We start from the raw sequence: 104,616 nt of genomic DNA on the forward strand, positions 1-104,616 counted from the left end.
TTGAGCTAACCTTTGAGCTAACCTGTACTAATTGCCCGTGAGGCTTAACCATACAACACCCAAGGGGTTTTGATGGACTCAAAGATACAAACGCTTGAATGAGTTTGAAGAGAACAGAAACAGCTTTCCGAATTTTAAAATTTGCTTGGCGACCATAGCATTGTGGACCCACCTGATTCCATGCCGAACTCAGAAGTGAAACACAATAGCGCCGATGGTAGTGTGGGGCTTCCCCATGTGAGAGTAGGACATCGCCAGGCTCCAAATTTATTTTCACTTTTAAAAAGTGAAGACAAAAATGTTATGAACGACTTGTCAGCGACGACAAGTAGTCCACTGCGGAGTGGTAGTTCAGTTGGTTAGAATACCGGCCTGTCACGCCGGGGGTCGCGGGTTCGAGTCCCGTCCACTCCGCCACTTATTCGATAACCTCGCCTAATGCGAGGTTTTTTCGAATCTAAAGTACAAAAAGTTTTAGGGGTGTAGCTCCAATTGGCAGAGCAGCGGATTCCAAATCCGCGTGTTGGGAGTTCGAATCTCTCCACCCCTGCCACATTAAAAGGCTCTAGCAGAAATGCTAGAGCCTTTTTGCTTTCTGGGTGCGAACTAGGTGTGAATTAGTGCTATTGGCAGAGCCGCTTATTCCCACAACTTAATACAGCGGCTATTGTTTTAAGCTGAATATTCCAAGCGTTATATAAGAAGTTACTTCTGAACTGCAGGGGCTTTATGCTCGTTCTGTCGCAAGGTTATTCCTAGATAACAGAGGCTACGTCAGGTTAACTCCCCCTCCAATCTACAACCTTATGGCTTTAGCTTAAGTTCCGGTGCGTTTCGCCTTTTAATTTGGTTGGTTTCTTCAACGATAAATAAAGTAAGTGTTGAGATAGTTATGAGCTCTCTGTTGCTCTAGAGTCGAATCTAAATAGGCTAGCAGCTTGTAGTTTTTTGGAAGAACGACTTATCAATATGTTAGCTCAGTTGCTTATAGCTGCTCTGTAAATAGGATCGTCAGGTCTTTAAGCATGATCTGGGGCCCCTCGAGTCATAACATGCTTCTAGTTTGCTTCAAACCATTCGGGTACATGGCTTTTCTAGGTAGTGGCTCCACTACTTTTTAAGCTACTACTAATAGTCTCGGTATTTTCCGTACCTTACCTAACTCTTTTAGCAAAGATACGATATTGAATTTTTGTACCTGAAATGCAGTTCGATTAGATAATCTAGGGAGCTTAGCCGTTGTATTGGGCTCTCTCACACTAATGTTACGTATTAGGGGGATAGGGTAATTAAGGAAGGAACGTTGGCAGAGATCGGGTACAAAAAAGGCCGCTTATACAAGCGGCCTCTGTTTATCATATGATTGTTAATCTAACTCTTTTCAGCTTGTTTGGCTTTCTCTATCATCGGAGTAATCGTTGAGCCTTGAACCAGGATTGAGAACACTACAACGGCATAGGTCATGACAAGGATAATTTCTTTAACATCTATCGCCTTATCTTCAATTACCCAGATACCTGAAGGGATTGAAAGAGCCATTGCTAGCGCTAAGCCGCCACGTAAGCCACCCCAAGTTAGAATCTTAATTGACCATGGGTTGTAAGTTCTAAAGCGCTTAAATCCAATGTATGACAAGAAAACACTTAGATAGCGTGCACTCAATACGAGAGGACCGGCGAATGCCATTAAGATCCAGTCTTCTTGGTGGAACTTGAACAGCAGCATCGACATACCAATCAATAAGAACAATACGCCATTTAAGAATTCATCTATCAGTTCCCAGAAGTGGTCTAAGTGGTCTTCACTCTCTTTTGAGAAGCCGATGAAGCGAGTCCAGTTACCAATCATGATACCTGACACCACCATAGCCAATGGACCTGATACGTGGAGAACTTCAGCAAAAGCATAACCCGCAGTAGGGACACCAATAGTTAGTAGCAATTCCATTGAGTGGTCATCAGTGTTACTGATTAGGTAGTGGAATATAAGACCTAATGCAAAACCATAAACGATACCGCCAATTGCCTCTTGGACAAATAGCATGGTCACACTGCCTACTGTTGGTGCCTCTGTACCAAAAGCTATGGTGAATAGAGTTACGAAGATTACCAAGCCAAAACCATCGTTAAATAGCGATTCACCTTCAATCTGAGTTGAGATTCGTTTCGGTGCATCGAGTTTCTTTACAATGGCTAAAACAGCGATTGGGTCGGTAGGAGAGATAAGAGAACCGAACAGTAAGCAGTAAATGAGATCGAATTGAATGCCGATGAACTGACAGAAACCATAAAGAACAAAACCAATAAAGAAGGTCGAGAATAGAGTCGCACCAAGTGCAAGTACTGTGATTTCCCACTTTTGGTCTTTTAGGTTTGGTAGCTTTATCCCTAAACCGCCTGCGAATAGTAAGAAGCCTAATATCCCTTTAAGTAGGAAGTCTTCAAAATTGATACTGGCAACCGTTTCAGAAGCAATGTCGGCCAACTGAAACCAGTTGTTTTGGCCCGCAATGATAATTAAAAGAGACAGCATCATTGAGCCTGCTGTGATGGCGATGGTTGTTTGCATTTTACCAATTTTGCTATTAACAAAAGCAATAAGCATGGCTGCAGCAGACAAGAAGCATAAGGTGTAATAGACCGACATTGGGGTACCAACATGTAACAAAGTATGAATATGAATTTTCGTTGTCTCATGCTCAAATAGCAAACACTTTTTGTCAGGACTCGGTAATCAATTTCCTCATTTAGACGTCTAGACTCCTTTTTAATGTGTGATAGGATGGAAGCATAATTAAAGGAATGAGGTTGTACCGTGGGAAGTAATGTAAGGCAAAAGATTGACGCTCTGTTAAAGCAACGAATTTTACTGATTGATGGTGGTATGGGTACCATGATTCAGGATTATAAATTGGAAGAGCAAGACTATCGTGGTGAACGCTTTGCGGATTGGCATAGTGACTTAAAGGGTAACAATGACCTTTTGGTGCTTACACAACCTAAGCTTATCAAAGATATTCATTCGCAATATTTGGAAGCTGGGGCTGATATCCTTGAAACCAATACTTTCAACGCTACAACCATTGCTATGGCCGACTACGACATGGAAAGCCTTAGTGAAGAAATTAACTTTGCAGCAGCCAAGTTAGCACGTGAAGCCGCTGACGAATGGACTGCAAAGACTCCTGAGAAGCCTCGTTTTGTTGCAGGCGTATTAGGTCCAACCAACCGAACTTGTTCAATCTCTCCAGATGTTAATGATCCAGGCTATCGTAATGTGAGCTTTGACGAACTCGTCGAGGCTTACTCTGAATCGACTCGTGCGCTGATCAAAGGTGGCTCAGACCTTATTCTTATCGAAACCATCTTCGATACACTCAATGCTAAAGCGTGTGCTTTTGCAGTGGAATCTGTTTTCGAAGAAGTAGGCATCACTTTACCGGTCATGATCTCCGGCACCATTACTGATGCATCAGGTCGTACGCTTTCAGGGCAGACGACGGAAGCTTTCTATAACGCCCTTCGTCATGTTAAACCTATCTCGTTTGGTTTGAACTGTGCATTAGGCCCTGATGAGCTGCGTGAGTATGTTGGCGAGATGTCTCGTATCTCAGAGAGTTATGTTTCTGCTCACCCTAACGCTGGTTTACCTAACGCATTTGGCGAGTATGACCTTTCACCTGAAGACATGGCTGAACATGTTAAAGAGTGGGCTGAAAGTGGCTTCTTGAACCTGATTGGTGGCTGTTGTGGTACCACGCCAGAACATATTCGCCAAATGGCAGAAGTGGTTGAAGGTGTAACTCCTCGCCAATTGCCGGACTTACCTGTGTCGTGTCGTTTATCCGGTTTAGAACCTCTGACCATTGCTAAAGAGTCTCTGTTTGTAAACGTGGGTGAGCGAACGAACGTGACCGGTTCTGCACGCTTCAAACGCTTGATCAAAGAAGAGCTTTACGATGAGGCATTGAGTGTTGCTCGTGAGCAAGTTGAAAACGGCGCCCAGATCATCGATATCAACATGGATGAAGGGATGCTAGACGCTGAAGCGTGCATGGTCAAATTCCTTAATCTATGTGCCTCTGAGCCAGAAATTTCAAAAGTCCCAGTGATGGTCGATTCATCAAAGTGGGAGGTTATTGAAGCTGGCCTGAAATGTATTCAGGGTAAAGGTATCGTTAACTCCATCTCTCTAAAAGAGGGTAAAGAGAAGTTCGTCGAGCAAGCTAAGTTGGTTCGCCGCTATGGTGCAGCTGTCATCGTGATGGCATTTGATGAAGTCGGTCAGGCTGATACACGTGAACGTAAAGTCGAAATCTGTACTAATGCTTACAACATTCTTGTTGATGAGGTTGGCTTCCCACCAGAAGACATTATTTTTGACCCGAACATCTTCGCGGTTGCGACGGGTATTGAAGAGCACAATAACTATGCAGTTGATTTCATCGATGCAGTAGGCGATATCAAGCGCGACCTGCCTCATGCGATGATCTCTGGTGGTGTATCGAACGTGTCATTCTCATTCCGAGGTAACAACTACGTTCGTGAGGCAATCCACGCTGTATTCCTATATCACTGTTTTAAAAATGGTATGGATATGGGCATCGTAAACGCTGGTCAGTTGGAAATTTACGATAATGTACCAGAAGATCTGCGTGATGCTGTTGAAGATGTCGTACTAAACCGTCGTGAAGACTCTACGGAACGCTTGCTGGATATGGCAACCGAGTATCTAGAGCGAGCTGTTGGTAAAGTTGAAGATAAATCAGCACTTGAGTGGCGTACTTGGCCTGTAGAGAAGCGTTTAGAGCACTCTTTGGTCAAAGGTATTACTGACTTTATCGTTGAAGATACTGAAGAAGCACGTGTCAATTCAGATCGTCCAATTGAGGTAATTGAAGGTCCGTTAATGGACGGTATGAACGTGGTTGGTGACTTGTTTGGTGCAGGTAAGATGTTCCTTCCTCAAGTTGTTAAATCAGCCCGTGTAATGAAGCAAGCCGTTGCCCACTTGGAGCCGTTCATTAATGCATCCAAAGAAGTCGGCGCGAGTAACGGTAAGATCCTTCTTGCGACAGTTAAGGGTGATGTTCATGATATTGGTAAGAACATTGTTGGCGTTGTTCTTCAGTGTAATAACTATGACATCATTGACTTAGGTGTGATGGTTTCATGTGAAAAGATTCTCAAAGTCGCGAAAGAAGAAAACGTCGATATTATTGGCCTGTCGGGTCTAATTACTCCATCTCTTGATGAAATGGTGCATGTTGCCAAAGAGATGGAACGACAAGGCTTTAAGCTACCATTATTGATTGGTGGTGCAACGACATCAAAGGCGCATACTGCTGTTAAAATTGAACAGAATTACTCAGAGCCAGTGGTCTACGTCAATAACGCTTCTCGTGCGGTAGGCGTATGTACGTCACTGCTTTCTGAGGAGCTAAAACCTGCCTTCGTTGAGAAGTTGGACTTAGACTATGAGCGCGTTCGTGATCAGCATAATCGTAAGAAGCCTCGTACTAAGCCAGTGACACTAGAGCAAGCTCGCGCAAATAAAGTGGCGATTGATTGGGACGCATATACTCCGCCAGCACCAGCTAAACCGGGTGTGCATGTATTCAATGATTTTGATGTGGCAACACTGCGTAACTATATCGACTGGACACCATTCTTCATGACATGGTCATTAGTCGGTAAGTACCCAGCTATTCTTGACCACGAAGAGGTGGGCGAAGAGGCAAAACGTTTATTCAAAGATGCGAACGAGTTACTGGATCGTGTAGAGAAAGAGAAGTTACTTGAAGCCCGTGGTATGTGCGCGATGTTCCCAGCCAACAGTGTTGGTGATGACATTGAGGTGTATACCGACGAGTCTCGTACTGAAGTTCTAAAAGTTCTGCATAATCTTCGCCAGCAGACTGAGAAGCCTAAAGGCTTTAACTACTGTTTGTCAGATTACATCGCTCCAAAAGAAAGCGGCAAAGCAGACTGGATTGGTGGTTTTGCTGTGACAGGTGGTATTGGTGAGCGTGAGCTAGCGGATGAATATAAGGCCAATGGTGATGACTATAATGCCATCATGATTCAGGCTGTGGCTGACCGACTAGCGGAAGCGTTTGCTGAATACCTACACCAAGAGGTACGAAAGGACATTTGGGGTTACGCTCCAGATGAAGACTTATCTAACGATGATCTTATTCGAGAGAAATACCAAGGTATTCGTCCTGCTCCTGGTTATCCTGCTTGTCCTGAGCATACAGAGAAGGGCACGTTGTGGGAGTTGATGGATGTTGAGAAGACCATTGATATGTCACTGACGTCTAGCTACGCGATGTGGCCAGGTGCTTCAGTTTCTGGGATGTACTTCTCTCACCCAGATTCTCGATACTTTGCGATTGCTCAGATTCAACAAGATCAAGTAGACAGCTATGCTGACCGTAAAGGTTGGGATATGTTGGAAGCTGAGAGATGGCTAGGTCCAAATATTAACTAGTTATTAAATCAGCGAGTTAGTCGTTAAATTCGAAAGGAAAAGGGTTGCTTAATTGCAACCCTTTTTGTATCTGTGCTTTGAACGTTGAACTCTTATTAATTCACTATCGCTTTATTCGAATAGCTCTTGATGCAGCTTTTGAATCGCCTGTTTAGAGACTGACTCATTGAGCAGGAAGCATAAGTTATGAGGGCTTGCTCCGTAACAAATCATGCGCAGGTTGAAATCTTCAAGGGTGCTGAATACTTGCTTAGCGTAGCCTTTACTTTCACTCATGTTATTACCAATCAATGCCACCAAACATAGGTCATGTTCTACATTGACTGAACACAGTTCTTCTAGCTCAAGACGTGCTGCTTCTGGTAATTCAGGAGCACCACCAGATGTATCAGTTTGATCTAGGGTGAGTGAAACACTGATCTCCGAGGTAGTGATAAGATCGACGGAGATCTTATGTTTAGCAAGGATCTCAAATACTTTTGCAAGGAAACCGTAAGCATGGAACATATTAGCGCTACGTAGTGTAACCATGGTTTGGTTGCAGCGAAGGGCCAGGGCTCTGAACAGTGGAGAGCTTTCCACCTGTTGACGGATCCAAGTTCCACCTAGTTCTGGTGCTTTTGAAGAGCTGACAAACACCGGAATTTGGTGACGTAATGCCGGCACTAGCGTCGATGGGTGAAGGATCTTCGCTCCAAAGTTTGCCATCTCAGATGCTTCACTGAAGCTGATTTCTGGGATTGGAGAAGCTTTCGGTGCGATGCGAGGGTCGGTGGTGTAGATACCTGGAACGTCTGTCCAAATTTCTAAGCCAATCGCTTGTACTGACTCTGCAATAAGCGCTGCTGAGTAATCACTACCACCACGACCTAAGGTTGTTGTATTACCGTCATTATCTGCACCAATAAAGCCTTGTGTGACTACAACTTGTTGTTGGCACAGTGGAATCAGCTTCTCTTTCGCTAGCACTGAAATCTCTTCAAGCTGAGGTTCTGCTTTTCCGAAGTCATCATTGGTGCGCATCACTTCTCTTATATCGAAGCGAACCGCCGGTGTACCGCGTTCGCGAAGGATTTGAGCAAGAAGGTGTGTCGACATCAACTCACCACACGCAACTAAGTGATCGGTTAGCTTAGTGCTTATTTGAAATGATGCAGCCTCAGCTGCGCTCGCAATTTCATCAAGAATGGAGTGAACTTCTTTTTCGATGCTGATAGGGTCAGCAAGTTGGTCAAGAATTGCATTGTGGATGTCCGTCAACTGGGTCATTACTTCCTGACGGCGAGTTTTGTCTTGAACACCGTTTGCCAGTTCGACAAGTAAATTGGTTACACCTGAACACGCAGAACTTACGACTAACTTGGTATTTGAGTTGTTTTCAATAATGGCAGCACAACGGCTCATTGCTTCAAAGTTGGCAACACTTGTACCACCAAACTTAGCGACATTAAAAGAACCAGCTACATTAGATGCACTCACGATATATCTCCCACGACTTCCTAAAATAAAATTACGGTTGGGTAATCCAACGTCCAATGTTTTTCGAAGAGAGTTTTAGAGCAAAAAGAGAGGAATTATATGAATAGTAACCTCAGAAGCTCTTCACCATATAGATATGGTGACAGTTGCCGGGATTCAGCCCGCTCAACCGATAATAAAGGTCCTGCATCCTTTTATTATCTCGGCACTGCTCCCCATAAGTGCTTTGTATCGGAAATGCGGTTCCACAAAACACCTGCCTGGGCAGTGCTCCTCTTCTGCTAGATAGCCATTTCATTGAACGTGTTTGTGCTCACAATGTCAATTGGTAACTTGAGATAACTTAAAAATAATTTTAACAATTATGTGACAGTGGTTTGACCTCAAGACCTAAGGCTAATTGCTGACATGTTCGATTTGCTTTAGGGTGGAATATCGACACCATTAACGTAAGGGATTTACATGTCTAACTTCACAAATACTTCTACTATCGATAGCTTTTATCCACCACATCGAACGTTAATGGGGCCTGGACCTTCAGATATCTCACCTCAAGTGCTTCAAGCATTAAGTCGACCAACCATTGGTCACCTCGATCCACTTTTTATTACGATGATGGATGAGGTTAAACAGCTTCTTAAGTATGCCTTTCAGACAGAAAATGAGTTTACGATTGCTGTATCAGCACCAGGCAGTGCTGGTATGGAAACTTGTTTTGTTAACTTGATTGAGCCCGGTGAAAAGGTCATCGTTTGTCGAAATGGCGTGTTTGGTGAACGTATGCGAGAAAATGTAGTGCGCTGCGGTGGCGAAGCAATTCTTGTTGACGACGAATGGGGTAAGCCTGTATCTGTCGAAAAGGTACAGCAAGCATTATCAGAAAACCCAGACGCAGTCGCGGTTGCTTTTGTACATGCTGAGACCTCTACTGGTGCATTATCGGATGCTCAAGCTATCTCTGCGGTGGCTCGCCAGTTCGATGCATTGACGATTGTTGATGCTGTAACCTCACTGGGTGGTGTGCCACTGTTAGTGGACGAATGGCAGCTCGATGCGGTTTATTCTGGTAGTCAGAAATGCTTGTCTTGTGTTCCTGGTTTATCACCCGTAACTTTCTCTCAGCGTGCTGTTGATAAAATGAAAGCACGTCAGTCACCGGTACAAAGCTGGTTCTTGGATCAGAGCCTAGTATTAGGTTACTGGAGCGGTGAAGGTAAGCGTAGTTATCACCACACTGCACCAGTCAATAGTCTTTACGCGCTGCATGAGTCTCTCGTGCTACTGAAAAATGAAGGCTTAGATAATGCTTGGTCTCGTCATCACGCCATGCATCAAGAATTAAAAGAAGGTGTAGAAGCATTAGGGCTGAAGTTCGTTGTTGATGAAGAGAGCCGTTTACCACAGCTTAATGCTCTTTACTTCCCTGAAGGAATTGATGAAGCGAAAGTCAGATCACAGCTTTTAGAAGAGTATAACCTTGAGATTGGTGCTGGCCTTGGCTCTTTGGCTGGTAAGGCATGGCGTATTGGCTTGATGGGCTACGGTGCTCGTAAAGAGAATGTGGCGTTGTGTCTTAAAGCGCTGCAAGACGTACTTAAATAACCGAATTAGAATAGTTTCAAAGAAAAGCGCACGAGGATCGTGCGCTTTTTTGTTTGCTTTAAAGGTAATACTACGGGTTAAAATTGGCTACTGCTCTGCCGACGAGACGTTGTTTTCAGCTTGAGATATTTTCTTGTATTGAACCTGTGAAAAGTCTCTGTTTGGGAATAAAAACTTTGCTTCACTACGGATTTGTTGCGCTTTGCTCTCTTCCCCTAAACCTTGGTAAGCAAGGATCAGGTTGCTGTAGAACGCTGGTCTTGGTTTACTCTTTATGATCTCTAATGACCAATCAACATATGGCTGAATAAGGCTAGGATCACCTTTATAAAGACCAATGTTCAGGTAGGTGCTGTATATGTCCCAATCGTAGCGATCTTTCCAAACTACAGGGTTGGTGACTTGTTTGAGAATATCTGGGTTTTTAGGTTTAGATAGCTCAAATTTGGTCAGTACATAGTTGGTATGCAGTGCACTCAACATGTAAACACTCACTAGAATTGGTAACACTAAGCTAGTCACTCTAAATAGTGTTTTGCTGATGATGCTGAACGGCTGCTGATAATGACGTGAAGCACGCTGGTCTACCCAATAAATCAATATGATAAAGGTTATCCAGTGTATTGCCGAGTGATAGAACGGGTACTCTAACTGAGAGTGTAGAAGTATTGGTATGAATAGTGCCAGTAAAGCCAAGCGTGTTCCTTTGGCTGAGCTTGAGATCCGCGACAAAACTAATACTGCGGCAATCAATATTCCTATGATTGGTACAATACCGCCCTCAACTCCCCAGAATAGAAACTCATTGTGGGGGTGATCCATTGCTGGAAGCCCCGGATGATAGTTTGAATTGAGTTGATGCTGACGAGCGGTATACAGGGTGTACTCTGATTCAAATTTTCCGTAGCCGTAACCAGTAAATGGTTTCTCTACCAACATGTCTAATGTTTGCGGGAAGGTGTAAGCTCGAGGGCTCTCTAGGTTCGCTTTTTTACTCGCTATACTATCTGTAGTGCTAAGGCTGATTACTGAAAATGCAACTACGATACCGACAGCAACGGATGCACACCATCCGTAGAATCGTTTCTTGGTCGAGAACTTGTAGAGGTAAGGCAGAATACATATGAAGCCAATGAGTGCAGCTAACCAACCTGTGCGTGATGCGATGATGATCAGCAGTGGTACCGTTAACGTTGGTGTTAGGTAGAGTAAAAATGATTCGCTAATCTTATGGTTGTACTTGGCTGGCTGTCTCGCTAATAGGTAAGCAGAGAGTACAAAACCCGTCGCTAAAAAGCTGGCCATCACGTTAGGCTGTTGGAAGATTCCATACGGGCGATTAGCTTCAGTGTTGTAACCAAATAGGTTACCAGGCTCCAGCAAAAAATATTGCACATAGCCAAACAGTGCCTGTATGACGACAGCAAGTACGATGAACCACAGCATGCGCTGTTTATGTTTATTACTGAATTTGAATTGTTGAAGAACCACGAATAAGGTAAAGCCAGCCCATAACCCAAGTAATCGACCAGAAGCTCCTTGCGGCGAAGCATTGCTGTATAGAATAGGCAATGTGAGTATCACGCAGCTTATCAGCAAACCTATGGTTAACTTGGAATACTTGAGTACTCGATTGGTCGCCAGTTGATAAAAGCCAATGGCTAAAGTGAAGCTTAGAGCCAGCCAAGTGGTCGGGTTAAAGGATAGGGCAAGGCCTGAACCACCTGGGTTAGGCATGAAAAAGTGCATGGCGAGTAAGAACACAACAGCTAGTGAAGCAAGGAATGCTTTGTTGAGAGGTAGCTGAGTGACCTGATGCTCTAGCTGGGTTCCGCTAGTGTGTATTGTTGCCATAAATCCCTAACCTTATAAAAACGGAGCTTGTTCCTTTTGAAACAAGCTCCGTTACTTTAACATTTTTCTGTCCGCCCGCAGGACGCTATTTTACACCTAGTTCAAATTTAACATAGGCTTAAGGAAGCGTGCGGTATGTGAACCTTCGACTAGTGCCACATCTTCTGGTGTGCCTTCTGCAACAATTTCACCACCACCTTGACCACCCTCAGGGCCGAGATCGAGTATCCAGTCTGCAGTTTTAACGACATCCAAGTTGTGTTCAATTACCACAACGGTATTACCGTGATCACGTAGGCGATGCAATACGGTTAATAGCTGTTGGATATCGTGGAAGTGAAGGCCTGTTGTTGGCTCATCCAGAATGTATAACGTCTTTCCTGTATCTCGTTTAGACAGCTCGCGCGCTAATTTAACACGTTGAGCCTCACCACCAGATAGGGTAGTTGCGGCTTGGCCCAAACGAATATAAGAAAGGCCGACATCCATGAGAGTTTGCAGTTTGCGAGCGATCACTGGAACCGGATTAAAGAACTCACGTGCGTCTTCTACGGTCATTTCCAGTACTTCGTCGATGGTTTTACCCTTGTAGCGAACTTCTAGTGTTTCACGGTTGTAGCGCTTGCCCTTACATACATCACACGGCACATAAACGTCCGGTAAGAAGTGCATTTCTACCTTGATAACACCGTCGCCCTGACACGCTTCACAGCGCCCGCCACGCACGTTAAAGCTGAAGCGTCCCGGTTTGTAACCGCGCGAACGTGACTCCTGTGTCCCCGCAAATAATTCACGAATAGGTGTAAAGATCCCTGTATAGGTTGCAGGATTTGATCTTGGCGTTCGACCGATAGGGCTTTGGTCAATATCGATGACCTTGTCGAAATGCTCTAAGCCTTTGATTTTTTCATGTGGTGCAGGTACTGCTGTCGTTGCACCGTTGAGTTGGGTGTGAGCAATTTTAAAGAAGGTGTCATTAATCAGTGTCGACTTACCTGACCCCGATACACCTGTAATACAACTGAATAGGCCAACAGGGATAGTTGCTGTGACATTTTTCAGGTTATTACCGGTAGCACCAATGATCTCGACGACTTTCTTTTTGTCGATCGGCGTTCGTTGTTTTGGTACTTCAATCTCTTTTACGCCACTTAAGTACTGACCAGTCAATGAGTTTGGATTGTCGATGATATCTTGCATAGTGCCTTCAGCGACTACGTGACCACCGTGAACACCAGCGCCTGGGCCGATATCGATCACATGGTCCGCACAGCGAATTGCGTCTTCATCATGCTCAACGACAAGCACTGTGTTGCCTAAATCTCTCAGGTGAACCAAGGTTTGCAGTAGGCGTTCATTGTCACGCTGGTGGAGGCCAATCGATGGTTCATCCAAGACATACATAACTCCCACTAAGCCTGCACCTATCTGACTTGCGAGACGAATTCGTTGCGCTTCACCACCAGATAGGGTTTCAGCACTGCGTGACAGGTTGAGGTAGTTCAAACCGACATTAACCAAGAAGTGCAGGCGATCATTGATCTCTTTCATCACCTTATCGGCGATTTGTCCGCGCTGACCGTCTAGCTTTAACTCTTGGAAAAACTGTAGTGCATCAGCAATGCTCAGTTCAACGATTTCAGGCAGTGTTGTATCGCCAATGAAGACATTACGAGCTTCTAATCTCAAGCGTGTACCATCACAGCTAGAGCATGATTTCATTGAGATGTATTTAGCAAGGTCCTCACGGACTGCGTTTGATTCCGTATCACGGTAACGGCGCTCTAGCGTATTCAAAATGCCTTCAAATGGGTGACGTTTGACTCGAATATCACCACGATCATTGATGTATTTGAATTCAACTTCAGTACGACCTGAACCTTTAAGAATAATCTCTTGAGTCTTCTTTGGGAGAGAATTAAATGGTGCAAACAGATCGAAACCATAGTGTTCCGAGAGCGATGTTAGCATCTGGAAATAGTAGTAGTTCTTTTGATCCCAGCCCTTAATGGCTCCATCTGCAATACTTAGATTCTCATCTAAGATCACTCGGCTTGGATCAAAGTACTGCTGAACTCCAAGGCCATCACATGTACCACACGCACCAGCTGGGTTGTTGAATGAGAATAGGCGAGGTTCAAGCTCTTGCATGCTATAACCACACTTTGGACAAGCGAAGTTAGCAGAGAATACGATCTCTTCTTGGTCTGTTTCATCCATCCAACCGACAACAGCAATACCACCGGAGAGCTCTAATGTGGTCTCGAAAGATTCGGCTAAGCGTTGTTGAAGATCAGGGCGTACCTTAAATCGGTCAACCACTACTTCTATCGTGTGTTTCTTGTGCAGTTCAAGTGCTGGTGGATCGGATAAATCACAGGTTTCACCATCAATACGTGCTCGAATAAAGCCCTGAGCCGCTAAGTTTTCCAGTGTTTTTACGTGCTCACCTTTACGCTCTTTAACGATTGGTGCTAATAGCATCATCTTTGAACCAACAGGTAGCTCAAGTACCTTGTCCACCATTTGGCTGATGGTTTGCGCGGCGAGCGGTATGTTGTGTTCTGGACAGCGAGGTTCGCCGACTCGTGCGTAAAGAAGCCTCAGGTAATCATAGACTTCAGTGATGGTACCAACCGTTGAACGAGGGTTGTGAGACGTAGATTTCTGTTCTATCGAGATGGCGGGAGATAAGCCTTCGATGTGGTCGACATCAGGCTTTTCCATAAGGGATAGAAATTGGCGAGCGTAGGCAGACAGAGACTCAACATAACGGCGTTGCCCTTCTGCGTAGAGGGTATCAAACGCAAGTGATGACTTACCTGAACCAGAAAGACCTGTGATAACAATCAGCTTATCACGAGGGATGGTAAGGTTTACGTCTTTGAGGTTATGCGTACGAGCACCTCTAATTTCTATTTTATCCATCTCAACAGACCATGTAATTTTTAGTGGCTAAAGTATTACATAGAGTGAGATTTGTGCAAAGTTTTACTGGATAAAAAAACAGTAATTAAAAAGGGCGACTCCAAGAGCCGCCCATTACATTGTGTGAATTGTTATTTACCTGTCAGCAGTTATGCTTCTTTCTGTGTTGAGTGTTTGCCTAACTCAACTTGCTGCTGGTCTTTCTTGTATAGGTTTTCAAAGCAGTAGTTTGTTGCTTCGATGTAGCCTTCTACGCTACCGCAGTCAAAACGCTGACCTTTAAATTTGTATGCCAATACACAACCTGCTTTTGCTTGTTTAAGCAGTGCATCGGTGATTTGGATCTCACCACCTTTACCTGGTTCCGTTTGCTCGATCAGTTCGAAGATATCTGGAGTCAGGATGTAACGGCCAATGATCGCTAGGTTGCTTGGTGCTGTGCCTTGCTCTGGCTTTTCTACCATGTCATCAACACGGAACAAATCGTCTTTGATCATCTCGCCAGAGATAACACCGTACTTATGCGTCTCTTCTTCCGGTACTTCTTGAACAGCAACGATAGAACAGCGGAACTGTTTGTATAGCGCAACCATTTGTGCCAACACGCCTTGTTGTTCATTTACACATAGGTCATCCGCAAGTACCACTGCAAATGGTTCGTCACCTACAAGTTCGCGACCAGTCAAAATAGCGTGACCTAGGCCTTTCATTTCGCGTTGACGGATATAAGTGAAGTTTGCAGCTTCAATCGTTTCACGGATATTAATCAGTAGGTCTTCTTTATTTGTGCCACTGATCTGATGTTCAAGTTCGTAGTTCTTATCGAAGTGATCCATGATTGAGTGCTTACCACGACCCGTTACGATACACATTCCGTCCATACCGGCTTCGATTGCTTCTTCAACGCCGTATTCAATCAGTGGTTTGTTTACTACTGGCATCATTTCTTTCGGCATTGATTTGGTTGCTGGTAAGAAGCGTGTACCGTAGCCTGCTGCCGGGAAAAGGCACTTTTTGATCATCGTAAGACCCTTTATCTATAATAATTATCGATTCAACCTGGGTGGTTGATATTTCTGAGGGCAACTCTAGCACAAATTATGTCGAAAATTCAGCAACAATCCGTATGACTAACCAGAGCTTCCCTCAAAATTATCGTCACTTTAAGAAGTGGATCAATTATGCAAGCAAGTTCTGGTTGGCCCACGCGATCGCTTGGACTCTATTTTTTACCGCCAACTTGCGGAATATTTGATAGAGGTGAGACTTCACCGTGAACTCGCTGATAAAAAGATCATCGGCTATTTGTGTGTTCGATGAACCTGATTGGAGGCAACGAATGACCTGGATCTCGCGAATAGTAAGATCAACATTGGTAGGCGTTGTGTTGGTATTGACCATATTACGATAGTAAAACAGCAGTTGATTGGTGACCTTTCTTGGCAGCCAGTTATCGCCATCGATTACCTCTTGTAAACCATGAGCAATTTTGTCTTTTTTATCGGTGTTATAAAACAGTCCTTTTAACACACCGTAAGTTAAAAGCTCTGAGGTCGGCAGTTGCTGTGGGACATTAAACAAAATGATCTCATGATTCTTCCACATTACAGTCAGGTTGGGGCAGATAGCTAATAGCTTTGGTACTTCTTTATAGTCGACAAGAAGAATGCGATTACTCTGCTTTCTATCGACTAACATTAGGTCGTCTGGCGTCATCTTATATAAGATAATAGATAGGTGTTTTTCTATCTCTTTTACGTGTAAGTAAGTATCACTTGGGTCGATGCACATAAAGTGTAAAGTGCGAGCATATCGAGACTTTCTCATTGAAATGTCCTGTGTAAATAGAATGGGAATTCACGTTGTCATGCAGGCTTTGGCTTCTCTAGCACCATCGTTGTGACTTGCGTTGAATATCAATTCTCAAAGTAAATGAGTGGTTTGTAAGTGGAGAAAAAAGCAACATCGCTCTGAATATCATGATTTGTTACGTTTTTATTCTTTGTCGTGAGGAGAGAATAGGAATGCGATTTATCACAGCAGAAAAGCATGCTATTCTTGTGCGCTAAAAATTTTCTGAGACTATGAATTTAGACGGAGCAAATCATGGCTAGCCGTGGAGTTAACAAAGTTATATTAGTGGGTAACCTAGGTAATGACCCAGAAATTCGTTACATGCCAAATGGCGGCGCAGTAGCGAACATTACCATTGCAACGTCAGAGTCATGGCGTGATAAAGCAACTGGCGAACAGCGTGAAAAAACAGAATGGCACCGTGTTGCTCTGTTTGGCAAGCTAGCTGAGGTTGCTGGTGAGTACCTACGTAAAGGTTCTCAAGTTTACATTGAAGGTCAACTTCAAACTCGTAAATGGCAAGATCAAAGCGGTCAAGATCGCTACACAACGGAAGTTGTGGTTCAAGGCTTTAACGGCGTTATGCAAATGCTAGGCGGTCGTGCTCAAGGTGGCGCACCAGCTCAAGGCGGCATGGGTGGCCAGCAACAGCAAGGCGGTTGGGGTCAGCCTCAGCAACCACAACAGCAACAATACAGCGCCCCAGCACAACCGCAAAAAGCGCCTCAACAACAAGCTCCTCAGCAGGCTCAACCTCAATATAATGAGCCACCGATGGATTTTGATGATGACATCCCATTTTAAGCCCTGTTTTTAATATATTATAAAGACAGTATTAATTTGGAAAGAGCCGCGATTATCGCGGCTTTTTGTTACCTAGAATTCTTAACGCTTTATTTACAACGTCAATTTATAGTATAAGTAGCAATACGGTATAATGTGAGTTGAAAAGGATTTCGTTATTCATGAGATATACCCCCACACTAAAATTGAGCACCCGATTGGTCGCATTTGTCACCGTGATAGTGATCAGTGCGATGTTCATTCTTTTTATCGGTGGCACCCTCTCATTTAAGCGTATCGGGCAAGAATATTTAGACCATTATTTGGTGGGTATTGTCGACGTTGTAGATAAGGAAATGGAAGATCCTGATGCTGCATATTCAATGCAACGTTGGATGCCTAAGATGCTGCAAGCAAGCAACATTGTTGAGATGAAACTCTCTAATAAGACCGGCATTGTTTATCGCTTCAAAGATACTTCTCCACAGATTGATCCTAGCCGCCTTTATGAAAAAAGCTTTGTATTAGAGCGAAATACCGGTTACCGAATCGAGTTTAAGGCTCTGCCTCCTTACATTGGATACAGCTATTCATTAGAGGCGATGTGGTCAATCACTTTAGCGGTTGCTTTGATCATTTTCTGTTTAGCTCGTGGCGTTCGATGGCTAAAAGAGCAATTGATGGGCTCTGAAATGCTAGAAGAGCGTGGCAGGATGATTCTTGCTGGTCAGGTTGAAGCTCATGCAAAAGGTGATGAGCGAGAGTGGCCTTATACTGCGAGTGAAGCTCTCGATGTTCTTATTGAAGAGTTAAAAGACGCTCGGCAAGAGCGTAGTCGTTTCGATACCTTTATTCGGACTCATACCTTCTTAGATAAACTCACTGGCACTGCCAACAGAGTGCTATTCGATAACAAGCTTGAATCGGCATTGCATGAAAGTGGTGCTCGTGGCGGTGTGCTGTTGATACGTATCGATGAGTGGGAACAGGTACGCGATGATAATGACAAGCAAGTTACAGATAACTTTATTATTGAGGTTGGCGAAGTATTATCGAATATCGTACAGCGCTACCCAGATGTTATTTTCTCTCGTTATTATGAAGCTGACTTTGCTGTATTTATCCCGCATCAAGGTGCCAAAGACATTGCGACGCTGGCTGCCCAGTGTTTAAGACAACTTGATAAGCTAACACCACCAGAGCCTTTAGAGTCGGATAATTGGTGCCATATCGGCGTGACCATGTACACCGAAGGTGAGCGTCATAGTCAGATCATGGATGAAACGGAAACAGCATTAAAGAGTGCGCAATTGGAGCGCATTAATAACTGGAGCCGTTTCCCTAAACAGAATAAAAATGAGCTTGATAGAGGTAGTGTTCGCTGGAGGACACTACTTGATACAGCACTGCTTCCTGATAATTTAGTAATCTTTGCTCAGCGATGTTATCTTATGTCTGATTTAGGTCAAGCTAATGAATTGCATAGAGAAATATTCACTAGAATTCAGGATCCTGAGAAAGGTTTATTGAAATCCTCTCGATTCATGCCAGCGGTAGAGCAAGTGGGTTACCAAGCTCAAATGGATCAATCGGTTTTAAGAGTGTTGTTGAAGTCACTGAAAGAATCGACTCAACCTATTCATTATTCAGTGAACCTCAATGTCACCCCTTTTTCTAGTAAGCAGCACTTTAAATGGTTCAGAAGTGAGTTGTTGCAGCTCTCTGCTCAGCATCGTTCACAACTGGCTTTTGAGTTTCCTGAGGGGCACCTTATCGCTCATCTTGATTATATGAGACCGGTGGCAAAGATGCTGCGAGGACTTGGGTGTAAAGTGATTGTTGGCCAAGCTGGGCGAACTATTGTCAGCACTCACTACATTAAGGATTTGAAGGTTAACTATATAAAGCTTCATCGAAGCTTGATTAAGAAAATCGACCAAAGACATGAAAACCAGCTGTTCGTCCGCAGTTTAATTGGCGCGTGTGGTGACTCTCCAACTCAAGTTATTGCGGTGGGGGTCGAGACAAAACAAGAAAAGAACACCTTGATAGAGTTAGGTATTAATGGCTATCAAGGAAGGTATTTCGACGAAGAACAACAAATTATCCCTTTACCTAATAAAGGTTCAAAGTCAGTGAAAGCTGAGTCTGTAGTAAAAGTTGGTCGAAGAAATCGATGGCGTAAGAGTAGTAGCTAAGTATGAATTTTAAAGCGATTGTAGACAAATTAAAGCCAAGCAAAAGCAATGGCAACACTCAAGTTGTCATGCTGGGTAACGATGCTGTCTATATTTCATCGACAGAACAAGAATCCCAAGTAACCAGTATTCCTTTCGTTAATGGTGACTGGGAAAGTGCGCTGAAAAAATCGTTAAATAGTGAGGCGTTTACCAGCAATAGCCTTCAACTTATTGTTTGCGCCAACTATTACCAAACCTATCAGCTTGATAAGCCGGACATTCCAGAAAGCGAATGGTCAGTTGCCTTGCCATTTCTACTCAAAGACCTTGTTGCGGAGAGAGTTACCGAGATCACCGCGAGTGCCGTCGCTCTACCTACGTCGAATAAACTACAAGTGTATGTATTGCCGAAAAAGCTGCTAGACAAGCTGGTTAATATTACGAACTCGGCGCAAGTTGAGCTAAAAGGTGTGGCGCCAGAAGATGAAATCTGGGGTTATAGTGCAGGTGAACTGTCGAACTTTATCCTTTTACAACGCAGTACTAATTCGCACTTCAAGCTGGGGGCGTTTGTTGAACATACTGTTTGCTTCCAAAGAACCATCCGTAGCGTTGTGCCCCCTCTAACAGGAGTGGCGTCTAGTGCTCTGCAATTAGATGGTCTTGCCTTGGAGCTTCAACGTTCTATTGATTATCTGTCTTCTCAAATTAAAGGTACGCAACTTCATCAACTCAAGATCTGTTGTGATGAAGAGGATGAAGCTGAATTACAAACTGCGCTAAACAATACACTGAGTTCAACGGTCTCATTACTCGTTGAAGGTGAGCGTGAAAACTCTGAAAGCTTGTTGGTTCAACTTGCGGTTAAAAAAGAGACGTTCAACGTTAACCTTTACCCTGAGCATTTAAAGCCTAAAAAAGAGTATTTTACTTTAGCGAATGTCACTGCGAGTTGGGGAGTGGTTGGTGCTTTGCTACTTGGCAGTTACTTTGTGATGAACTACCAAGCTTCCAATCTAGATACTGAATTAACAGTGTTACAACAAAACTCGAACCAGCTTAACAAGCAGCTTAACCAATTGAATAGTAAGTTAACTCAACATAAACCTTCCCCTGATAAAGTGGCGGCAGTTGAGCGTCTCAAACGTGAGACTCAAGCAAAAAAAGAGGCATTAAAGGCGGTTGGGCAATACGACGAATCTCAGCAAGTCGGGTATTCTGGCGTCATGAATTCCTTAGCTCAATTAGGCCGAAATGACATCTCTCTTTCGCACATCTATATGACTCATGACACGCTAGATATGAGTGGCTTAGCTCGCAATGCTAATGTCGTCCCTAACTGGATTGGACAATTCAAAAATGAGCTTAATCTTGTTGGTCGTTCTTTTGAAAAGCTGAAAATAGGTCGTAATGATCAAGATGTGGTGACCTTTGAGTTAAGTACTCGTAGGGAGAGCAAGTAATGCAGCAGTGGAATCAGCTTAGCGATAAGTTTCTTGCATTAAGCCCAAGAGAAAAGTGGCTGCTTTTCGTGTGTGGTTTCGTTGGTTTCTCCATGTTGCTTTTTACCTTATTGGTGGAGCCTGCATACCTCGATTTGCAAGCTAAAAACGCCAAGATGACTAGCTTGACTCAGTCAAATCAAAGGCAGCAAGGTGAGTTACTTGTTCTGCAAGCTAAATTGAACAAAGACCCTGATAAAGAGATCAACCTCGAATACAAAAAACTGATGCGAGAGAGTCAAGAACTGTCTCTCGAACTTGCCGAAATGGTTGATGGGTTGATCTCGCCATCCCAAATGTCGCAATTGCTCGAAAGTGTACTTAATGCAGGGAACGGCTTGAAATTGGAGTCGTTGGAGTCACTTAAGCCAGAAGCGATCTCGAACAACAAAGAGACCAGTGAATATTCAGGTTATTTTCTTCACCCGGTGAGAATGGAATTGACTGGTAGTTACTTTGACATTGCAGCTTACCTTGAGGCGCTTGAGTCTCTTCCTGTGAGCTACTACTGGCGCACATTTGAATACACAGTAGAAGAATACCCAAAAGCTCGACTTGTATTTGAGGTTTACACGCTAGGTACCAGACAGGAGTTTATCGGTGGTTAGAACTCTATTGTTGTCATTACTGTTTGCCAGTTCACTGGCGTCGGCTGAGCAAGATCCAACGGCACCTCTGGGTTGGATGACGCCTCAACAAAAAACAGCGCCGGCGAAGAAAGCGCCAACTCATTATCGTTTACCGTCTTTAGAAAGCATCGTGTGTAAAGCGGATACGCCTTGCTACGCCATTCTCAATGGTGAAATTGTTGCTCAAGGAGAGACGATAAGAGGGTATCGAGTTAAGAAAATAGATTCAGAATACGTCACTCTGCAGAGAAGCTCTAAGCAGTGGAAATTAGAGATGTTCTCTTTAGATATTAAGAATAATTAAGGTTTGAGTGAAGACATGCGTAAACTTGTAGTAGCGATCATAGTGTCATCTTTGGTCGGCTGTTCGATGGGGCATCGTGATCCTGTTGAGATAAAAGAGTCTTTAAACGAATCTATTAATGAAGCGAACAGCAAGGCGCTTCATGAGCTGCCTTCGTCTGTACAAGATGATCTTATGCCTCAGCTTAATTCCGATGTGATGTCTCCGGGAATGGAGACCGTGAAGCGTTTTCGTATTCAAGCAAAAGGTGTCGAAGCGAGGACCTTCTTTGCTAGTTTAGTGAAAGGCACAGAATACAGCGCAGCGATTCATCCAAGCGTATCTGGAAAGCTTACGCTGAACTTAACGGATGTGACGCTAGATGAAGTGCTGGCTGTGGCTCAGGATATGTATGGCTACGATATTGAAAAGCGTGGCAAAGTGATTCAAGTTTACCCTGCGGGTCTTCGTACGGTGACGATCCCTGTCGACTATTTACAGGTTAAACGTGCTGGTCGCTCATTGACTACGATAACGACGGGAACTATCTCTAACTCAGACAACAGTTCATCGAGCTCTTCAAGTTCTGACTCAAATTCGTCGAATTCATCTAACTCTTCGAATAACTCAAACTCTACCTCGAACGGTGGTACTGAGATTGAGACCACTTCTGAAAGTGATTTCTGGCCACAACTTGAAGCTGCGGTTGCGCACCTAATTGGTTCTGGTGATGGGCAAAGTGTTGTCGTGACGCCACAAGCGAGTGTGATTACAGTCCGTGCATTCCCTGATGAAATTCGTGAGGTTCGCGAGTTCTTAGGTGTTTCTCAACAGCGCTTGCAACGTCAAGTTATCCTTGAAGCCAAAATCATGGAAGTGACGTTGAGTGATGGCTATCAACAGGGTATCAGCTGGTCGAACTTATCTAAATCGATTGGTAGCGGTGGTGTAGTGGTTGAGCGTCCTGGTGGGACATTACCTCCACTTGATGCGATTAGCTCATTGCTCGGTGGACAAACTAACGTAACGATTTCAGATGGTAGCTTTGAAGCGGTATTGAGCTTTATGGACACTCAAGGTGATTTGAATGTTCTATCGAGCCCACGAGTTACAGCGTCTAATAACCAAAAAGCAGTGATCAAAGTTGGTACTGACGAATACTACGTAACTGACTTATCAAGCGCTGTGGGTAGTGGTGATAATGCTAATGTTGCCCCTGAGGTCGAGCTGACACCATTCTTCTCGGGAATCTCTTTAGATGTAACGCCTCAGATTGACGATAAAGGCAACGTATTCCTGCATGTTCACCCTGCGGTTATCGAAGTCGAAGAAGAAGTTAAAGAACTCAACCTTGGTTCAACAACGGGTGTTGTACAGCTACCTTTAGCGAAAAGCTCTATTCGTGAGTCTGATTCGGTGATTCGAGCACGAGATGGTGATGTGGTTGTTATTGGTGGTCTGATGAAATCAAACACCAGTGATGTGACTTCTAAAGTTCCATTCTTAGGCGATATTCCGGCTTTGGGCCACTTGTTCCGTAACACCAATCAATTGACGCAAAAGACCGAGCTCGTGATTTTGCTTAAACCGACGGTTGTGGGTGTGAACACGTGGCAATCTGAGTTAGAGCGTTCTCGTGATCTGCTTCAGCAATGGTTCCCTGATGAAGAGTAAATGCTTACTTTTTGAATTGGCAGCGCTTCACTAAGTCGGGTGAATCTATGTATCAAGCTCATTTTGGTTTTGAACAGCTGCCATTTACCTTAACGCCGAATACCGATTTTTTTTACGGATTAGCCCCGCATTTTGAGGCGATTCAAACGGTCATTTCAGCGTTAGAGATGGGAGAGGGTGTCATCAAGGTGACTGGAGAAGTAGGTACCGGTAAGACTATGGTTTGCCGGATGCTGGTCAATCACCTAAAAGACTGTACCGCATTAATTTACTTGCCAAACCCAGTGTTGTCCGGAGCTGACTTACGTCATGCTGTCGCCAAAGAGCTTGATTTAACGGTTGAGAACGAAGCCTCGCTGGTGGATAACATTCAACATAAGTTGATTGAACTGCATAACTCAGGCTTAAGAGTGGTCGCGATTATTGACGAAGCGCAAGCTCTCTCTGACGAAGTGCTAGAGACATTGAGATTGTTTGGTAATCTGGAAACTGAAGACAAGAAACTACTTCAGATAGTATTGCTTGGGCAGCCTGAATTAGACGCTCGCTTAGAGGCTTATCATCTAAGACAATTTCGTCAAAGAATCACTTTTAGTTCGACATTAAGGGCGCTAACTCTTGATGAGACGGTGGCTTATATTGATAACCGAATTGCTAAATCAGGCGGCAGCCCAGAACTGTTCAGTTTGAATCAAAAAAAAGCGATTTGTCGTTCTTCACAAGGTATCCCAAGGTTGATCAATCAGCTATGCCACAAGGCTTTACTGTTGTCGTTCAGTGAAAGCAAAAAAAATATCGATAACCAACATCTGTTCTCTGCGATGCATGAAACTTACGATGTGTGTAAGCCCAAATTTAAAACGCCAATACTGTGGGGTTGGAATTAATTATGAGCGTCATTAATAACGCCTTGTCTGAATTGGCAAAGAAAAAATCAGCGACAGCAATAGAAGCCGCGGTCGTGCCTAAGGTAAAAACGCGCTCACCATTGGTGTGGGTAGCTGCAGGTTTTACTCTGAGCTTGGCCATGGGCGGTTGGGCGATATCACAGGGCCCAACGGTTGAGAACTCAATTTCTACTCTAGATAGACAGGTCCAGGTCTCTGTTGTTGATAGCTCGGCAGAAGTGCCTGCAATTGTTACTCAAGCTCCGTCATCGCCAACTAAGAAGCTAGTGACGGTCGACTCTTCCTATCTAACTCACGCAAGCCCAGAAACAAGCTCTCGAAATCAGGCGCCAGTTGTGGATTCAGCGGTTAAAACGCCACAAATAACAAAACCTCAGGTACAAGCGAAACCGTTAGCAACAACAAAAGCAAATACGGCACAAGCTCCTGAGCCGACCTTGATTGCGAGCGTTGCGAAGAGCAGCCCAGCTTCTATTTCTGATGAGCCAAAAGACTCAGAAAATAGTGGAATACTGATTGAACAAGTAGAACTGACCCCAGAGCAGCTGTCTATTAGTGCTCAAGGGCGAGCTCAGAAAGCGCTGGATGCCAATGATCTTACTGGTGCATTGAAGGGATACAACGAAGCACTTCGTTATACGCCAAGAAATGAAGATGTTCGTCAAAAGCTCGCTATTCTCTATTTCGGCAAAGGTGACACTCGTAAAGCTTATGAGCTTCTTCAGTCGGGCATTAAACTCAACATTAATAGTGAAAAGTTACGTTTGGGATTATCTAAACTGTTGGTGAAAGCGGACCAAGCAGAGGCAGCGTTAAGCCCTCTGATACACATGCCTCCGCATCCAACCCAAGAATACCTAGCAATGCGTGCTGCGCTGAGCCAAAAGTCACAGCAAGAAGAAATTGCGTTGGAGAGTTACCAGAAGCTGGTCGAGATTGATTCTGAGAACGCTCGCTGGTGGTTAGGTTTAGCGATACAGCAAGAGCGACAGTTAGATTTCGCTGCAGCAAAACAATCATACCAAGGTGCGTTAACTCGAGTCGGTATCTCATCTCAATCACAAAGCTTTGTGCGTGACCGATTGAAAATAATCAGTGCTTTAGAGGAGAGCAGCAATGCAAATTAGATTAAGAAAAAGACTTGGTGATTTGCTTGTTGAAGAAGGCATTATTACCGAGGCCCAAGTTGAACAAGCGCTTGCCTCTCAAAAAAGTACCGGTCGTAAGCTTGGTGATGCTCTGATCGAACTTGGCTTCTTGTCTGAGCAACAAATGCTGAGCTTTTTGTCGCAACAGCTTGCTATTCCTCTTATCGATCTCAGTCGAGCGAACGTTGATGTTGAAGCGGTTCAGCTTTTACCTGAAGTTCATGCCCGCCGTCTTCGCGCATTGGTTATTGGTCGACAAGGTGACACGCTGCGTGTGGCGATGAGTGATCCTGCGGATCTGTTTGCTCAGGAATCACTGCTTGGTCAATTAGGTGATTACGCACTCGAATTTGTTGTTGCGCCAGAAAGGCAATTGGTTGACGGGTTTGATCGCTATTACCGTAGAACCAAAGAGATCGCCTCATTCGCTGAGCAGCTCCATGCTGAACACCAAGTGAATGAAGTTTTTGACTTTGATATTGCAGAAGAAGACAGTGATGAAGTGACAGTGGTTAAGCTGATCAACTCGCTGTTTGAAGATGCGATCCAAGTAGGTGCTTCCGATATTCATATTGAACCTGATTCTAATGTGCTGCGTCTTCGTCAGCGTATCGATGGCGTGTTACATGAAACTCTACTTAACGAAGTAAATATCGCATCTGCGCTGGTATTACGTTTAAAGCTGATGGCAAACCTTGATATCTCAGAGAAGCGTCTGCCACAAGATGGTCGTTTCAATATTCGAGCGAAAGGTCAGTCTGTCGATATTCGTATGTCGACGATGCCAGTGCAGCACGGTGAGTCAGTGGTTATGCGTCTGCTGAACCAATCTGCCGGTCTACGTAAACTGGAAGCGTCGGGTATCCCAAGTGAGCTGCTGGTTCGTCTTCGTAAACAGCTACGCCGCCCTCACGGGATGATTCTAGTTACTGGTCCTACGGGCTCAGGTAAAACAACCACCCTTTATGGCGCGCTAAGTGAACTGAATGAGCCGGGTAAAAAAATCATTACCGCGGAAGACCCGGTGGAATACCGCCTGCCTAGGATTAACCAAGTTCAGGTTAACCCTAAAATCAATCTCGACTTCTCTACGATCTTAAGAACCTTCTTACGTCAGGATCCCGATATCATTCTTATTGGTGAGATGCGTGACCATGAGACGGTTGAGATTGGTTTGAGAGCAGCACTTACCGGTCACTTAGTGCTAAGTACCCTTCACACCAACGATGCGGTAGACAGTGCATTGCGTATGATGGATATGGGAGCGCCAGGTTACTTAGTCGCGAGTGCGGTTCGAGCAGTAGTGGCACAGCGATTGGTTCGTAAAGTTTGTACCGACTGTAAGGTTGATGATGAACTGGATGAAGCGCGCAAACAATGGCTGAGCGTTCGTTTCCCAAATCAGGTCGATGTTCCTTTCATGAAAGGTCGTGGTTGTCAGAACTGTAACTTAACCGGGTACCGCGGGCGTATCGGTGTATTCGAGATGTTGGAGCTTGAGCACAACATGATGGATGCTTTAAGAGCTAACGATGCCGTTTGTTTTGCTCAAACCGCAAGACAGTCTGAAAACTACAAACCGTTACTGGCCTCAGCGATGGAGTTGGCTTTACAAGGTGTAGTGAGCCTCGATGAGATAATGAACCTCGGTGAAGGTGACGCATCTGGCTCAACTGACCCAATTTATCTGTAGGGGTAGAGTGATATGCCAACGTATCGTTATGTAGGTCGCAGCTCTGATGGTAGCCAAGTAAGTGGCCAACTAGACGCGAATAACGAAGACCTTGCCGCTGAGAGTTTGATGAGTAAGGGGATTATCCCTACCTCGATTAAGCTTGGGAAAAGTGGCGGTTCCGTATTGGATATGGATGTCTCAGCTCTATTCTCACCGAGTGTTCCGCTTGAGGTCCTAGTGTTGTTCTGCCGCCAGTTATACAGCTTAACTAAAGCGGGCGTTCCGCTATTAAGGTCAATGAAAGGCCTGACCCAAAACTGCGAAAATAAGCAGTTGAAGGCTGCGCTTGAAGAGGTGGTTGCTGAGTTAACCAATGGTCGTGGTTTAGCGGCGTCGATGCAGATGCACCCTAAAGTGTTTAGCCCACTGTTTGTCTCGATGATCGGTGTTGGTGAAAATACAGGTCGTCTTGACCAGGCCTTGCTGCAATTAGCGGGTTACTACGAACAAGAAGTCGAGACTCGAAAGCGAATCAAGACCGCGATGCGCTATCCAACCTTCGTGATTAGCTTTATTTTGATCGCGATGTTCATACTTAACATCAAGGTTATTCCACAGTTCTCCAGTATGTTCGCTCGGTTTGGTGTCGATCTGCCACTGCCGACTCGTATTTTAATAGGCATGTCTGAGTTCTTTGTTAATTACTGGGGGATTATGCTCGGCGTGATCTTTGGTCTTATCTTTGCGTTCAAAGCCTGGGTAAAGACGGATAAAGGCCTAGAGAAGTGGGACAGGATTCGCTTAAAGATACCTGTCATCGGCGGGGKCGTGAACCGAGCATTGCTGTCACGCTTTTCGCGTACCTTTGCGTTGATGCTGAAAGCCGGCGTACCGCTCAATCAATCTTTAGCGCTATCTGCTGAAGCCTTGGATAACCGCTTTTTAGAGCTGCGGGTACAAGCTATGAAGTCGGCTATCGAAGCGGGTAGTACAGTTTCGTCGACGGCGATTAACAGCGAAATTTTCACACCGCTGGTGATACAAATGATCTCGGTAGGTGAAGAGACTGGCCGTATCGATGAGCTATTGCTTGAAGTGGCTGACTATTATGATCGAGAAGTCGATTATGACCTGAAAACCTTAACCGCAAGAATTGAACCGATCTTGCTGACCATAGTGGCCGGTATGGTGTTGATTCTCGCTCTCGGTATTTTCTTACCGATGTGGGGAATGCTGGATGCAATCAAAGGTTAAGGAATGCTAAATAACCTACAACGCTCACGTTTTGTTATTTGGACTGTGGTTATTCTTTTTCTAATTATAGGGCTGCTTTCTGCATGGGAGTCAGTAGAAGAAGATGCGACCAATACGGCATTAATTGTGGCGAGTAAGCGCATCCTTGAGCAAGAAAATCTGTTCAAACAACAATATTTGCTAAAAGGTGCAGAGCAAGATAGCGACTCAGAACACTCCAAAGATTACAGCAGAACCGGGTGGGTAATGCCGACTCAAGGTTCGGAGGTAGACTGCAATTATTGGCTGGATCAATTATATCCACCGAAGAGCATTCTAGGGCTAAACTCTCCAAGAGTTGAAGACCAAAGTGATAACATACAGTTTCATTGTACTTATCATTATGGCGATAAATATCAAATAGATATATTACTTAAGCGGGAAAGGTTTAGCGTGAAAGCCAATATTTTGGCTTTGTGAAAATATTGACAGTTTTAGTATGGTTTTATACGTGCGCGAATGTATAATGCGCGTTAATAATTAGATGAGTAGGTAGAAAATGCTTAAGAATCAAAAGGGTTTCTCCCTTGTCGAATTAGTGATCGTAGTCGTTGGTTTATTGGCGGTCGCTGCGTTGCCTCGTTTCCTCGATGTGACGGATGAAGCCAAAAAATCCAGTATTGAAGGTGTCGCTGGTGGTTTTGCAACGGCTGTTTTGTCAGCAAGAGCACAATGGGAAGCGGAAGCAAGACCCTCAGAGAAGATTGGTGTTGAAACATACAATACTGTAAAATATGATGGTGTTGATTTTTGGTTAACAAGATCAAAGAACAGTAGCAATGTGGATACTGACTTTCGAGATGGTTATCCATGGACTCTGAACAACAATTCTGGCACTGCGCCACAAGATATTTCAGACGAAACATGTTCTGAGTTGATGGAAAACTTGCTGCAAAATCCACCAAAAGTGGGCCCTGTTTCAGATGTAGCGAACGACTCAAACTACAAGTATTCTGCGCAAGCAAATTCTGGTGATGCAACCTGTACCTATGTTCAATTGGAAGGTAGTACCGAGCATGAATTTGTTTACGAAATTAAAACTGGTCGTGTGACCGTAACTTTGCAGTAAGTCTGCGTAAAATTAAACATAGAGAGAGCTTAACTATGAAAAGACAAGGCGGTTTCACCCTAATCGAACTTGTGGTTGTAATTGTTATTCTAGGTATTCTTGCTGTAACTGCGGCACCGCGTTTCCTTAACCTGCAAGATGATGCTCGTACATCTTCTTTGGAAGGTCTAAAGGGAGCAATGGCTGGTGCTGCAGGTATTGTATATGGTAAAGCTGCAATTGATGGCTTAGAGGCTATTTCTTCTGGTCGCGCAGTATCTGGTGCTAACGGAAATAATATCAACGTTGTTTATGGTTACCCTGAAGCTACATCTGCTGGTATTGGCAATGCAGTATCTGGCCTAGCTGAAGACTGGACGGTAATTTCGTCTGCAACTGGTGCTATTGCATACGGCTTTGACAACAACACTACGTGTTTTGTGACTTACGCCATCGATGCTACAGCAACAACAGCTCAAGAGCCGACAATTACAGTGACTTCTTGTACTGACTAATTTGTAATTGATAGATAATAGAGGCCAGCACCTGCTGGCCTTTTTTCTATCCAACACACATAAATATTAAAACTATTCATATACATAAGTTTGTAAACTTCGTTATCTTGTATAATTGGTATTCGCTAGGCAGTTAGAGGCTAATGATGAATAGCAGTCCCATATCTAAAGGCTTTACTCTGGTAGAGTTGATCATCGTTATTATTATTCTCGGTATTGTTTCCACTTTTGCCGCAAGTCGCTTCGTTGGTACTTCTAGCTTCTCTACTTTTTCTGCGCAAGAGCAAGTCATCTCTGTCATTCGTCAGATCCAAGTAAACCGAATGCAATCAAACGTTTCTTCTGCTAATGATAGTTTCCGTCTTGCGATCAATAGTGACTGCTTAGGTTCGGTTTCGGCATGTAGCTTAAATTTATCAAATAGCACTCAAAAATCACAAGCCGATGCTCGTAGTGACTATGTGCGTGAGTCAGATATTACATTTTCTCCTTCCAATACGATTATCGATTTTGATCTCTTAGGAAACCCTTCAGTGAGTGCTGGCGTTAATATTACGATTAACTCCACCACTTCGAGTAATAGCGTCCAAGTCTGCATTAACTCTCAAGGCTATGTGCGTGAAGGAGCCTGTCTATGATTCGCTCACGTGGATTTACTCTGATTGAAAGTATTGTAGTGATTATCGTCCTAGGTATTGCGATGGTCACAATTACCAGTCTTTTAACACCACAAGTTGCAAGCTCCGCTGATCCACAGTATCAAAACCGCTCAGTCGCGTTAGGACAAAGTTTGATGAATCAAATATTGGCTCGTGGTTTTGATGAACATAGTGATTTTGATGGTGGAATAATACGTTGTGGTGATGCGGGTACAGTAGCTTGCTCTGCTCCAGGGGAGCTCGGCGTTGATGGTTCTGAAGCAACGCCTGCTGTTTTTAATGACGTCGATGACTATATCGGATGTTGGTATACAGATACCACAGAGTCAGCTTGTATTTCTTCGGTAAAGTATCCACTTGCTAATATCCTAGATGAAAATATTGAGGGCAGCTATGCCAATTTTCGGGTCGAAGTGTCTGTTTTTTACGATGCCAATATGGATGGAATTGATGATAATACGATTGGCACTATGAAGCGTGTTGAGATACAGATATTTGGTGGTAACAATCGCTACAGCGTTATCGCTTACAAGGGGAACTACTAATGAAACAACGTGGTTTCACTTTAATAGAGATGATAGTAACGATCGTTGTAGTTGCCGTTATTGGGCTAGCGATTGCTGGTTTTGTTGAATACGGAATGAAAGGGTATGTCGACACTATCGACAGACAAAAGGTACAAGTAAAAGGGCAGTTTGTTGTCGAGAAAATGTCGCGCGAGATCAGCCATGCGGTTCCTAACAGTTTTGATTCGAGCATTATGCCGGCTTCGGCTTTTGCTCAGAAATGTCTTACCTTTTACGCTATTAAATATTCTGGCTTTTATCATCTAGATGAAGCGACCAATGAGCTCAATTTTATCATCGGGCAAGACTCCCCCATACTCGATGCTAACGATTTCCTAATTATCAATCCAACGAACTTCTCTGAACTAGGAGCGGGTTCAACCAAGCGGATTGCAGTGTCAGGGCTAATTTCAACCAATAATGTTTTTACTGCCCCTTCTGTGACTTTAGATAATCGTTCGAAGGCTGAGCGCCATTATATTTACGATGAGAATGCCTCTGTGAGTTATTGCTTAGTGAACGATACGATTCAGAAGCAAGGGTTAATTCAACGTAATGGAGTCACTGTTGCAGACAGTATTAATTACGCTCAAAGTAATTTTCGTTATGAAGAGCCAAGCTTGCAAAGAGGTGGTGTGATTCACATCGATCTTGTACTTGAGCAGAATAGTGAAGTAAGCGTTTACCAACAAGATGTGCAGGTACTCAATGCGCCATAGAAAATCATCTCAACAAGGTAGTGTTTTGGTCGTCGCAGTATTTGTTATTGTGGTGATGGGCTTCCTTGCGACTTCTTTAGTACAAGTTCAGTGGTCAAATCACGATACATTGACGCGTAAACAGCTTGGAACACAAGCCTGGTTGCTCGCACATTCTGCTAATGAATGGGCACTTACTCAAGTTTACCCTTTGACTGTTTCGCCTGCCGTCTCAACAAGTGTGAGTACCGTGTGTAGTAACTTGAACTCAAATCAAGTGAGTAGTGGTATGTCGACTATCTGTACCGTAGATCAATTAACCTGTCGACAAATTGGTGTGCTAGATGGTGTTGGCTTTTTCAAAATTGAATCAACAGCCATTTGTGGTTCGGGTATTAACCAAGTACAGCGCATTCAAGAAGTTTGGGTGAGGGAGTGAGTATGAAATTATTGGTTGGTCTTTTCAGAATACTTAAAAATTATGCTCGTTGTGATGCTAACTTTTTAAAGCGATGTCTAATCATGACTGTTTTATGCGGAACTTCTTTTGTTGCGATAGCTGATGATTTCTCACCTGAACAATGTAGCGACTTAAAAAGGCAGGATGGATTTTCTGTCGCTTTTACTGTACCTACCCCTAAAAATCTAACCATAAGTTTTACTTCCAATAATTCGAACGTCGCACTTTGGTCTAGTGTTTGGTGGCGTTGGGCTGAAATTAAAGATTCAACGGTTATTCCTGGAGAAAAAGGCTTATTGATTTATCGACCAACTCAGAATAATGGTAAGAGAGGTGAGTTAGTATATAAACTTGACACAGGTTTGGGTTATAGGTTTGTTTCTTCTACACAAATCTCCATTGATGGTGGTAATGGAACACTACAGGTTTCTGGAGATAATGCAGAGGTTGAATGTGCTACTGGTGATAAAGAGCCAACACCTCCCCTCGAGCTAGAAGATGTACCTTATGAGTTTGGCTCTATTGAAGGTATGGATTGTACTCATGGGTGTAACTTATTGTTCCAAAAGGAATATGATGATCCTATTGTATTCTTAATGTCGACTATTAACCCTGATGATATCGTAAATAGTGTTGCGACTATTTGGGATTCAAAGAAAGGTGCCACAATTGAGAGTGAATCGGCTGAGAGCTATAGCTCCACGGATCGAATGTCGCCGATTTACTATTTTGTTACTGAGCCTGGAAGGTTAACATTTTACGATCATAATGGAGCTAAGGTTTATGGTGAAGCTGGCAATATCATAACTTCTAAAGCTCAATGTAAAGGTAATGCTTGCGGCAGTTCTGATTGGGAAACGGTCTCCTATCAGGGGGGGGATATTGCTAACCCCGTGATCATGGCTCAAGTTCAAGGTAAAGATCGAGATTGGGCTACGACTGCAATCTCTGGTTTAACTAACCAGAAATTCAAACTTGCTTTAGAACGTGGGCGACAGGGGCCAACCTCTTCAGCTAAGAAAATCGCGTACTTAGCGGTTCCTACCTTCTCCGGTCAAGATGAATCTAAATCCTCAAAAATTGAGTTTTTCCAAGCTCCGGGTACCTACAACCAGAAAATAGAGATAGAGCCGGATAAGTCTATAGGTTGGTCATGCTTGAATAATGAAATCTCGCTTCATCAAAACTTCGATAAATTCGGGGTGATTGCCAATAAGCAAACCCGTAACGGAGGTGACGGTGGTTGGCTACGTTACTGTAAGCAGTACGTAAGTGGTGGAAAGTCGCAATTTACGTTCGCATTTGATGAAGATGCACCATCTCTGAGTACTCGTAAGCATGGTGCTTATGAATCAGTAGGTTACTTTGCTTTTGAAATTCCTGAAGTAGAAATTCCTGTCAATGTATGTAACTTATTTCCAGAGCCAATTCAAAGTTGGACAGGAGTAAGTAGTGAACTTACTGTAACTAACAATTCGGTGCGTTTTTTGGGTTGGTCTGACGACTATATATATCGATATCTAAACACAAAGTCTGACGACTACCAATTCTATGATGATTCCCCGAGTTTGCGTCATGCTATGCAGCAATATTTAATGCTAGGTTTCGATCATGCCAACTACGACACATTAGATAAAATATATAATAACCCGATTTGTGAGGGGCAATACGGTTGTGATCTTGGAAACAATGATTCATTGAATAGCTTGCGTAAAATCGATGGTGCGAATGTGGTTTCTGTTCCAACACAAACACCTAGCGATTCGCTTATTTTAAACGCAGGTAATGACAACATAGCCCTTTCATGTGGGGCTGGTTCATCGTTATGTTCATATCAAGAAAGTGGACGAAATGTTGAAGTTACAATTGAGAAAAGTCTTTCTAGTTTGACGGTTAATAAGTGGGGCACTGACTATAATGTCGTTCGAGTGAAGCTAAAGGATGGCATTTATATTTCAAACTTAAACATATCAAACGGTAACGATGTTGAGTTAGTTATCCCTAAACTAGCTTCAGTAACATTTGGCTCGTTCAAATATAGCTCAGGCTCAGCTCAATTTATTTTCGAATCAGGAAGCCAACTTAATGTTATTGATGAAATTCGCTTTTCAAATCGGGTTGAAATATCTTCGGAAGATGCCTATCCAATAATCTATGCTCCCGATGCTAAAGTGATCTTTGAAGGAAGTAATTCGATATTTAAAGGTTTTATTCTTGCGGATTATATTGAGTTAAATCAATCCTCAGTTGAAGGTGCAGTAACGGCAAGAACGACTCAGTTTAATTCTAATGTCACTATCAATAAGCCGGATTACAGTTGTCCGCTGCCCCCTATTCCTACAGGTTCTCTTGTTGTTACCCCCAAGCAGTCACACGTTCTAACCTGTGAAGTGGCTGAGGTTGAATTCAAAGTCGTAGATGATGACGGCAATGTAATTAGTACCATTCAAGATAGTTTTACTGCATCTCATGCCCCAAACTCTGCTGGGAAGTGGTGTGAAGATAAAAATGGAAATAGTTGTTCTACATCTTCAGGGGACTATCAAAGCCACTTTGTGAATGGGCAAAGAACGCTGTACTTATCTTCTTCTAAATTAGAGAGTTATGATGTCAGTGGTACCTGGAATGGTGAGTTAGAAACAGCAGCATCAAAAATTAACTTCGTACCTTATAAGTTTGATGTTGATGAGCAGTTTGTTGTGGCTGGCGAGGGGTACGACGTGACGGCAAAGGTATCGTCGTGCAATACGCAAGACTCGTCGTTGTCACAAGATTATGTAGGCAAGCCCACTGTGAGTTTAGATATAGTTAAGCCTGCGAATGGAGACGGTGCGATAAGCTTATTAGATTACACTCCAGATTTTGAGTTAAGTGATCAGGGTGAAACAACCGATACACTTTCGATTCAAGAGTCGGGTCAATTCAAGGTAACGTTGACCGATAACAGCTTCGACTGTAGTGAAATATCGGGTTGTCCTGAAAGTGGTATTGATAAACTTTCAGGTAGCTTCATGGTGAACTCTCGACCTTGGAAATTTGCCATCTGCACGCTCAACAATTCTGATGGAAATAGTAGTAGTGGGAGTGCGTTTGCTGCTGCAGGGGAAGAGTTTGACGTGTTTGCTAAACCTATTCGGTTCATGAGTGATGCAAGTCAGCAATGTAATAATAGCTTGGTAACACAAAATTATTTGCTTTCTGCAGGTGCGGTGGGTGCAACTCATACATTAGATACACCTAGTAACAGTGGTGCAGTATTAGGTAGCTTAGAGCCGACTAGTCAACTAACTCAATCTAGCTCCGATATAGTACTTTCTGATAATGGCTATAAGTTTAAGAACTTAGAATATTCAGAAGTGGGTAGTTTTAATTTTGAGGTTACTGAAGACTCGAATAGCTTTTATGGCAAGATTCTCGGTGGCTTCTCTGGAAGTAAATCCATTGGCCGCTTCTATCCGAAATACTTCCTGCAAGAGAACCCTGAATGGAATGTCGCTAATCAAAACGATATTGCTTATTTGAGTCAACCTTACGACTCAAGCGTTCATCAAGTGTATCCGATGGCATCAGGTGAAAGCGGTGTCGGCAACGCGCTTAAAAATTACCGTTTCTTCCATTCAGACTTACAGGCGAAATTTGGTGTTTTAGATGACACAGCTATCGATAACGAGTTCTTACTGGATACAGGGGCAGGTACTTGGTCTACTGATCGCAAGCATTGGTTGTTGAACGATGGTGCTGCTGTTCTTAAGCGAGTTACGAATACTGATGGGGTTAGCCGTAAGGATAATCCTTTTAATACATCGGATGCTAATTCTACAGTTACCCATTTCGGTTTAACGGTAGACGGTGCTGACCCAGTGTCATTTACTGATTCAGATACTTTGACAGACTCTGTAGAGTTTCTGATTCAACCCCCTGCCCGATATGGCCGAATGGCACTGGATGATATTGGTGGTAATTCTGATACTGTTCTAACTATTCCATTGCGAGCTGAGTTCTGGGATGGCAGTGAATTTGTTGTTAATGAAGATGATAATCGCAGTACTTTTGATGGTTCAAAAGCTTGTAAACAAGTGATTTGGCACAGTGACGGGGCAATAACCACGTTAGCTTCGCTTAACGGCAGTGGCAGCGTAGATGATGGTGAGGAAGAGGTCACTGCGAATCAAAATACGCCTGCAGGTACAGATTCGCCACGTGAACAAGTTCGTTTATGGTTAAGAATGGGTAACTCGAAGCCAAGTAAGAAGACGGGCGAAAATGATATATCTTGTTCTACAGATTACGAAGATCAACCTTGGTTGCAATACAACTGGCGTCAATTAGGCGATGAAGATCCCTCAACTGTCGTCACATTTGGCATCTACCGCGGTAACGATCGAGTAATCTACCGAGGTGAAAGTGGCTTAACAGGTCAGTAATAATATAATTTTTGATGGTTAAGTTAGGAATCTGTAAGAAATTGCGGATTTCAGTCCATGTTTATACTTCAATGCCTTGCCGTGACAGCAAGGCATTGGTACATTTAGTGCAATTTTTGTCTTCTAATTCTTGCAGGATGAGCGAAGAATATGTTTAAAAAACTTCGTGGCATGTTTTCAAACGACCTATCGATTGACTTAGGTACTGCCAATACCCTTATATATGTAAAAGGCCAAGGCATTGTTCTTGATGAGCCTTCAGTTGTAGCTATTCGCCAAGATCGTGTGGGTTCTGCAAAAAGTGTCGCTGCTGTTGGCCACGCTGCTAAGCAAATGCTTGGTCGTACGCCTGGTAATATCTCAGCGATCCGTCCAATGAAAGATGGCGTAATTGCTGATTTCTACGTAACGGAAAAAATGCTTCAGCACTTCATTAAACAAGTACATGACAACAGTGTGCTTAAACCAAGCCCTCGCGTTTTGGTTTGTGTACCTTGTGGTTCAACGCAAGTTGAGCGTCGTGCTATCCGTGAATCTGCACTGGGTGCTGGTGCTCGTGAAGTTTACCTAATCGATGAGCCAATGGCGGCAGCGATTGGTGCTGGCCTACGCGTATCTGAGCCAACGGGTTCAATGGTTGTTGATATCGGTGGTGGTACTACTGAAGTTGCGGTTATCTCTCTGAACGGTGTGGTTTACTCATCTTCTGTTCGTATCGGTGGTGACCGTTTTGATGAAGCGATCATCAACTACGTTCGTCGTAACTACGGCAGCTTGATCGGTGAAGCGACGGCAGAGAAGATCAAACACGAAATCGGTTCAGCTTACCCTGGCGATGAAGTAGAAGAGATCGAAGTACGTGGTCGTAACCTTGCTGAAGGTGTGCCTCGTAGCTTTAGCCTGAACTCAAATGAGATCCTTGAAGCACTTCAAGAGCCTCTATCAGGTATTGTATCTGCAGTAATGGTTGCACTTGAACAGTGTCCACCAGAGCTTGCTTCTGATATCTCAGAAAACGGTATGGTACTAACAGGTGGTGGTGCACTGCTTAAAGACCTTGATCGTCTGCTAACAGAAGAAACAGGTATTCCTGTTGTTGTAGCAGAAGAGCCACTAACGTGTGTTGCTCTAGGTGGCGGTAAAGCCCTAGAGATGATCGACATGCACGGCGGCGATCTGTTTAGCGAAGAATAATATCTAGTGTTAGGCTCTTTTATTATCTAGTTTTATGTAAAGAGCTTAGGACCTTGTCTATAGGATCAAATGTAGATCTAGGATCAAATATAGAATGAAGCCAATTTTTGGTAGAGGTCCCTCTCTACAATTGCGCCTGTTTTTTGCTGTAATTTTATCAGCCAGCCTTATGCTGGCTGATAGTCGTTTAGATGCTTTCTCAAATGTCCGCTATCTATTGAACAGCATGGTTGCCCCAATTCAATATGCAGCTAACCTACCTCGCACGATGTTTGACGGTGTATACGACCGTTTTAGCACTCGTAAAGGACTGATCGAATCAAACCATAATATGAAGCGAGAAGTCTTGCGACTGAAGAGTGAGCTAATTCTGCTTGAGCAATATCAAGAAGAAAATAAGCGCCTTCGTAAGCTATTAGGCTCTCCGTTTATCCGCGATGAAAAGAAAGTCGTTACTGAAGTTATGGCCGTTGATACCTCTCCATACCGTCATCAAGTTGTGATCGATAAAGGTCAGATTGATGGGGTGTATGAAGGTCAGCCGGTGATCAACGAGAAAGGCATTGTTGGCCAAGTGACGTTTGTTGCAGCTCACAATAGCCGAGTCTTGTTACTGACGGATGCAAACAATGCGATTCCCGTCCAAGTTATCCGTAACGATATCCGTGTGATTGCTTCTGGTAATGGCATGATTGATGAAATCCAGCTAGAGCACATTCCAACCAGTACTGACATTCAGGAAGAAGATCTCTTGGTGACGTCAGGTCTTGGTGGTGTTTATCCAGAAGGCTATCCAGTCGCTTATGTCTCTAAGGTTGATTACGATCCGAAACGTGAGTTTGCGGTAATCAAAGCGGAACCTGTGGTTGAGTTTGATAAGCTTAGATATCTGCTGCTTGTGTGGCCTGACGAAAATAAACAGAAACAGACCGATCAATCCAACATAGAGCAAGCAATGTTAGAGGATGAAAATGGCCAATAGCGTTTTAAGAAGCAAGACAGTAATTGGCTGTTCATTATTGATCGCGCTTATTCTGCAAACCATTCCATGGCCGGGTAGTTTAGACCTGTTCAGACCGTCTTGGTTACTGCTGGTGACTTGTTACTGGGTTCTGGCTTTACCTCATCGTGTTAACGTGGGCAGCGCTTTGATTCTGGGCCTGTTGTGGGACCTTTTGATTGGTTCAACACTAGGTATTCGAGGCATGATGATGGCCATCGTGATGTACATTGTTGCGTTAAACTTCTTAGTCATTCGTAATATGGCGCTGTGGCAACAAGCCATGATCATTGCGGCGTTAACGGTATTGTTTGAGGTACTGGTATTCTTCGGTGAATATTTGATTCAAGATGTGGTCTTCAATCCCTTATCGTTATGGAGTGCATTGATAAACTGTATACTTTGGCCTTGGATGTTCTTGTTGATGAGGCGTGTACGTCGCCATTGGCATGTGAGGTAACGTGACGATGGAAAAGAAACATTTAGTTTTGGCATCCGGTTCGCCGCGTCGTAAAGAATTACTATCTCAACTCGGTTATGAGTTTTCTGTCTTAGTGACCGATGTTGAAGAGTGTAAACACGCTCAAGAAACCGCCGAAGAGTACGTTAAGCGACTATCTTTAGATAAAGCTCTAGCTGCGCTGTCTTTATTAACTACGAATCCTTCTGAAAAGCAGAATGTCGCTTCTGGTTCTGATACTGTAGTGCTTGGTTCTGATACGGTTGTTGTTAGCCAAGGGCAAGTGCTCGAAAAACCCGCTGATTTTTCTGACTCCAAGCGTATGCTGACTCAGTTAGCGAATGGACGACATCAAGTGATGACGGCTGTTTCAGTGGTTTCAAAAGAAAAACAAAAAACAGAAATCGTTATTACCGACGTATGGTTTAAACCCCTCAGTGAAAAAGAAATAGAACAATACTGGCAAACAGGGGAGCCATGCGATAAAGCCGGTAGCTATGGGATCCAAGGTTTGGGGGGGCGCTTTGTCACCCGAATCGAAGGTAGTTATTACGCCGTTGTCGGCTTACCTTTATTTGAAACGGACCAGCTACTGCAAGAATTCTTATAATTACTAATCTGAGGTGCACCATGAGTGCTGAATTGTTGCTGAACGTGACCCCGAGTGAAACTCGCGTGGCCATGATTGAAGGGGGAACTCTTCAAGAGATCCATATCGAACGAGACGCTCGACGCGGAATCGTAGGAAATATCTATAAAGGTCGCGTTAGTCGTGTTCTTCCGGGAATGCAGGCTGCGTTTGTGGATATCGGTCTTGAGAAAGCAGCTTTTCTACACGCCTCTGATATTGTCCCACACACTGAATGTGTCGCTGAAAATGAAAAGAAGCAATTTCAGGTTCGCGATATTTCAGAGCTTGTTCGTCAAGGGCAAGACATTGTGGTTCAAGTCGTAAAAGACCCGCTTGGTACCAAGGGTGCCCGCCTAACCACTGATATCACTCTGCCGTCTCGTTACCTCGTATTTATGCCGGGAGCGAGTCACGTTGGCGTTTCTCAACGTATCGATAGCGAATCTGAGCGTAACCGTCTTAAGAAGGTCGTCTCTCATTACTGTGATGAGCATGGTGGCTTTATTATCCGAACTGCTGCAGAAGGCGCTGACTCGAACGAACTCGCACAAGATGCGGCATTCTTGAAGCGTTTATGGCTCAAGGTGTTGGAACGCCGTGGCAAGCATAAAGCGCGTACTCGTTTGTACGGTGAATTGTGTTTAAGCCAGCGTATCTTACGTGACTTCGTGGGAACGGAACTGAGCAAGATTCAGGTCGATTCTCGCCTTGAGTATGAAAACCTTAAAGAGTTTACTTCTGAATACGTGCCAGAGCTGACTGATAAGCTTGAGCTGTATGAAGGCGATAAGCCTATCTTTGATATGTACGATACTGAGAACGAAATTCAGCGCTCTCTGGATCGTAAAGTTGAGCTCAAGTCTGGTGGTTATCTGATCATCGACCAAACGGAAGCAATGACCACGGTTGATATCAACACCGGCGCGTTTGTTGGTCGTCGTAACCTAGAAGAGACGATTTTCAATACCAATGTAGAGGCGACACAAGCGATTGCTCGTCAGCTACGTTTGCGCAATCTAGGTGGTATCATCATTATCGACTTTATCGATATGCTGTCTGAAGACCATCGTAAGCGAGTACTAACTTCTTTAGAGAGTGCATTAGACAAAGATCGCGTAAAGACTAATATTAATGGCTTCACACAGCTTGGTTTAGTAGAGATGACGCGTAAGCGCACTCGTGAAAGCATTGAGCATATTCTGTGTTCGAGTTGTCCGGCTTGTGAAGGTCGTGGCAGCGTGAAGACAGTTGAAACCGTTTGTTATGAGATACTTCGAGAGATCACTCGTGTCAACCGTGCCTACGACGCTGACAAGTTTGTGGTTTATGCTGCTGCAGCGGTTGCTGAAGCGCTAGAAGGCGATGAGTCTCATGCGCTTGCTGAGCTTGAAGTGTTTATTGGTAAACAAGTTAAAATCCAAGCTGAGCCTCTGTACATACAAGAGCAGTTTGATGTTGTTATGATGTAATGGAAATTTTGTGAGCTCAAGCGTTACTCTGATTCTACGTGCATGCTTATGGTTAGTGGTTACTCTCTTAGTAACGCTAGCCATTGCTGTTACTACACTGCGTGTAGCCTTACCCAATTTAAACAAGTATCAATCTGAAATTGAGCTTTGGGTAAATCAACATTCTGGTTTTGAGTTTTCTATTCAAGACGTGGGTGGTTTTTGGCGTAACACTCACCCCTCCATCGCGCTGCAAGGTGTAAAAGCCAGCCTTCCTAATGCAGAAGATGTGACCTTCTCTGTTGAACGTGTTGAAGTCGAGTTCGACTTGATTCAATCGCTCGTTCAGATGCGTCCGGTTGTAGCCGATCTGGTTATGAACCAGATGTATCTTGATATCCGATCTATTGACCTATTTGCTGGGCAAAACGAGACAGATAAACCTAAAGATTCTGGCTCTTCTAAGCGAGTGATGAATGAGCTCGATAACCTGTTGCTGAAAACCTTGGTCGACGTCACCGCAAAAGATTCCACCATTTTGTATCGTGCTGTCTCTGATGAAGAACGTCAGCTTGATATCGAAACTTTAAAGTGGCAGAACTCAGGTAAACACCACCTCGCAGAAGGTGTGGTGAGCATCAAAGACGCTAACCTCAACTCTTTGTCAGTAAGCGCTAACTTTATTGATGGCGGCTCACTGACTGATGTTACTGGTGAGTTTTATGTCAGTGCAGATAACATCTCGATAAAACCTTGGTTAACCCGTTACATGCAGGAGGAGTCTGGCATTGAAACGGGGACTGTGAGCCTAAATAGCTGGCTCACGTTACGTAATAGCAAGCCAGTCAGCGCCTACGTCGAAGTGCTGCCTTCAGAATTGACCTGGAACGAAGATGGCAAGCATGACTTGATGCTTGAATCAGGCGTATTTAAGTTGTCTCCAATCGATGATGGCTGGCAAGTGAATGGTCACTCACTTAACTTGAGAACCGATGACACGCCATGGCCTGAGCTCGATGTTGCATTTAAATGGCAACAAGGTCCTTGGCAACTTAACGTTTCTGAGCTCGATATTTCGACGATTACTCCGCTGATTAAGCTGCTGCCAGACTCAGAAGAGTCAACCAAGATGATAAATGTGCTGTCTCCGGGCGGTACGGTCTCTGATATTCGTCTATCGATGGAATCTGGTATCGATAGCTTACGTTACTCGGCTAGCTTTTCTGATCTTGCGATTGAGCAGTGGGATTTAGTGCCTGGCTTTAGCCAAGTTTCAGGTAGCGTGTTCGGCTCAATGACAGAAGCAAAAGCCAGCCTACATGTAATTGATGATGTGTTCCCGTATGGCGATGTTTTCCAAGCGCCTTTAAATATCAAGCAAGGTCAGGTTGACATTGTATGGCAGCAAGATGAGAGCGGTTGGAAGCTTTGGTCTGATAAAGTCACAGCAGCCACGCCAGATTTACAGGTGCTGGGTGCATTTCGCTTAGATTTCCCTGAAGGTGCGAGCCCTTACTTATCATTTTATGGTGAAGCAGACGCTTACAATGTCGGCGAAACATGGCGTTATCTACCGACCTTAGCACTTGGGCAAGACCTGACTGATTACCTATCTACTGCTATTCAAGCGGGTAAGGCTGATACTGTAAAACTGTTGTGGCATGGTGAATTGGCTAATTACCCATACGCGAATCACGATGGTATTTTCCAAATTTGGGTTGGATTAGAAGATGCTAAGTTTAGTTTTGATACTGCGTGGCCGCTGATTACAGACCTGCAACTTGATCTACTGTTTGAGAATGATGCGATGCATCTCGATTCTCGCTCTGCACAATTAATGGATGTGACTGCCGATCGAATCACAGGCAGTATTCCTTACTTGGGTGAAGGCGGTCATATTGAGATAGAAGCGAAGGCAACCGCGTCAGGTAATGCGGTGCGCGATTACATGACAGCTTCGCCACTGGTTGACTCGGTGGGTGCTGCGTTAACCGCACTTCAAGTGAGCGGTGATGTCTCTTCCGAATTCCAGCTTAATATCCCATTCGACTCTGATAAAGAAGCCAGAGCGTGGGGTTACGCTGACCTAAGCGGCAATCATGTTGAAATTGAAGCGCCACCGATGGTGTTGGAAAACACCACGGGTCGGATTGAGTTTGATAATGATGTGGTGACAGCAAATGGTTTAGCCGCAGACTTGCTTAAACAAGGTATCTCTATTGATTTCAAAGGGCAGAATGATGGCCCAGGCTACGCTGTTGATATCGATGTGCTAGGCGACTGGGATGTGAAGCCTTTAGAGCCTTACATTGGTGAGCAGTGGTTAAGTCGTCTATCTGGTCATGCACAATGGCAAAGTCAGATCGATATTCAATTGAATGATATCGGCTTTACCTACCAATTGGATTTGCAGTCTGACCTAAAATATCTCGCAAGTGATTACCCATATCCATTGGCCAAGAAGTCATTAGAGAGTGGCTCTGCGAGGTTACAAGCATCAGGTAACCAAGAAGCGATTACTGCACGTTTGCAGTTGCCGAATACTAAGTACCAAGCTGAAATTGATATCACGGGTGATGTGCCTGAACTTACCGCGACTAACCTAGTGCTAGGTCGAGGTGGCTATAAGATTAGCCCTGTGGTTGGTCATCATGCATTGATTCGTACGGATAAGTTTAATGCCGATGATTGGCTTTCGGTGATCATGGAGCCAGTACAGCCATCAACTGCTGTTCTAAGCCAAATGAACACACCAACTATTCCAGCTCCAAGTCGTGTGACTTTTGAAAGTAAGGAGCTGATTCTTGGTGGTATTTCTTGGAATGATGTTGATTTTAGTGCACGCAAGAATAAACAAGCTTGGCAAATGGAAGTATCGAGCCAAGAGTTAGAAGGGGATATTAATTATCTGCCTCCTTATGATTTAACTGTGTCATTGGATCGCCTGCACCTGTTTGTTCCAGAATGGAGCGATAAATCAAAGCAAGAGCCATTGCTGCAACGCAAAGAGCAAGAAGCACCGTTGATCTCTGAATTCGATAGAAAGATTCATGATGTGATGCCGAATCTCAAGCTAACCTTGAACGACTTCTGGCTTCAAGGCTATAAAGTTGGCAAGGTGGATGTTGAGCTGGCGAGAGAAGAAAACCGCCTTGCGTGGAAGAAAATTCAGGTACGCAGTGGCGGCAACAAAGCAGATGTCAGTGGCTGGTGGGAATTGAATGGTGACAAGAGTCATTCTTCGTTGAAAGTTGATGTGGAAGGTGAAAACAACAGTGAGTTGATGGAGCGCTTTGGCATCACCTCGGGGATTCAAAAAGCACCATTTGAGCTAGAAGCTCAACTTGACTGGGACGGTTCACCTTGGGGTATTAAGATGGATACTCTGGATGGCGACGTAAAAACCAAGTTCGGTAAAGGTATTATTTCAGATGTGAGCGGGGCAGCTCGCTTACTTGGTTTGTTTAGCTTAGATTCGATCATCCGCAAGATGCAGCTCGATTTCTCTGATGTGTTTGATAAAGGCATGGCATTTAACAGCATTACAGGCACGGGCAAGATGCAAAATGGTATCTTCCTGACCAATGACCTGAATATGGATGCCGTGGCGGGTGAGATGAAGATAAAAGGCATCGCGAACCTCAATACTCGTCAGGTAGATGCAGAAGTAAACTTTACGCCAGATATCACTTCGGGTATTCCAGTGCTAACAGCGTTTGCGGTAACGCCTCAAACAGCGTTGTATGTGTTGGCGGTAACTACGGTTATTTCACCGGTTGTTGAGGTCTTTACTCAGGTTAATTACTCGGTTAAAGGTCCGCTGGATTCACCAACGGTAAGCGAGCTTTCACGTAGTTCTGGTGAGTTCCAACTTCCAGAAAACTTAAGGAAGTTGGCTGAGTAAAAGTAAGGCCTAATATACAGATAAATAGTGATTTCTGAATCATAATGAATGGAGAAGCAGTGCACATGGATTGTGTTGGTTTGATTCAAATGACTTCGGGCCCAGACCCTGACTGTAACCTTGATTATCTCGCCAAAGAGGTAGCTAAGTGTAAAGCGTTAGGGGCTAAATGGGTCGTTTGCCCAGAGAATGCATTGGTATTCGGTAGCAAAGCGGATTATCACCAGTATGCCGAGCCATTGAATGATGGCCCATTGCAGAAGAAACTGGCTGAGTTAGCCAAGCTTCATCGCATTTGGATCATTGTGGGCAGTATGCCGATAAGCACAGCGAAAGGTGTCACCACCACGACTCTGGTAATTGATGACTTTGGCAGCTTAGTGGCTCACTACGACAAGCTACACATGTTCGATGTGGATGTCGCTGATGCTCACAAGTGCTATCGAGAGTCTGATATTTTCACTCCTGGTGACCGAGTTGTGACAACGGAAACGTCTTTTGGTCACTTAGGTTTAAGTATTTGTTATGATGTGCGCTTTCCTCACTTGTATTCAGAGCTACGCAAGCAAGGCGCGCAGATCATGGTGGTACCAGCGGCGTTTACTGCGGTAACTGGTCAGGCGCACTGGGAAGCACTGTTAAGATGCCGGGCAATCGAAACACAATCGTGGATTGTTGCGGTAGGGCAAGGTGGTAAGCACCCTTGCCAAAGAGAAACATGGGGACACTCTATGGTGGTTGATCCCTGGGGAAGAGTGGTCGCACAGTTAGACCAAGATCCTAAAAGTATGGTGGTCGAGATAGACACATCCAGTTGTGAATCCATTAGGCAAAATATGCCAATCACACAACACACTCGATTTACCAATCAATTTTAATTACAGACAAGAGCCATCTATGAGCATTAATCAAATTGAAGAAGCGCTACTGAACCCAACAGGGCTTACGGAGCAAAATATCGCAGATACATTGGCGAGCATTGCTACCCGCCAAATTGATTATGCTGATATCTACTTTCAGTCAAGCTGGCACGAATCTTTAGTGCTAGAAGACAGCATTATCAAAGACGGCTCTTTCAATATCGATTGCGGCGTAGGTGTTCGTGCTGTATCTGGCGAAAAGACCGGCTTTGCTTACTCTGACCAAATCCAACTCGATGGCCTTAAGCAGAGCGCAATTGCAGCTCGTGGTATCGCGAAGCAAGGTCAAAACGGCAAGGTGCAAGCCTTCAAGCGTAACTCCAACCAAACTTACTATGATGCAGTTAACCCGCTAGCAAGCTGGGAAAAACAGCAAAAAACAGAACTTCTTAAGTCATTGGATGCTTACATTCGTACTAAAGAACCTATGGTGACGGAAGTTTCAGTGAGTCTAAGCGGCGTACATGAGCAGATGCTTGTTGCTGCGACGGATGGAACTTACGCAGGCGATATTCGTCCGCTAGTTCGTCTATCTATTAGTGTTCTTGCTCAGAAGGGGGATCGCCGTGAGCGTGGTAGTGCTGGTGGTGGTGGCCGTTTTGGTTACGACTTCTTCCTAAGCGATGACAAAGGCACTCAAGTTGCTTATCAGTTTGCGGATGAAGCGATTCGCCAAGCGCTTGTTAACCTTGAAGCCGTTGCTGCGCCTGCTGGTGCAATGCCTGTGGTTCTTGGTTCTGGTTGGCCGGGCGTTCTACTGCACGAAGCGGTAGGTCACGGTTTAGAAGGCGACTTCAACCGTAAAGAGTCTTCAGTATTCTCTGGTAAAGTTGGCGAACAAGTGACTTCAAGCCTGTGTACGATTGTCGATGACGGTACATTGACTGATCTTCGTGGTTCATTGAACGTCGATGATGAAGGTGTTAACGGTCAGTACAACACGTTGATCGAAAACGGCATCTTAAAAGGTTACATGCAAGACAAGCTGAATGCTCGTCTAATGGGTGTAGCTCCTACAGGTAACGGTCGTCGTGAGTCTTATGCGCACCTTCCAATGCCACGTATGACTAACACCTACATGCTGCCGGGTGAGCACACACCAGAAGAGATCATCGCGACAGTAGATAAAGGTATCTACGCACCAAACTTCGGCGGTGGTCAGGTTGATATTACGTCTGGTAAGTTTGTGTTCTCAGCTTCTGAAGCGTATATGATTGAAAACGGTAAGATCACTCACCCAGTGAAGGGCGCAACGTTGATTGGCTCTGGTATCGAAGCGATGCAGCAGGTGTCTATGGTTGGTAATGATCTAAGTATCGACCGTGGTGTGGGTGTATGTGGTAAGGCTGGTCAGAGCGTGCCAGTGGGTGTTGGTCAACCAACATTGAAACTAGATTCATTAACGGTTGGCGGTACTGAGTAAATCAGGCTCGCTGCAGCAACGTTAGCACAAAGATAGAATTGAAAAGCGCCTCCATTGTGAGGCGCTTTTTGGTTTTTGAGGTAAGTTGAGTTGTAGCAAAAAGTGATTACATGTTCTCTTCGGCAAATTCTGCCAGTCGGCTACGTACCACGCCATTGAGGTGGATATTGGCACTACCTTCGAAGTTTTTAAAACGCTCAACCATGTAGGTTAAACCGGAAGTCACAGGGGTTAGATAGGAAGAGTCGATTTGCGCTAGGTTGCCTGAGCAGACAATCTTGGTGCCTTCGCCACAACGGGTGATGATAGTTTTGATTTGTGAAGCGGTCAGGTTTTGACACTCATCGAGAAGCACAAACGCATTTTGGATGGAACGGCCGCGCATGAAGTTGATCGATTTGAACTGGATGTTGGCTTTATCACAGATGTACTTCATTGACCCTTCGGTGCAGTGGTCGTTTTTGTGCAGCGCTTCCAGTGTATCGGTGACGGCGGCCAACCAAGGCAGCATCTTCTCTTCCTCAGTACCAGGAAGGAAACCAATAGACTCACCAATGTCAGGCGTGTTTCGGGTTACGATGATCTTATCGAACTGTTTACGCTCAATGGTTTGCTCAAGTGCTGCGGCCATCGCGAGCAGTGTTTTACCACTACCTGCCGCGCCAGTTAGGATCACCAGGTCAATATCTGGGTCGAGTAGCGCATCAATTGCCATTCCCTGATAAATATTCTTGGGTGTGATGTCCCAGGCTCTGCGGTTCATCAAGCGTTCACGGCTTAAGTCTCTGAGAGTGACGGTTTCGGTATCAATCTCTTCAACTCTTGCTGCAAAGTCGCTCTCTTCATCAATCACATACTGGTTGAGGAAGGTTGGTTCGAAAGGCTCTCTTGCTAGCGTATGGAAGGTTTTTCCGGCTAGGGTTTTACTTTCCACATTGTCGATACCATCCCAAAATGCGCCCTCAAGTTGTTGGAAACCTTTGGTGAGGTATTGGATATCATCGATGAGTTGGTCGGTTTGATAATCTTCAACGAAGCGTACGCCCGCGCCTTTTGCACGTAAACGCATGTTGATGTCTTTGGTGATGAGAACCACTTCACGTGGCGCGCGTTTATTTTGAAGATAGAGTACAGCGTTGAGGATTCGGTTATCGCCTGCCTTGTCGTCGGCAAAGGCTTTGATGCTTTCTTGAAGTTCGTAATCGGCGAGTATTGAGATACTGCCTGAGGCCTTAATGTCTTTAGTAAAAGGGATGCCTTCCGATATTTGGTCTGGTGTGGCTTCCCTGAATAAATCTTCGAGAGTTCGAATTGCAATTCTCGCATCTCTTGCAACGTCCCTCTTACTGTCTTTGATTCTGTCTAGTTCTTCTAGCACTGTCATGGGGATAACGACATCGTGCTCTTGGAAAGAAAATATAGCGAAGGGTTCGTGAAGTAGGATATTGGTGTCTAAAACGAATAGCTTCCGGTTGGTCTCGCCCATAGCATCTCCTTGCCGAAGTACGGCTTGCTTTGCATCGATTGAACGTAGATTAAGCTCACTTAAAGGTTAGTCTCTCATTCTGGTGATAGTCAACTGCTCACCTAAAGTTCAACGAGAGAAATATTGCCATATTGTGATGGATGAATATGGCGTGTTCACTAACGGCAGCAATCTACTACCAATAGGTTAACCATGTTTTTTTGACAGTTTGATTGCATTGGCGAAAACAGAAAAAAAGTATGAAATCATCTCCTTTAGACGTGACCTAAATCACAGCATCGAGTAAGATTAGCGACCTTTTTCTGCACCATTTTCTCGAGATATTTATTATCTAGAGCGCACTTAAAAAGTGGCTGCAAACTAGGCATTTTTGGCTATATTTTTAGTTCAAGAGCGGTAAGGTTCTTGTTTCAAATATCAGTTAAAAAGACCAAATTCCAACTATAAGATTGAGGTAGTCGATTCATGACATTTGCTTTGGGGCAACGCTGGATAAGCGATACGGAGAGCGATTTAGGTTTAGGTACCGTTGTAGCAATGGATGCTCGCACAGTGACACTAATGTTTGCAGCATCAGAAGAAAACCGTGTGTATGCACGTACGGATGCTCCCGTAACCCGAGTAACGTTTAATGTAGGCGATGTCATCGAATGCCAAGAAGGTTGGTCTCTGTCTGTCGAAGAAGTAATCGAAGATAAAGGGCTACTAACCTACCTGGGTACTCGCGAAGATACCCAGGAATCAGAAGTGACTCTGCGTGAAATCTTCTTAAGTAATCAGATTCGTTTTAACAAACCACAAGACAAACTGTACGCAGGTCAAATTGACCGTATGGATAATTTTGTGTTGCGTTACCGTGCGTTAAGCAATCAGTACCAACAACACAAGAGCCCAATGCGTGGCTTGTGTGGTATGCGTGCTGGCCTAATCCCTCACCAGTTGTACATCGCTCATGAAGTGGGTCGCCGTCATGCGCCACGTGTTTTATTAGCCGATGAAGTTGGCCTAGGTAAAACCATCGAAGCGGGTATGATCATTCACCAGCAGGTGTTGTCTGGTCGTGCGGAACGCATCCTGATCGTGGTACCTGAAACACTACAACACCAATGGCTAGTTGAGATGATGCGTCGTTTCAATCTGCACTTTTCTATCTTTGATGAAGAGCGTTGTATTGAAGCCTTTGCAGAATCAGATAACCCATTTGATACACAGCAATACGTTCTGTGTTCGTTAGATTTCTTACGTAAGAGCCGTAAGCGCTATGAGCAGGCACTTGAGGGCGAGTGGGATCTATTGGTTGTCGATGAAGCGCACCACCTTGAGTGGAGCCAAGACAAACCAAGCCGTGAATACCAAGTGGTAGAAGGCTTGGCAGAAAATACTCCTGGTGTGCTTTTGCTGACTGCGACTCCAGAGCAACTGGGCCGTGAGAGTCACTTTGCACGTCTGCGTCTATTGGACCCTGATCGCTTCTACGATTACGAAGCCTTCGTCGAAGAAGAAGATCAATACGCACCGGTTGCTGATGCTGTTACCGCACTATTCTCAGGCGTGAAACTTGAAGACAGCGCGAAGAATCAGATTACAGAACTGCTTTCTGAGCAAGATGTTGAGCCTCTATTCCGTGTTATCGAAGGCGATAGCAGCGAAGAAGAGCAAGCATTAGCTCGCCAAGAACTGATTGATAACCTTATGGATCGCCATGGTACTGGCCGTGTTCTATTTAGAAACACACGTGCCGCTATCAAAGGCTTCCCTAAGCGTAACGTAAACCTACTGCCGATGGACATTCCAACGCAGTACACCACGTCGATGCGTGTATCAGGTATGATCGGTGGCAAGATGGCACCAGAAGCCCGTGCGATGAAGATGCTTTATCCGGAAGAGATCTTCCAAGAGTTTGAAGGTGAAGACTCAAGCTGGTGGCAGTTTGATTCACGTGTTAACTGGCTGATTGAAAAGATCCAAGACAAGCGTAGCGAAAAGATCCTGGTGATCGCATCGCGTGCAAGTACGGCTCTGCAACTAGAGCAGGCACTGCGCGAGCGTGAAGGTGTACGTGCAACTGTATTCCACGAAGGCATGTCAATTCTAGAGCGTGATAAAGCAGCGGCTTATTTTGCTCAAGAAGAGGGCGGTGCTCAGGTGCTTATCTGTAGTGAAATCGGCTCTGAAGGCCGTAATTTCCAGTTCGCTAACCAATTAGTGATGTTTGATCTACCGTTCAACCCGGACTTGCTTGAGCAACGTATTGGTCGTTTGGATCGTATCGGTCAACAGCGTGATATTGATATTCATGTTCCATATCTGAAAGGCACATCACAAGCGATCCTAGCGCGTTGGTTTGATGAAGGTCTGAATGCCTTTGCGGAAACGTGCCCAACTGGTCGCACGGTTTATGACAAGTACTCAGACGTGCTTATCGAAATGCTAGCTTCTGGTAACACAGAACAGCTTGATGAAGTGATCGAAGAGTCATCCAAGCTAAATCAAAGCCTAAAAGCGGATCTAGAAAAAGGCCGAGATCGCCTACTAGAGATGCACTCAAACGGCGGCGACAAAGCGCACGAGATTGCAGAGAAGATCGCATCAACCGATGGCGACACTAACCTAGTTACTTTTGCGTTGAGCTTGTTCGACACTATTGGTTTGAACCAAGACGACAAAGGTGAAAATGCGCTAGTAGTAACACCGTCTGAGCACATGATGGTACCAAGCTACCCAGGCTTACCTTATGAAGGCGCAACTATCACGTTCGACCGTGATACCGCACTTTCTCGTGAAGACATGAACTTCATTAGCTGGGAGCACCCAATGATTCAGGGTGGTATTGATTTACTACTTAGCGAAGGGGTGGGTACTTCTGCGGTATCACTACTTAAGAACAAAGCGCTGCCGGTTGGTACTATCTTGCTTGAATTGGTTTACCTGGTGGATGCACAAGCACCGAAACGCAGTGGTATCAGCCAGTTCCTGCCTAAGACTCCGATTCGTTTGATGATGGATGGCCGTGGTAACGACCTATCTGCTCAGGTTGAATTTGATAGCTTTAACCGCCAGCTAAGCCCGGTGAACCGTCACCTAGCAAGTAAGTTAGTTAACTCGGTACAAGGCGAAATTCACAAGCTGATCGAAGCGGGTGAGGCACAAGTTCTTCCTAAAGTTGAAGAAGTGCGTCAGCAAGCGCAAAGAGATATGCAGACAAACCTCAACGGTGAACTAGAGCGTCTACAAGCTCTGAAAGCGGTGAACCCGAACATTCGTGATGAAGAGTTAGAAGTTATCGAAGCTCAGATTAACGAACTGACAGGCTACATCAGCAAAGCTCAGGTTCAACTAGACTCGCTACGCTTGATTGTGGTTTCTCACAATTAATATTAGCTAGTCCGTGAACAACAAATAAGGCCTTCATCATGAAGGCCTTATTTTTATCTCGAGTTTGTAGATGGTAGTGATTGGTGGATTACATTAACCATTTCCACCAAACAAACACGGCCAAGAAACCAAATAAGTAAACTAAGCCTGCGACAGACAGCCATTTTAGTTTGCTACCAATGGCTAACGCTTCTGGAAGCTTAGCTTTATTCACCAAGATGAAGTTAAGCAGAGCGAAGAATGGTGTCGTTGCGAAAGCAAGTACCATTGCGAAATCGAGCATTGGCATTAATGCTGCGCTGAAGAACATCACAATCGCGAGTGCGGCGATAGAGACAATGATGATCCAACCTTGCAGCATGCGCGGGCTCGACTCTTTGTTGAGTAACAGACGTTGTGATTCCGCAAGTACACGAGAGTAGCCGTCGATAACGGTAATCGTACTACCAAAGATGCAGAAGAAAGCGATAATGGCGATTAGTGGACGTGACCATTCGCCAATCGTTGACGCGTAAATACCAACTAACTGGTGAGTAAAGCCCACACCAGAGCGAGACAGTTCTACACCTGAACCGTGAAGTACGAGAGCACCCAAAGCGACAAACACTAACGCAAGCAGTGCTGTACCAATGTAGCCGACGTTGAAATCGAACAAGGCAGATTGAGCTGTGACTTCTTGTTTCTCTTTTTGGCTTTTTAGCCACATAGAAGTGATGCTTGAAATCTCAATAGGGGCAGGCATCCAACCCATGGTTACCACGATAAAGCCAATAGCAGCCAAAGACCAAGGTGATGGTGGAACAAAAGCAGCATCCGGTTCAACAGGTGAGCCGATTGCAATGGCGACAGCAGCTAGAGTGGTGATCGTAAGGATCGCCATGATCGCTTTTGAAAGGGTGTCCAGAGCACGGTAATGCCCTGCAAATAAGATGATCAAGCAGGTCGCGAGTACGATCATACAAAGCGTACTGGTTGCTAACTCAAAAGGAATGAAGTAGCTAAGTAAACTCGCACTAAACAGCAGTAGTGCGGCTGTGTTTACGACGGCTGAAATAGCACTTAGTATCGAAAAGATCACTAGGTAAGGGCGACCTAGGTTTGAATAACCCTCAACCAAGCTTTGCCCTGTACCAAGCGTGTACTGGATGCCGGCACGAAAGAAAGGGTACTTGAAAAGGTTTACCAGGATGATTAGAGCTGCCAGTTGCCAACCATAGATGGCTCCGGCTTTGGTTGAGGCAACTAAGTGTGAACCGCCGACTGCAGCAGCGGCCATCATAATACCTGGGCCAAGAGACTTAATTAAACTGGATAGGGGAGCTGAGGTTTTTGTTGTGGTTGTTTTAACCGTACTGTCCATCATGGTTCCTTCGATGTTGGCTTGTTATTTTCCGTTACCCTATCAATACCATGTTTTGTAAACTCGTCAACTTTTATGTACGAAAACATTAAAAATTGTATTTATTAATAAACGAATTAACTGTGAATTATTTGTTCACTAGTAAATAAGAGGCTTCAATGGCGCTAGAGCAGTACACACCACCACGCGAACCTTGGATTGATATTGTTTATCAAGATGATGACATTCTGGTGGTGAACAAACCAGCGGGGTTACTTTCAGTACCGGGCAGGTTGCCAGAGCATTACGACAGTATGTGGAGTCGTTTGGTAGAGGAGTTCGCTGATATTCAAGTGGTTCACCGCTTGGATATGTCGACCTCTGGCTTGATGTTGTTGGCTAAGCATAAGCAGGCAGAACGTCACTTGAAGAAGCAGTTCCAATATCGCCTGACGCACAAACTGTATTACGCACGCGTATGGGGAGCGGTTGAGCACAAAGAAGGTTTGATCGATCTACCACTCATCTGTGATTGGCCAAACCGCCCCAAGCAGAAAGTCTGTTTTGAAGACGGCAAACCATCACAGACTCGTTATGTGGTAGAACAGCAAGAACCCCAAACGACTTTACTTAAGTTATTGCCAATTACCGGGCGTTCTCACCAATTGAGAGTGCATTGTATGGAAATAGGCGCACCGATTGTAGGCGATGAGTTTTACGCAACACTAGAAGCATTTGAGTACAGTGATAGATTAGCTTTACATGCGTGTGAGTTGAGCTTTTATCATCCAGCGAATAATCAGTTGTTCAAAGCCTTTGTTCCCTGTGACTTTTATCCTCAAGCATCCCCACAAATCGAACAGCACTTTGAAATTGCGCCTGAGCTTCCAGACTACAGTAAGCTAAAAGCTTAGAATGGACAGATTCGTAGATCTAACCAAGGAAGAAGAATGCCAACGCTGAAAGTTGTGTTTCTCGATAGAGCGACCATCCCATCTCAAATTCATCTAAAGCCTCTGAGCTTTGAGCATGAATGGGGGGAGTATGATTTCACGGCTCCTGAGCAAGTATCGGAGCGAGTTGAAGAAGCTGATGTGGTGATCACTAACAAGGTAGTGCTCAATGAGTCGAATCTAGCTGGTGCGAAAAAGCTCAAGTTGATCGCGGTTTCAGCGACCGGAGTAAACAATGTCGATGTGGGATACTGCAAATCTAAAAACATTGCAGTGACAAACGTACAAGGCTACGCGACTCAATCGGTTCCTGAGCATGTCATCGCAATGCTGTTTGCACTTAAACGAAACCTTGTTGGCTATCATAAAGACATTGAGGCGGGCGAGTGGCAAAAGGACAAGCAGTTCTGTTTCTTTACTCATCCGATTCAAGATGTGGCTGGCAGTACATTAGGTTTAATGGGCAGTGGCAGTTTAGGCCAAGCAACCGCAATATTAGCCAAAGCAATTGGTATGAAAGTTATTTTTGCTGAGCGGAAGGGGGCGGATTCTTGTCGAGAAGGCTATATGCCTTTTGATACGGTATTACAGCAAGCGGATGCGATCAGCCTACATTGCCCTTTGACTGATGCGACCCAAGATCTGATTTCAGAGCGAGAGCTGACTATGATGAAATCGAGCGCAGTCTTGATTAATGCCGGACGTGGAGGTCTAGTCGATGAGCGGGCTTTGGTTGAAGCTCTGAAGGACAATCAAATCGCTGGAGCGGGTATGGATGTGTTCACACAAGAGCCAGCTGACAACTCAAATCCACTGTTGGCTAACAGCCACTTGCCGAACTTGCTACTCACACCGCATGTGGCGTGGGGCAGCGACAGTTCTATTCAAAAACTTTCTGATATCTTAATGGATAATATTGATGGTTTTGTCGCGGGTCACCCGCAAAACATAGTGAATTGACTCTAAAGCTATATAGCATGAGTTGAAAACAAAAAAGGTTGGCTTGTAGGCCAACCTTTTTAGATTATGTGTCGATTAAATGACTTAACCTTGCGGTTTAACCACCAATACATTGATTGGTGAGTTTTGTACTACTTTGCTTGCAACCGAGCCAAGTACCACTTTGTCGATTTTCGAACGCTTATGGCTAGGCATTACGATAAGGTCAGCGCCAAGCTTTTCTGCGTAATCAAGAATCGTCGCGTAGGTTTTACCCTCAGCAACATGAACCTTGTAAACCACTTCATCGTCGATGTGTTTGTCGGCGAACTCTTTCAGCTGATTTTTAACATCCAGCTTCATTTGGTTCGCTGCATCTTTCGGGAAGTAAGACGCCACCATCGACATGTGAATGCCTGGTAGTACGTTCAGAATATGGATTTCAGCATTGCTGTGTTTTGCGTGCCATACCGCCAGTTCGACTGCCTTATCAGAAAAGCCTTTGTCATTAAGATCAACAGGAACAAGGATTTGTTTATACATGTATTCGTCTCTTTTTAATCAGTGCTAAGTTCTTACTTAGCACTGTAATTATCCTTTCCATGTAATAAAGCCAAATAGCGCTAAGCACTACTCAGCCTTATCCATTACGCGCTAATCTCATCCTTACGAGCACGTCTTCTTTGGTTCATCGCTAAACCAATCAAAATGATCAGAGCTGGTAAGAATACCCACTCTTTCATTGGTCGATCTGCATCTTGGATAACGGATTTGATTTCCCAATCGAAATCAATACCAGCCGCTTCTGCTGGGCTACCGAACTCGACCATATCAACAATCATCTTGCCTTCTGATTCAGTCAGCATTAGACCCATAGAGGCAATACGATCTTCACTTGAGGTCGCAGAATCTTCAAACGGTAGGCGAACTGTCTTTTCAGAATAGTCACCTTCTAAGTTTTCGCCACCCACTCTAAGTTCAAGTGATTGTCCCACATCTAGGTTTTCTGTGATTTGAGCAATCTCAACTCCAGGCGAAAGAACTTTCTCTGGATAAATCATGTCCCACCAGAAGCCAGGGCGGAAGAAAGTGAAGGTTAATGCAATAAGCAGCACCGTTTCCCACCACTTGTTCTTCGTGAACCACCAACCTTGTGTTGCAGCTGCGAAGATAAGTACCGCAGTCACAGATGAAAAGATAGTCAGTGCTAAGTGCCACCAAGAATCAATGCCCATCAGTAGTAGTTGAGTATTGAAGATGAACATGAAAGGTAGAATTGCGGTACGGATATCGTAGGTGAAGCCTTGGATACCAGTACGAATCGGATCTGATTTCGCAATTGCCGCTGCTGCAAACGCCGCGAGACCTACCGGAGGTGTATCATCCGCAAGAATACCGAAGTAGAACACGAATAAGTGCACCGCAATCAGTGGGATAATAAGACCGTGCGCAGCGCCCAGAGTAACGATTACCGGCGCCATCAGCGTTGATACAACGATGTAGTTTGCTGTGGTTGGTAAGCCCATACCTAGGATCAAGCTGATTACCGCAGTAAATAGCAGCATAAGGATGATGCTACCGCCTGAGATAAACTCAACGAAGTCAGTCATTACAAGACCGATACCCGTTAGCGTCACCACACCTACAACAGTACCAGCAGCCGCTGTCGCCACACCGATACCGATCATGTTACGCGCGCCTGAAACTAAGCTCTCTGCTAGGTCAACGAAACCAGCTTTGGTTTGCTCTGCAAGATCGTCTGATTTGTTCATCAGAGTCATCAAAGGACGCTGGGTGATCAAGATGAAGATCATGAACACTGTTGCCCAGAAGGCAGATAAACCAGGTGAGAAACGTTCAACCGTCAGACACCAAACTAGCACTACGATAGGCAGTAGGAAGTGTAAACCTGATTTAATCGTTGGACCTGGTTCTGGAACTTCTTTTAGATCCGCATCGATCTCTATGCCGCCTTCAGCTGCGTATTTTGCTGATACGCGAACCAGAGCAACATAAGCGATTAATAGCGCCACTGTTACGATTGGTGTTGCCGCATCGCCAAAGACATCTTTGGTCCAACCCACACCGTAGTATACCGCGGCACTGATAACACATAGACCTAAAATGGTCCCAGTGAAAGAGAGTAGGCTTTGTACAATAGTTGGTGTGTGACGACGAGGTAGGCCTGTCATACCTGCTTTACATGCTTCTAGGTGAACAATGTAAATCAGAGCGACGTAAGAGATCAGAGCTGGCAGTAGCGCCGCCTTGATAACTTCTACATATGAAATACCCACATATTCCACCATCAGGAATGCGGCAGCACCCATGATAGGCGGCGTAAGCTGACCATTGGTTGAGGCCGCAACTTCTACCGCGCCTGCTTTTGTGCCCGGGAAACCAACACGCTTCATCAGTGGAATGGTGAAGGTACCAGTGGTTACTACGTTAGCAATCGAAGAGCCAGAAACCAGGCCAGATAAGCCAGAAGCCACAACGGCTGCTTTTGCAGGGCCGCCTTTCATGTGACCAAGCAGTGAGAATGCGACCTTGATGAAGTAAGCACCTGCACCCGCGCGCTCAAGCATTGCACCAAACAGTACAAACAAGAATACGAATGACGTTGATACGCCAAGAGCTACACCGAATACACCCTCAGTTGTTAGCCACAGGTGCGACATTGCCTTGTTCAGGCTCGCACCTTTGTGGGCAATAACGTCTGGCATGTGAGGGCCACCAAAGGTGTAAAGTAGGAATACTGCCGCCACAACCATAAGAGGTGGACCTAAAGCGCGTCGTGTTGCTTCAAGCAGTAGAACCATACCGAATACCGCTGCAACAATATCAAACGTTGTTGGAGCACCAGAACGGCCAGCAAGTTCGGTGTAGAAAATGTAGATATAAGAAGCTGAAAAGCTACCAACAAGCGCTAATACCCAGTCGACTGCCGGGATATAGTCCCGCGGCGAGTTCTTCATAGCTGGATAAGCGGTAAATGCTAGGAAAATAGCAAAGGTAAGGTGAATTGCTCGAGCTTCAGTATCGTTTAAAATTCCGAAGTTAAAAATGAACGGCAGCGGAGATGCATACCAAAGTTGGAACAGTGACCAACATAGAGGCACAAACCATAAAATACGGCCTTGGATACCGCGAGGGCTACGCGCACCAGTGTCTGATTGTGCCACCATTTCTTGCACATCTGGAGACGGTGATGTTGTCTGCGTCATGTACTTTATCCTTATTATTGATGGTCTGCCTTTCTTACGAACAACGAGACGTTATTTCTTTCCTATCTAGTGTAGTGAATGGATAGGGAAATGCGTTTTTTGTTCGTCTTTGTCTTAGGCTTGATACGAAGGTAAGTTCGCCAAATTGGAGAAACTTAAAGGTTTGCTCTTTTCACTTAAGTTATTTTTATAAAACGTGAAAAGCCAATAAGGAGGGCTAGCCTCCTTATTGATGTAGTAGGCTTAAAGTAGAGTTACTTTAGAAGGCCCACTTCTTTGTAGTATTTTTCTGCACCTGGGTGTAGAGGGATAGAGATACCCGCTTTAACCATGTCTTCTTTCTTCAGGTTAGCAAATGCTGAGTGTAGGCGTTTGAAAGTGTCAAAGTTTTCAAAGACTGCCTTAGCAACGTTGTATGCTACTTCATCAGAAACGTCTGAAGTGGTTACCATAGTTGCTGCAACACCGAAGCTGTTTACGTCAGCGTCTGTACCACGGTACATGCCAGCAGGAACTGTGCTGTATGCGTAGTATGGGTTCTCAGCTACGATTTTGTCGATCTGTGGACCTGTTGCTGAAACCAATTTTGCATCACAAGACGTTGTTGCTTCTTTGATTGATCCGTTCGGGTGACCAACCATGTAGATGAATGCGTCAATCTTGTTATCACAAAGCGCTTGTGAACGCTCAGAGCCTTTAAGCTCAGAAGCTAGCTTGAAGCTGTCATTAGTCCAACCCATAGCGTCCATTACAACGCCCATAGTTGCACGGTCACCTGAACCTGGGTTACCAATGTTTACACGCTTACCTGCTAGGTCAGCAACGTTGTTGATGCCAGAATCGGTACGAGCGATGATGTTAAACGGTTCTGTATGTAGAGAGAACATCGCGCGAAGTTTCTTGTATTCGCCCTGATCCTTGAACTTACTTGTACCGTTGTAGCCATGGTATTGCCAGTCAGATTGAACAACACCGAAATCTAGTTCACCAGCACGGATGGTGTTAACGTTGTAGATTGAACCACCAGTAGACTCTACAGAACAACGAATGTTGTGGTCTTTGCGGCCCTTGTTCACTAGTTTACAAATCGCACCACCAGTTGGGTAGTAAACACCCGTTACTGAACCAGTACCAATTGTGATGAACTCTTGAGCGTTAACAGCGCCAGCGCCCATTACAGCAGCTGCAATAGCACCAACTTTGATAAGTTTGGTAAATGCCATGAATTTCCCTTCCTTTATTCATTATTAACCCTGAAACAAGTGTAGTTGTTTCAGGAGTTTCCTATTTGGAAACGGCACCTTTTTCAATCCATGTGATGAAAAAGTGTCTGAATAATATCAAAAATTGGCAGAAAATTACTCGAATGTTAAAAGATATAGCTAAAAAATCTAACAAATGATGCCTAGATCTTGTGTTTAATTCGCTACTGAGTTTTTTAAAATCAATGGTTTAGTGTTGCTGTGTGGGAGCGGGGGGAGATATTCTAGGATGTGATTTGGATCACGAAGCAAATAGATATTCGTGATCCATTTATACGGTTGATAATTATGAAACTATGAGCAATTATCCTGCGTATTCAAACAGCTCACAGACTGAGTCAAACAGCTGTTTTGTCGTAACGGATAACGTAGGAGTAATGAAGATCGTATCATCACCTGCGACTACGCCCAGTATGCCTTCCGACTTACCTAACGAGTCCAGTAAGCGAGCAATCAATTGTGCAGCGCCAGGGCCAGTGTGTATCACAACTAACGCATTGTTGTGGTCAATATCTAGGACAAGCTCTCTTAAAGAGCTCGAAACTGTTGGAACCCCCAGTTCAGCCGGAAGACAGTAAACCATCTCCATTTTTGCGTTACGAGTTCGAACCGCGCCAAATTTAGTTAACATACGCGAGACTTTAGACTGGTTGATGCTTTCAAAGCCTTCATGCTTCAGGGCATCAACAATTTCGCCTTGTGAACCAAAACGTTCTTCTTTTAGTAGCGCTTTAAAAGCACGAACCAAGTTGTCTTGTTTTTCTGTATTGCGCATATGTCATTCTTATTCATTAACAAAGATGTTTGCATATTCTCGCATACATATTCAATTTTAGCCAAAATAACCCGGTAATTTGTTAGTCATATCACTGTAAATATTTAATAGAATAATGTGTTATTTGCGACGACTTATTTTGTTATTTCAGTCGATTATCGCCATAATGCGAACTTGCTGTGTAGCACGGTTTTACTGACTTGCGCGAAGTCGCAAAGCTGGCGTTAATTGATTGTAATCACTTTGTGATTAATATAGTTTTTTAACTTTAAATTAGCTCAAGAATTACCCTACCAAGAATTTATAAGAGAAAGCTCTCAAGGAGAATAACAATGAAAGTAGCTGTTATTGGTGCCGCTGGTGGCATCGGTCAAGCCCTAGCCCTACTACTTAAGAATCGCCTACCTGCTGGTTCAGATCTTGCACTTTACGATATCGCACCGGTAACTCCGGGTGTTGCTGCCGATCTTAGCCACATCCCAACACCTGTTTCGATCAAAGGTTACGCGGGTGAAGATCCAACACCGGCACTAGAAGGTGCGGATGTTGTACTTATCTCTGCGGGCGTTGCTCGTAAGCCTGGTATGGATCGTGCGGATCTTTTCAATGTGAACGCTGGCATTGTTAAGTCTCTTGCTGAGAAGATTGCGGTTGTATGTCCAAAAGCTTGTGTTGGTATCATTACTAACCCGGTAAACACAACAGTGCCAATCGCTGCTGAAGTTCTTAAGAAAGCGGGCGTATACGACAAGCGTCGTCTATTCGGTGTTACTACTCTGGATGTTATTCGTTCTGAAACTTTTGTTGCTGAGCTAAAAGACAAAGATCCAGGCGACATTCGCGTTCCTGTTATCGGTGGCCACTCTGGTGTGACTATTCTTCCTCTTCTTTCTCAAGTTGAAGGCGTAGAGTTCACTGATGAAGAAATCGCAGCACTAACGACTCGTATCCAAAATGCAGGTACTGAAGTTGTAGAAGCTAAAGCTGGCGGCGGTAGTGCAACACTATCTATGGGCCAAGCAGCTTGTCGTTTCGGCCTTGCTCTAGTGAAAGCACTACAAGGTGAAGAGAACGTTATCGAGTGTGCGTACGTTGAAGGTGAAGGCGAGCACGCACCATTCTTCGCTCAACCAGTTAAGCTGGGTAAAGAGGGGGCAGAAGCTATCCTTAGCTACGGCGAGTTGAGCGATTTCGAACGTAATGCTCTAGACAGCATGCTTGAAACGCTAAATGGTGATATCGAGATTGGTGTTGAATTCGCTAAGTAAGCGAGACTCTTCTCATTTAGCCAAATAGACATAATAAAAGCCGACCTTATAGGTCGGCTTTTTTGATCCTTAGATTCCGGCTATCCGTAATATTAGTTTTAATGCGTGAATGGAGTGCCGGGTATGAGCCGTATTCAAAAAGGTATGGATGTCCATTTTCATCTAGGCCGCCTAGGAAAGATCTTGGTTATCGATGAGCAAGAACAGACAGCTCTGGTTGAGTCTTATAACAGCCATGAGCAATATGCAGTGCCGCTGGAAGAGCTAGAAGCTATAGATGCGCAGCTTCCGCTTTCTCTAGAGTCGAGTCGCTATTAAAGCGCTTTGGTATTCTGAGTAGAAAAACAAAAAAGAGCCAATCGGCTCTTTTTTCATTGTAGGAGTCTTGTCGTGGACTTACTTACTGCGCTTCACGGCAAGATGCGCAAGAGTAGTCAGAGCTTGTTTATATTCCGAGTCTGGCAGTACTGAAAGCTCAGCAATCGCTTTGTCAGCTTCTTCGTATGCTTTGTTGGTGGTGTATTCTAACGAGCCTGTCTCTTCCATAGTGGCAAGAATCTCGTTGAGCTTGTCCATACCGTTGGCTTTTTCAATCGCTTCACGAATCATGCTTGCTTGCTCAGGAGAACCATTGTGCATAGCGTATAGAAGAGGCAAGGTCGGTTTGCCTTCTGCTAGGTCGTCACCAACGTTCTTACCCATCTCTTTGCCATCTGCTGTGTAATCCATCACATCATCAATCAGCTGGAATGCAGTACCTAGGTATTTACCATAGTTTTGCATTGCCGTTTCGATCTCTGGTGACGACTCAGTCAGAATTGCGCCAATTTGAGTTGCGGCTTCAAACAAGCGAGCTGTCTTAGAGTAGATAACCTGCATGTAGCTTTCTTCAGTGGTGTCTGGGTTGTTGCAGTTCATTAATTGTTGAACTTCACCCTCAGCAATCACGTTTACCGCTTCACTCATTAACTCGAGGATCTTTAAAGATCCTAACGTAGTCATCATTTGGAATGAGCGTGTGTAAATAAAGTCACCCACCAAAACACTGGCCGCATTACCAAAGGCTGCGTTGGCGGTTGCTTTACCACGTCTCATGTCTGATTCGTCGACAACATCGTCATGAAGCAGAGTCGCAGTATGAATAAACTCAATAAAGGCTGCAGAGGTAATATGTGCTTCACCTTGATAACCAAGAGCGCGAGCAGATAAAAGAGCAAGCAAAGGGCGCAGGCGTTTACCACCGCCGCTAACGATATAAAAACCAAGCTGGTTGATTAAACTTACGTCAGAATTAAGTTGGGCTTGAATTGTTTCATTCACTTTTGCCATATCATTGGCAGTAAGCGTTTGGATAGCTTTAAAATCCATTGTTCATCCGGCTGAAGTTAGACCCTGTAAGGTTTATACGTTGTATTAATTGTTGAATAATACACTAAAAAACGTTGATTAATACATCGCTTAAGGGCATGATTGCCGCACTTTTCTTTGGCGAACAGGTTTTCGCCAATTTTTTAAAAATATGGCTTGTCATAGCGCCATGATTCCCGTAGAATCTGCGCCCTATTGATTAGTTTAGCGCACACCCGAGTTGTACAAATAACAACCATAGGCTGTGCGGAAAAAGCGGAGTAAAATATGTACGCTGTTTTCCAATCTGGTGGCAAACAACACCGAGTAAGCGAAGGTCAAACTCTTCGTTTAGAGAAATTAGACGTTGAAACTGGTGCAACTGTAGAATTTGATAAAGTTCTTCTTGTTGCTAACGGCGAAGAAATCGCTGTTGGTGCACCTCTTGTTGAAGGTGGTAAGGTTACTGCGGAAGTAGTACAACACGGTCGTGGCGATAAAGTAAAAATCGTTAAGTTCCGTCGTCGTAAGCACTCTCGTAAGCAAGCTGGTCACCGTCAGTGGTTCACAGAAGTGAAAATCACTGGCATTAACGCTTAAGTATTAGGAGAGTTTAACAATGGCACATAAAAAAGCTGGCGGTTCTACTAATAACGGCCGCGATTCAGAAAGCAAACGTCTTGGTGTTAAGCGTTTCGGTGGCGAATCTGTTCTTGCAGGTAACATCATCGTACGTCAACGTGGTACTAAGTTCCACGCTGGCACAAACGTTGGCATCGGTAAAGACCACACTCTTTTCGCTCTTACTGAAGGTAAAGTGAAATTTGCTGTTAAAGGTCCTAAAAACCGTAAGTTCGTAAGCATCGAAGCTGAGTAATTTAATCTTTAATTAGATTATATTTATAGCTTTAAAGCTGAATTCAAAAGCCCTGCCGATTCGGCAGGGTTTTTTATTTATAACGAGAATAAAAAAGTAGACGCTCTTGTTTAAGCTTTAACAAGTTCCAAGCAAAGAACCTCTCCTTATTTGTTCCTTGGTTGCAGGTCGGCCTAGATCTTAGGTGATCGATCTAAACTCGGATCTGCTAGAATTTATATCACTCCTTGATGAGTGGTAACGCAACGTAAGTGCGGAGTTAAAAAATGAAATTCGTTGATGAAGCGGTAGTAAAAATAGAAGCCGGTGATGGCGGTAATGGTACAGTGAGCTTTTGGCGCGAAAAATTCGTTGCTAAAGGTGGTCCAGATGGCGGTGACGGCGGTGACGGCGGTGATGTTTACATCCAAGCTGATGAAAACTTAAATACACTGATCGATTACCGTTTCCAACGTTTTTACAGCGCAGAGCGTGGTGAAAACGGTCGCGGCGGTAACTGTACGGGTAAACGTGGTAAAGACATCACGTTAAAAGTGCCTGTAGGTACTCGTGCTGTTGATATCCATACTAATGAAATCGTTGCTGAAGTTGCTGAGCACGGCAAGAAGGTAATGGTTGGTAAAGGTGGTTGGCATGGTCTTGGTAACACGCGTTTTAAATCGTCTGTTAACCGCGCTCCTCGTCAAAAGACAATGGGTACTAAAGGTGAAGTTCGTGAACTGCGTTTAGAGCTTCTTCTACTAGCTGACGTTGGTATGCTTGGCCTACCAAATGCAGGTAAATCGACCTTTATCCGCTCTGTTTCTGCAGCGAAACCAAAAGTAGCTGATTACCCGTTCACAACCTTGATCCCAAGCTTGGGTGTGGTGAGTGTGGTTCCTGAGAAGAGCTTTGTTGTTGCCGATATTCCGGGTCTGATCGAAGGCGCTGCTGATGGCGCTGGTCTTGGTATCCGCTTCTTGAAACACCTTGAGCGTTGTCGCGTGCTTTTACACATGATCGATATCATGCCGATCGACGGTTCTGATCCTATTCAAAATGCACTAACGATCATTGATGAGCTTGAGCAGTACAGTGAAAAAGTGGCACAAAAACCTCGTTGGTTAGTGTTCAACAAAGTTGACCTAATGCCAGAAGAAGAAGCAGACGAAAAGATTCAAGAAATCATCGATGCTTTAGGTTGGGAAGACGAGTACTTCAAGATCTCTGCAGTGAACAAGCTAGGCACTAAAGAGCTTTGCTTCAAACTTGGTGAGTTCATGGAGAACCTACCACGTGAAGTGGAAGAAGTTGCCGAAGAAGAAAAAGTCGACTTTATGTGGGATGATTACCATAAAGATGCGATGAGCGGTAAAAATGTCGTTACCGAAGATGATGACGATTGGGATGATTGGGACGACGAAGAAGATGACGGCCACGTTATCTACGTTCGTGACTAATTGAGCCAATTATATAAAAACCGCAATTAATATTGCGGTTTTTTTGTATCTAAATCATGAACAGAGCTTTATTGTTAAGGCAAAATTTACCTCTTAAGTATTAACGCCAATGGGAAGGAAATCATGGCATCAAAACAAAGAGCGATTTCGAGGCTCGTTGCTCAGTCAGGGCAAATGTTATTAGCGCACGGCGCGGAAAGCACTTTAGTTGGCGATATCATGCGCCGTATTGGTATTGCTTGTGGAGTCGACGAGGTCGAAGTTGCGCTATCTGCCAATGCACTTGTTGTGACGACAGTAATGAATGATCACTGTATTACGACCACTCGAAGCTGCGCAGATCGTGGTATCAACATGCAGGTGATCACCGACATTCAACGCGTGTGTATCATGATGGAGAAAGGGATCCTCGATTACGGACTCGCGTATAAAAAGATCCAAAATATAAGTCCTGAGCGCTACAACCGTTGGTTAGTTGTTGTGATGATAGGTTTATCTTGTGCATCTTTTAGTCGGCTTGCTGGCGGTGATTGGCAGGTGTTCATGATGACCTTTATTGCCTCCGCCTGTGGCATGATCGTCAGGCAAGAGATTGGTCATCGTCACTTTAACCCACTGTTAAACTTTGCAATCACAGCCTTTGTCACTACGACTATTTCTGCTCAAGCCGTCCTCTACAATATTGGTGGTCAGCCAACCATCGTAATGGCTTCATCGGTATTGATGCTCGTGCCTGGGTTCCCACTGATTAATTCTGTTGCAGACATGCTCAAAGGTCACATCAATATGGGGTTGGCTCGCTTTACCATGGCAAGCTTACTTACTTTGGCGACTAGTTTAGGGATTGTTGCTGCGATGAGCCTATCTGGTGTCTGGGGGTGGGCGAGCTAATGAGTATTTTCGAACTGTTTTTAGGCTTACTCAACGATATGTTTTTTGCAGCGATTCCGGCTGTCGGATTCGCATTGGTGTTTAATGTTCCACAACGCGCTTTAATTTATTGTGCACTCGGTGGCTCTATCGGTCATGGCAGCCGTTATTTAATGATGCACTTTGGGATTCCAATTGAATGGGCAACCTTCTTCGCCGCAACTGTGGTTGGAATGATAGGTGTGCATTGGTCGCATAAGTTGTTGGCTCATCCCAAGGTATTTACAGTCGCGGCTTTGATTCCTATGGTGCCGGGTGTATTTGCCTTCAAGGCAATGATTGCCATGGTTGAGGTTAATAGGGCTGGGTATAGTCCCGAGCTACTAGCGATGTTGATGGAGAATTTTTTGAAATCGATGTTCATTATCGCTGGGCTAGCGGTTGGCTTAGCTGTACCTGGGCTGTTATTCTACCGACGCAGACCTATCGTCTAGCATCAACTTTCTCTCAGTTAAGGACAGGACTTTCTATTTATGATCATCAGTATGATTGCAGCAATGGCCAATAACCGTGTAATAGGTAAAGATAATCAGATGCCTTGGCACTTGCCTGCGGACTTCGCATGGTTCAAACGCTCAACGATGGGGAAGCCTGTAGTCATGGGCCGAAAAACCTATGATTCGATCGGTCGTCCTTTGCCTGGTCGATTAAATATTGTGATTAGCCGTGATGCGAACTTGGAAATTGAAGGCGTGACAACTGTTACTTCGATTGAAAAAGCTCTGGATCTAGTCAGCGATGTTGAAGAGGTGATGATCATCGGTGGTGGCTCAATCTATGAAAGCTGCCTACCTAAAGCAGATAAGCTGTACCTGACTTATATCGATTTTGACGTTGATGGTGATACTCAATTCCCAGATTGGGGAGAAGGTTGGAAGCAGAGCTTTAGCGATACGTATCAAGCGGATGAGAAAAACAAACACAATATGGAGTTTGTGATCCTCGAGCGTTAAAGTTTATAAACGCTTGCGCTGCTTCACCTGTAGCGCAAGCTTCTCGTATCTCGTATCTCGTATCTCGTATCTCGTATCTCGTATCTCGTGCTTATAGCGCTTTTTGAGTAAAAAATTGTTTGTCTTCCCAACGAAGCGCAGTCAGCTCTCCTCCCCAAACACACCCAGTATCTAGCCCTATCACATCTTTACCTTGATAGCCTTCAAGTGCAGCCCAGTGGCCAAAAACAACCGTTTTATCGAGCTTAATACGTTGTGGAAGGTCAAACCATGGCACTAATGGTTCACTAGTAATTTCACTTGGTGGTAGTTTGCATGCCATATCAAGCCTAGCATCGGTAAAGCAGAAACGCATTCTAGTAAGGCTGTTGATCGCATAGCGGTAACGTTCAATATCTTGCAAATTCACGTCCCATAGATCGGGTGTATTGCTATACATATTCTTGATGAGCCACTGCCAGTTGTCCGATTGTAATAGGGTGACGACTTCTTGATTCTCTATGCGAGCTCTCTCAAGATCCCACTGTGGCGAAATACCCGCATGAGACATCACGAACTCAGGGTGCTCTTGAATTAACGGCTGCTGTCTCAACCATTCGAGTAGCGACTCACGGTCCTCTGCGTCTAGGATAGCTTGTGTCTTATCTTTCGGTTTTGTTGGAAACAACCCTAGAGAGACAGCGAGCAGGTGTAGGTCATGGTTGCCTAATACTACTTTTGCTGAATCACCTAAACCACGAATAAAGCGTAGTGTTTCTAGCGACTTAGGACCTCGGGCAACTAAGTCACCAGCGACCCACAAGGTATCGTGTTGTTGGTTAAAGTTGATGGTTTCGAGTAATAACTGAAGTTCGTCGAAGCATCCTTGGATGTCTCCGACAATATAATTAGACACAGTATTTTCCTATGGCTGCAAAGGTGGTTAGTTAAGGATGTTAGGAATAGCGAGTCTGAATGGGTCGACTTCGGCAATAAAATCGATACCCTTGTGATCGGTCATAACATAATGACCCTGCATGACGCCTACGGGCGTTTCGATAACGGTACCACTGGTGTAAGTGTATTCGTCGTTGGACTCGATAATTGGTTGCTGACCAACCACACCATCGCCTTCAATGGTCAGTTGCTTACCATTAGAGTCGGTAATTAACCAGCGACGTGACATGAGTTGAACCGTACTTTTACTTAGGTTTTTGATAGTAATGATGTAGGCGAAGACATAACGATTCTTCGTAGGCTCAGACTGCTCCTCTATGTACTTAGAGTGAACCTGGCATTTGATACAAGGCGTAGATATATCCATATTCGCACCTTTTGTTGTTGATATACTTAATGTAATTAAAGTATTACATAAAAAAGGCTCCTAACCGAAGTGTAGGAGCCTTTTTATTTTATTTGTCAGCGTTGTGGTTGTCGTGCAACCAGTTCGCCATATCGACAAACTGTTCGAGCGTTAGGTTCTCAGGGCGCATACTTGGGTTGATGCCAAGCTCTTCTAGTACGTCCTTATCAATCAGACTCTTGTAGCAGTTACGAACTGTCTTACGACGTTGGTTAAAGCCTTCACGACATACGCGATCTAACCATTTTAGGTCTTTAGCCGGGTAAGGCAGCACTTCGTATGGCTGAAGGCGCACAACTGCAGAATCTACCTTCGGTGGTGGAACGAAAGCCGTCGGTGGCACTTCCAGTACTGGTGTCACTTTACAGTAGTATTGAGCCATTACCGTCAGACGACCGTATGCTTTGCTACCAGGGCCTGCAGCTAGGCGGTTCACCACTTCTTTTTGTAGCATAAAGTGCATGTCTTTGATGTCTTTATGGAATTCAAAAAGGTGGAACATCAGCGGCGTCGAGATGTTGTATGGCAAGTTACCAAAGATACGAAGCTTGTTGTTTGGTTTAACAAGTTGCTCGAAGTCGAACTTCATCGCATCACCTTCGTGGATCGTCAGCTTATCAGCGAGATCTGGGTGGTTACGAAGACGTTCTGCAAGGTCTCTATCCAATTCGATAACAGTAAATTTATCGACAAGCTTACCTACCGGCTCAGTAATAGCGCCAAGGCCTGGGCCGATTTCTACTAGGTTTTGACCTGGTAGTGGGTTAATGCTCGATACGATGCCATCAATAATGTATGGATCGTTAAGGAAGTTTTGACCAAAACGTTTACGCGCTTTGTGTCCTAAGTGGACATCATTTCTCATTGCTTTTTCTCTACTAATTCAATGGCGTGCGTGAGCGCTGTTCTAAAGCTCCCTGTATCGGCTTKGCCTTTCCCGGCCAAGTCTAAGGCGGTACCGTGGTCGACTGATGTTCGAATAAACGGCAAGCCAAGCGTGATGTTCACTGAGCGACCAAACCCTTTGTATTTCAATACCGGGAGTACTTGGTCGTGATACATACCTAAAACAGCATCTGCATCTTGCAAATATTTTTCATTAAAGATGGTGTCTGCTGGCAATGGGCCAACTAGATTAATCCCATCTTTTTGACGAATTTTTTCTAGCGTAGGGGTGATGGTTTCGATCTCTTCACGCCCTAAACAACCATCTTCCCCGGCATGTGGATTCAAACCACACACATAGATAGTTGGTTTCTCAATCGCAAATTTTTCGACTAAATCTTTATTCAGAATCGCAATGATTTGCTCTAACCTGTCTTCAGTCACTGCTTGAGATACATCTGCTAGTGGGATATGTGTTGTCACTAATGCAACACGCAGCCCTTCTGTTGCCAACATCATCACCACAAGTGGCGTGTTGGACTTCTCTGCAAAGAACTCGGTATGGCCGCTAAAAGCAACGCCAGCTCGGTTAATTACACCCTTGTGAACGGGGCCGGTGACAATAGCATCAAATTCATCATTCATACAGCCAATTGCTGCGGTTTCTAAAGTATTTAATACGTAATGACCATTAGCTTCGTTAAGTTGGCCTGCAACAGCGCTTTCAGCAAGTGAGATGTGTTTCACAACCAGTGTGCCAGAGCGTTGTGGCTGCTTTGGTACAGCAGCGTCATAATCTAACAACTCTACTTCAATACCCAGCAGTTCAGCACGCTCTGCAAGTAGGTTTTTGTCTGCACAAACCACAAGTTGGTGAGGCCAGCTTTCTTGGGATAGAGCCAGGGTTAAATCTGGGCCTATCCCTGCTGGTTCACCTGCAGTAATGACAATACGTTTAGTTGTCATCTTGGTCGTCCTCAACCATTTCAACAAAGGCACTAGCTCGTACTTCTTGCAGCCAAGCTCCTGCTTCTTCGTTGAACTTACGGTTAAATAAAATTTGGTAAGCTTTATTTTTCAACGCTGAATCTGTACGGTCAACTTCACGACGGTCCAGTACTTCGACAATGTGCCAGCCATGAACGGTTTTAAATGGCGCACTGATTTTACCTTCCGGTAGTGTTTCTACTTGGTGTTTGAACTCAGGTACGTACAAATCCGGTGTTTGGTAGCCAAGTTCACCATCTTGAACGGCTGAGCCCGGGTCTTGGCTGTATTGCTGAGCCATGTCTCCAAAGCTTGCTTCGCCTGCATTTACACGACGAGTGATCTCTTCAAGCTGCTCTTTAGCACCATCATCGCTTAGGATTACAGTTGGTTTTATCAGGATATGACGAGCATTCACTTCGGTAACTGCTACAGTCTCTAAGCCTTTCACATCTTCAATTTTTAGAATGTGGAAGCCGACGCCGCTGCGGAAAGGACCAATGATGCTGCCTTTATTTTGCATTTTGATTTGGTCTGCAAAAATGGTTGGCATCTCTTCTTTACGCATCCAACCCCAATCACCACCTTGTAGGGCTTTAGGGCCTTTAGAGTAAGTATAAGCCATAGTGCTGAAGTCTTTACCAGAGTTAAGCTCTTCTACAAGCTCTTTTGCTTGAGCTTCTAGCTCTTCTTTGGTTTGGTCATCGTTAAAACGAAGTTGAATGTGCCCAATCTTGTATTGAACTGTCGCATTCGTCTCTTGAGCAAGAATATCCGCTAGGTTGTCTACTTCTGCTGGAAGAATGTTGATACGACGACGAACAAGCGCGTTACGAGCTTCACTTGCCGCGATCTCTTTTCTGACTTGCTCACGGAATGCGTTGTAGCTTAGGCCTTCTTCTGCAACCGATGCGGTGAGTTGCTCGACGGTTTGGTTGTTGTCTTTGGCGATGCCTTCAATCGCTTGATCAAGTCGAGCATCATCAATACGAACACCGATACGTTCTGCTTCTTGAGTTTGGATCGTATCGATAATTAGCTTTTCAAGTACTTGCTCATCAAGCACGTCTTGAGATGGCAATGTCTGACCGCTTTTCTTCGCGTTTGCTCGTAGAGTTTTCATCGACGTATCGATGTCGCTTTGCAAGATCACGCCTTCGTTTACGATCACTCTTACGCTATCGAGTTCAACTGGTGCAGCAAAGCTTGTTGATACAGTACAAGCTGCTGCGATAGCGATTAATGTGTGTTTCCACAATGTCATGTGTAATCCTTTAAATTTACTGATGCGTTATCAATAAAGAAAATTAGTTATTTAAGAAGAATGGACGACCGTAGCTCAAAGAGTTATCGGAACTGCTGTCCCCAATAGCGCCAGAATCAGAGCCGATATTTGTACCAAAGCCTATAATACCGAAGTTCACACTGAAGTTGTTTTCGTATTCAGGTGTGGTATTTGGGTTACTGATGTTGTTTGTCAAACGGTTACTATAGGTAAAGCCGATGTACCAACAGTCCGATTTATAGTTTAAACGAGCTAACCATTCTAGATCTTCTTCTGTGGTCAAGTCATAGAAGTATTGAGCACTTGTGCTCCATTTCGGTGAAATTTGGTAGGCACCAAGTAAACCTGCTTGCGAAATACCATCCCTTGTTATGGATGATACGTCAAAATCTACAGTCTCATTAATATACTCTTCGGTCACATAACGATAGTTAGTTTGTATATAACCACCTGCGAAGCGATATTCTAATGTGCTGTTTGCAAGTTGCATCGCAGTGGTATCAATGTCGTATTGCACGCCACCATGGTAGAACAGGTAATCATCATAGTTGAAATCCATCTCAATAGCCCAAGACGAATAATTAGTTTTTTTGTCTGAGTTGTCGGTGTCTAAAGTCTGTTTTGTATCTTTGTCGATATAAAAAATTTGGCCGAAAGAGATATTGAGGCGCTCTCGGTATTCATCATCAAAGAAACGAGACGAGGCGCCGTAACTGATTTGGTTTGCTGAAGCGATTCGGTCTACGCCACTGTATTTACGACTTCTAAACAAGCCGTAATAGTCTGTTTGTAATAGCGTAGTGTCGTACAGGCCAATATCACTTTGGTCTTGTTCAGGGACATACAAATACTGAACTTGTGGCTCGAGTGTCTGAGTATAGTTGCTAACAATAGTGGTATCACGTTCAAGAACGATACCGGCATGACTTCGAAACTCAGGGATAACTCGACTGACCGACTCTTCTAACCCTTCATAGTCAGAGCCTGCACCAGTATCAACACCATCAAGATCCTGTTGGTAGTAAGTACCAAGTAACCTTGCTTCTGTCGTCCATGTTCCCCAAGTATTGCCAACCGGGATCGTAATACCTGGTTCCACGTGGATACGGTTCGCTGATGGTTTGCCTTTAGCGTCGGTATCAAATATTGAAACATGACTGATCATGTCGAAATCTAGATATTCCATTACCTCAGGCGCATAGTAGTTGTATTCTAGCTGAGGCATTAGACGATAAGGCAAGTTGTTACTGGTTGTTAGGACTTGGAAGTCTCGGACAAGTACAGATGCATCCCAGTTGTGAGAACGGTAGGTTGCTTTACCTTCTTGAAGTAATTGACCATCTTCACGATTACCAATACTACTACCACTAACGTCGGTGAAGTAATCGATATCACTCACTTTAGAGTAATCAACCTCAAACAACCACGACTGTTGGAATATTCCAGAATGCTCTAGTTGTGCGCCCCAGCGGTCACCTTTCTCTGGATGTTTTTTGTCATCCGGAAGGTATTCAGACTTAATACTACCTGAACCAAAATCGCTCAAGTAACGGAACTTACTGTTAAGCTGCGTTCCACGCTCTTGCATGTACTTGAACGTTGTTTCCAAGTCATAGTTTGGTGCCAAGTTCCAATACACAGGGATTTCAGCTTCAAAGCCGTCGCTTGAACCGTATGACACGGTTGGGTAAAGGAAACCTGTTTTACGGGTGTCACCAATAGGAACAGTTAAGTAAGGTAAGTAAAATACGGGAACACTTTGAATTTCAAAGCGAGGGTTATAAAAAGTGGCTTGTTCTTCGTCTTGATCAACATCGATGCTTGATGCTCTCAGGCGCCAAGCGTTGTCCCCAATAGGACAAGAGGTGATCGAACCATCTTCGATTTCATAAACCGCTTTACCTGTTTTTGCGATATAAACGGCATCGCCACGGCCCGGTTCACAAAGAAATTCGTAGTCGGTGTTTTCTAGTGTCATTTCATCAGTAGTCAGATTGTTAGTTGCTCTGTCTGATATTGATTTAATTTGACCGTCACTAAAGTTTACGTTGCCTTCAGCTACAACGATGTTTTCTTGTTGGTGAAGAGTTACGTTATCAGCAAGGATGGTCTTGTTTCCTTGCGTAACTCTTACGTCACCTGAATATATTGCTTTGTCACCATTGATAGCCTCTAAGCGATCGGACTCAACATGAGCGGGTAGTTGTGTCTCGTTTTCTGCAGCGGGCTCGATCAAGCATTGATCTATAGAGGGCATTTCCTGCACACTACTATCGGTTATTGTTTCAGCTTGAGTTGTCGACACGTATAACGCCGTACTTATAGACGCGGCTAACAAGGTGCGGGAAAAAGATTGCATGAAGTTGAACTATCCTGTGTCACTAGATGAAGGGTTGATCTAGTATCAATCCAATAAATAAAGCATTTTCCTTATGATAAAGGAAATATTAGCATTCAGCATCATCAGACAGCATTACTCAGATAAAATTCATAGATAGAGAACACATAATGCAAATATTTGGCAAAATTTTGGGCGCTTTCTTTGGCTTTCTATTTGGAGGGCCACTTGGTTTAGTTTTTGGTCTGTTTTTAGGACACCAATTCGATAAAGCTCGCCGATTGAACCAATCTGGCTTTAATACCTCTGGCTTTGGGCGTGGGCCAAACCAAGCTGAAAGACAGAATGAGTTTTTCAAATCTGCATTTGCAGTTATGGGACATGTTGCCAAAGCGAAAGGCCAAGTGACCCGTGAAGAGATTCAACTGGCTTCTACTATGATGGAGCGTATGAATCTTCATGGCGAGCAACGCAGAGCGGCACAAGATGCATTCCGCGAAGGAAAAGAGAGCGACTTCCCGCTAAATGATGTCCTAGAGCGCGTAAAAATCTCATCGGGTGGACGTTTTGACCTTCTTCAGTTCTTTCTTGAGTTGCAAGTATCAGCAGCGTTCGCTGATGGAAGCTTGCATCCAAGTGAACGTCAGGTCCTTCATAAGATCGCTCAAGGCCTTGGTTTTTCTTCAGAACAACTTGAACGCCGTTTACAGATGCAAGAGGCGGCATTCCGTTTCCAGCAACAGGGTGGAAGCTTCGGTGGTAGTCATCATCAAGGGCAATCGTCAGGTTGGCAACAAGCATCACAACAAAACCAACTGGGCGATGCATTTAAGGTTCTAGGTGTAAGTGAAAGTGCGGATGGTAAGGAAGTTAAAAAGGCCTACCGTAAGCTGATGAATGAGCACCACCCAGATAAACTGATGGCCAAAGGTCTACCGCCAGAAATGATGAACGTTGCGAAAGAGAAATCACAAGAAATTCAAAATGCTTATGACCTAATTAAGAAGGTCAAAGGGTTTAAGTAATCGAGTACAAAGCCGAGTAATGATAAGACGTTACTCGGCTTTTTTATTGAAAGGAATAAATATGTCTATCAGTTATCAAGACGTTCTGGGTTTTTGGTTTGATGAGTTAACACCAAAGGACTGGTTTACTGGCGGTGAGCACATTGATGCTTTGATTAAAGAGCGATTCTCAGATTTACATCAAGCCGCGATTCAAGGAGAGCTGTTTGAATGGCGCCAAACTGCACAAGGGCGCTTAGCTGAGATTATTGTACTGGACCAGTTTTCAAGAAACATCGGCAGAAATAGCTCTGCTGCATTTGCAGCTGACCCTATGGCGCTAGCATTGGCTCAGGAAGCGGTAGCTGGTGGATTTGACCATCAACTTAGTCAGCAACAGAAAAGCTTTCTGTATATGCCTTACATGCACAGCGAGTCATTGTTTATTCATGAGCAGGCGGTTGAGTTGTTTTCTCAAACTGGCTTAGAGAATAATCTTGATTTTGAGTTTAAGCACAAGGTTATCATTGAGCGTTTTGGTCGCTATCCCCATCGTAATGAAGTATTAGACAGAGTATCAACGCCAGAAGAGATTGAGTTCTTGCAGCAGCCTGGTTCAAGTTTCTAGCTCTAGAACACAGTCAAAAAGATGAAGAGAGGCTAGGGGTTAATAAACCATTAGTTTCTTTTTTGTTTTCAGCCCTAAACCACCTACTTCAGTAGGTGGTTATCATTCAGTTTGGCTTTGCCTGTAGTTCTACCCATGTTAAATGCTCCCTTGATTTTTAGCGAAGTCAAAGAGGACAAATAACATGAGCAGATATAATCAAGCTTCCCACGTATTTTGGAGATGTCAATATCACATAGTGTGGACACCAAAGTATCGATTTAGGATTTTGAAAAACAATGTAGGTAAAGAAGTTTATCGATGTATAAATCTTTAGTAAATTTCCATATTTAAGGAGAAACAAACTCTGGGGTAACCACTTTTGGCAAAGGGGCTATTTTGTCGATAGCGTAGGGGTTAATGAAGAGGTTAATGAAGAAATCATTCGACGCTATGTAAGACATCAAGAGAAAAAAGAGCGCGTGGAGCAGCAGCAACTGGCGTTGGACTAAACAAAGGCCCCCTTTTAGGGGGCTCACACAAAGCCACCTTCTTTAGAAGGTGGTAATTTACTTTAGTTGTGAGCAACTGGCAGCAAGCTATTTTGCTTGGTTTAGTGACCAGTCGTACTCATAGCTGATTTTCTTAGCACGCGGTACTGACTTAGTTCGATATTGGTCTAAGTGTTGAATCAGCTGTTGTTGGTTACCAAAATCTACGTCGAACCACTCATAAATCGATGATAGTTGGGTCTTATTACCTTTAATCAGAACACCTTTATCACTATTAATAAACTCAGAGGCCGCTTCTTCCAGTAAAGTTTCGGTGTTGTCTGCAGTAAAAGCTTGAGGTTGAAGGTTTGGACACCCTAAGCTGGCACAGTTTACAGCGTAGTGTGTACGCGGATCTTGCCATATTGGTCTTAAGATGCGGTGCTCAATGTCGTTGAGTGTCAGTGATTTACCATTTACTGATACAACATCATCTCCCCATGGCCCAAAACTGAATAGGCCGCCGAGCTTAGTGATAGATTTAACTGGGTAGGCATCGAGAATCAAATCAACAGTCACAGCATTGTATAGGTTGACCCAGTAAGCGTATTGCTCTGCTTTTGAGTATTCGAGTGGGTTTACCTGCTCTAACTGCTTGATGTATTGCTTTAGCTTTGTTTTATCTGTGTCGGTCACTGCTTGATAACGAACTAGAGTATTTTGCCCCTGTTTAACCAAATAGCTATCGAGGAATTGCTGCCAGCTTTGATGAGAAACCTGTTCTGAGTTGGCCTCATTGCTTTGATTCCAGTACGGCCATAGTTCAGATTTCGGTGCCGACCAAGCTAAGGTTGAAAAAAGTAGGCTGATAATAACGAGTAGTTGTTTCATGGCATTCTCCTGATAGCTGACTACTAAGACCTATTGCTTTACGGTTTTCTTTCATAGCTCGTCAGTTAAATAACAGATCAGAGTCTGGTAGACACTTTAAGCTAAGGCTGAACCAAATAAAAAAGGTTGTCGCTAAGCCAACCTTTTCGAACTTTGATACTGCTTTTCTATTGCAAGGCTTCTTTATTTTAGGAAGCTTGGAATCTTCTCTTCATACGCAGAAATCTTATCAGCGTGCTGCAGCGTTAGGCCGATGTTGTCTAAACCGTTCAGTAGGCAATGACGACGGAACTCATCAATTTCAAACGAGTACTCTTTACCATTTGCGCTTACTTTCATTGCTTCTAGATCAACGGTGACTTCTGCGCCTTCGTTCGCTTCTACGAATTGGAAGATCTCATCCACTTCCTGATCTGTTAGACGAACAGGAACCATTTGGTTGTTGATTGAGTTACCGTAGAAAATGTCTGCAAAGCTTGGCGCAATCATCACTTGGATACCGTAATCAGCAAGTGCCCAAGGTGCGTGTTCACGAGATGAGCCACAACCAAAGTTCTCACGAGCAAGCAGGATTGAAGCGCCTTGGTAGCGAGGAGCGTTCATCACGAATTCTGGGTTTGGTTGCTCGCCAGCATCGTCTAGGAAGCGCCAGTCATGGAATAAGTGTTTACCAAAACCAATGCGGTTCACTTTCTGTAAGAACTGCTTTGGAATGATCGCATCAGTATCGATGTTGGCCGTATCTAGAGGAACGACTAATCCGGTGTGTTGTTGAAAACCTGACATGTTAAATCCTCTAATTAAAGTTCACGAATATCGACAAAGTGACCAGCGATTGCTGCGGCTGCAGCCATTGCAGGGCTAACTAGGTGCGTACGACCATCACGGCCTTGGCGACCTTCAAAGTTACGGTTTGACGTAGAAGCGCAGCGCTCTTGTGGACCTAGGCGGTCGTTGTTCATTGCAAGGCACATAGAACAACCCGGTAGACGCCACTCAAAACCAGCTTCTTTGAAGATAACATCCAAACCTTCAGCTTCAGCTTGAGCTTTTACTTGCTCAGAGCCCGGAACGATTAGCGCTTGCACATGTTTTGCTACTTGGCGACCTTTCGCTACCGCTGCTGCTGCACGCATGTCTTCGATGCGAGAGTTAGTACATGAGCCAACGAATACTTTATCTACGTTATAATCTGATAGAGATTTACCCGCTTCTAGGCCCATGTATGCCAATGCTTTTTCAGCCGATGCTTTTTCAACAGGATCTGCGAAGCTTTCTGGTGCTGGGATAGGTGCATCAACAGAAATTACCTGACCTGGGTTAGTACCCCAAGTCACTTGTGGCTTGATGTCTGCTGCTTCTAGAGTTACTACAGCATCAAACTCTGCGTCAGCATCGGTTTTTAGTGTGTTCCAGTATTCAACGGCAGCGTCAAACTCTTCACCTTCTGGAGAGAATTTACGACCTTTGATGTACTCGTAGGTGGTTTCATCCGGTGCAATTAGGCCTGCTTTAGCGCCCAACTCGATAGCCATGTTACATACCGTCATGCGGCCTTCCATTGTAAGGTCGGTAATCGCCTCACCACAGAATTCAACCACGTAGCCAGTACCGCCAGCCGCTGTTGTTTTACCAATGATCGCTAGCACGATGTCTTTGGCTGTAATGCCCGGAGCAACCTTGCCTTTTACTTCGATCTTCATGGTTTTAGCACGAGCCTGTTTTAGCGTTTGGGTTGCTAGAACGTGCTCAACTTCTGAAGTACCGATACCGAATGCAAGAGAACCAAATGCACCGTGTGTTGCAGTGTGCGAGTCACCACAAACGATAGTCATGCCCGGTAGTGTAATGCCTAGCTCAGGGCCCATTACGTGCACAATACCTTGGTATTTGTGGTTTAAGTCGTAAAGCGTTACGCCAAACTCTTCACAGTTTTTTGATAGCGTTTCCATTTGGATACGAGCCATCTCGCCAGAAGCATTAATGTCTTTGGTTTGGGTTGATACGTTGTGATCCATGGTCGCGAAAGTCTTGCCTACTTGGCGAACTTTACGGCCTTTTTCACGCAGGCCATCAAAGGCTTGAGGTGACGTTACTTCGTGGACTAGGTGACGGTCGATGTAAAGAATCGGATTTTCGCCTTCCGCTGCTACTGCAACGTGCGCGTCGTAAACTTTTTCGTATAAGGTTTTGGCTTGCTGGTTTGTCGACATAGCTTTTCTTCCTTGGGAGCATCAGTCCCAGTGTTTGTTTCTAGCCAAGTCACGCACTCTGGATGACTTGGCTTGATATTATTCTTATGTACTTGCTTAAGAGCGTTATGCTTACGAAGCTAAGATGTACTCTGCAATCTTGTCACCCATTTCAGAGGTGGTTAGAGCTTGTTTGTCGCCTGCAAGATCAGCTGTTAGCTCGCCTGCTGAAAGTGCTTTAGATACCGCTGTTTCAATATCTTGTGCTGCCGCTTCTTCGCCTAGGCTGTAACGAAGCATTAGTGCAGCAGAAAGAATCTGTGCAACAGGGTTTGCGATATTTTTACCTGCAATATCAGGTGCGCTGCCGCCTGCTGGTTCGTATAGGCCGAAGTTGCTTTCGTTCAAGCTTGCAGAAGGAAGCATACCCATAGAGCCAGTGATCATTGCACATTCATCAGAGATGATGTCGCCGAAGATGTTTGAACATAGCATTACGTCAAACTGAGATGGGTCTTTGATTAGCTGCATGGTCGCGTTGTCGATGTACATGTGGTTTAGCGTTACATCTGGGTAATCTTTTGCGATCTCTTCGACCACTTCGCGCCACAAGATAGAGCTCTGTAGAACGTTCGCTTTATCGATTGAGTAGACGTTTTTGTTACGTAGGCGTGCAGATTCAAAAGCAATCTTAGCAATACGTTCGATTTCGTAGCGGTGGTAAACCTCAGTATCAAACGCTTTTTCAGTTGCGCCTTCGCCTTCACGACCTTTAGGTTGACCGAAGTAGATACCGCCAGTTAGTTCGCGTACTACCACGATGTCAAAACCGCGCTCAGAGATATCGGCACGAAGTGGAGAGAAAGACTCTAAACCCTTGTGAATTTGCGCAGGGCGTAGGTTACAGAACAGTTGGAAGTGTTTACGTAGAGGAAGTAGGGCACCACGCTCAGGTTGGTCATTGGGTGGAAGGTGTTCCCACTTAGGACCACCAACTGAGCCGAAAAGTACCGCGTCAGACTCTTCACAACCTTTCACAGTAGACTCTGGTAGTGGACAACCGTGGTTATCAATTGCAATACCACCAACATCATACTCTTCGCGAGAGAAGCTAATTGCATGCTTCTTTTCGATCGCGTCTAGCACCTTATGTGCTTGCTGCATTACTTCTGGGCCAATGCCATCACCAGGTAGTACGGCAATTTTGTATGATTTATCAGTCATGTTAATCCTTTAATTCTTGTTACTGAGCTATTTGGCTCGTTTTAAATTTTGTCCCTAAAGCCAACAACATCGGCTCTAGGGCTCTGTTATTGGGTTCTTAAACTGTCGCGATTTTTTGCTGCTTCATTTCAGCAATGGTGTCTGCACGTTGAATGCTGTTGATAACGTGCAATAGCGCCTGACCAGAAGCTTCAACGATATCCGTTGAAACGCCTGTGCCGTGGTACTTACGACCTTTATAGTTTGCAATGATGTCAGCTTGGCCTAAACCGTCTTCACCTTCACCTTTCGCGGTTAGGTCGAACTTATCTAGTACGATTTCGTAGCCAGTTAAGCGGTAGATACATTGGTATAGTGCGTCAACTGGGCCGTTACCTACAGCGGCTTCGCACTTCTCTTCATCACCACATTGCAGCTTGATGCTGGTTGTAGACATTACACTACCAGATTGTACGCTTAGGTAGTTAAGTTTATAGAAGTCATCTTCGTCACGTAGGTTTGCGAAGTGCATTAGTGCTTCTAAGTCGTAATCGAAGACTTGGCCTTTACGGTCAGCAAGCTTCAAGAAGTCTTCGTAAAGTGAATCTAGACTGTACTCGTTGTCTTTGTAACCCATTGCGTCCATGTGGCTTTTAACAGCAGCACGACCACTACGGCTGGTTAGGTTCAACGCCTTGTTTTTCAGGCCAATAGACTCAGGAGTCATGATCTCGTAAGTGTTTTTGTTCTTTAGCATGCCATCTTGGTGGATACCTGAAGAGTGGCTGAATGCGTTAGCACCAACGATCGCTTTGTTGTCTTGAATCGGCATGTGGCAAAGCTGGCTTACCAACTTACTGGTACGGTGGATCTCTTGGTGATCTAGGCCGGTATGAACACCTAATAACTCTTGACGAGTCTTGATGATCATTGCGATCTCTTCTAAAGAACAGTTACCCGCACGCTCACCAATGCCGTTAATGGTACCTTCAACTTGACGAGCACCCGCTTGTACCGCTGCGATTGAGTTAGCAACCGACATGCCTAAGTCATCGTGACAGTGAACAGAGATGATTGCTTGGTCGATATTTGGTACGCGGTCAAATAGCGTTTTGATAATACCGCCAAACTCGTTCGGTACTGTGTAACCCACTGTATCTGGAATGTTGATGGTTTTTGCGCCAGCGTTTATGGCTGCTTCAACCATGCGACATAGATTATCGATAGGTGTACGACCTGCATCTTCACAAGAGAACTCAACATCGTCTGTGTAGTTACGTGCGTGCTTAACGGCTTTAACTGCCATTTCAACCACGTCATCGTAGCTGCGACGAAGCTTGTCTTGTACGTGTACTGTTGAAGTAGAAATAAAGGTATGAATACGGAACTGCTCAGCCACTTTTAACGCTTCAGCAGCTGCATCGATATCTTTCGCTACCGCACGAGAAAGGGCACAGATACGGCTATCTTTAATGTTTTTTGCGATAGTTTGTACTGACTCAAAATCACCTGGTGATGACACTGGGAAGCCAGCTTCGATTACGTCCACACCCAGTCTTTCAAGTGCATAAGCAATTTGTAACTTCTCTTTTACTGTCAGGCTTGCAGCTAGAGCCTGCTCGCCGTCACGTAAAGTCGTATCAAAAATTATCACTTGATCGTTCATGGGTGCTTCCTTATATCGATATTGTATCGATTGCTATCCAAATTATTATTGAGAATGATGTTCTTTTAAAAGTGCCAGTTACAAAAAAACCCGCTCAGCGCGGGTTTTAATATTTGTGTAGTTCTTGACCCACAACTTACCCGCGCGATTGGTTCACGATAAGGAGAAGTTTCAGCAGTCGAGAAGAAGAAAAAATCATTACACAAATATCCGTAAATAAACTGTTAACACCATATGTACCGTAATTTATTCTGAGCGTCAAACAAGAAAATCCAATATCAGCATACATTAGCGGCGTTTTGGTTTGGTTTGTGCTAATAAGCTTGTGATTATTGGTTTTATCATCTGCTTGGGGTTTTTAGGTTGGGCGGTTAGTTTATCGTTTGGCTTATGTGTAGGTTAAAACTTTGTAGTAAATCTTTTTAATGGAACGATTCACCAAAAAAATCACAAGCGCGTTTAAATTAATTAATCAATTGATTAAATAGTGAGTAATTAATCTTCTGCCAGCGTGTCGATTTATCCCTATAATTAATCGTGTGATTAATTAGGTTAGTAGGTTTTAGTGATGGCAGGGCGTAAAGCAGGACGACCGCAGCAGAATCTCGATGTCAGGCAGTTGCTTATTGAGCATGCTCGTGATCTGTTCGTCGTTCAACCATATGACAAGGTATCCACTCGTTTAATTGCTGAACGAGCCGGAGTGAATATCGCGATGATTCGATATTACTTTGGTAACAAAGCAGGGTTGTTTGAAGCAATGCTGCGTGAAACCTTGCGACCAATGCAACTCCAGATGCATAAGCTGGTAGAAGAGAGCAGCCACGAGAACTTTCTCGATTTAATGCGGACTTACTACAAAGAGATGGTCAAGGTTCCTAAATTTCCTCGCTTAATTGCCCAAGTGATGAATATGCCGCCTTCAGAGGTGCAGAGAGAGCTACTAGAGAAGGTCTTTCTCGATGTCACTAAACCTGCCCAAGATGTCATTTTTGAAAAGCTGATGGCACAAGGCGTTTTGCGGAAGGATATGGATCCTAAGCTCTGCCGCGTGTCGTATATAAGTTTGATGGTATTTCCGTTTATAGCACCACCGCCTTTACTGGCTATTCATGGCATCGAGCTTAATGAAGCTTTTCTGAACCGATTAATCGAACACAACATTCAACTGATGACGGAAGGTTTTATCAATGCACCAAGCCCTTCATCTTTGCAGGAACCAAAATAATGAGAATAAATAAAAAGCTCCTTTTCTTCCCAGCCTTAGCTGTTGGTGTGATTGGTTTAGTAGTGGCGATTAACTTGAAGCCAGACTTACCAACTAAGCCCGCCGGCGACAGGGCGCGCTTGGTTGAAACTGTCAGTTTAGAAAAGCAGATGATAGCGCCGTTGGCGGTTGGGTTTGGCAAAGTGGTACCTAAGGTTGAATGGAAAGCGATTGCCGAGGTAACAGGGCAGATCGTTTATCGACACCCCGATCTTGAGAAAGGGCAGGTGATCCCAGCAGGGACTGAGGTGCTTAAGATCGATCCTTTGGATTACGAGTTGAAGTTGGTACAAGCCGAAGCGGATCTTAAATCGAGCCAGACCTCACTAGAGAAACTGAACCAAGAAGAAGAGAATCTGAAACAGACACTGAAGATCGAAAAAAATCGGCTAGTGATCAGCAATAAAGAGCTACAGCGTAAACAAGATCTGCGTAAGAAAGGGCTGACCTCTCAGTCTGATGTCGATCTACAACAACAGAGCGCACTCTCCCAACAGAAATTGGTATTAGATATACAGAACCAAATCGCTTTGATGCCAGATGAAAAACGTGTCGCGCAAGCGGTGATTAAAGTGAATGTCTCTAAAGTAAAAGAAGCGCAACGCTCTTTAGATAAAACAACCATCACCTTGCCTAGACCAATGCGAATCGCTCAAGTCGATATTGAACAGAATCAAGTGGTTAATCTACAGCAAGAGATGTTCATTGCTCATGGGATTGATGTTATGGAGGTTGAGGCACAACTCTCTATTCACGATATGCAAACTTTAGCCTCAAGCTTTACTCAATTCCCTCGCGATGCTGCTGGCATACCAAATCCATATCAAACGCCAGCTAAGGCAAGCATTCAGTTGAACAGTGGCAGCTTAAATCTGACTTGGCCAGCCAAGGTCGCACGAATCAGTGAAACTGTGGATGAAAACCAAGCGACAGCGGGCATCATCCTTGAAATCAATCAAGACTATTCTGCGATCCAGCCAAACAGCGCTACGCCTTTGGTGAATGGTATGTTCGTCAAAGCGGAGATTGAAGGCTTAGCCAATCCAAGCTGGGTAGTGCCTGAACGTGCTTTACATGGCGATAAGATCTATTTAATGGATGAGAGGCAGCGCTTGAAGGTTGTGAATGTCGAAGTGCTTTACCGCCGAGAGAACCAAGTAGTGATTCGTGGTGAGTTACAGACTGGAGACAAACTGGTTCTTAACGACGTTCTGCCTGCGATTGAAGGCATGCTGCTGAAAGAGTCTGGTTCAAATGGTGATGAGCTTGCCGTTAACAGTGAGGAGAGCGCTTCATGATCAAGTTCTTCTCAAGACACCCAACCGCAGCCAATTTGTTGATGCTTGGTTTGTTGATATTGGGTTTGAGTTCGTTGTCCACCATTAAGCGTGAAACCTTTCCTGCCTATGATCCACCTTACATTATGGCAGCGATTGTTTACCCGGGGGCCTCTCCACAAGAGGTTGAAGAGAGCTTGTGTGTGCGAATGGAAGACGCAGTCGATGGCTTAGCGAACATTGAAGAAACCCAATGTGAGGCGATAGAAGGCAGTGCACGTCTAATTCTCAAGCTCAATGAGAAAGCGGATATCGGTCGAATGCTGGTGGATGTGCAAACTCAGATCAATTCGATCAATGATTTTCCTACTGAGATCGAATCACCTGTTGTACAAGAGCTGGATTGGAATGAGCCAGTCGTTGATATCGCGATCACTGCGGACACCTCATGGCCAGAACTGAAGGCATACGCTGAAGACCTGAAACGCACTATGAAGCTCGATTACGATGTTTCACTGGTTGATGTAAGCGGATTCTCTGATCACCAATATCGTGTTGAGCTGGATACCCAAGCGATTCGCCAACTCGGTTTGAGTGTCGGTGATATTGCCGATCAAATTGGCCGTCAGAATGTGAAACTGCCGAGTGGTAACGTTGAAACGCCAGACAAAAACTTCCTGATTCGCTTCGATGAAAGGCGTATTACACCCGTGGAATTGGAAAGTATTGTGGTGGGTTCGGCGCCAAATGGCTCTGTGATCCGTTTACGAGATATTGCCAAGATCACCGACCGCTTTGAGCTTGATGAACAGAAGGTGCTGTTTGATGGAAAACCTTCTGCACTGCTTAAAATCAGTAAGAACAAAGAAGACGATGCACTGAGAATCAAAGAGCGTGTCACTCAGTTTGTCGAGGACCAGCGTGCAATTGCACCTGATGGTGTGACTCTGCAAATGACTAACGACCTCTCCTCTGTATTGTGGGATCGTCTGACCATGATGGTGCGCAATGGTTGGCAAGGTATTGTGCTGGTATTTGCAACAATGTGGCTGTTCTTTAGCTTACGTTATTCTTTTTGGGTTGCAGCAGGCCTGCCGGTAGCCTTTCTTGGCGGTTTGTTCTTAATGGCCAATTTGGGACTGTCGATTAATATAATGTCACTGGTTGGTTTGTTGATGGCGATCGGTATTATGATGGATGACGCCATTGTGATCGCCGAATCGATAGCTTCCCACCTTGATCGGGGGCAGAACGTCGATGACGCGGTGTATAACGGGGTTAAGAAAGTACTTCCCGGCGTGCTGTCTTCCTTCTTAACGACGGTGTGTATTTTCGGTAGCTTGTTATTTCTCGATGGGGAAATGGGCGCGGTACTCAAGGCCGTTCCTCAGGTTCTGATCTTGGTGCTGTCGTTGAGCTTGATCGAAGCCTTCTTAATCCTGCCGAATCACCTGTCGCACTCTTTGCATAAAGAGAAGAACGATAAACCAGCGCTGCGCTTCAAAACCGTGTTGCTAGAGAAGTTTGAGAACTTCCGTAATACCACATTGATGAATATGGTCGAGAAAGTAGTGACCTTCCGCTATGCCTTCATGGGCGGAGTATTGACCTTACTACTTCTGTCTATCGCTTTGATTGCTGGTGGTGTTGTCAAATTTCAACCATTCCCAGAGCTTGATGGTGATATTGCTGAGGCGCGCATTATCCTTCCTCCTGGGGCTTCATTGTCTCAAACCGAGAGAGTGGTCGATAAGATTGTGGCGTCTGCCGAGCGTTTGAATGAGCAATGGAGCGAAGAAGTTGAAGATGGCAACACGCTCGTCGAACATATCACCAGCCAGTTCAATGCCAATGCCGATGCCAACGAATCTGGCCCGCACTTGGCTACCGTGCGCTTAGATCTTCGTGGGGCTGAGAGCCGTAATACGGTGATTGATGATTTCATCGATGCATGGCGAGAGGATATCGGTGAACTCGCGGATCCAATCTCATTGGTTTTCAAGCAACCAACCATGGGGCCGGGGGGACGCGCGATTGAGATCCGTGCCAAGCATGATGACCTTAATGCATTGAAAGCTGCTTCTTTGGATATTCAGGCTTACTTGAATGAGTTTGATGGCGTTCATGGCGTACTGGATGACATGCGCATGGGTAAAGAAGAGATCTTGGTTAAGCTTCGCCCAGGTGCTGAAACCTACAATGTGAACGGGCAGATGATTGCATCTCAACTACGAGCCGCCTTCTTTGGCCAGACAGCGGACGAGATTCAAATCGGTGTTGAGAATATCTCGATAGAGGTGCGTCTTGATAAAGAGCAAGCGGGCGACATACAGCAGCTGGCTAACTTCCCAATCATTACCGCGGACGGCAGCCAAATTCCGTTAGCTACGCTGGCGACGCTCGATTTCCAGCGTAATTACGTACGTATCCAACGTATTGACGGGCTGAGAACCATTAGTATCTTTGGTGATATTGATAATAAGAAAGCGAGCTCTTCAGCGATCTTGGCTCAGTTCCAAAAAGATGAAGCGCCTAAACTCATCCAGAAGTACCCAGGTTTACGTTTTGATTTTGAAGGGGAAGCGAAGGATGCAGCCAAAACAGGTGCCTCGATGGGCAAAGGCTTCTTGCTCGGTCTATTTGGTGTGTTTGCAATTCTGAGTTATCAATTCAGAAGCTATTTAGAGCCTGTGGTTGTGATGCTCGCGATTCCATTAGCCTTTATTGGGGTAGTGGTAGGTCACTGGGTGCTTGGTCACTCGTTAAGTATGCCAAGTATGATGGGCTTTGTGTCGCTCGCTGGGATTGTAGTTAACGATTCTATCTTACTCGTTCAATACATTCGTCATCACGTTGATGAAGGAGATAGCGTGCATGACTCGGTAGTGAAAGCGAGTCGCGAGCGTTTCCGTGCCGTGTTCTTGACATCGATGACGACGGCAGCAGGTTTGTTGCCCTTGCTCACTGAAACCAGCTTGCAAGCTCAGGTTATTCAGCCTTTAGTTATCTCGATCGTATTTGGCATCTTTGCCTCAACCTTGCTAGTGCTGTTTATGATCCCAGCAGCTTACGCGATCTTGGCGGATTTTGGTTTAGTGAAAAAGCACGAGCCACTCTCGCTGTAGAGTGTTAAGTCAGAAAATAAGAAATGAATAATAAAGCGGCCTTCGGTCGCTTTATTTATATGGGAGGTGATTAAAGCGACCTAAGGCGGCTTAATCATCGGCTTCTCAACCATGGAAAGTTTCATTTTAGTTCATTCAAAACGTCACTTAACTGTCATTTGTTAGGCATAACTTGACCCTTAACTGAATAAGGATTGTTAAGGAGATTGTATGCGTACTATCGAACCTATTGTCCGCTGGGATGTGGCATTTTCTGTTTTCTGTTTGAAGAACCGTTTTAGTGGTCAACACGCTACAGTTAGCAAGGCGATCTCTCATACAGGTGATGGCCACCTCTACATATTGATTGCTTTGATTGCACTGCTAGTCGATAGCAAAACTGGCAGTGATTTTCTGCTGGTGGGCTTAACCGCATTCGCTATTGAGCTGCCGATTTACTGGTTTGCGAAAAATACCCTCAAGCGTCGCAGGCCCGCGGAATTCTCTTCTCTACTTCACTCTCATATTGTCCCATCAGATAAGTACAGTCTGCCATCTGGGCATGCCGCTGCTGCTTTTGTTATGGCGACATTAATCGGCCATTTCTATCCGAGCTTGTATCTATTTAGTTTGGCTTGGGCCGCAGCGATTGCTAGCTCTCGAATACTACTCGGCGTGCATTTTTTAACGGATGTACTTATTGGTGCTGCTTTGGGGATGGCATGTACCAGTCTCGCTATTAGCCTCGTTCTTTAATTATTGTTTAGTCATCACTACTAAGCGCTTAAGTAGCGAATCGAAAGGAAGTCTCATGAAAATATTATACGGCGTACAAGGTACTGGAAATGGTCACATTGCACGAGCAAGGGCAATGGCCGTCGCGTTTCGTCAGCAGAACATTGATGTTGATTTTCTCTTTTCAGGCCGAGAAGCGAGCAAGTACTTCTCGATGGATGAGTTTGGCAATTATCAAGTTCGTAACGGCTTAACTTTTTATAGTGAGCAGGGGCAGGTTAAGTATGGAAAGACATTCATCAAGAATAATATCTGGCGCTTTCTTAATGAGGTTAAGCAAATAGATCTTACGCCTTATGACTTGGTGCTCAATGACTTTGAGCCAGTGACGGCTTGGGCGGCCAAAAGGCAGGGCGTTCCTTGTATCGGTATCAGCCACCAAAATGCCTTTCACTATGATGTGCCTAAAGAGGGTGGAAATTGGATTGAGCATTCTGTGATTCAACACTTTGCGCCCACAGAGCACTCGATCGGTTTGCACTGGTATCATTTTGAGCAACCAATCTTGCCACCTATCGTTCACACCTTAGCTCACAACGAGCAGACTCAAGCGCCCCAGGATTTCACATTGGTCTATTTGCCGTTTGAGGAACTTGAAGCGATTTCAGAGCTATTAATGAAGTTTGTTTCGCACAGTTTTGTCTGTTATCACCCAAATGTGATTGAGCATAGCCAAGTCGAAAACATTACCTTTAAACCACTCAGTCATGCGGGTTTCCAATTCGACCTAAATCAGTGCTCTGGCGTGGTGGCTAATGGTGGGTTTGAACTGCCATCTGAAGCGCTGACTCTGGGCAAGAAACTATTGCTTAAACCACTTGATGGACAGTTTGAACAGCAGAGCAATGTAGCCACACTAGAGGCGCTTGGGTTAGCTCAAACCATGAGCTTTCTTGATCCTGCGATTTTGCGTAGTTGGCTCAATGAAAAACAGGCTGAAGTTGTCTCTTATCCAGATGTCGCTAGTGCGCTTGTTGAGTGGGTTTTAGCCGGGAATTGGGCCAATCAAGATGATCTAAGAAAACAGCTTTGGGAGAAGGTGGACTTTCCGAGCTACGCATCGCTCACCTAATCCATAAGTGGTGTTTTTGGGTTGAATGGCCAATCAATTCATCACTTCAATAAATTGTAACAAATGTAACCGAACGATAGAACAGCTAAATAAGTCGAAATGAAACTCATAAGTAGCGCTTTTATGTTTTTTTATAACTCTGTAACTTTGTGATTTTTAAGTGTTAATTAATCATTAAGGTAAAATAAAATTATTCTTTATCAATCTTGTTGGTAGCCGACGATGTATTGGTTAATAGTAGTGGTAATCCGAAAAACATCGGTCTGATAAATATAAGAACTAGTGGTTATCTATTCCCATACCATTACAAATTTAACGCTGTCGTACCGACAAGAGGCAACTTGAATGTTAGAGAAAAAAGATGCAATGAGTGCTATTGCTAGCTACAGAATGGAAAGCACACTTCGTGGAGTAGACTTAAACCTTTTGACTGTATTCGACGCAGTAATGCAAGAACAAAACATTACACGTGCAGCTCACAACTTGGGTATGTCTCAGCCGGCTGTAAGTAATGCCGTAGCACGCTTAAAAGTGATGTTTAATGACGAACTATTTATGCGCCAAGGTCGTGGTATTCAACCGACTCAACGTGCACGTCAGTTGTTTGGTCCTATCCGTCAAGCACTACAACTAGTACGTAACGAATTACCAAGCTCTGTGTTCTCTCCAGAGTCGTCTTCTCGCCTGTTCAAGCTTGCGATTTGCAGCCCATGTGACATGCGTTTTGCACCTAAGATTATGTCGACAATTAACGATCAAGCACCGAGTGTAAAACTGCACATGGATGCTGAATTCGATCGTCAACTTTCTGAGCGTATGCGCTACCAAGAAATCGACTTCGTTATTGATTACGCTCGCTTCGATGAGCAAGGCTTCTCTAGTACTGAGATCTTCCAAGACGAATTGGTTGTGGTTGCTTCTTCTTCTCACCCACGCATTAACGGCGAAGTGACAGCTGAAGAGCTATTGAACGAGAAGCACGCGAAACTGTCTCGCATTCACGGTCAACGCAGCTTCTCTGAGCAAGCTTACCGTGACCTAGACTGCATGCCTTTCTACGAAGGTACGAGCCTAAGCAACGTACTTTACGTTGTTGGTCAATCTGAGCTAGTAACGATTGCACCTCGTTGGATGGTAGAGCACGCAGCAAACAAAGAGAATCTACAAATCCTAGATTTCCCATTCGATAATGCGGCAATCTCTGGCTACCTAAGCTGGCACGAATCAAGTGAAAAGGACAAGGGACACATTTGGTTACGAGATCAGCTAATGATGATCTGTGGCGAAGTAGTGGCGCTTAACTAAGCACTAAACTCTATGATTTATAAGCCCTAAGCCGGTATTCTGGCTTAGGGCTTTTTTGTGCTTGCTATCTTTGCTGACAGAAAACTTAGCGAGAGACGTACTATTACTGATAACTTTGAGCTCCATCAGTTGCCTTTTCCATTATCAGAGGTACACTTGTGCGCTCAAAAAAGCTTACAGGTGTAAGCCAAAGGTAAAGAGATGGCCAATTTAGATTTTCATATCGTAAAAAGACTTCGTGACCAAATTGCCCAAGGCGGCAACCGTACAGCTTTGAAACACAAAGTAGGTAATGTATGGCAAGGCATTAGCTGGCAGCAGTTTGGAGAACAAATCGATACGCTTTCATTAGCGCTATTGGCTCAAGGATTGAGAGTTCAAGATAAGATCGGTATCTATTCAAACAACATGCCTCAATGGACTGTGGCAGATTTTGCTGCTCTGCAAGCTCGTCTTGTTACTGTGCCGATTTACCCAACCAATACAGCTGCGCAGTCTTCTTACATCATCCAAAATGCGGATGTGAAGATCCTATTCGTCGGTGAGCAAGCTCAATTCGATGCTGCGGTTAGCCTATTTGAAGAGTGCGAACAGCTAGAAGTAGTTGTGGCGATGTCTGATGATATCGATCTTCAGGGCCACAGCTTTGCGGTATCTTGGAATGATTTCATGGCTCGTGGCGTTGAGTCACAACAGGCTGAGTTCAATGCTCGTCTTGCTGATGCAAACATGGATGACTTACTGACCCTTATCTATACCTCTGGTACAACAGGTCAGCCTAAGGGCGTAATGCTTGATTACACCAATGTTGGCTATCAACTAGAAGGGCACGATGAGCGCTTGAGCTTAACTAAAGACGATGTTTCGTTGTGTTTCCTACCTTTATCACATGTATTTGAGCGTGCTTGGACTTTCTACGTGCTCTACAAAGGCGCAACTAACTGCTATCTGCAAGACACAATGCAGGTACGTGACGCACTGAGTGACGTGAAACCTACCGTAATGTGTGCGGTTCCACGCTTCTATGAAAAGATCTTCTCTGCGATTCACGAGAAAGTATCTAAAGCGCCGTTTATCCGTAAAGTGCTATTTACTTGGGCGGTAAACATGGGCGCGAAGCTCTCGGTTTGTCACCAAGAAGGTCGTACACCATCACTGATGTTGAAGAAGAGCCATGCGCTAGCCGATAAGCTTGTCTTATCTAAGCTGCGAGCGCTGCTTGGCGGTAACATCAATTTCATGCCATGTGGTGGCGCGAAGCTTGATGAAACCATTGGTCGTTTCTTCCATGCTATCGGCATTAACGTAAAACTTGGCTACGGCATGACAGAAACCACGGCAACGGTTTCGTGCTGGGATGACCGCTGCTTCAACCCTGACTCAATTGGTATGGCTATGCCGGGCGCTGAAGTGAAAATTGGTGCTCAGAATGAGATTCTTGTTCGTGGCCCAATGGTGATGCGTGGCTACTACAAAATGCCAGAAGAGACAGCGAAAACATTCGATGAACACGGCTTCTTGAAGACCGGTGATGCAGGCCATTTTGATGAAAATGGTAACCTGTTTATTACCGACCGTATTAAAGAGCTGATGAAAACTTCAGGCGGCAAGTACATTGCACCGCAAGTAGTAGAAGGCGCGATCGGTAAAGACCACTTCATCGAGCAGATTGCTGTTATTGCTGATACACGTAAATTCGTTTCTGCACTGATTGTTCCGTGTTACGACTCGTTAGAAGAGTACGCTAAAGAGTTGAATATCAAGTACCACGATCGAGTAGAACTGATTAAGCACCACCAAATCGTTGAGATGCTTGAGAAGCGAGTGAATGACTTGCAGCAAGAGCTTGCTAAGTTTGAGCAAGTGAAGAAATTCAAGTTGTTGCCAAAAGCGTTTTCAATGGATGATGGTGAATTAACGCCAACTCAGAAACTGCGTCGCAAAGTTATTAACGACAAGTATCAAGACGAAATCGAAGAAATGTACACTGAAAAGCCTAAAGATAAGTAGTTTTTAGGATAGATAAATTTTCAGTTGTTTAAAAATCCCCCTACGAATGTGATTGCATTTTTAGGGGGATTTTTTATGGCTCAAGACTCGGAAGAATGTGCGAATGCGCACACAGAAAAGTGCTTCATTTATCGATAATTAGGCATTTATATAAATATTAAGTGCTTTTTTTTGATTTAAATGTGGTTTTTATGACTAGTTAGCTAGCTTGGTCTAGTGTTTGTTTGATGTTTTACGCTGATGGTTAGTTTTTTAACATGATCGCCGGATAACGGGTGTTAGACCAGATGATAATAAAGCGTTAAAGTTGTTTCGTATTACTGTTTGTTGTTATCACGACAGACAGCCATAGCCGAAAAAGTGGAAGTATTTCGAATTAGGCTACGAATAAGCCCTAGACTATGAAAAACCAGCCCAACACGTTCACCAAATGTGATTGGAAACTGGTGAGGAGAGCAATATGACAACAAAACCTGAAACAGCAATGTTATCCGGCGCTGAGATGGTGGTGCAGTCTCTTATTGAAGAGGGTGTAGAACAAATCTTTGGTTACCCTGGTGGTTCTGTACTTGATATCTATGATGCGCTGCATGCGAAAACAGACGAAATCAAACACGTATTAGTACGACACGAACAAGCTGCTACTCATATGGCAGATGGCTATACTCGTTCTACCGGCAAGCCTGGTGTAGTACTGGTATGTTCTGGTCCTGGCGCAACCAATACCGTCACGGGTATCGCAACGGCGTACATGGACTCGATCCCAATGATCGTTATCTCAGGTAACGTACCAAACAATCTCATTGGTAATGATGCCTTCCAAGAGTGTGACATCGTGGGTGTATCTCGCCCAATCGTTAAACACAGCTTCCTAGTTAAGAAAGCGGAAGATATCCCTGAAGTTCTAAAAAAAGCATTCTATATTTCAACTACAGGACGTCCTGGTCCTGTAGTTATCGATCTGCCAAAAGATGTATTAAACCCGCAAATCAAGCTTCCTTATGAATACCCAGAAACGATCAAAATGCGTTCGTACAACCCAACGGTTACGGGTCATAAAGGTCAGATCAAGAAGGCACTAAAGGCACTTCTTGAAGCGAAGAAGCCAGTACTTTATGTCGGTGGTGGTGCGGTTATCTCTGAGGCCGATCAACAGCTGATCAAATTGGCTGAAGCACTGAATCTACCCGTAGTAAGCACACTCATGGGTTTGGGTGCTTTCCCAGGTACTCACAAGAATTCTCTAGGCATGTTAGGCATGCACGGTTTGTACGAAGCCAATATGGCGATGCATAATGCCGATCTTATTTTTGGTGTCGGTGTACGTTTTGATGATCGTACAACCAACAACCTAGATAAATACTGCCCGAATGCGAAGATCATGCACATTGATATCGACCCATCGTCGATCTCTAAAAACGTGAAAGTGGATCTGCCTATCGTAGGCTCGGCGGAAAAAGTACTAGAAAGCATGGTTAACCTGCTGATTGAGCAGGGTGGTACTAACGATGCTGAAGCTCTTGAGAGCTGGTGGAGTGAAATCAAGCAGTGGCAAGATCGTAACTGCTTAGCGTATGAAAAATCTTCTGAGTGCATTAAGCCGCAACAAGTTATTGAAGCTCTGCATAAAGTAACCAATGGTGATGCTTATGTTGCTTCTGATGTTGGCCAACACCAAATGTTCGCAGCGTTATATTACCCATTTAACAAACCGCGCCGTTGGATTAACTCGGGTGGTCTAGGCACTATGGGCTTCGGTCTACCTGCTGGCATGGGTGTTAAGTTCGCTAAACCAGATGAAGAAGTGGTGGTGGTAACCGGTGACGGCAGTATTCAGATGAATATCCAAGAGCTGTCGACGGCACTCCAATACAACATCCCAGTTAAGATTATTAACCTAAACAACCGTTTCTTAGGAATGGTTAAACAGTGGCAAGACATTGTTTATCAAGGTCGTCACTCAAACTCATATATGGACTCTGTTCCTGATTTTGCGGCTATTGCGGAGGCTTATGGTCACGTAGGTATGCGCATTTCATCTCCGGATGAACTGGAATCAGGTTTGGAAAAAGCACTGGCGATGAAAGACCGTTTGGTATTTGTCGATATCAGTGTGGATGACACCGAGCACGTATACCCAATGCAGATCAAAGGCGAGGGTATGGATAATATGTGGCTAAGCAAAACGGAGAGAACATAATATGAGACACATTATTTCACTACTAATGGAAAACCAACCGGGTGCGCTTTCTCGTGTGGTTGGCTTGTTTTCTCAACGTGGCTACAACATCGAGTCGTTGAACGTATCTCCAACCGATGATCCAACGCTTTCTCGTTTGAACGTGACAACTAACTCGAGCGAAATGCAGCTTGAACAGATTCAGAAGCAACTGCATAAGCTGATTGATGTTCTTAAAGTTCAAGAGGTTTCTGAGCTTGAGCACATCGAGCGTGAACTCTTGATGGTAAAAGTTCGTGCGAGTGGCTTTGCTCGTGCAGAAGTGAAGCGCACGGCAGATATCTTCCGTGGTCAAATTGTTGATGTGACGGCTTCTCAATACACGGTACAAATGGCGGGTACGAGCGAGAAACTGGATGCTTTCATTCAAGCTCTATCTGAAGTAACGGAAGTACTTGAAGTGGCACGCAGTGGCGTGGTCGGCATCGCTCGTGGTGAGCGCGCGCTGAAAGCTTAAACGTTAAGTATTTAAAAAATAGCTATAAAGCCGCTTTTTTAAGCGGCTTTTATTTTGTTAATTTTATAGAGTGCTATAATCCTGAGCTTCCTTCTACTTTCATTTGAGTTAGCAATGAGAAATAGTAAATCGATAATTACATTGCTGATTATTTCGATAGCACTGTCTTCGGCAGTGGGACTTTACTATTTACAACGCTACAAAGAAGTCAAACAGCAGAGCTTTGATGATTCTGCGAAGCAAGCCCTTCATCAGTTGGTTTACGCTGAGAGGGACTACAACCTCTTAAAAGCTCAATTGGTTTCGGTTATGAGGTTACTGAGCCATAGTCAAAGCTTAGTTAACTTCGCATCTTCCCCCTCTGAGCAGACGAAAAGCCTCTTAGAAGAAGTATGGCAGTCTGTATTAGTGAACCAAAAATGGTACACACAAATTCACTTAATCGACGTTGCGGGTAAAGAGTTGGTTCGCGTGAACTATTCGTCTTTAACAGGAGCCGTGACGCTGCCTCAGCTATTACAAGATAAGTCTGACTCTAACTATTATCAGTTTGCACAGAGCCTAGAACACGAAGATATCGGTGGTTGGGGGATAGAGCTTGAAACTGAGCATGGTGAGTTAGCATACCCTTATAAGCCTGTCTTTCGAGTGTTCACTCCTGTCGAAACACCTGAAAAGCGTGTCGGTTATCTAGTGATCAATCTCGATGTCTGGGGGCTCTCTTCGCGCCTTAACTTCTCTCCGGATTATGATTTTAGATCGGAAGTCGTTAATGGTGAGGGCTATTACATCGCTAGCCCAAACAACAGCAAATTGTTTGGCGACTCTGTTCCGGAAAGAAAAGGTTTCAACCTCAAAAACATAGCTCCTAAAACATGGAAAGCGCTCTCTCAGCAACAAAAGGGGACGGTATTTGAAGATGGCAACTTGTTTGCATTTAACACAGTTCTGCTAGCCAATAATCAAAAAATGTACTTTGTGATTCAGCTTAATGAGAAGCAACTTCTTGCTCGAGCTGAACGAGACCTTAACGATCTTGCCCACGAAGAGATCATCGTACTTTTCACGGTATTGCTTTTCGCTTTTCCGTTTGCGTATCTCGTGACACATTATCGACGTCGTAGTTTAGAGAGTAAACTCGCGCGTGCTGCCTTGAATGGTATGTCGGCCGTGATGATCACGGACAAACAGCATCGCACCATGATGATCAACAATGAGTTTGAAAACATGACCGGGTACAGCGAAGCGCAGGCTATCGGTCATAATGCACTGCAGCTTCTGCTGGAAAATACAGATCAGCAGCTCACCAGCGAATCTATCTGGCGGCACTTAGATAATGAAGAAGTGTGGGAAGGCGAGGTATTGTGTAAGAACAAACTGCGTATTCCTTTTACCGCAATCATGCGTGTCCATGCGGTCAAGAGTAACTCAGGTAAAGTAAGCTACTACATTACCTCACTGGTAGATATATCAGTAAGGAAAGAGCTCGAAGTGCGTCTGCGCTTTTTGAGTGAGCGAGATGCTTTGAGCAATCTCTGGAATCGTCGAAAGTTTGAAGAGCAGTTAGCTTACTATTCTCGCTTGGTTGAGCGTTACCCAAATGAGGCGACGACTTGTTTAGCTTTAGTCGATATAGATAACTTTAAACGAATCAATGATGAGCTTGGTCATGATGAGGGTGATCGTGTGATTGCCAGAGTGGCCAAGCTTCTACAAGACAGCCTTCGAAGTACCGATTTTGTGGCGCGTGTTGGTGGTGAAGAATTCGCACTGTTAATGCCACACACCTCTCTTCCAGAAGCGAAACGTGTATTGGACCGACTACGCATTGAGATTGAACTGTCTGCAGGTACCAAGGTAACTGTCAGTGTCGGTTTCACAGACTTGACGAGCAACAGCACCCGTTCATACAAATGTGCGGATGTCGGGCTTTATGAGTCGAAATCATCTGGGCGTAATACCGTTTCTATCTGTCCTAGCTATGCGGATGTCGCGTAGCTTTACACCTTTCTTTATTCTTAGTTCTACTTGTTTACCGCAACTGTATTTCTTTAGGTGCCCTTTACTTAAGAGAGTGATTAAGCTTTTTCAATGTATATCTCAAGAATCTCACTTTTGAGCGAACTATGTCACAAATTTTTTACAGTTAGACTAAAGTCTAATGTTGGTGAAAATTTGAGCTAAAATGAACATTAAGTAAACTACGTTGCTTCAGATTACATCGTGTTAAGCGGTGTAATAAATAGAGTGTTTACCAGATAGTAAAGGGATGACACCGTTAACTTAATTCAGCTGGTTAGCTAGCCTTTTCAATGAGTTGAAAGGCAGCAGTAGAATTAGGTTAGCAGGAGCAAGAGTTTGGGGATCATACAGTCTGGTTAAAAGAGGCGTGGTATGTTTGTCGATTTTTTAGTGAGATTAACCATAGGTACATTGGTCATTCTTGGTTTTAAACTGAGTGCTTTGTACTTCTTACCTATGGTTTTGCTACTCAATACTCATCACAAAGAGTTTTTTGGGTGGTAGTCCAGCCTTGATGCTGAAAACAAAAACGGAGCTATAGCTCCGTTTTTTTATTGGTTTGAAACCTATCGCTGCCTTATGCCGCTTCGATAACTTCTTCAATTCGTTTCATTGAACCTAGCAGATGTTGATCAAGCAGTTCTGTTGCTTGCTCTACATTTTTCGATAGTACTAGCTTCATGATCATTTCGTGCTCATCAATGTTGAACAGCTCTTCTGATGCACTCTGTGCTGACATTGCTAAGAAGCGGTAACGCTTTACTTGGTTGATCAAATCTTCAAAGAAGCTAAACATGTTCTCTGAGTCAGCACCTTCAAGTAGCGCAACGTGGAACTGCTGGTGACGCTCTTCCCATTCCACACAGTCAAACTCTTCAGACACATGCTGTACTCGAGACAGCTTGTGATAAGAGGTCAGTACATCCAGTTCCCAGGTTTCATCACCCGCAGAAATCGCTTTTTTCAGCAGTACTGATGAAACGACACGTAAGCTCTCATAAAGATCATTCAGTTCTTTCTTTGATACTGGTGCTACCCAACAGCCCTTTTGTGGCTCGAGCTTTACGTATTTGCTCCAAGATAACTGTACTAGAGCTTCGCGAATTGGAGATGCGCCAACGTTGTATCTGTTCTTTAGATCAGCAACAACGAGCTTTTGGCCTGGGGCTAACTCACCATTAAGAATATCCTGGTGAATCATCTTTGATACTTTGTCAGTGAGAGTAGGACTAGACATTGCAAACCTCATGTATATTTGATTTCTAGTCTGCTAATCCGTCTCTTAGAAAGAGTCCATTGGAAGTTAACAGTACGTAGTTCTATTGCGTTTGATAATACAGCGTACTGAAAAGTTAGGCAAGATTTTGTTTCATAAAAAAAGAGGGCCGAAGCCCTCTTTTATATTTTATGCGAATCGGTTCATTCTTATAGAACGTGAACAGATGCCGTGTTTGTTGTACCAGAAGCTACTAGAGCACCTGAAACCATAACAACGATGTCGCCTTTGCTACCGAATTCAGCGTTAAGAGCGTACTCTTTACCCATTTTGTAGAATGCGTCAGTGCTGTCGATAGAATCAACAAGAACTGGACGAACACCTTTAGTAAGAACAAGCTGAGCAGCTGTCTTTTGGTTCGTTGTTAGTGCAATGATGTTTGCAGTTGGGAAGTACTTACGTACTGAACGTGCAGACTTACCGCCTTCAGTAGCAACGATGATTAGAGGAGCAGCTAGCTTCTCAGCTGTGTCTACTGCGCCTTTACATACTGCTTCAGTGATACGTAGACGTGGGCTGTCTAGACGAGAACCTAGTTCAGCTTTAAGAGCAGAATCTGTACGGTTCGCGATTTGAGCCATGATAGTAACAGCTTCAACCGGGTACTTACCTTTAGCAGTTTCGCCAGAAAGCATTACTGCGTCAGTACCATCCATGATTGCGTTCGCAACGTCACCCGCTTCTGCACGAGTTGGACGTGGGTTGTTGATCATAGAATCAAGCATTTGAGTTGCAGTGATAACCATCTTACGTGCACGGTTACACTTCTCGATCATCATCTTCTGAGCGAAGATTACTTCTTCAGCTGGGATTTCAACACCTAGGTCACCACGAGCAACCATGATACCGTCAGAAAGCTCTAGGATTTCGTCGAAGTTATCAACACCTTCTTGGTTCTCAATTTTAGAGATGATGTGGATGTCGCTACCGCCGTTTGCGTCTAGGATCTCACGGATCTCTTTAACGTCAGATGCTTTACGGATGAAAGAAGCTGCTACGAAGTCAACGCCTTGCTCACAACCAAATTTAAGGTCGTTCTTATCTTTTTCAGATAGAGCTGGAAGTTGAACAGAAACGCCAGGAAGGTTAACACCTTTGTTTTCGCCTAGTGCACCGTTGTTAAGAACTTTACACTTAACTTCAGTTTCAGTAGTTGAGATAACTTCCATTTCAATTAGGCCGTCATCTACTAGGATAGTGTTACCAGCGTTTAGGTCAGCTGCGAAACCAGCGTAAGTTACCGCTACAGTCTCTTTGTTACCTACAACTGAAGTGTCAGTTGTGAAAGTGAATTCTTGACCAGCTACTAGATCTACGTCGTTGCCGCCTTCTAGCTTGATAGTACGGATCTCTGGACCTTTAGTATCAAGAAGGATAGCCAGTTGCTTACCTACTTTGTCCATTACTTCGCGGAAGTTCGCAATACGAGTGCCGTGCTCTTGGTAGTCACCGTGAGAGAAGTTAAGACGCATAACGTTCATGCCTGCGTTAACTAGTTCAGTTAGCTTCTCTACAGATTCAGTTTTAGGGCCAATCGTACATACGATTTTGGTCTTTTTCATGGAAGGTACTCTCCGGTAAGTATTGTTACAATTTGAAATTTATTTAAGTTCTGAAGATTGGTCCGCTACATCAGCATTTTGTGCCTGCTGAGTAAAATCGCGGGACTTCCAATATGCCCTTCAGAGTTGTAAGTCTTTCATCAATTTTAGTCATTTTATGACCAAAAGATTTTGATTCAACATCGGGTTTCTGTGACTTACACCAATATATCAGGTGAAAGTTGCAAAAAAATAACGGTCAGTTTTGTAATTTTTTTTCTTTTCGGGTGCGGATTCTACCACCTAATCAATTCAATATCACTGCTTAACAATTGTCTTAGGACAAGGTTTTATCGCTATTTATTAATTTTTTGGATCGAAATAAATGGACTAGATAGTTTCGTTGTAACTATAATATGTTTCATATCGAAACTTACTGGTCTTTTTTAAATGTCGAAACGAAACACTCAGCTCAGAAGACATGCAATTTCTAACCTAGTGAACGAAAAAGGGGAGGTTAGTGTTGATGAATTGTCCGCTAAGTTCGAAACCTCAGAGGTCACTATTAGAAAGGACTTAGCGTCTTTAGAGAAAAACGGTCAGCTTTTACGCCGTTATGGTGGTGCGATTTCGCTACCGAAAGAGGTTGTAAACGAAGAATTGGGTCAAAAAGTTTCGACTCGAAAGGTTTCTCTAGCCAAAGCCGCTGCAGATTTAATTCGCGACCATAACCGCATCGTGATTGATAGTGGCAGTACAACGGGTGCCCTAATTCAGCAGCTCAATACTAAGCGTGGTTTGGTTGTTATGACCAACTCATTGCACGTGGCGAATGCGCTAAATGAACTAGAGAGTGAGCCAACGTTACTAATGACCGGCGGTACTTGGGATACCCACTCGGATTCTTTCCAAGGCAAAGTCGCAGAATCAGTACTTCGCGCGTACGATTTTGATCAACTGTTTATCGGGGCTGATGGTATCGACCTCGACAGAGGCACAACCACGTTCAATGAATTGGTTGGCCTAAGTAAAGTGATGGCTGAAGTGTCACGAGAAGTGATCGTGATGGTTGAGTCTGAAAAAGTGGGACGAAAGATCCCCAATCTAGAGCTGGCATGGGATCACGTCGACATCCTCATTACAGATACAGACTTGAGCAAAGAATCTCAGGCAAGTATCGAGTCGCACGATGTTCGAGTGATCTTAACGGATCCAGCGAAAAACTAATTTTTAACTATTATGCATTTAACTTCCTATAATTGATCTTGTTAAAGATATGGCCTTTGCTTGCTGCCAATAGGAATAAACGAAATTGATGGAGTCAAACTATGTGTGGAATTGTTGGTGCAGTAGCACAGCGTGATGTAGCAGAGATTTTAGTAGAAGGCCTTCGCCGCCTAGAATACCGTGGCTACGACTCAGCGGGTGTCGCTGTGGTTGATACCGAATCAAATCTGACTCGTGTACGTCGCTTAGGCAAAGTACAAGAGCTAGCAGACGCGGTAGAAGAGCAACAAGTCGTTGGTGGTACTGGTATTGCGCACACTCGTTGGGCAACGCACGGTGAGCCATCTGAAGCGAATGCACACCCACACATGTCTGGTGATATCGCGGTAGTACACAATGGTATTATCGAAAACCACGAAGCACTGCGCACTATGCTAAAAGAGCGCGGCTACGAGTTTACTTCACAAACAGATACTGAAGTTATCGCACACTTGGTTGAGTGGGAGCTTCGTACTTCTGATTCTCTAGTTGAAGCGCTGCAGAAAACTGCAAAACAACTGGATGGCGCATACGGTACAGTAGCAGTTGATCGTAAAGATCCTTCACGCATTGTTGTTGCTCGTTCTGGTAGTCCAATCGTAATCGGCTTTGGTGTTGGCGAAAACTTCCTAGCATCTGACCAACTAGCACTACTTAGCGTGACACGCCGCTTCATGTATCTAGAAGAGGGTGACGTTGCTGAAGTGACTCGTCGTGAAGTTAATGTATTCGATGCAAGCGGTGAGCGCATTGAGCGTGAAATCGTTGAATCTAACGCAGAGCACGATGCGGGTGACAAAGGTAAATACCGTCACTTCATGCAAAAAGAGATCTTTGAGCAGCCAACAGCACTGATCAATACAATGGAAGGTCGTATCTCTGATACGTCTGTGATCACCAATGCTATCGGCGTTAAAGCGGAAGAGATCCTAAGCAAGGTTGAACACGTTCAGATCATCGCATGTGGTACGTCTTACAACTCTGGTATGGCTGCACGCTACTGGTTTGAATCGCTAGCTGGCGTAAGCTGTGATGTCGAGATCGCTTCTGAGTTCCGTTACCGTGACTTCGTTGTTCGTCCAAACAGCCTGCTTGTGACGCTTTCTCAATCTGGTGAGACAGCTGATACGCTAGCAGCACTTCGCCTTGCTAAAGAGAAAGGTTACATGTCAGCGATGACTATCTGTAACGTAGCGGGCTCTTCACTGGTTCGTGAATCTGATTTCGCGTTCATGACTCGAGCGGGTACAGAGATCGGTGTTGCTTCAACAAAAGCGTTTACCACGCAACTTGCAGCAATGCTGATGATGGTAACATCTATTGGTCGCCTACAAGGTCGTATCGATGAAGCGAAAGAGACGGAAATCGTTCAAGCACTTCACCAACTGCCAACAGACATTGAGAAAGCACTGGCATTTGATAAAGAGATCGAAGCGCTAGCAACTGACTTCGCAGATAAGCACCACACACTATTCCTAGGTCGTGGTGAGTACTACCCAATCGCGATGGAAGCGTCTCTAAAACTGAAAGAGATCTCTTACATCCACGCTGAAGCATACGCAGCTGGTGAGCTTAAGCACGGTCCTCTAGCTCTGATTGATGCAGATATGCCAGTAGTGGTTATTGCACCAAGCAACGACCTATTAGAGAAGCTGAAGTCGAACGTAGAAGAAGTACGTGCGCGTGGTGGTCTACTGTATGTATTCGCAGACGAAGACGCAGGTTTTGAGAGCGATGAGAACATGAAGATCATCAAGATGCCTCACGTGAGTGAAGTAACAGCGCCTATCTACTACACGGTTCCGATGCAGCTGCTGTCTTACCATGTCGCGCTAATCAAAGGTACCGACGTTGACCAACCTCGTAACCTAGCGAAAGCGGTAACGGTAGAATAAGTTAACTTACACTCGTAAATAGACGTGTGCAAGAGAAATAAAGTCTCATACTGAGTATTAAAGTGTCATACTAGGGAATAAAATATCATACTCAAAAGGCAGCGAAATTTGATCTCGCTGCCTTTAGTTTTTGGTCTATGACCTGTACACGTAGCTCATTTCTGTCGGATAGGCGACACCTGTTACCAGATGCCGCCCTCCTAAGAACCGTACGTGCAACTTTCACTGCATACGGCTCAAGCCTCCACTAAGGCGTTATTGTTACCCAGCAACTCACAAAGCAGTGGCGACAGGATCAAACCATGAGTTACGACCTGTATTTTTCACCTTACGTTCATTGAGAAAACCTTCCCAAAAAGGATCGAACGGGGTCGCTTGACTCATGATTTTTACAT

Annotated in this window: 79 protein-coding genes, 2 tRNA genes, 1 rRNA gene, 1 pseudogene and 1 riboswitch; of the genes and pseudogenes, 57 read left to right on the plus strand and 26 right to left on the minus strand. The window is 44.5% G+C overall.

Features of this window, described 5'->3' with window-relative positions; translation table 11 throughout:
- Positions 1 to 144: 144 nt before the first annotated feature.
- The 3 genes from rrf (at position 145) to L1D55_RS10085 (ending at position 553) form a co-directional block, all read left to right on the plus strand.
- Positions 145 to 260 (plus strand): 5S ribosomal RNA (gene rrf, locus L1D55_RS10075).
- A gap of 80 nt (positions 261 to 340) precedes the next feature.
- Positions 341 to 417, plus strand: a tRNA-Asp gene (locus L1D55_RS10080).
- Positions 418 to 476: 59 nt separating this feature from the next.
- Positions 477 to 553: transfer RNA gene (locus L1D55_RS10085), tRNA-Trp, on the plus strand.
- An 818-nt stretch (positions 554 to 1,371) separates the two neighbouring features.
- Here L1D55_RS10085 and L1D55_RS10090 read toward each other — a convergent pair.
- The gene (locus tag L1D55_RS10090) at positions 1,372 to 2,646 is read right to left on the minus strand and encodes a sodium:proton antiporter (protein WP_239917341.1); all 1,275 of its coding nucleotides are present in this window, start codon (positions 2,644 to 2,646) and stop codon (positions 1,372 to 1,374) included.
- A 168-nt stretch (positions 2,647 to 2,814) separates the two neighbouring features.
- Here L1D55_RS10090 and metH point away from each other — a divergent pair, with 168 nt between their 5' ends.
- On the plus strand, positions 2,815 to 6,492 hold the full coding sequence (gene metH, locus L1D55_RS10095) for a methionine synthase (RefSeq protein ID WP_239917342.1): 3,678 nt from the start codon (positions 2,815 to 2,817) through the stop codon (positions 6,490 to 6,492).
- A 111-nt stretch (positions 6,493 to 6,603) separates the two neighbouring features.
- On the opposite strand, the gene lysC is transcribed toward metH, so the two are convergent.
- A complete protein-coding gene (gene lysC, locus L1D55_RS10100) occupies positions 6,604 to 7,971 on the minus strand; it encodes a lysine-sensitive aspartokinase 3 (protein ID WP_239917343.1) in 1,368 nt (455 codons plus the stop codon).
- 108 nt (positions 7,972 to 8,079) lie between these two features.
- Positions 8,080 to 8,257: riboswitch (Lysine riboswitch) on the minus strand.
- Positions 8,258 to 8,433: 176 nt separating this feature from the next.
- Here lysC and L1D55_RS10105 point away from each other — a divergent pair.
- A complete protein-coding gene (locus tag L1D55_RS10105; protein ID WP_239917344.1) occupies positions 8,434 to 9,573 on the plus strand; it encodes an alanine--glyoxylate aminotransferase family protein in 1,140 nt (379 codons plus the stop codon).
- 87 nt (positions 9,574 to 9,660) lie between these two features.
- On the opposite strand, the gene L1D55_RS10110 is transcribed toward L1D55_RS10105, so the two are convergent.
- The 4 genes from L1D55_RS10110 to L1D55_RS10125 all read right to left on the minus strand — a co-directional run bounded on the left by L1D55_RS10110 (position 9,661) and on the right by L1D55_RS10125 (position 16,182).
- Positions 9,661 to 11,427, minus strand: coding sequence for a PglL family O-oligosaccharyltransferase (locus tag L1D55_RS10110; protein ID WP_239917345.1), 1,767 nt, complete (start codon positions 11,425 to 11,427; stop codon positions 9,661 to 9,663).
- Positions 11,428 to 11,523: 96 nt separating this feature from the next.
- The gene (gene uvrA / locus L1D55_RS10115; protein ID WP_239917346.1) at positions 11,524 to 14,355 is read right to left on the minus strand and encodes an excinuclease ABC subunit UvrA; all 2,832 of its coding nucleotides are present in this window, start codon (positions 14,353 to 14,355) and stop codon (positions 11,524 to 11,526) included.
- A gap of 149 nt (positions 14,356 to 14,504) precedes the next feature.
- Complete coding sequence (galU, locus tag L1D55_RS10120; protein WP_128162177.1) at positions 14,505 to 15,377, minus strand: UTP--glucose-1-phosphate uridylyltransferase GalU; 873 nt, start codon at positions 15,375 to 15,377, stop codon at positions 14,505 to 14,507.
- A 157-nt stretch (positions 15,378 to 15,534) separates the two neighbouring features.
- Entirely contained in the window at positions 15,535 to 16,182 is a 648-nt protein-coding gene (locus L1D55_RS10125) for a LuxR C-terminal-related transcriptional regulator (RefSeq protein ID WP_128162175.1), read from the minus strand.
- Between the two features lie 279 nt (positions 16,183 to 16,461).
- Here L1D55_RS10125 and L1D55_RS10130 point away from each other — a divergent pair, with 279 nt between their 5' ends.
- The 26 genes from L1D55_RS10130 to tldD all read left to right on the plus strand — a co-directional run bounded on the left by L1D55_RS10130 (position 16,462) and on the right by tldD (position 47,634).
- Complete coding sequence (locus tag L1D55_RS10130) at positions 16,462 to 17,013, plus strand: single-stranded DNA-binding protein (protein ID WP_128162173.1); 552 nt, start codon at positions 16,462 to 16,464, stop codon at positions 17,011 to 17,013.
- Between the two features lie 161 nt (positions 17,014 to 17,174).
- Positions 17,175 to 19,190 carry an RNase E specificity factor CsrD gene (csrD, locus tag L1D55_RS10135; RefSeq protein WP_239917347.1) on the plus strand — a complete coding sequence of 672 codons (2,016 nt, stop codon included), beginning with the start codon at positions 17,175 to 17,177 and terminating at the stop codon, positions 19,188 to 19,190.
- A 2-nt stretch (positions 19,191 to 19,192) separates the two neighbouring features.
- Positions 19,193 to 20,635 carry an MSHA biogenesis protein MshI gene (locus L1D55_RS10140; RefSeq protein ID WP_239917348.1) on the plus strand — a complete coding sequence of 481 codons (1,443 nt, stop codon included), beginning with the start codon at positions 19,193 to 19,195 and terminating at the stop codon, positions 20,633 to 20,635.
- Entirely contained in the window at positions 20,635 to 21,282 is a 648-nt protein-coding gene (pilO, locus tag L1D55_RS10145) for a type 4a pilus biogenesis protein PilO (protein ID WP_239917349.1), read from the plus strand. The genes L1D55_RS10140 and pilO overlap by 1 nt, the downstream gene beginning before the upstream one ends.
- Positions 21,275 to 21,607 (plus strand): hypothetical protein, encoded by a 333-nt coding sequence (locus tag L1D55_RS10150; protein ID WP_061033512.1) that lies wholly within the window; start codon positions 21,275 to 21,277, stop codon positions 21,605 to 21,607. Before pilO ends, L1D55_RS10150 begins: the two co-directional genes overlap by 8 nt.
- A 15-nt stretch (positions 21,608 to 21,622) precedes the next feature.
- A complete protein-coding gene (gene mshL, locus L1D55_RS10155; protein ID WP_239917350.1) occupies positions 21,623 to 23,260 on the plus strand; it encodes a pilus (MSHA type) biogenesis protein MshL in 1,638 nt (545 codons plus the stop codon).
- A 47-nt stretch (positions 23,261 to 23,307) separates the two neighbouring features.
- Positions 23,308 to 24,147 (plus strand): AAA family ATPase, encoded by an 840-nt coding sequence (locus tag L1D55_RS10160; RefSeq protein ID WP_239917351.1) that lies wholly within the window; start codon positions 23,308 to 23,310, stop codon positions 24,145 to 24,147.
- A gap of 2 nt (positions 24,148 to 24,149) precedes the next feature.
- Entirely contained in the window at positions 24,150 to 25,295 is a 1,146-nt protein-coding gene (locus L1D55_RS10165; protein WP_239917352.1) for a tetratricopeptide repeat protein, read from the plus strand.
- On the plus strand, positions 25,285 to 27,009 hold the full coding sequence (locus L1D55_RS10170; protein WP_239917353.1) for a GspE/PulE family protein: 1,725 nt from the start codon (positions 25,285 to 25,287) through the stop codon (positions 27,007 to 27,009). The genes L1D55_RS10165 and L1D55_RS10170 overlap by 11 nt, the downstream gene beginning before the upstream one ends.
- Before the next feature lie 12 nt (positions 27,010 to 27,021).
- Positions 27,022 to 28,245 carry a type II secretion system F family protein gene (locus tag L1D55_RS10175; protein WP_239917354.1) on the plus strand — a complete coding sequence of 408 codons (1,224 nt, stop codon included), beginning with the start codon at positions 27,022 to 27,024 and terminating at the stop codon, positions 28,243 to 28,245.
- A 3-nt stretch (positions 28,246 to 28,248) separates the two neighbouring features.
- The gene (locus tag L1D55_RS10180) at positions 28,249 to 28,704 is read left to right on the plus strand and encodes an MSHA biogenesis protein MshF (RefSeq protein ID WP_239917355.1); all 456 of its coding nucleotides are present in this window, start codon (positions 28,249 to 28,251) and stop codon (positions 28,702 to 28,704) included.
- A 79-nt stretch (positions 28,705 to 28,783) separates the two neighbouring features.
- A complete protein-coding gene (locus L1D55_RS10185) occupies positions 28,784 to 29,353 on the plus strand; it encodes a type II secretion system protein (RefSeq protein WP_239917356.1) in 570 nt (189 codons plus the stop codon).
- Between the two features lie 35 nt (positions 29,354 to 29,388).
- Positions 29,389 to 29,847: a type II secretion system protein gene (locus L1D55_RS27575; protein ID WP_275665279.1), complete on the plus strand. Its 459-nt coding sequence runs from the start codon at positions 29,389 to 29,391 to the stop codon at positions 29,845 to 29,847.
- Positions 29,848 to 29,993: 146 nt separating this feature from the next.
- Entirely contained in the window at positions 29,994 to 30,485 is a 492-nt protein-coding gene (locus tag L1D55_RS10195) for a prepilin-type N-terminal cleavage/methylation domain-containing protein (protein ID WP_239917386.1), read from the plus strand.
- Positions 30,482 to 31,051, plus strand: coding sequence for a type II secretion system protein (locus tag L1D55_RS10200; RefSeq protein WP_239917357.1), 570 nt, complete (start codon positions 30,482 to 30,484; stop codon positions 31,049 to 31,051). The genes L1D55_RS10195 and L1D55_RS10200 overlap by 4 nt, the downstream gene beginning before the upstream one ends.
- A complete protein-coding gene (locus tag L1D55_RS10205; protein WP_239917358.1) occupies positions 31,051 to 31,791 on the plus strand; it encodes a prepilin-type N-terminal cleavage/methylation domain-containing protein in 741 nt (246 codons plus the stop codon). Before L1D55_RS10200 ends, L1D55_RS10205 begins: the two co-directional genes overlap by 1 nt.
- Positions 31,781 to 32,209: an MSHA biogenesis protein MshP gene (locus tag L1D55_RS10210; protein WP_107898895.1), complete on the plus strand. Its 429-nt coding sequence runs from the start codon at positions 31,781 to 31,783 to the stop codon at positions 32,207 to 32,209. The genes L1D55_RS10205 and L1D55_RS10210 overlap by 11 nt, the downstream gene beginning before the upstream one ends.
- A 2-nt stretch (positions 32,210 to 32,211) precedes the next feature.
- Positions 32,212 to 36,654 (plus strand): DUF6701 domain-containing protein, encoded by a 4,443-nt coding sequence (locus tag L1D55_RS10215; protein WP_239917359.1) that lies wholly within the window; start codon positions 32,212 to 32,214, stop codon positions 36,652 to 36,654.
- A gap of 150 nt (positions 36,655 to 36,804) precedes the next feature.
- The gene (locus L1D55_RS10220; protein ID WP_004740843.1) at positions 36,805 to 37,848 is read left to right on the plus strand and encodes a rod shape-determining protein; all 1,044 of its coding nucleotides are present in this window, start codon (positions 36,805 to 36,807) and stop codon (positions 37,846 to 37,848) included.
- A 94-nt stretch (positions 37,849 to 37,942) separates the two neighbouring features.
- Positions 37,943 to 38,830, plus strand: a complete 888-nt coding sequence (mreC, locus tag L1D55_RS10225; RefSeq protein WP_008220573.1) for a rod shape-determining protein MreC — start codon at positions 37,943 to 37,945, stop codon at positions 38,828 to 38,830.
- Positions 38,820 to 39,308 carry a rod shape-determining protein MreD gene (gene mreD, locus L1D55_RS10230; RefSeq protein ID WP_239917360.1) on the plus strand — a complete coding sequence of 163 codons (489 nt, stop codon included), beginning with the start codon at positions 38,820 to 38,822 and terminating at the stop codon, positions 39,306 to 39,308. Before mreC ends, mreD begins: the two co-directional genes overlap by 11 nt.
- Positions 39,309 to 39,315: 7 nt before the next feature.
- Positions 39,316 to 39,918, plus strand: coding sequence for a Maf family protein (locus tag L1D55_RS10235; protein WP_239917361.1), 603 nt, complete (start codon positions 39,316 to 39,318; stop codon positions 39,916 to 39,918).
- 20 nt (positions 39,919 to 39,938) lie between these two features.
- Positions 39,939 to 41,408, plus strand: coding sequence for a ribonuclease G (gene rng, locus L1D55_RS10240; protein ID WP_004740839.1), 1,470 nt, complete (start codon positions 39,939 to 39,941; stop codon positions 41,406 to 41,408).
- 10 nt (positions 41,409 to 41,418) lie between these two features.
- A complete protein-coding gene (locus L1D55_RS10245) occupies positions 41,419 to 45,291 on the plus strand; it encodes a YhdP family protein (protein ID WP_239917362.1) in 3,873 nt (1,290 codons plus the stop codon).
- 65 nt (positions 45,292 to 45,356) lie between these two features.
- Positions 45,357 to 46,169, plus strand: coding sequence for a carbon-nitrogen hydrolase family protein (locus tag L1D55_RS10250; protein WP_239917387.1), 813 nt, complete (start codon positions 45,357 to 45,359; stop codon positions 46,167 to 46,169).
- 19 nt (positions 46,170 to 46,188) lie between these two features.
- Positions 46,189 to 47,634, plus strand: coding sequence for a metalloprotease TldD (gene tldD / locus L1D55_RS10255; protein ID WP_017630734.1), 1,446 nt, complete (start codon positions 46,189 to 46,191; stop codon positions 47,632 to 47,634).
- Positions 47,635 to 47,740: 106 nt separating this feature from the next.
- Here the strand turns inward: tldD and L1D55_RS10260 are convergent, their stop codons facing one another.
- Positions 47,741 to 49,120 (minus strand): PhoH family protein, encoded by a 1,380-nt coding sequence (locus tag L1D55_RS10260; protein ID WP_102424041.1) that lies wholly within the window; start codon positions 49,118 to 49,120, stop codon positions 47,741 to 47,743.
- A gap of 465 nt (positions 49,121 to 49,585) precedes the next feature.
- Between L1D55_RS10260 and rapA the strand changes: the two genes are divergently transcribed.
- The gene (gene rapA / locus L1D55_RS10265; RefSeq protein WP_239917363.1) at positions 49,586 to 52,495 is read left to right on the plus strand and encodes an RNA polymerase-associated protein RapA; all 2,910 of its coding nucleotides are present in this window, start codon (positions 49,586 to 49,588) and stop codon (positions 52,493 to 52,495) included.
- Positions 52,496 to 52,583: 88 nt separating this feature from the next.
- On the opposite strand, the gene L1D55_RS10270 is transcribed toward rapA, so the two are convergent.
- Positions 52,584 to 53,855: a divalent metal cation transporter gene (locus L1D55_RS10270; protein WP_239917364.1), complete on the minus strand. Its 1,272-nt coding sequence runs from the start codon at positions 53,853 to 53,855 to the stop codon at positions 52,584 to 52,586.
- 158 nt (positions 53,856 to 54,013) lie between these two features.
- Between L1D55_RS10270 and L1D55_RS10275 the strand changes: the two genes are divergently transcribed.
- Both L1D55_RS10275 and L1D55_RS10280 read left to right on the plus strand, forming a co-directional pair.
- A complete protein-coding gene (locus tag L1D55_RS10275; RefSeq protein ID WP_239917365.1) occupies positions 54,014 to 54,748 on the plus strand; it encodes a pseudouridine synthase in 735 nt (244 codons plus the stop codon).
- Positions 54,749 to 54,784: 36 nt separating this feature from the next.
- Positions 54,785 to 55,747 carry a D-2-hydroxyacid dehydrogenase gene (locus tag L1D55_RS10280; protein ID WP_239917366.1) on the plus strand — a complete coding sequence of 321 codons (963 nt, stop codon included), beginning with the start codon at positions 54,785 to 54,787 and terminating at the stop codon, positions 55,745 to 55,747.
- A gap of 84 nt (positions 55,748 to 55,831) precedes the next feature.
- Here L1D55_RS10280 and L1D55_RS10285 read toward each other — a convergent pair whose 3' ends face one another.
- The 4 genes from L1D55_RS10285 to argR form a co-directional block, all read right to left on the minus strand.
- On the minus strand, positions 55,832 to 56,269 hold the full coding sequence (locus L1D55_RS10285) for a universal stress protein (RefSeq protein WP_004740830.1): 438 nt from the start codon (positions 56,267 to 56,269) through the stop codon (positions 55,832 to 55,834).
- Between the two features lie 104 nt (positions 56,270 to 56,373).
- Positions 56,374 to 58,953, minus strand: a complete 2,580-nt coding sequence (locus L1D55_RS10290; protein ID WP_239917367.1) for a TRAP transporter permease — start codon at positions 58,951 to 58,953, stop codon at positions 56,374 to 56,376.
- Between the two features lie 254 nt (positions 58,954 to 59,207).
- Positions 59,208 to 60,176 carry a TAXI family TRAP transporter solute-binding subunit gene (locus L1D55_RS10295; RefSeq protein ID WP_239917368.1) on the minus strand — a complete coding sequence of 323 codons (969 nt, stop codon included), beginning with the start codon at positions 60,174 to 60,176 and terminating at the stop codon, positions 59,208 to 59,210.
- A gap of 343 nt (positions 60,177 to 60,519) precedes the next feature.
- A complete protein-coding gene (gene argR, locus L1D55_RS10300; RefSeq protein WP_004740827.1) occupies positions 60,520 to 60,990 on the minus strand; it encodes a transcriptional regulator ArgR in 471 nt (156 codons plus the stop codon).
- Positions 60,991 to 61,322: 332 nt separating this feature from the next.
- Here argR and mdh point away from each other — a divergent pair, with 332 nt between their 5' ends.
- Both mdh and L1D55_RS10310 read left to right on the plus strand, forming a co-directional pair.
- A complete protein-coding gene (mdh, locus tag L1D55_RS10305; RefSeq protein WP_004740826.1) occupies positions 61,323 to 62,258 on the plus strand; it encodes a malate dehydrogenase in 936 nt (311 codons plus the stop codon).
- Positions 62,259 to 62,381: 123 nt separating this feature from the next.
- Positions 62,382 to 62,576, plus strand: coding sequence for a hypothetical protein (locus L1D55_RS10310; protein ID WP_239917369.1), 195 nt, complete (start codon positions 62,382 to 62,384; stop codon positions 62,574 to 62,576).
- Between the two features lie 78 nt (positions 62,577 to 62,654).
- Here the strand turns inward: L1D55_RS10310 and ispB are convergent, their stop codons facing one another.
- Positions 62,655 to 63,626, minus strand: a complete 972-nt coding sequence (ispB, locus tag L1D55_RS10315) for an octaprenyl diphosphate synthase (protein WP_239917370.1) — start codon at positions 63,624 to 63,626, stop codon at positions 62,655 to 62,657.
- A 267-nt stretch (positions 63,627 to 63,893) separates the two neighbouring features.
- On the opposite strand from ispB, the gene rplU reads away from it, so the two are divergent.
- The 6 genes from rplU to folA all read left to right on the plus strand — a co-directional run bounded on the left by rplU (position 63,894) and on the right by folA (position 67,804).
- Entirely contained in the window at positions 63,894 to 64,205 is a 312-nt protein-coding gene (gene rplU, locus L1D55_RS10320) for a 50S ribosomal protein L21 (RefSeq protein WP_004740823.1), read from the plus strand.
- Between the two features lie 19 nt (positions 64,206 to 64,224).
- Positions 64,225 to 64,482 carry a 50S ribosomal protein L27 gene (gene rpmA, locus L1D55_RS10325; RefSeq protein WP_004735905.1) on the plus strand — a complete coding sequence of 86 codons (258 nt, stop codon included), beginning with the start codon at positions 64,225 to 64,227 and terminating at the stop codon, positions 64,480 to 64,482.
- A gap of 266 nt (positions 64,483 to 64,748) precedes the next feature.
- On the plus strand, positions 64,749 to 65,921 hold the full coding sequence (cgtA, locus tag L1D55_RS10330; protein ID WP_102424975.1) for an Obg family GTPase CgtA: 1,173 nt from the start codon (positions 64,749 to 64,751) through the stop codon (positions 65,919 to 65,921).
- 123 nt (positions 65,922 to 66,044) lie between these two features.
- Positions 66,045 to 66,812, plus strand: coding sequence for a threonine/serine exporter ThrE family protein (locus L1D55_RS10335; RefSeq protein WP_008220033.1), 768 nt, complete (start codon positions 66,045 to 66,047; stop codon positions 66,810 to 66,812).
- Entirely contained in the window at positions 66,812 to 67,285 is a 474-nt protein-coding gene (locus L1D55_RS10340; protein ID WP_239917371.1) for a threonine/serine exporter family protein, read from the plus strand. The genes L1D55_RS10335 and L1D55_RS10340 overlap by 1 nt, the downstream gene beginning before the upstream one ends.
- A gap of 39 nt (positions 67,286 to 67,324) precedes the next feature.
- Complete coding sequence (gene folA, locus L1D55_RS10345; RefSeq protein ID WP_105024294.1) at positions 67,325 to 67,804, plus strand: type 3 dihydrofolate reductase; 480 nt, start codon at positions 67,325 to 67,327, stop codon at positions 67,802 to 67,804.
- 91 nt (positions 67,805 to 67,895) lie between these two features.
- On the opposite strand, the gene L1D55_RS10350 is transcribed toward folA, so the two are convergent.
- From L1D55_RS10350 to lptD, 6 genes are all read right to left on the minus strand, one after another.
- On the minus strand, positions 67,896 to 68,699 hold the full coding sequence (locus L1D55_RS10350; RefSeq protein ID WP_239917372.1) for a symmetrical bis(5'-nucleosyl)-tetraphosphatase: 804 nt from the start codon (positions 68,697 to 68,699) through the stop codon (positions 67,896 to 67,898).
- A 27-nt stretch (positions 68,700 to 68,726) separates the two neighbouring features.
- Entirely contained in the window at positions 68,727 to 69,107 is a 381-nt protein-coding gene (gene apaG, locus L1D55_RS10355; protein WP_004740817.1) for a Co2+/Mg2+ efflux protein ApaG, read from the minus strand.
- Between the two features lie 88 nt (positions 69,108 to 69,195).
- Positions 69,196 to 70,011: a 16S rRNA (adenine(1518)-N(6)/adenine(1519)-N(6))-dimethyltransferase RsmA gene (gene rsmA, locus L1D55_RS10360; RefSeq protein ID WP_063523468.1), complete on the minus strand. Its 816-nt coding sequence runs from the start codon at positions 70,009 to 70,011 to the stop codon at positions 69,196 to 69,198.
- On the minus strand, positions 70,008 to 70,997 hold the full coding sequence (gene pdxA / locus L1D55_RS10365) for a 4-hydroxythreonine-4-phosphate dehydrogenase PdxA (protein ID WP_239917373.1): 990 nt from the start codon (positions 70,995 to 70,997) through the stop codon (positions 70,008 to 70,010). Before pdxA ends, rsmA begins: the two co-directional genes overlap by 4 nt.
- The gene (gene surA, locus L1D55_RS10370) at positions 70,987 to 72,282 is read right to left on the minus strand and encodes a peptidylprolyl isomerase SurA (protein WP_239917374.1); all 1,296 of its coding nucleotides are present in this window, start codon (positions 72,280 to 72,282) and stop codon (positions 70,987 to 70,989) included. The genes pdxA and surA overlap by 11 nt, the downstream gene beginning before the upstream one ends.
- A gap of 43 nt (positions 72,283 to 72,325) precedes the next feature.
- Entirely contained in the window at positions 72,326 to 74,662 is a 2,337-nt protein-coding gene (gene lptD, locus L1D55_RS10375) for an LPS assembly protein LptD (RefSeq protein WP_239917375.1), read from the minus strand.
- 149 nt (positions 74,663 to 74,811) lie between these two features.
- On the opposite strand from lptD, the gene djlA reads away from it, so the two are divergent.
- The 3 genes and pseudogenes from djlA to L1D55_RS10390 all read left to right on the plus strand — a co-directional run bounded on the left by djlA (position 74,812) and on the right by L1D55_RS10390 (position 76,764).
- Positions 74,812 to 75,666, plus strand: coding sequence for a co-chaperone DjlA (gene djlA / locus L1D55_RS10380; protein WP_239917376.1), 855 nt, complete (start codon positions 74,812 to 74,814; stop codon positions 75,664 to 75,666).
- 61 nt (positions 75,667 to 75,727) lie between these two features.
- Positions 75,728 to 76,273 carry a DUF924 family protein gene (locus L1D55_RS10385; protein WP_239917377.1) on the plus strand — a complete coding sequence of 182 codons (546 nt, stop codon included), beginning with the start codon at positions 75,728 to 75,730 and terminating at the stop codon, positions 76,271 to 76,273.
- Between the two features lie 184 nt (positions 76,274 to 76,457).
- Positions 76,458 to 76,764, plus strand: a pseudogene (locus tag L1D55_RS10390) (transposase).
- Positions 76,765 to 76,851: 87 nt separating this feature from the next.
- On the opposite strand, the gene L1D55_RS10395 reads toward L1D55_RS10390, so the two are convergent.
- From L1D55_RS10395 to leuA, 5 genes are all read right to left on the minus strand, one after another.
- Positions 76,852 to 77,634: a DUF547 domain-containing protein gene (locus L1D55_RS10395; protein WP_239917378.1), complete on the minus strand. Its 783-nt coding sequence runs from the start codon at positions 77,632 to 77,634 to the stop codon at positions 76,852 to 76,854.
- A 183-nt stretch (positions 77,635 to 77,817) separates the two neighbouring features.
- Positions 77,818 to 78,420 carry a 3-isopropylmalate dehydratase small subunit gene (gene leuD / locus L1D55_RS10400; protein ID WP_004740809.1) on the minus strand — a complete coding sequence of 201 codons (603 nt, stop codon included), beginning with the start codon at positions 78,418 to 78,420 and terminating at the stop codon, positions 77,818 to 77,820.
- Between the two features lie 14 nt (positions 78,421 to 78,434).
- Entirely contained in the window at positions 78,435 to 79,847 is a 1,413-nt protein-coding gene (gene leuC, locus L1D55_RS10405) for a 3-isopropylmalate dehydratase large subunit (RefSeq protein ID WP_004740808.1), read from the minus strand.
- A 111-nt stretch (positions 79,848 to 79,958) separates the two neighbouring features.
- Positions 79,959 to 81,050, minus strand: coding sequence for a 3-isopropylmalate dehydrogenase (leuB, locus tag L1D55_RS10410; RefSeq protein WP_004740807.1), 1,092 nt, complete (start codon positions 81,048 to 81,050; stop codon positions 79,959 to 79,961).
- A 97-nt stretch (positions 81,051 to 81,147) separates the two neighbouring features.
- On the minus strand, positions 81,148 to 82,695 hold the full coding sequence (leuA, locus tag L1D55_RS10415; protein ID WP_008219998.1) for a 2-isopropylmalate synthase: 1,548 nt from the start codon (positions 82,693 to 82,695) through the stop codon (positions 81,148 to 81,150).
- Between the two features lie 568 nt (positions 82,696 to 83,263).
- Here leuA and L1D55_RS10420 point away from each other — a divergent pair.
- The 10 genes from L1D55_RS10420 (at position 83,264) to L1D55_RS10465 (ending at position 98,219) form a co-directional block, all read left to right on the plus strand.
- Positions 83,264 to 83,923, plus strand: a complete 660-nt coding sequence (locus L1D55_RS10420) for a TetR/AcrR family transcriptional regulator (RefSeq protein ID WP_171366927.1) — start codon at positions 83,264 to 83,266, stop codon at positions 83,921 to 83,923.
- Positions 83,923 to 85,260, plus strand: a complete 1,338-nt coding sequence (locus tag L1D55_RS10425) for an HlyD family secretion protein (protein WP_239917379.1) — start codon at positions 83,923 to 83,925, stop codon at positions 85,258 to 85,260. Before L1D55_RS10420 ends, L1D55_RS10425 begins: the two co-directional genes overlap by 1 nt.
- Complete coding sequence (locus L1D55_RS10430; RefSeq protein WP_239917380.1) at positions 85,257 to 88,364, plus strand: efflux RND transporter permease subunit; 3,108 nt, start codon at positions 85,257 to 85,259, stop codon at positions 88,362 to 88,364. Before L1D55_RS10425 ends, L1D55_RS10430 begins: the two co-directional genes overlap by 4 nt.
- A 210-nt stretch (positions 88,365 to 88,574) precedes the next feature.
- Positions 88,575 to 89,099 carry a phosphatase PAP2 family protein gene (locus L1D55_RS10435; RefSeq protein WP_128162091.1) on the plus strand — a complete coding sequence of 175 codons (525 nt, stop codon included), beginning with the start codon at positions 88,575 to 88,577 and terminating at the stop codon, positions 89,097 to 89,099.
- Between the two features lie 55 nt (positions 89,100 to 89,154).
- Positions 89,155 to 90,210: an MJ1255/VC2487 family glycosyltransferase gene (locus L1D55_RS10440; RefSeq protein WP_239917381.1), complete on the plus strand. Its 1,056-nt coding sequence runs from the start codon at positions 89,155 to 89,157 to the stop codon at positions 90,208 to 90,210.
- Positions 90,211 to 90,555: 345 nt separating this feature from the next.
- Positions 90,556 to 91,515 (plus strand): transcriptional regulator LeuO, encoded by a 960-nt coding sequence (leuO, locus tag L1D55_RS10445; RefSeq protein ID WP_128162087.1) that lies wholly within the window; start codon positions 90,556 to 90,558, stop codon positions 91,513 to 91,515.
- Between the two features lie 201 nt (positions 91,516 to 91,716).
- Positions 91,717 to 93,525, plus strand: a complete 1,809-nt coding sequence (locus L1D55_RS10450; protein WP_239917382.1) for a long-chain fatty acid--CoA ligase — start codon at positions 91,717 to 91,719, stop codon at positions 93,523 to 93,525.
- 460 nt (positions 93,526 to 93,985) lie between these two features.
- Complete coding sequence (locus L1D55_RS10455) at positions 93,986 to 95,725, plus strand: acetolactate synthase 3 large subunit (protein WP_004740798.1); 1,740 nt, start codon at positions 93,986 to 93,988, stop codon at positions 95,723 to 95,725.
- Between the two features lies 1 nt (position 95,726).
- On the plus strand, positions 95,727 to 96,221 hold the full coding sequence (gene ilvN, locus L1D55_RS10460) for an acetolactate synthase small subunit (RefSeq protein WP_008219984.1): 495 nt from the start codon (positions 95,727 to 95,729) through the stop codon (positions 96,219 to 96,221).
- Positions 96,222 to 96,335: 114 nt separating this feature from the next.
- Positions 96,336 to 98,219: a diguanylate cyclase gene (locus tag L1D55_RS10465; protein ID WP_239917383.1), complete on the plus strand. Its 1,884-nt coding sequence runs from the start codon at positions 96,336 to 96,338 to the stop codon at positions 98,217 to 98,219.
- A 601-nt stretch (positions 98,220 to 98,820) separates the two neighbouring features.
- Here the strand turns inward: L1D55_RS10465 and L1D55_RS10470 are convergent.
- Positions 98,821 to 99,492 carry an FCD domain-containing protein gene (locus L1D55_RS10470; RefSeq protein WP_275665280.1) on the minus strand — a complete coding sequence of 224 codons (672 nt, stop codon included), beginning with the start codon at positions 99,490 to 99,492 and terminating at the stop codon, positions 98,821 to 98,823.
- 176 nt (positions 99,493 to 99,668) lie between these two features.
- Positions 99,669 to 101,081, minus strand: a complete 1,413-nt coding sequence (gene pykF / locus L1D55_RS10475) for a pyruvate kinase PykF (RefSeq protein WP_063523448.1) — start codon at positions 101,079 to 101,081, stop codon at positions 99,669 to 99,671.
- 429 nt (positions 101,082 to 101,510) lie between these two features.
- On the opposite strand from pykF, the gene L1D55_RS10480 reads away from it, so the two are divergent.
- Positions 101,511 to 102,287 (plus strand): DeoR family transcriptional regulator, encoded by a 777-nt coding sequence (locus tag L1D55_RS10480; RefSeq protein WP_239917384.1) that lies wholly within the window; start codon positions 101,511 to 101,513, stop codon positions 102,285 to 102,287.
- Positions 102,288 to 102,388: 101 nt separating this feature from the next.
- The gene (gene glmS, locus L1D55_RS10485; RefSeq protein WP_239917385.1) at positions 102,389 to 104,221 is read left to right on the plus strand and encodes a glutamine--fructose-6-phosphate transaminase (isomerizing); all 1,833 of its coding nucleotides are present in this window, start codon (positions 102,389 to 102,391) and stop codon (positions 104,219 to 104,221) included.
- The last annotated feature ends 395 nt before the right edge of the window (positions 104,222 to 104,616 follow it).

It is taken from the genome of Vibrio sp. Isolate22 (assembly GCF_022398115.1).
GTDB lineage: Bacteria > Pseudomonadota > Gammaproteobacteria > Enterobacterales > Vibrionaceae > Vibrio.

Bases quoted from the DNA above. Each gene is read 5' to 3' on its own strand.
- L1D55_RS10090 (WP_239917341.1), bottom strand. From the start codon at position 2,646: ATGTCGGTCTATTACACCTTATGCTTCTTGTCTGCTGCAGCCATGCTT.
- L1D55_RS10105 (WP_239917344.1), top strand. From the start codon at position 8,434: ATGTCTAACTTCACAAATACTTCTACTATCGATAGCTTTTATCCACCA.
- L1D55_RS10110 (WP_239917345.1), bottom strand. From the start codon at position 11,427: ATGGCAACAATACACACTAGCGGAACCCAGCTAGAGCATCAGGTCACT.
- uvrA (WP_239917346.1), bottom strand. From the start codon at position 14,355: ATGGATAAAATAGAAATTAGAGGTGCTCGTACGCATAACCTCAAAGAC.
- galU (WP_128162177.1), bottom strand. From the start codon at position 15,377: ATGATCAAAAAGTGCCTTTTCCCGGCAGCAGGCTACGGTACACGCTTC.
- L1D55_RS10125 (WP_128162175.1), bottom strand. From the start codon at position 16,182: ATGAGAAAGTCTCGATATGCTCGCACTTTACACTTTATGTGCATCGAC.
- L1D55_RS10130 (WP_128162173.1), top strand. From the start codon at position 16,462: ATGGCTAGCCGTGGAGTTAACAAAGTTATATTAGTGGGTAACCTAGGT.
- csrD (WP_239917347.1), top strand. From the start codon at position 17,175: ATGAGATATACCCCCACACTAAAATTGAGCACCCGATTGGTCGCATTT.
- L1D55_RS10140 (WP_239917348.1), top strand. From the start codon at position 19,193: ATGAATTTTAAAGCGATTGTAGACAAATTAAAGCCAAGCAAAAGCAAT.
- pilO (WP_239917349.1), top strand. From the start codon at position 20,635: ATGCAGCAGTGGAATCAGCTTAGCGATAAGTTTCTTGCATTAAGCCCA.
- mshL (WP_239917350.1), top strand. From the start codon at position 21,623: ATGCGTAAACTTGTAGTAGCGATCATAGTGTCATCTTTGGTCGGCTGT.
- L1D55_RS10160 (WP_239917351.1), top strand. From the start codon at position 23,308: ATGTATCAAGCTCATTTTGGTTTTGAACAGCTGCCATTTACCTTAACG.
- L1D55_RS10165 (WP_239917352.1), top strand. From the start codon at position 24,150: ATGAGCGTCATTAATAACGCCTTGTCTGAATTGGCAAAGAAAAAATCA.
- L1D55_RS10170 (WP_239917353.1), top strand. From the start codon at position 25,285: ATGCAAATTAGATTAAGAAAAAGACTTGGTGATTTGCTTGTTGAAGAA.
- L1D55_RS10180 (WP_239917355.1), top strand. From the start codon at position 28,249: ATGCTAAATAACCTACAACGCTCACGTTTTGTTATTTGGACTGTGGTT.
- L1D55_RS10185 (WP_239917356.1), top strand. From the start codon at position 28,784: ATGCTTAAGAATCAAAAGGGTTTCTCCCTTGTCGAATTAGTGATCGTA.
- L1D55_RS27575 (WP_275665279.1), top strand. From the start codon at position 29,389: ATGAAAAGACAAGGCGGTTTCACCCTAATCGAACTTGTGGTTGTAATT.
- L1D55_RS10195 (WP_239917386.1), top strand. From the start codon at position 29,994: ATGAATAGCAGTCCCATATCTAAAGGCTTTACTCTGGTAGAGTTGATC.
- L1D55_RS10200 (WP_239917357.1), top strand. From the start codon at position 30,482: ATGATTCGCTCACGTGGATTTACTCTGATTGAAAGTATTGTAGTGATT.
- L1D55_RS10205 (WP_239917358.1), top strand. From the start codon at position 31,051: ATGAAACAACGTGGTTTCACTTTAATAGAGATGATAGTAACGATCGTT.
- L1D55_RS10210 (WP_107898895.1), top strand. From the start codon at position 31,781: ATGCGCCATAGAAAATCATCTCAACAAGGTAGTGTTTTGGTCGTCGCA.
- L1D55_RS10215 (WP_239917359.1), top strand. From the start codon at position 32,212: ATGAAATTATTGGTTGGTCTTTTCAGAATACTTAAAAATTATGCTCGT.
- L1D55_RS10220 (WP_004740843.1), top strand. From the start codon at position 36,805: ATGTTTAAAAAACTTCGTGGCATGTTTTCAAACGACCTATCGATTGAC.
- mreC (WP_008220573.1), top strand. From the start codon at position 37,943: ATGAAGCCAATTTTTGGTAGAGGTCCCTCTCTACAATTGCGCCTGTTT.
- mreD (WP_239917360.1), top strand. From the start codon at position 38,820: ATGGCCAATAGCGTTTTAAGAAGCAAGACAGTAATTGGCTGTTCATTA.
- L1D55_RS10235 (WP_239917361.1), top strand. From the start codon at position 39,316: ATGGAAAAGAAACATTTAGTTTTGGCATCCGGTTCGCCGCGTCGTAAA.
- rng (WP_004740839.1), top strand. From the start codon at position 39,939: ATGAGTGCTGAATTGTTGCTGAACGTGACCCCGAGTGAAACTCGCGTG.
- L1D55_RS10250 (WP_239917387.1), top strand. From the start codon at position 45,357: ATGGATTGTGTTGGTTTGATTCAAATGACTTCGGGCCCAGACCCTGAC.
- tldD (WP_017630734.1), top strand. From the start codon at position 46,189: ATGAGCATTAATCAAATTGAAGAAGCGCTACTGAACCCAACAGGGCTT.
- L1D55_RS10260 (WP_102424041.1), bottom strand. From the start codon at position 49,120: ATGGGCGAGACCAACCGGAAGCTATTCGTTTTAGACACCAATATCCTA.
- rapA (WP_239917363.1), top strand. From the start codon at position 49,586: ATGACATTTGCTTTGGGGCAACGCTGGATAAGCGATACGGAGAGCGAT.
- L1D55_RS10270 (WP_239917364.1), bottom strand. From the start codon at position 53,855: ATGGACAGTACGGTTAAAACAACCACAACAAAAACCTCAGCTCCCCTA.
- L1D55_RS10275 (WP_239917365.1), top strand. From the start codon at position 54,014: ATGGCGCTAGAGCAGTACACACCACCACGCGAACCTTGGATTGATATT.
- L1D55_RS10280 (WP_239917366.1), top strand. From the start codon at position 54,785: ATGCCAACGCTGAAAGTTGTGTTTCTCGATAGAGCGACCATCCCATCT.
- L1D55_RS10285 (WP_004740830.1), bottom strand. From the start codon at position 56,269: ATGTATAAACAAATCCTTGTTCCTGTTGATCTTAATGACAAAGGCTTT.
- L1D55_RS10290 (WP_239917367.1), bottom strand. From the start codon at position 58,953: ATGACGCAGACAACATCACCGTCTCCAGATGTGCAAGAAATGGTGGCA.
- L1D55_RS10295 (WP_239917368.1), bottom strand. From the start codon at position 60,176: ATGGCATTTACCAAACTTATCAAAGTTGGTGCTATTGCAGCTGCTGTA.
- argR (WP_004740827.1), bottom strand. From the start codon at position 60,990: ATGCGCAATACAGAAAAACAAGACAACTTGGTTCGTGCTTTTAAAGCG.
- mdh (WP_004740826.1), top strand. From the start codon at position 61,323: ATGAAAGTAGCTGTTATTGGTGCCGCTGGTGGCATCGGTCAAGCCCTA.
- L1D55_RS10310 (WP_239917369.1), top strand. From the start codon at position 62,382: ATGAGCCGTATTCAAAAAGGTATGGATGTCCATTTTCATCTAGGCCGC.
- ispB (WP_239917370.1), bottom strand. From the start codon at position 63,626: ATGGATTTTAAAGCTATCCAAACGCTTACTGCCAATGATATGGCAAAA.
- rplU (WP_004740823.1), top strand. From the start codon at position 63,894: ATGTACGCTGTTTTCCAATCTGGTGGCAAACAACACCGAGTAAGCGAA.
- rpmA (WP_004735905.1), top strand. From the start codon at position 64,225: ATGGCACATAAAAAAGCTGGCGGTTCTACTAATAACGGCCGCGATTCA.
- cgtA (WP_102424975.1), top strand. From the start codon at position 64,749: ATGAAATTCGTTGATGAAGCGGTAGTAAAAATAGAAGCCGGTGATGGC.
- L1D55_RS10335 (WP_008220033.1), top strand. From the start codon at position 66,045: ATGGCATCAAAACAAAGAGCGATTTCGAGGCTCGTTGCTCAGTCAGGG.
- L1D55_RS10340 (WP_239917371.1), top strand. From the start codon at position 66,812: ATGAGTATTTTCGAACTGTTTTTAGGCTTACTCAACGATATGTTTTTT.
- folA (WP_105024294.1), top strand. From the start codon at position 67,325: ATGATCATCAGTATGATTGCAGCAATGGCCAATAACCGTGTAATAGGT.
- apaG (WP_004740817.1), bottom strand. From the start codon at position 69,107: ATGGATATATCTACGCCTTGTATCAAATGCCAGGTTCACTCTAAGTAC.
- rsmA (WP_063523468.1), bottom strand. From the start codon at position 70,011: ATGAGAAATGATGTCCACTTAGGACACAAAGCGCGTAAACGTTTTGGT.
- surA (WP_239917374.1), bottom strand. From the start codon at position 72,282: ATGACATTGTGGAAACACACATTAATCGCTATCGCAGCAGCTTGTACT.
- lptD (WP_239917375.1), bottom strand. From the start codon at position 74,662: ATGCAATCTTTTTCCCGCACCTTGTTAGCCGCGTCTATAAGTACGGCG.
- djlA (WP_239917376.1), top strand. From the start codon at position 74,812: ATGCAAATATTTGGCAAAATTTTGGGCGCTTTCTTTGGCTTTCTATTT.
- L1D55_RS10385 (WP_239917377.1), top strand. From the start codon at position 75,728: ATGTCTATCAGTTATCAAGACGTTCTGGGTTTTTGGTTTGATGAGTTA.
- L1D55_RS10395 (WP_239917378.1), bottom strand. From the start codon at position 77,634: ATGAAACAACTACTCGTTATTATCAGCCTACTTTTTTCAACCTTAGCT.
- leuD (WP_004740809.1), bottom strand. From the start codon at position 78,420: ATGTCAGGTTTTCAACAACACACCGGATTAGTCGTTCCTCTAGATACG.
- leuC (WP_004740808.1), bottom strand. From the start codon at position 79,847: ATGTCGACAAACCAGCAAGCCAAAACCTTATACGAAAAAGTTTACGAC.
- leuB (WP_004740807.1), bottom strand. From the start codon at position 81,050: ATGACTGATAAATCATACAAAATTGCCGTACTACCTGGTGATGGCATT.
- leuA (WP_008219998.1), bottom strand. From the start codon at position 82,695: ATGAACGATCAAGTGATAATTTTTGATACGACTTTACGTGACGGCGAG.
- L1D55_RS10420 (WP_171366927.1), top strand. From the start codon at position 83,264: ATGGCAGGGCGTAAAGCAGGACGACCGCAGCAGAATCTCGATGTCAGG.
- L1D55_RS10425 (WP_239917379.1), top strand. From the start codon at position 83,923: ATGAGAATAAATAAAAAGCTCCTTTTCTTCCCAGCCTTAGCTGTTGGT.
- L1D55_RS10430 (WP_239917380.1), top strand. From the start codon at position 85,257: ATGATCAAGTTCTTCTCAAGACACCCAACCGCAGCCAATTTGTTGATG.
- L1D55_RS10435 (WP_128162091.1), top strand. From the start codon at position 88,575: ATGCGTACTATCGAACCTATTGTCCGCTGGGATGTGGCATTTTCTGTT.
- L1D55_RS10440 (WP_239917381.1), top strand. From the start codon at position 89,155: ATGAAAATATTATACGGCGTACAAGGTACTGGAAATGGTCACATTGCA.
- leuO (WP_128162087.1), top strand. From the start codon at position 90,556: ATGTTAGAGAAAAAAGATGCAATGAGTGCTATTGCTAGCTACAGAATG.
- L1D55_RS10450 (WP_239917382.1), top strand. From the start codon at position 91,717: ATGGCCAATTTAGATTTTCATATCGTAAAAAGACTTCGTGACCAAATT.
- L1D55_RS10455 (WP_004740798.1), top strand. From the start codon at position 93,986: ATGACAACAAAACCTGAAACAGCAATGTTATCCGGCGCTGAGATGGTG.
- ilvN (WP_008219984.1), top strand. From the start codon at position 95,727: ATGAGACACATTATTTCACTACTAATGGAAAACCAACCGGGTGCGCTT.
- L1D55_RS10465 (WP_239917383.1), top strand. From the start codon at position 96,336: ATGAGAAATAGTAAATCGATAATTACATTGCTGATTATTTCGATAGCA.
- L1D55_RS10470 (WP_275665280.1), bottom strand. From the start codon at position 99,492: ATGAGGTTTGCAATGTCTAGTCCTACTCTCACTGACAAAGTATCAAAG.
- pykF (WP_063523448.1), bottom strand. From the start codon at position 101,081: ATGAAAAAGACCAAAATCGTATGTACGATTGGCCCTAAAACTGAATCT.
- L1D55_RS10480 (WP_239917384.1), top strand. From the start codon at position 101,511: ATGTCGAAACGAAACACTCAGCTCAGAAGACATGCAATTTCTAACCTA.
- glmS (WP_239917385.1), top strand. From the start codon at position 102,389: ATGTGTGGAATTGTTGGTGCAGTAGCACAGCGTGATGTAGCAGAGATT.